The organism is Pseudonocardia endophytica, assembly GCF_004339565.1.
In the GTDB taxonomy this organism is placed as follows: Bacteria; Actinomycetota; Actinomycetes; order Mycobacteriales; family Pseudonocardiaceae; genus Pseudonocardia; species Pseudonocardia endophytica.
Window position 1 is genome coordinate 980418 of record NZ_SMFZ01000001.1, and the last position, 115048, is coordinate 1095465.

The window sequence follows — 115048 nt, forward strand, 5'->3', positions numbered from 1 at the left end:
CGCCGGTGGCGCCGCGATGACCGTCTCGGCCGTCGTGCTCGACGAGCGCGACCTCGTCCGGATCGGCCTGTTCGTGGTCCTGCTGCCCGCGCTGGCCTGGGTGTTCGCCCGCCGTGCCCGCCGCACCCTGACGGTGTCCCGGACGCTGTCGCCCGCGCGGGTGCCGGCCGGCGACACGGTCACGGCGACGCTGCGGATCGCCGGTGGCGCCCTGCTCGGCGCGCTGCGGATCGCGGACACGGTGCCGGACGCCGTCGGGTCCTCGGAGCGCTACCCGCCCCGGTTCACCGTGCATCGCCTCGGTCGGCGCGGCGCCCGCGTGTCCTATCCGCTGCGCCCCGCCGTGCGGGGTCCCTACCGGATCGGGCCGCTGCGCGGGCGTGGCACCGACCCGCTCGGTCTCGCCGAGTTCAGCCGCGACCTGCTCGCGCCGGACCGGCTGCTGGTCCTCCCCCGCGTCACGCCGCTGATCGGCCGTCCGGTCGTCGGTTCGACGGCGGTGGGTCGCTCCGCTGACGGGGGCTCGCGGCAGGGTCCTGGCACGCCGGACGTGCTGATCCGCCCCTACCAGCAGGGCGACGAGATGCGACGGGTGCACTGGCGTTCCAGCGCCCGTCGCGACGAGCTGATGGTCCGGCTCGACGACACGCCCGACCCGACCGGCATCACCGTGCTGCTCGACCGCAGGGACTCCGCGCACCGCGGGCACGGTGCGGCGTCCAGCCTGGAGTACGCCGTCGAGGTCGCGGCCAGCGTGAGCGTGCACCTGCTGCGCCGGGGCGAGGCCGTCGACCTCGTCCTGGAGGACGGGTCGGTGCTCGTCCCGGCGGGTTCCGGCGGTGAGGACGACGTCGCCCGGCACCTGGACGCGCTGGCCGAGCTGCGCCCGTCGGCGACGACGGGGCTCGGTGGCCCGGCCGCGGACGGTCCCGCGCAGGGGGTGCTGGCGGTGCTCGGCGCCACGTCGGCCGACGACGTGTCCGGCCTGCTCACCGCACATCCGTACGGCGGGCACGCGATCCTGCTCGACGTCGAGGGCTGGGCGGGTTCCGGGACGGGGGGTGGCACCCGGGAGGCGGCGACCCGTCTGCGCAGCGCCGGATGGCAGGCGACCGTCGTCCCGGCCGGATTCCCGGTGGAGCAGGCGTGGGCCGCGGCGTGCGGCGACACGACCGCCCTCGCCGCCGCCGACGGCGCCGCTCCGACCGGGCGCGCACGACCGAGCCGGACGCCCGCCGGAGCGGGCCGGTGACCCGCCACGGTCCGTGCCCCGCCGAGCGGGCCGCCGCCACACCGCGTCCGGCGCGCTCCCTCCGCAGCAGCACCGCCCTCCGCCGCGCGGCCGCCCACGGCCACTCGGACCTACGCGGGATCACCCTCTCGCCGGCGCCACGTGCCGTGGCGACGCCGCCCGGGCACGGGGGCGGTGAGCGATGAGCGCCCCCGCCCCTCCCCGGCCGCGGACACCGGACGATCCACCGGCGGCACGCGCGTCGGCGCCGACACCACCGTGGTGGCGCTCGTTGCTGGCACCGGTCGGCTCCGGTGTGTCCGTCCTGCTGGCCGGTGCGGCCGTCGGCTCCGTGGTGCAGGGCGGGGCCTGGTTCGGGTACGCGCTGGCGGCCGTCGCCGTGGTCGTCCTCGTCGGCACGCTGCTGCTGCGCACGAAGCCGTGGCTGGTCGCGCCCGGCCAGCTGGTGGCGCTGCTCCTGCTCGTCACGCCGCTGTTCACCGGTAGCGCCGTGTTCGCCGTGGTGCCGGGACCGGACGCGTTCGGCGAGCTCGGGACGCTGCTGTCCGGAGCGGGCGACCAGATCCACACCGGGATCCCGCCGGTACCGGCGAGCCCGGAGATCCTGCTGCTGCTCACACTCGCGTTCGGGGTGCTGACGATCGCGGTGTTCGGCATCGCCGTGACCGCGGAGTCGCCCGCCGCGGCCGGGGTGCCGCTGCTGTGCGTGTTCGCCGTGCCCACCGCACTCGACGAGCAGCTGCTGCCCTGGTGGTCCGCGGTGGCCGCGGCCGCCGGGTTCGGGGTGCTGCTGCTGGTGCGCGGCGAGCGGCTGCGCCAGCTCCCGGGCGGCGCCGCGATCACCGCGCTCGCCGTCGTCGGCGCCCTGCTGCTCGGGTCCGCCGCGACGATGGTCGGCACGGCCGGCCGGTTCGACGCGGGCGCGTCCGGCGGCGCCGACGGGTCGATCGGGCTGAACCCGTTCACGTCGCTGCGCGGGCAGCTGAACCGTCCGGAGCCGCGGGACCTGTTCTCGGTCGACGGGCTGGAGCAGCCGACCTACATGCGCGCGTTGACGCTGCAGCGCTACGTCCCGCAGCAGGGCTGGGTGGCCGGCCGGCCGCTGCCCGGCGTCGGGCTGGCCGGTCCACTGCCGCCGTCGACGTCCGGGCCGTCGACCGAGGCGACGGCGCAGGTGCGCAACCTCGGATTCCGCGACTACTGGCTCCCGCTCTTCGGCGACCCGGTCTCGGTGAACGGCCCGTCGGCGACCGACTGGTCCTACGACGCGGCAGGCGGCATCGCCTACGCGAACCGTCCGCAGCAGGAGGACCAGTGGACGGAGCGGCTGCGCCTGCCGACGCCGTCCGCGGACGCCCTGCGCGCGGCGAGCGGGCGCTCCGGCGTCGATCCGTCCTACCTGGACACGTCCGGTGTGGACAACCGGGTGACGGCGATCGCCCGCCAGGTCACGGCATCGGCGCCGACGCCGTTCGACAAGGCGATGGCGCTCAACGAGTACTTCACCGGCCCGAACTCGCAGTTCACCTACAACCTGCAGACGGCACCCGGCGCAGGCGGCGACGCGCTCGTCGAGTTCCTGACCCGCGGGCGGACCGGGTACTGCGAGCAGTTCGCCTCGGCGATGGCGGTGATGCTGCGGACGGTGGGCGTCCCGGCCCGGGTCGCCGTCGGGTTCACGGCCGGGCAGCAGGGTCCGGACGGGCGCACGATCAGCACGTCGGACGCGCACGCGTGGGTGGAGGCGTGGTTCCCCGGCTACGGATGGCAGACGTTCGACCCGACCCCGCTGACCGACGGCCGCACCGTCGAACCGCAGTACGTGCAGCAGGCCAGGGCCGAGGCAGGCGGCGCGAACGGGCAGGACGCGCAGGAGGCACCTCCCCCTCCCCCGGCACCCGACTCGGCGGCGCCGACCCCCGGTGCCGCCCCGACGCCGGAGCCCGCCCCCGGTGAGGATGCCGCGCCGGAGCCGGTGGCCCGGTCGTCCGGTGTGCTGCCGGTGGTGCTGGCCGTGGCGCTCGCGCTGGTCGTGATCGCCCTGGTCCTGGCCGGGCCGACCGTGCTTCGACGACGGCAGACCCGCAGGCGCACCGGCCTCGCCCGGGCCGGTGGTGCCGGGGCGGCAGGCGCCGCGTGGGCCGAGATCCTCGCCGTCTCGCGAGACCACGGCGTCGCGGCCCGGCGGGGCGACACGGTGCGCACCACCGCCGAGCGGATGATCACCGGGCACGAGCTGGAGGGCCGTGGGCGCGACAGCCTCGTCGAGCTCGGCCGTCAGGTCGAGGCCAGCTGGTACGGCGGCCGCCTCCCGGAACCCGGGATGCTGGACCCGCTCGTCGCGGACGTGCGCTCGGCGATCACCGCCCGTGGCGTGCCCCTCGGCTCCCGGCTGGTCCCGCCGTCCGTACGTCCGAGCGGGGACGACGACGCCGCCTCCCGCTCCGGCGTCACCGGGGTCCTGCTCGGCGCGTGGGACCGCGTCCGGAGGCTCGTCCGCTCTCGCCTCCCCGGGCGGACCGCCCCCGCCGAGAACGCGGACGAGACCCCGGCGACCGGCCAGGCACCGGCCTCCGACGACGGAGCCTCCCGCTCGGGCTCGCACCGCGAGACGCCCGCCCGCTGACCCACCGGCGGAGTGATCGCCGTTCGGGTGCAGAACCGGCCGCGGGTGCCCGCACCTGCACCGCACCGACGATCACCGACCCGCGACGACCGGTCGCCGGCCCGCTCACGGCCGCCCGGCCAGTCAGCCCCCAGCGACTCGGCCCACGGACGCCCCGGGCGACGGCCACTCAGCCCACGGACACTCAGCCACGGACGCCCGGCCCACGGACGCCCGGCCCACGGACGCCCGGCCCACGGACGCCCGGGCATCGGCCACCCGCTGGATGATCAGCGACCAGGTCCGGATCGGCGCAGGATTCGGCCGTCTTCCGGACTCAGCTGCCGATCATGGACGCTCGGCGCAGGCCCGCCTTTCGTCATGATCGGCAGACCGGCGTGGATCGAGGCCGTGGGTGGCACCGATACGGCCGAAACCACCGATCATGGGCGCGGGTGCAGACCGCTGCGGAGATGACCACGCTCCTGATCGGTCTGAGCTGGCGCCGCCGGGTCCGGTGGCGCCCAGCCCGATGTCGCCCGCTCGGCGCCGTGCAACGCAGCCGGGATGATCAGCAACCCGGTCCGGATCGAGGCCGTGGGTGGCTCCCATCCGGACCAGACCGCTGATCACGGCCACTCGGGTCCGGCGAACGGAAAACGGGGTGGGACACCGTCGGTGTCCCACCCCGCTCGTCTGTCCGGGTGGGTGCAGCTACTCCTGCTCGAAACGGCGGCGGAAGCGCTCTTCCATGCGGTTCGTGAAGCCGCCGTTGCCGCCGTTGTCGGAGGACGGATCGGTGGCCTGTTGCTCGCCCTCCTGGGCGGTGCCCTTCTTCCGGGCACCGATGGAGGTGACCGCGAGGAGCGCGCCTCCGAGCATGGCCAGGAAGCCGAGGATGCTGACGACCGGTACGTCGCCGATCCACAGGGCCTGGATCGCGACGCCCGCGACGAGCAGGACGAGACCGACGACGAACAGGAGCGCGCCCTGGATCCGTCGACGACGGGCGGGCTTGCTCATCCGTCCGCCGCTGACCGACGACGCGAACTTGGGGTCCTCGGCGTAGAGAGCGCGCTCTATCTGTTCGAGCAGTCGCTGCTCGTGCTCGGAGAGCGGCATACCTTCACCTCCGGCACAACAGTAGGTGTGTCGAGTCATTGTCCACGGTGCCGGAACGACACGACGAGCGCCCACCCGGGCCTCTGAGCACAGAGTACGAGCCGAAAGCGCGCACGACCACCCGGACCGGGCAACACGTTGCACTGATCGTCGAACGGACGGCGTGGCGCGGCGTGTCGCTGGTCACGCGGGGTGAACCGAAACCGGCACCGAGATCATCGCCGCCGGGCGAGCAGGTGCAGCCGCGGGGCGACCTCGCCGAGCGCAGGGATGGCCGAGGCGAGCGCGTCCAGCTCGGCCAGCTCCCGGGCGGGGATCTCCCCGTCGCCGGACGGCGGGGCCCAGCTGTCGAGCGTGCCGTCGCCCTGGACGAGCTCGACGTCGAGCAGCCCGGTCCGGGACGTCAGCTCGTGCAACGAGCGGGTGTCGAACCGGCGGCGCAGCGGATCCGCGGGTCCGGACCGGCCCTCCGGGTCGGTGAGCAGATGACGGGCCTCGACGGGCCGGCCGGCCGTGATCCGGCTGAGGAACGCTCCGTAGCGGCCGACGGTCAGCACGGACACGGCGCCGCCCGCGTCGGTCGCCGTGGCCAGGGCGGCGAGTGCGGCGACCGGGTCGTCGACGACCTCGAGCAGCCCGTGCCCGAGCACGAGGTCGGCCGAGGAGGCGGGCACGAGGTCGGCGAGCGCGTCGACGTCGCCCTGGACCGGGGTCACCCGGTCGGTGACACCGGCGTCACGGGCCCGGCGGGCCAGCGTCGCGAGGGAGTTCGGGCTGGTGTCGACGACGGTCACGGCGCACCCCGACTCGGCGAGTGGCACCGCCCACGTCCCGCTGCCGCCCCCGACGTCCAGTACGCGCGGCAGGTCGGTCCCGAGTCGCCGGACACGGCCGAGCTCGGCCCCCAGCGTCCGGTACACGGCCGCGCCGCGCGCACTTCCGGCCTGCTCCCGCGTCGCACTGCCCACACGCGCAGGGTAGTGCCGCGCCGGGAGACCTCCGGCACTGGACTCGGCGGCCAGGGCGTGCTCGGGCGGCGTGCCCCCCACACGATGACGCCCCCCGGTCCGGCCTCGTCGCCGGTTCGGTCGGCGCGTCCACCGGCAACACGTCGGCGTCCGCCCCCGGGATCGGCGCGGCCACGGCCGGCTCGCCGCCGACGGCCTCGCTGCGGGACGGCGCAGGGCCCGCGGCCGGCCGGACCGGCCGATCTCCGGCACCGACACGTCGCCGACGCGTCGCCGACGCGTCGCCCACGCTCGGGCGCGCGACGCCACGCGCCGGTCGATGCGCGGAGGGACCGCCCCGACCGGAACCCGAAGGGCGACACGGTAGGTTGATCGGGTGCAGGTCGTCGCCACTCTCAGTCTCAAGGGCGGCGTCGGGAAGACCACCGTCGCGCTCGGGCTCGCCGGTGCGGCCCAGCGGCACGGCGTGTCCACCCTCGTGGTCGATCTCGACCCCCAGGCCAACGCGACGACGGCGCTCGACCCCGAACCGACGACCGCCACCGTCGCCGACGTGCTGGACGACCCGCGCACGGCCGTCATCCGGCGGGCGATCGCCGCATCCGGCTGGGGCGAGGACCTCGACGTGCTCGTCGGGGCGGAGCAGACCGAGCGGCACAACCACCCCGACCCCGGCGTCAAGCAGCTGCACCGACTGGACAAGGCGCTGCAGCGACTCGGATCCGAGCTGCGGACCGGGTCGGACGACCTTGGCGGCGGCGCGGACGGCGACGGTGACCCGACGGACCCCGCGGCGGACCCGTACCGGCTGGTGATCATCGACTGTCCGCCGTCACTCGGTCAGCTGACCCGCAGCGCGCTCTCGGCGGCCGACCGGGCGATCCTGGTGGCCGACCCGACGATGTTCTCGGTGTCCGGTGTCCAGCGGGCGTTCGACGCCGTCCAGACCGAGCGGGAGCGTTCGAACCCCCGGCTGCAGCCGCTCGGCGTGCTGGTCAACCGGGTCCGCCCGCGCAACTCCGAGCACGAGTTCCGGATCGGCGAGTTGCGCGAGCTGTTCGGCCCCCTGGTGTTCGGCGCGGTCCTGCCGGACCGCTCGGCCGTCCAGCAGGCCCAGGGCGCCTGTCTGCCCATCCAGTCCTGGGACACCCCGGGCGCCCGCGAGGTCTCGGCCGTGTTCACCTCGCTGCTGGGGCGGGTGCTGCGCAGTGGTCGTCCCCGCCCGGCGGCGAGCTGACCGGACCGGCCGGGACGGATCGAGCCGGAGGGGTCAGCGCACCGGGAGCAGGCCGCCGACGAGCTCGACGAACTGCTCGGACTGGCGGAGCAGGTCGTCCGCGTCCCTACGGGTCACCGCCCTGCTGATCCCGGCCTCGGCCGCGGCGCGGGTGCGCGAGCAGGAGGCGAAGAACACCGCCCACTCCTCCAGCTCCGGTGCGACCTCGGCCAGCAGCTGCCACACATCCCGCGGCGCGCCCCGGCGCGGCCGTGGCCGGGCCCGCATCGCCAGCACCGCGGCACCGGCTCTCAGCGCCGCCAGGTAGGCAGCCGGGTAGCGGTGCAGCGGGTCCTCCTCCCGGTGCCCCTCGGCCAGCTGGTCCGCCGCCTGCCGCAGCAGCGACAGCGCCTCACGCGGCGTCGGCGGGAGCGGCGGCGGACCGCCCCGCCGGGCGCCGCCACGCGCTCCACCCGCCCCCGGCCGCGGACGGCCGGCGACCGGACGCCCGCCCCCGCGGCGGGGCGACGGCACGGCACCCGGACGGACGTCACCCGCCAGATCGATCATCGGCTCGGTCGTGACCGTCATCGGAACTCCTCCCCTGTCCTCACCTATGCCCGCACGAGGTCCCAGACCCCGGGCCCGGCCCGCATCCGCAGCACGACCTCCCGCGGCGGCTCGGCCGGCTCCTCGACCGGCCGGGCCAGCACGCGCCAGCAGCTCAACCGGTCCCCACCGATCGGCATCGGCGACGGGAACGGCCATGGCGACTCCTCGACCCACTGCTCCCGGATCCCGGTCACCAGGAACCGCTCGCCGCGACGCAACGGCCGCCGTTGGAACTCGACGGGTTCCCCGTTCTGCCAGCGCACCTCGACCGACGCCGGCTGGCGGGCACGGAACAATCGGGCGAAGCCGGTCACCTGCACCACGTCCTTCCCCGGTCCCACCGGTTCGCCCGGCGGCGGGGTGCTTCCCCCACACCGCCCCCGGGCGACCGTGGTCGAACGCGTGTTCGACATCCACTAGTAGAACGCCTGTTCGATCCGTCGTCAAGTCGGCTCGACCACACCTCCGGAGCACCGGAACCGCACCCGGAACCGCGCCCCGCAGGGGTACCCGTGATGTGATGGACGGGTGAGCCACCCCGGGAGCGAGTCGTGACGGCCGCCCCCGTCCAGCCCCGGCTGGTCCAGCTCGGCCGCGCCGAGTTCGCCGCCCACCTGGACGAGGCGATCGACGTCTACGTCACGGCCATGGGCTACCCGCGCGGCACCGCGCGCCAGCGCCGTTCGCTGTGGCTGGAGCACGCCTACCGGCCGGGGTGGCGGGCGGTGGCGTGGCTCGGTGACCGCGACCGCGTGATCGGCGTGTCCTACGGCTACTGGGGCGGCCCCGGCCAGTGGTGGTTCGAGGAGGTCCGTCGCGGCCTGCGGGCACTGCGCGGGTCCGGTGCGGAGGCCGAGACCTGGCTCGCCGACTACTTCGAGCTGACCGAGCTGCACGTCCATCCGGAGGCACAGGCGCGCGGGCTCGGCGAGGGCCTGCTGCGTGCTCTGCTCGACGGCGCGGGCCGATCACGGGTGCTGCTGTCCACTCCGGAGCACGCCCCGGCCCCGCCCGGGCGGGCGTGGCGTCTCTACCGCCGCTACGGGTTCCGGGACGTGCTGCGCGAGCACCAGTTCACCGGCGACCCGCGGCCGTTCGCCGTGCTCGGCAGGGAGCTCCCGCTGCCGCCGGTCGCCGAGCTCCCGCCGCACCGCCACCGGTGACCCGGCCAGCGCGTCCCGACCGGTACGGACGACCGGGGATGGCACGATGACGACCATGCCGTCCCCGCACCCCACGACGCCACCGGACGCCACCGACCACCCCGTGCGGGGCACCCGGACCGGCCGGACCCGGCGGGTGCTGACGGCCGTCCTGGTCACCCTGGTGGCCCTGCTCACGCTGAGCGGATGCGCCCGCGTGCAGGCCGGGCTCGCCGTCCAGCCGGACGACACGGTGGACGGCGACGTCGTGATCGCGACACCGGGTGGCGCACCGGACGGCAAGGGTCCGGCGATCACCGTGCCGCCCGAGCTGGCCGACGACGTGGACGTCGCGCCCTACTCGCAGGACGGCTACGTCGGATCGAAGATCACCTTCACCGGTCTGACGTTCGAGCAGGTCAGCAAGCTGAACCTGCTCGGCGGCGTGGCGGGCGGACGGGCCGACCTGGAACTGCGCCGGGTCGGCGGACGGATCGCGGTGCAGGGCCGCGCGGATCTCACGACGGTGCCGGTGGACGGCGCCGACGTGCAGCTGCGGATCAACTTCCCCGGCGAGGTCGTCGAGACCAACGGCGAGCCGGACGGCGGCCAGGTCAACTGGACGTTCGCGCCGGGCGAGGTCGGACAGATCAACGCGTCGGTCGCCGCCACCGACCCGAACGCGCCGTCCACAGTGGGCTGGACACTGTTCCTCGGCGCGCTCGTCGTCGCCGCGGCGGGGGTCGCGGTCGTGCTCGCCAAGCGCAACCGCAACCCTCCCGTGCGGACCTGACCCGTCAGGCGGTCGGAGCGGGCGACGGGGCGAGCAGGCCCAGCCGGTCGACCAGCTCGGTCGTCGCCGTGGACCGGTTCAACGAGTAGAAGTGGATCCCCGGCACGCCCTCGGCGAGCAGCCGCTCGCACAGCTCGCCGGTGACCTCCATGCCGGCGGCACGGAACGTCTTCTGGTCCCCGGTGTAGGGCTCCAGACGCTTGACCAGCGCCTCCGGCAGCGGCGAGCCGGACAGCTCCGGTCCCTTGTGGAACGTCTTCTCCGAGGTCAACGGCATGATCCCGGGGATGATCGGCTGGTCGAAGCCGAGCGCGGCGACGCGGTCGCGCAGGCGCAGGAAGCCGTCCGGCTCCAGGAACAGCTGGGTGACGGCGAACTCGGCGCCCGCCCGGAACTTGCCGACCAGCTTCTCGGTGTCCGACTCCAGGTCGGCCGAGCGCGGGTGCCCGTACGGGAACGCGGCCACGCCGACGCAGAACGGACCGGACTGCTTGCACAGCTCGACGAGCTCGTCGGCGTACATCAGTCCCTCCGGGTGCGGCTCCCACTCGTCGAGCGGGTCCTTGCCGGGCGGGTCGCCGCGCAGCGCCATGATGTTGCGGATACCGTTCGCGGCCAGCGAGCCGATCACGTGGCGCAATTCGGTCACCGAGTGTGACACCGCGGTGAGGTGCGCCATCGACACGAGCGTGGTGTCGGTGGCGATCCGGCCGACCGTGCGCACGGTCCGGTCACGGCTCGAGCCGCCCGCGCCGTACGTCACCGACACGTACGCCGGGTCCAGGGGCTCGAGGCGCCGGATGGCGCGCCAGAGGTCGGCTTCGCCCTGGTCGTCCTTCGGCGGGAAGAACTCCACCGCGAAGAACGGGCGGCCGCGGTCGAGACTGATCCGATCGGTCACTGTGAGTGATGAATTCGGCGTGGTCACGGGAGTACCCTACGGTGCGGACCGCTCCCGGGCCGATCCGAAGGCCTCCGGATAGCCTGGCCACGTGGCCCCAACCCCCGGACACGACGGCGGGTCCGGCGGACCCGGCCTGCACGACGGCATGTACGACGGCATGTACGACCGCACCACCCCGTTCGACGACCGCGGTGCGGGGACCGTCGTCGGTGCCGCGTTCGACGACGCCGTCCCCCAGCACGTCGAACGCCTGCTCGCGGACTACCTGGACCGGCGCCGCGTCGAGATGATCGGCCTCGACCCGGACGCCGCGGAGCTGGCCGACTCGCTGTCCGGTTTCGTCCTCGGCGGCGGCAAGCGGCTGCGCCCGGTGTTCGCCTGGTGGGGCTGGCGAGGGGCCGGCGGCGCGGGCTCCGGCCCGGAGGCCGAGCAGGCGCTCGTCGCGGTCTCCGCGCTGGAGCTGATCCAGGCCTGCGCGCTCGTGCACGACGACCTGATGGACGCATCCTCCACCCGGCGTGGCCGTCCGACGGTGCACGTCGAGTTCGCCCGCGTGCACGACGCCGCCGGCTGGAGCGGCCCGGCCGCGCGGTTCGGCGCGGCGGCGGCGATCCTCGTCGGTGACCTCGCCCAGGTGTGGGCGGACGACATGCTGCACACCGCGACGCTCCCGGCCGAGGCGCTGGCCAGGGCGGGCGAGCCGTGGCGGGCGATGCGCAGCCAGGTGCTCGGCGGCCAGTACCTCGACGTGCTGGCCCAGGCCTCCGGCGACGCGTCCGAGCACCGCGCGATGCAGGTCAACCGGCACAAGACGGCCGCGTACACCGTCGAACGCCCGCTGCATCTCGGTGGGGCGCTGGCCGGCGCCGGTCCCGAGCTCGTCGACGCCTACCGCCGCTACGGCGCGGACATCGGCGTCGCGTTCCAGCTGCGCGACGACCTGCTGGGCGTGTTCGGCGACCCGGAGGTCACCGGCAAGCCCGCGGGCGACGACCTGCGCGAGGGCAAGCGCACGCTGCTCGTCGCGATGGCGCTCGACCGTGCGGAGCGCCGCGGCGACGACGCCGCCCGCACGCTGATCGAGAACGCGCTCGGCGACCCGACGCTGGACGCGCCCGCACTGGACCGGGTGCGGACCGCACTCGGCGAGCTCGGCGCCGTCCAGGCCGTCGAACAGCGGATCGCGGCGCTGACCGGTTCGGCGCTGGCCGCGCTGGACGCCGCCCCGATCGAGCCGTTCGCGCGTCAGCGCCTGGTCGAGCTGGCCGAGCGGGCGACGCTGCGCCGGTGGTGAGCAGGACCCGTCCACGCACGATCCGGGGCCGGACCGACCACGTCGTCGTCGTGGGAGCAGGCCTGGCCGGGCTGTCCACCGCGCTGCACCTGCTCGGCGCCGGTCGCCGGGTGACCGTCGTGGAGCGCGATCCGCACCCCGGCGGGCGGGCCGGGCGCGCGGACGTCACGGACGCATGGGGCACCCACCTGATCGACACCGGGCCGACCGTGCTGACCATGCCCGGGCTACTGGACGAGGCGTTCGCCGCCGTCGGCGACCGGACGGCCGACCGGCTCGACCTCGTCCGCCTCGACCCCGCCTACCGGGCCGAGTTCGCCGACGGCTCGGCGATCTCCGTGCACACCGGCGCCGAGGAGATGGAGCACGAGGTACGGACGGTCTGCGGTCCGGCGTCCGCGGACGGCTACCGGCGGCTGCGGCACTGGCTGACCGAGCTGTACCGCACCGAGATCGACACGTTCATCGGCGCCAACCTGGACTCGCCGGTGGACCTGCTCGGTCCCGAGCTCGTCCGGCTCGCGACGCTCGGCGGTTTCGGCCGTCTCGGCCCGAAGGTCGCCTCGATGCTGCCGGACCCGCGGCTGCGCCGGATCTTCTCGTTCCAGGCGCTCTACGCGGGCGTCGCGCCGGACCGTGCGCTCGGCGCCTACGGCGTGATCGCCTACATGGACACCGTGGCCGGCGTCTGGTTCCCGCGCGGCGGCATGCGCGCGCTCGGCACGGCGCTCGCGGGCGCCGTCACCGACGCGGGCGGCGAGATCCTCCACGGGCGCGAGGTGACCGGTCTGGCCCGGCGCGGCGACCGGGTGGACGCGGTCCGCCACCGCGCCACCGGGACGGCCGAGACCCCGGATCGGATGCCGTGCGACGCCGTCGTGCTCACCCCGGAGCTCCCGGTCTGCTACCGGCTGCTGGGGCACGCGCCACGACGGCCGGTGCGCCTGCGCTGGGCGCCCAGCGCGGTCGTCGTCCACATGGGACTACCTGCGGGCCGCGCCCCGGCCGGCGCGCACCACCACACGATCTCCTTCGGCGACGCGTGGGAGTCCACGTTCGACGAGATCGTGGACCGTGGGCGGCTGATGTCCGACCCGTCGTTGCTGGTCACGCGGCCGGGCCGGACCGACCCCGGCGTGCAGCCCTCCGGACGGGAGCTCGTCTCGGTGCTCGCGCCCTGCCCGAACACCGACCGGGCGCGGTTCGACTGGCCCCGGCTCGGGCCCGCCTACGCCGCGGAGCTGCGCGACGTGCTCGCGCACAGGGGCCTCGTCGACCCGGCCGCGGAACCGTCGTGGACGCGGCTGTCCACACCGGACGACTGGGAGCGGGCCGGGATGGCGGCCGGCACGCCGTTCTCCGCGGCGCACACGTTCGCCCAGACCGGTCCGTTCCGGCCGCGCAACCTCGTCCGGTCCGCGTCCAACGTGGTGCTGGCCGGGTGCGGCACCACACCCGGGGTGGGGATCCCGCCGGTACTGATCTCCGGACGGCTGGCCGCCGAACGGATCACCGGAACCGCTCGGCAGCTCCGTACCCTGCCCTGATCGTCGGCCCGGAACTCCCCCGTGGGACCATCGAACCCGCCATGACCGCCCATCACGAACGCGCGATCCCCCGCCCGGACGCAGCCGACGCGGTGACGGTGCCACGTGCGGACGGTCTCCTCGAGCGACTCGGCCGACCGTCGGTCCGGACGCTGCTCCTGGGCGTCGCCGGCTCGGTGGCCATGCTCGTCGGCGGGTTCGGCAGCGGCGGCACGCTGCTGCGCGACCCGGTCCTCGGCAACTCCGCGCTGTCGTTCTGGCGCTACGGCCACGGCCAGCAGCTCGCCGGCATGCTGATCTACGCCGGGCTGATCGTCATGGTGTGGGCGTGGGTGCGGCTCGGCCGTGACGTGCTCGCCCGCCGGGTCACCGGCCGCGGCGTGCTGGTCACGTCGGTGGCCTGGATCGTGCCGCTGCTGATCTCGCCGCCGCTGTTCACCCGCGACCCGTACAGCTACCTCGCGCAGGGCGCGCTGCCGCTGGCCGGTTTCGACCCGTACGCGGTCGGGCCGGACGCGATGGGCGGCGTGTTCACCGACAACGTGCACTTCTTCTGGCAGGACACACCGGCGCCGTACGGGCCGCTGTTCATCCTGCTGGCCAAGGGCATCGTGTCCGTGGTCGGGACGAACGTGATCGCCGGCGTGCTCGCGATGCGCGCGCTGCTGCTCGTCGGCCTGGTGCTGCTGCTGGTCGCGCTCCCGCCGCTGACCCGCAGGCTCGGCGGGCGCCCCGAGGTCGCGCTGTGGATCGCCGTCGCGAACCCGGTGATGGTCGTGCACATGATCGGCGGCGGGCACAACGACCTGCTCGTCGTCGGCATGCTGCCGTGCGCGGCCCTGCTGGCGCTGCGTGGCAGGCACCTGTCCGCGGTCACGGTCGCGACGCTGGCGATGGCCGTGAAGGCGTCGGCCGGGATCGCGCTGCCGTTCCTCGTGCTGGTCTGGGCCGCGACGCTGACCGGGCCGTTCTGGAAGCGGCTGCTGCGGGCCGCGGTGCCGTCGATCGCGACGTTCGGCGTGGTGTTCGCCGCGTGCTCGGTCGCGGCCGGCGTCGGGCTCGGCTGGCTTCCCGCGCTGAGCGCCCCGTCCATGATCGTGAACTGGCTGTCCGCGCCGACCGCCGTCGGCCAGCTCGTCCACACGATCTCGCAGATGTTCGGGGACCTGCCGGAGAAGCCGTTCGTCGACGTCGCGCGGATGCTGAGCGGGGCCCTGCTGGTGGCCCTGCTGGTCCGGTACTGGTGGCGCTCCCGCGACGGCGGCCCGACGGCGGTGCGCAACGCCGGCATCGTGCTCGCGCTGGCCGCGATCCTCTCCCCCGCGACGCTGCCGTGGTACCTGAGCTGGGGCTTCTGCCTGCTCGCGATGACCGCGTGGAGCGCACGTGGTCTGCAGTGGACGATCGTCGGCTCGGTGTGGCTGATGGTCGTCTACTACCCGACCGGCGAGACCGCGCTCTACAACTGGGGCTTCCTCGCCGTCGCGCTGGCCGGGGCCGTGCTGGCCGCCGTGTCGCTGCTGCGGCCGGACCCGTTGCGGCTGCGCACACGACGCACCGCCGCCGCGGACGTCGTCGAACCACCGCTCGTCCCGCCGGATCCGTCCGAACTCGTGCCGGCCGACGCGCTCGAGCCAGTGATCGACGGTGCGGCCCGCAGGCCGAGCTGAGCGGGCGGAGCTCGACGCCGCCGGAGTCGTCGACCCCGTCCTGCGCGAGGACTACCTCATCTGCCGTGCGCTGCACGCCGCTCACGGCCGCACGTACTTCCTGGCCACGCGGCTGCTGCCGGTCGAGCGCCGGGTGCACGTCCACGCGCTGTACGGCTTCGCCCGCCACGCCGACGAGATCGTCGACGCGCCCGACGAGACCGCCTCGACCGGCCGGCTCGACGCCGTCGAGGCCGATCTGACGCGCGCACTCGCGGGTCCCGCACCGGACGCCCACCCGGTCGTCCGTGCCGTCGCGCACACCGCTCGTACCTACGGTCTGGCGCCGGAGTTGTTCGACGACTTCATGGCGTCGATGCGGATGGACCTGACCGTCACCGGCTACGCCGACGACGCCGCGCTCGCCCGCTACGTGCGCGGCTCGGCCGAGGTGATCGGGCTGCAGATGCTGCCCGTCCTCGGCACCGTCGGGCCGCGGGAGGAGGCCGCGCCCTACGCCGCCCTGCTGGGCGCCGCGTTCCAGGTCACGAACTTCCTGCGCGACGTCGGGGAGGACCTCGACCGTGGCCGCGTCTACCTGCCGGCCGACGAGCTGGCCGCGTTCGACGTCGACCGGGAGCTGCTGTGCTGGTGCCGCGACCGCCGTCGCACCGATCCCCGCGTCCGCCGCGCGCTCGCCCATCTCGTCGCCCGCACCCACGCCACCTACCGGCGCGCGGAGCGCGGCATCGACCTGCTGGAACCGATGTCCCGGGCGTGCGTGGACGCCGCCCGCCGACTCTACGAGGGCATCCTCGACGAGATCGCCGACGCCGGGTACGACGTGCTGTCCCGCCGCGTGGCGGTCCCGGCGCGACGACGGGCCGCCGTCGCGCTGCCCGGTGCGGCCCGGGCGGGGCTCGCCAGGCTCAGAACGCCATCGCCTGGGCGCGGCGCTTGACCTCGCGGTGCCTGCCCGCGCAGATCGCCGAGATCGGGGAACCCGGCAGCGTCTCGTCGTCGGTGAACAGCCAGCGCAGGATGTCGGTGTCGTCGTAGCCGCCGTCGCGCAGCACGGTGATCGTGCCGGGCAGGCCCTTCACCACGTCGGAGCCGTCCAGGAACACCGCCGGGATGACGGTGTCGCCGTCGCGGCGCATCGACAGCAGCTGACCGTCGCGCACCAGCTGGTGCACGCGGGACTTCGGGATGGACAACCTGTCGGCCACGTCCGCCACCGGGATGGCCTCGACGCTGGTCACCGCCTCCGGGAGACCGGACACCTCGCTCACGCGCGACACCATGCCACAGCGGACACGCCCGGCCCAGCCTCCGACCGGACGCCGCGCCGGAGCACCTCACACGGCGCACCGGCGGCGCCGCCCGGCGGGGACACGGACAGGGCTGTCGGGGCCGGACGTTAGAGTCGGGCCGTGAGCGCCCCGTCCGGTCCGGCCCCCGTCGATCGGGCGTCCGGCATGCAGGACGGGCCGCCGCTGCTGGACGGCCGGTACCGGCTCGGGCCGGTGATCGCCCGCGGCGGCATGTCCACGGTGCACCACGGGACGGACACCCGGCTGGACCGCGCGGTCGCGATCAAGGTCATGGATCCGACGATGGCCGCGGACCCGGCGTTCCGGTCCCGGTTCGGCCGCGAGGCGCGGCTGGCCGCCCGCATCGGCCACCCGGCCGTCGTCGGTGTGTACGACCAGGGGGCCGTCCGCGCCGGCGAGCTCGGCCCCGGCACCGAGGCGACGCTGTTCCTGGTGATGGAGCTCGTGCCCGGCGGCACGCTGCGCGACGTGCTGCGGGCCCGCGGACCGGTCGGGCTCCCGGCCGCCGTGCGGGTGCTGGACCCGGTGCTGGACGGGCTCGCCGCCGCGCACCGGCTCGGCATGGTGCACCGGGACGTGAAGCCGGAGAACGTGCTGATCGCGCCGTCCGGCGAGGTCAAGGTCGCCGACTTCGGGCTGCTGACGGCCGCCGCGGAGGCCGGCGTCAGCCACGCCGGGATGATCCTCGGGACGATGGCCTATCTCTCTCCCGAGCAGGTCACGACGGGCCGGGCGGACGCCCGCAGCGACGTCTACGCGGCCGGGATCGTGCTCTACGAGCTGCTCACCGGCGTGCCGCCGTACCAGGCGGACAACCCGCTGTCGGTCGCCTACCGGCACGTGAACGACGACGTGCCGCCGCCGTCGGACCGTGTCCCCGGCCTGCCGCCGGAGATCGACGCGATGGTCGCCCGCGCGACCGACCGGGACCCGGAGCGGCGTCCCGCCGACGCCAACGGGTTCCGCGCCGAGCTCGCCGCCGTCGCCTCGCGGCTGGGGCTGCCCGCCGGTTCGGTTCCCCGGCCGCCGGTCGCGCCGGACCGGGACACGGTGCCGGCGTCGCCGCGGCGGGTCCATCCGTCCGACGGTGCCGCCGCCGGCCCGTCCGGCACCCGGGCGGTGACCGCGCTCGGCGGTCCCCCGGTCGTGCCCACCGGGGAGCCGGAGGGCCTGACCCGGTCCGAGCTGCGCGGCGCACGTCAGCGCGGCCGCCGGGTGTTCGCGCTGTGGCTGGTCGTGCTGCTCCTGGTCGGCCTGCTCGCGGGCGCCGGGGCGTGGTGGGTCGGCTCCGGCCGGTGGACGACGGTGCCCCAGCTCGCCGGCGTGGACCGCGCGCGGGCGACGGCCCTGCTCACCGAGGCCGACCTGACGCCGTCGGTCACCGAGCGGGCGGACGACGCGGCCGCGCCGGACACCGTCGTTGCCGGGGACCCGCAGACCGGCACCCGGATCCTGCGCGGCTCGACGGTCACGCTGACGATCTCCACCGGGCCGCCCCGGGTCCCGGACGTGCTGGCGGGCAGCCCGGTCGCGGTCGCCGAGGACATGGTCAAGCGGTCCGGGCTCACCCCGGTCCGCTCGAACGCGGCCGACGTCTACAGCGACGCGGTCCCGCAGGGCGCCGTCGTCCGGACCGACCCGCCGTCGGGCACCGCGGCGAAGGCGGGCGACGCGGTCACGCTGGTGCTCAGCCGCGGCCCGGAACCGGCGCCCGCTCCCGCCCCGGCTCCGGAACCGGAGCCGGCGTCGGCGTCGGCGTCGGTGCCGTTCGTGGTCGGGAAGAAGGCCGACGACGCCGTCGACGAGCTCAAGGCCGCAGGGTTCGACGTCGAGGTGGACCGGTCGTTCCCGTTCCTGCGCGGGCGCGAGGGCACCGTCGTGTCCCAGGATCCGCGCCCGGGTGAGGACGCGGAACCGGGCGACACGGTCACGGTGAAGGTGTTGTGACCCGGTCCCGCGACGCCCGGCGGGCGGCCGGCCGGAGCAGCACCGTGCCGAGCACGACACCGAACAGCGCTGCGTGCGCGATCTTTCCCCGGGGCCTCACGATCTCCGGACGGTCCGTCACCGACGGACTCAGTCGCGCAGCATCTCCGCGACCAGGAACGCCAGCTCCAGGCTCTGCTGCGTGTTCAGGCGCGGGTCGCAGGCGGTCTCGTAGCGGCCGGCCAGGTCGGTGTCCGAGATCCGCTGGGCGCCGCCGAGGCACTCCGTGACGTCCTCCCCGGTGACCTCGACGTGGATGCCGCCCGGGTGCGTGCCGAGCGCCTGGTGCACCTCGAAGAAGCCCTGCACCTCGTCGACGATCCGGTCGAAGTGCCGGGTCTTGTAGCCGGTCGTCGACTCGTGGGTGTTGCCGTGCATCGGGTCGCACTGCCAGATGACCTTGTGCCCGCCCGCCGTGACCTTCTCGACGATGGCCGGCAGCACGTCGCGGACCTTGTCGTTGCCCATCCGGCTGATCAGCGACAGGCGTCCCGGCTCACCCCGCGGGTCGAGACGCTCGACGTACTCGCTCGCCTGCTCCGGCGTCGTCGTCGGGCCGATCTTGAGCCCGATCGGGTTGGCCAGCAGCTCCGCGAACGCGATGTGCGCGCCGTCGAGCTGGCGGGTGCGCTCGCCGATCCAGAGCATGTGCGTGGACAGGTCGTACAGCTTGGGGCGGTCGCCCTCGACCCGCTCCAGGTCCAGGCGCAGCAGGGCCCGCTCGTAGTCCAGCAGCAGGGCCTCGTGGCTGGCGTAGAACTCGACGCTGTGCAGGTTGTGGTCCTGCACGCCGCACGCGTCCATGAACCGGACCGCGCGGTCGATCTCCGCCGCGACCGCCTCGTACCGCACACCCGCCGCGGACGTCCGCACGAAGTCCTTGTTCCAGTCGTGCACCTTCGTCAGGTCGGCCAGCCCGGCCGCCGTCAGGCCGCGGACCAGGTTCATCGCCGCGCTCGCGTTGGCGTAGGCGCGGATCATCCGCGACGGGTCGGGCACGCGCGCCGCTGCGTCCGGGGTCAGCGCGTTCACGATGTCGCCGCGGTAGGACGGCAGTCCCATCGCGTCGGTGTCCGAGCTGCGCGGCTTCGCGTACTGGCCGGCGATCCGGCCCACCTTCACGACCGGCATCGACGCGCCGTAGGTGAGCACGACGGCCATCTGCAGCAGCGTCCGGATCGTCGCCCGGATGTGCGGCTCGGTGTTGTCGACGAACGTCTCCGCGCAGTCCCCGCCCTGCAGCAGAAACGCGCGCCCCTCCGCGACCTCGGCCAGCCGCGACTGCAGCCGGTCCACCTCCGGCGGCAGGACCACCGGCGGGACGCTCTCCAGGACGGTCCGGACGTTGCCGACCGCCTCCGGGTCGGGCCATGCGGGCTGCTGCGCGGCGGGACGGGAGAGCGCGTCGTCCAGCCCGGAGCGCAGGTCCGCTGGCAGCGGCGGCAGCTCGGGGAGGACGTCGATCGGAGCGTCGACGGACCAGTTCACGCCCCCAGCCTAGGAGGTCGCGCGACCGGAGCCGACCGTACCCACCGGCCCGATGGCGCCGACGGCCGCTTCGATCGCGTCCCAGCGCAGCAGGTTCAGCCGTGCGTCGGCGAGCGCGTCGTGCGCGTCCGACGACGGCGGCGGCAGATCGGGACGTCCGGCGTCCTCCCAGCGCTGCCGCAGCTCGCGCGTGAACCGTGGTAGCGCGCGTGGCAGCGCGGGCATCGCGCCCCACAGCTGGCACAGCGCGACGTGGTCGTACGCGGCGATCCAGGCCCACAGCTCCACGTCGCCGGGTGCGCCGGTGAGGAACGCGAGCAGGTCCTCGCGGATCTGGGCCCGTGAGCGCCACGCCGTGTCGGACGGGGAGGGGAGCTTCGGCAGCACGTTCGCGCGCACCCACTTGCCGGCCCGCGCGGGATCGAACTCGGTGGACACCGCGTAGAACTCGCGGCCGTCCTGCCCCACCGCCCCGATCGAGACCAGCTCGATCGTCGTGCCGTCCTCGATGAACTCGCAGTCGTAGAAGAATCGCATCCTTGCCCTGTTCCGTATCCGGCCTCGGGCCGGGCGTCCACCCTGGCACACCGACGGCGATCCCGACCGGGTCGGGCCGCGTACCGTCCGGGCGGTGACCGAGATCGCCCGGACGACGGCCCGGATCGCGCTGGGCGTGTTCCTGCTGGTCGCGGGCGTCGCGCACCTCGTGATCCCGGACGAGTTCCGCGCCCAGGTCCCGCCGTTCCTGCCCGCGCCCGGCGCGATCGTGTTCGTGTCCGGCCTGGTCGAGCTCGTTGCCGGTGGTGCGGTGCTGCTCACACCCGTTCGACGACGGCCGTGGGTCGGCCTGGCCGTCGCGGCGCTGTTCGTCGTCGTGTTCCCGGGCAACGTGTCCCAGTACGTCACCGGCAGTGCCGCGTTCGGCCTCGACACCGACGGCGCACGGGGGTTACGCCTGCTGTTCCAACCGGTACTGGTCGCCTGGGCCGTCTGGGCGTGCGGGACGTGGCCGCTGCTGCGCCGTTCGGCCCGCCGCACCCGTCTCAGCGCACGCTGATCCGCAGTTCGCACGCGGCTCCGGAGAACGCGCGTGTCCGGGCAGGCGCGTTCTCCGGACCCGACCGCGTTCTGCGGACCCGACCGCGTTCTGCGGACCACAGCGCGTTCTGCGAACCACAGCGCGTTCTGCGAACCACAGCGCGTTCTGCGAACCACAGCGCGTTCTGCGAACCACAGCGCGTTCTGCGAACCACAGCGCGTTCGCCGGATCACCGCCCGTCCCTGATGCGCGGTCGGGACGCGCACGCCGGCCGGACACAGCTCAGCCGGTCACCGGCCCGTCAAGGACTGCGAAGGGATGATCCGCTGTTTGCGCTCGAAACGGGCAGACGCGCCCGTTTGGGCGCACGCGTTGTCCTAACCCACGAGCGTTCTCCGGATCACCGTGCGTCCGCCAGGCCACCGCGCGTCCCGTCACACACCGCGATCACGTCCGGCTTGGCAGCCCACCGGCCCGTCCTCGACGCGCTGTGATCCGCTGTTCGCGCACCGACCGGGCGGACGCACGCGCCGAGGCCCGCGCATCCGCCGGAACAGCGCGCGCCCGCCGGATCAACGGGCGTCGGCGGGGTCACCGCCGCGTCAGGCACGCGATCGGGCATACACCAGGATCATGGCGCAGCTCAGCAGCCCACCGGCCCGTCCTCGACGCGCTGTGATCCGCTGTTCGCGCTCGAATCGGGCGAACACACGCGCCCGGGCACGCGCGTTCTCCGGATCACCGCGCGTTCTCCGGATCACCGCGCGTTCTCCGGATCACCGCGCGCCGGGTGGAGGCGAACCGGCAGCTCAGCTCGCCTTCGAGTCCGGGATCTGCGGGTCCGGGCGGGACGCGGCCGCGGCGGCCTTCTCCTTGACCGACGTCGCGTAGAGGTCGACGTAGGTCTGCTCGGAGAGCTCCATCAGGTTGTACATGATCTCGTCGGTCATCGACCGCTCGATGAACCGGTCCCCTGCCATGCCCTCGTAGCGGGCGAAGTCCATCGGCTCACCGATCCGGATGCGGACCTTGCGGGGGCGCCACATCCGCGAACCGATCGGGTTGACCTTGTCGGTGCCGATCATGGCCACCGGTATGACCGGGACGTTCGCCTCCAGGCTCATCCGGGCCACGCCGGTCTTGCCCTTGTACAGCCGCCCGTCGGGCGAGCGGGTGCCCTCCGGGTAGATGCCGAGCAGCTTGCCCTCGCCGAGCAGGCGGGTCGCGGTGTCCATCGCGGCGCGCGCGGCCGAGCCGCCGGACCGGTCCACCGGCACCTGCCCGACGCCGGTGAAGAACTGCTTCTTGAACCATCCACGCAGACCCGGCTCGGTGAAGTACTCCCGCTTGGCCAGGAACGTGATCCGGCGCGGGACGAGCAGCGGCAGGAAGAACGAGTCGACGACGGCGAGATGGTTGCTGGCCAGAATGGCGCCGCCGCGCTCCGGGATGTTCTCCAGCCCCTCGATCTCGGGCCGGCAGAACAACCGCATCAGCGGCCCCAGCAGCACGAACTTGGACCACCAGTACAGCACCCGCGCTGCCTCCTCGCCTACTCGCCAGCCCAGCCTACGGACGGCGACCTCCGACCGCGACAAGGGGCTCCCACCCACCCGACCCCGGCACGACGCGTTCGGCAACCGGTCACCGCACGGTTCACCGCGGGCCGGGCGCATGTCAGGATGTGCGCGGCGTCGGGAACGCGCCCGCGCGTGCACGACGGCCGGCGAGGAGGACGACCATGGACGTCGGAGTGCGGCATGCCGGTCGCCCGTGGGTCGCCCCGTGAACCGCGAACCCGACGAGAGCTGCGGCGACGACGCGTCGCGGTCGTCGGACGACGAGTTCGACCGGATCGTCGCCGCCTGGCGCGACGAGGGCTCGGTGCCGGACTGGCCGGACGTCCCGCCGCCCGCAGCGGCCCCGGACCCGCCGCCGGTGCACCGCCCCGGCCCGGCCGAGTCCGAGGACGACGACCACTACCACCCGCCGGAGCCACCGCCGCTGCCCCGGCCGGGGCCACCGGCCGTCGTCGGAGCCGGGTTGATCATCCTGGGCATCGTGCTGATCGCGGTGCCGGAGACACTGGGCCTGTCCAGCCTCTACGGGTTGCCGCTCGGCCTGCTCGGCATCGCCGCCGGACTGACCTGGCTGGTCATGCGCATGTGGCCGTCGCACGAGGCGGACGACCCGCACGACGGCGACGACGACGGCGCCGTCCTGTAGGTCAGCCGACGCCCACCGGGGCGAGCTCGCCGGCCAGCTTCCCGGCGTCCGGCGTGCTGATCACCAGCTCGTGGTAGCCGAGCTGCCCGTCGAACCCGTCGCGGACGACGAGGTGCAGCGCGGGCACCCAGCGGCGCGCGCTGACCCACCGCCGCGTCGACGTGCCCAGACCCCACCGGCCGATCTTGATCACGCCGGTCACGCCGAGGCCGACGCGCCCGACACCGGTGACCGCCGCCCGCGTCGGGTGCTCGACCGCGACGACCGACGCGATCTCGCTGCGCGGCACCACCAGCCGGGTGCGTCCTCCGCAGCAGAGCCGCTCGAACCGGTTGAGCGTGACCGTGACGGCGTGCGCGTCGATGTGAACCGTTGCCATCTCCACCCCCTAGACTCTTCCTGACATCGATATTATTACCAGAGTTGGGAATATTCAAGTGGCGTCCCTCGCCGACCTGCTGCACCAGCCCGTGCGGTGGCGTGTCGTCCAGGCCCTGATCGGCCGCTCGCTGACCACCGCGGAGCTGGGCGAGGTGCTGTCCGACGTCCCGACGACGACGCTGTACCGGCACGTCGCCGTGCTGGTGAAGGCGGACGTCCTGCGGGTGACCGACGAGCGGCGCGTCCGCGGCGCGACCGAGCGGACCTACGAACTGAACTCCGCGGCCGCCGACTCCGACAACGAGGCGCCCGACCGGGACCGGCTCCGGACGATGTTCACCGTCTACCTCGCCGGGCTGGCCGGCGACTTCGACCGCTACCTCGACCGCGACGACGTCGACCCGGTCCGCGACGGTGTCGGCTTCCGTCAGGCGGCGGTGTGGCTCTCCGACGAGGAGCTCGCCGAGGTGCAGCGACGCTCGCTCGAGGCCGTCCAGCCGTACCTGGACAACGGCCCCGGACCGGGCCGGGTCCGGCGGATCCTGTCGAACGTCCTGATGCCGGGCGACTGACGCCCGGTCAGGCCGCGTCGCGGGCCAGCGTCGCGGCCCCGACGACGGCGGCCGCTCCTCCGAGCTGCGCCGTGCGGATGCGGGCCAGCGGACGGTTCCCGGACCCGGTCGCGATGCGCGCGTAGTGCTCCCGCGCCTCGTCCAGGAACAGCGGCGCGGACGCGGACACCCCGCCACCGACGATCACCAGGTCCGGGTCGAACACGTCGGCGACCAGGGACAGGCCCTCCCCCAGCCAGCGGCCGAGGTCGCGCACGGCGCGGCGGGCCAGCGGATCGCCCTCGCGCGCGGCGGCGGCCACGCGCTGCCCGGTGATCCGTCCCGGGTCGGCGGCGGCCTCGCGGGCCAGACCGGACGGGCCGGGGTCCGCGGACACCATCTCCAGCGCCGTCGTCGCCAGCGCCGTGCCGCTGCAGTAGCGCTCCCAGCATCCGCGCTTGCCGCACGGGCAGGCGCGGCCGTCCGGCACCACCCGCAGGTGCCCCAGCTCGGGCGCGACGCCGTGCGCCCCGCGGAACAACCGCCCGTCGAGCAGCAACGCGTTGCCGATTCCGGTGCCGAGCGCGACCAGCACGGTCACCGACGAACCCGCCGCCGCACCGAAGCGTCGCTCCGCCAGTGCGGCCGCGTTCGCGTCGTGCTCGACGACGACCGGCAGGCCGACCCGCTCCGCGATCCGGGCGGCGACCGGCGCGTCCCGCCAGCTCAGGTGCGGCGCGTAGCGCACGAGCCCGCGGCCCGCGTCGACGAACCCGGCCAGCGCCAGCCCGACGGCGGCGACCGGGTGCCGGGCGCGCAGCTCGCCGACGGTGGACGCGATCGCCTCCTCCAGCGCGGAGTCGGTGCGCGGTGTGGGCGCCCGCGCCGTGTCGCAGACCTCGCCGTTCTCGTCGACGACGCCCGCGCGCACGCTCGTGCCGCCGACGTCGACGCCGACCGTCAGCCGGGACGTCACCGGCGGTGCACCGTGATCCGCTGCACCGAGCGTCCGTGCGCGCTGGGCACCCGCGCCGCGTACCCGTTCCCGTTCCCGTTCGCGTGGCCGTCGCCGTTGCCGTTGCCGTTGCGGGTGGCCGGGCCCGGACGGGGCGCGGCCGCCGGCTCGTCGGCCTCCAGAACGGCCGCGAGCACGGCCACCAGCCCGGTCGCGTGCTCGGCCAGCTGCGCGGCCAGCTCCGAGCGCTCCCCGCGCAGCACCGCGACGACGGCGCAGACCGGGCAGGCCTGGCAGGCTCCCGCCGACCCGGGCTCCGGCTCGGCGCCCTCGCGCAACGGCTCGACGGCGGCGCGCAGCCGTTCCAGCAGCACGAGTGCCGTCCGGCGGAGGTCGGAACCCATGCCGGCGTGCGCGCCGCACGTGTTCTGCCCGCTCACGTCATCCACGTCTTCGGGTCGGGCCGGAACGTCACCTCGAGGCGCGCGTCGCGTCCGGAGCCGACGAGCTGGGCTCCGACGGCCTCGCAGCGGCGCAGCACCGACGGCAGCGCGACCACCCGGCGCGTCATGCCCAGGCCGATCACCATCTCGTCGCCGACCCTGGCGAGGTCCAGCGGCGCGTCCTCGGATCCGGGCAGCGCGACCGTCATCTCGAACTCGCTGTCCGCCGACACTCCGTGCCCCGCGGTGCGCTTGAGCTGCAGCAACGGGCGGGCGGAGCCGGTCGGGCCGGACTCGGGGACCGGGTCGTCGTCGCCGTAGAGGGAGCGGGCGAGCTCGCGCAGCGCGTCGGTGCCGGTCGGCTCGGCGGCCGTGTAGCGCACGGCGTGCACCGGGACGTCACCGCCGAGCTGCGCCAACTCGGCCAGCACGGCCTGCTGCTCGCCGTGCCGCTCGCGCAACCAGCGCGCCGCGGGTCCGCGCAGCGACGGCGGAGGCCCTGGCATCACCCGGTTCGCGACCAGCGCGTCCACCCGCAGCTCGTGCAGGGCGAGCGCGGTCAGCGTGCGCCGCGTCTCCGCGGCGACCACCCGCTCCGGCGTGAGCACCAGCCGGATGCTGGTGCGGGAGCGGTCGCCGAGCATCTCCCGCAGACCGGACAGCTGCTCGGCGAGCAGGCCGAGCGCGTCCACCGTGCGTTCCCAGCCCGCGCCGTCGGCCTTGGCCCCGGCCAGGTTCGCGACCAGGCCGCGGACCGCCCGCCGGTGCGCCGGGAACAGCCGCTCCAGGTAGCCGGCCAGCGCCTCCGGCAGCGTGAGCAGCCGCAGCGTCTCGGCCGTCGGACCGCAGTCGACGACGAGCACGTCGTACTCGCCGGAGTCCGCGAGGCGCTGCACCTCGGCCAGCGCCAGCAGGTCCTCGACGCCCGGCAGGACGGTCAGCTCGTCGGCGACGAGCTCGTCGACACCGGCCCCGGCGATGATCGTCCGCAGGTGCTCCTGCAGGTCGCCCCACGCACCCTCGAGCAGGACGCGGGCGTCGATGTGGGCGGCGAACAGGGACGGCTCGATCTCGGTCGGGTCGGGTCCGAGCTCGGTGCCCAGCGCGTCGCCGAGCGAGTGCGCCGGGTCGGTCGAGACGACCAGCACCTTGCGTCCGGATCCGGAGAGCATGGCGGCGGTCGCCGCGGCCAGGGTGGTCTTGCCGACCCCGCCCTTGCCGGTGAACAGGACGACGCGCACGCCGGGAGCGTAACGATCGCCGTCGGCGCGCCCGATCGGGACCCGCCGGGCCGTCACCCCTTCTCGACGCGCCGCTTGAGCCCCTTCAACGCCGTGTCGATGATCACTTTCTCGGCCTTGCGTCGGAGCATCCCGATCATCGGGAAGTTGACCTCCACCGAGAGCTTGTACGTCACGGTGGTCGCCCCGCCGTCCGCGACGAGCTCGTAGGACCCGTCCTGGGCCTTCTGGATGCCGCCCTTGACGAGGTTCCAGGACACCGAGCGGTCGTCGGCGGCCCAGTCGTAGTCCAACGTGTACGTGTCCTTGATCGCGCCGGCGTCCATCGAGAACTTGACGCGGCCGGCGCGGCCGCCGGTGCCGGCGTCGAGCACCTCGACGTCGCGGACCTGGTCGGCCCACTCGGGGTACGACTCGAAGTCGGCGATCACCGCCATCACCTGGTCCGGCGGCGCGGAGATGGTGATGGAGGAGGAGGTCGCGTCGGCCATGCCGGGGAGGCTATCCGGTGCTCACCATCGCAGCACGTAGGGCTGCTCGGTCAGCCGGAAGTGGCCGACGTTCACGCACTCCGTGTCCCCCACCCGCCTGCGCTGCGCCAGCGGCTGGTGCACGTGCCCGAACAGGGAGTGCGACGGGCGGTCGACGGCGATGCGGTTCCGCAGGGCCGGGCTGGCGCCCTCGCGGCGGCGGGCGACGACGTCGTAGGCCAGGTCCGGCACGCCGGGTGGCGCGTGGCTGCACAGCACGTCCACCGGCCCGAGCGCCGAGACGGTCGCGTCGAACTCCTCGTCGACGATGAAGTGCGGCTGCCACGGGCCGGAGTTGCGCGCCGGCATCCCGGGCGGCAGCGGGACGCCGCCCACGAAACCGAAGCGCAGGCCGTCGATGACGTCGACGGAGTTGTCCACCAGCGACACCGACGTGTCGGTGGGCCAGATCTCCGGCATGTCGACGTTGCCGGGGATCGCCCACACCGGCACGTCGAACTTGTCCAGCACGGCGAACGTGCGGGCGTAGTGCGCGGCGACCTCCTCACGCACGACCTCGCGTGGGTTGTCGAAGCGCGACCAGGCGTCCTCGAGCAGCTCGACCATCGCGGCCCGCTCGCCGGACCCGCGCAGCCGGGTGAACGCGGCCGTGACCTCGGCACCGAGCAGCCGTCCCATGATCCCCAGCTCGGGGTTCCGGTAGTCGACGAACTCCAGGAGGTCGCCGAGCACGATCAGCCCGTCGGCGCCGTCCGCGGCGCGGGCCAGTGCGCGGTCGTTCCCGTGGACGTCGGAGACCACGTGCAGACGCATCGGCGCTGACGTTACCCGTGCCGATTCTCGTTCCGCTGGCGCTTCTCCCGGTGCTCGGGCGGCTCACCGGCCGGACGTCCGCCCTCGAGATCGCGTTTGAGGGCGAACGCGATCCGCTTGGCGTCGCGCTGGCGCCTGCGGCCCTCGTCGCGGTCGGCCCTGGCGTCGCGACGGATCTCGGCGCGGGTCCGGCGCCGGTCCCGCCCTGCCGGGTCGACGCGCAGGAAGTAGTGCAGGACGGTGCCGTCGAGCACCTGCTCCAGCCACACCTCCATGGTGCCGACGCGCTCGCCGACGACGGTCCAGCGGACACCCTGCGCGCCGCGGTCGGTCATCAGCTCGACGTCCAGGTCGGGCCAGAACCGGGACCACGCGGCCGGATCGGCGAACACGGTGGCGACGCGCTCGCGGGGCACGGCCAGGAACGTCTCGTCGACGACGTCGATGGCGGGCATCCGCCCAGCTTCCCGCATGGCCGTCATCGCTGCTCCGGCCCCGTGTGTAACAACGGTGATGTCCGAAACGACCGGATTTCCACGGGTCCCTGCCGTGGCGGGGTCCGGACAGGTAACTTGACTGCCAAGTAACCTGCCGACGATCGCCAGGAGGTCGAGTCCGTGCGTGAGTACAGCGTTCCCGCTGTGGTGTCCGTCGGTGATCAGGAGAATCTCGCCGACGCCGTGTTCGTGAACGCGGCGGAGCACCCCGACGCGGTGGTCTACCGCCGCCGTGACGCCGCGGGCCGGTGGAACGACGTGTCCGCGTCCGCGTTCGCCGCGGAGGTCACCCGGGTCGCCGCCGGGCTGGTCGCCAGCGGCGTCCAGGCCGGGGACCGGGTCGCGGTCCTGTCCCGCACGCGCTACGAGTGGTCGCTCGTCGACTACGCGATCCTCGCCGCTGGCGCGGTGACCGTGCCGATCTACGAGACGTCCTCGCCGGACCAGATCGCGTGGATCGTGTCCGACTCCGGAGCGGTCGGGATCGTGGTGGAGACCGACGAGCACGCGAAGTCCGTGGAGAAGGTGCGCGCCGAGCTGACCGGCCTGCGCACGATCTTTCAGATCGACACCGATGCCGGGCCCGGCGCGGTCGAGCAGCTCACCGCGCTCGGCTCGGACGTACCGGACGCCGACGTCGACGCCCGCCGCCAGGCGGTGCGCAGCGACGACCTGTGCACCCTGATCTACACCTCGGGCACCACCGGACGGCCCAAGGGCTGCGAGCTCACCCACCGGAACATGATCGCCGAGGTCCGCACGATCAACTCGGTGTTCCCGGAGCTGCTCACCGAGGGCGGCTCGGTGCTGCTGTTCCTGCCGCTCGCGCACGTGTTCGGCAAGGCGATCCAGTGCGGCGCGATGAACACCCGCACGATCGTCGGCCACACCCCGGACGTGAAGAACCTGCTGTCGGACCTCGGCGAGTTCAAGCCGTCGTTCCTGCTCGCCGTGCCGCGGGTGTTCGAGAAGGTCTACAACGGCGCGCGCCTCAAGGCCCACAACGAGGGCAAGGGCAAGATCTTCGACGCGGCCGCGGACACGGCGATCGCGTACAGCAGGGCGCTCGACGAGGGCGGCCCCGGTCTGCTGCTCAAGGCCAGGCACGCGCTGTTCGACAAGCTCGTCTACGGCAAGCTGCGCGCCGCCACCGGCGGCAACGTGAACGCGGCCGTGTCCGGAAGCGCGCCGCTCGGCGATCGTCTCGGCCATTTCTTCCGCGGCATCGGCCTGCCGGTGCTGGAGGGCTACGGGCTCACCGAGACCTCGGCCGGGATCACGATCAACACTCTTGCTCACCAGAAGATCGGGACGGTGGGTAAGCCGGTGCCGGGCTGCGCGGTCCGGATCGCCGAGGACGGGGAGATCATGCTCTCCGGCGACATCGTGTTCCGCGGCTACTGGAACAACGCCTCGGCCAGCTCGGAGGCGATCGAGGACGGCTGGTTCCACTCCGGCGACATCGGGGAGCTCGACGACGCGGGCTTCCTGAAGATCACCGGGCGGAAGAAGGAGCTGATCGTCACCGCGGGCGGCAAGAACGTCGCCCCGGCCGTGCTCGAGGACCGGCTGCGGGCGCACCCGCTCGTCGGGCAGTGCCTGGTCGTGGGTGACCAGAAGCCGTTCATCGCGGCGCTGGTCACCATCGACCCGGAGGCCCTGCCGGGCTGGCGCGAGCGCAACGGCAAGCCGGCGGGCGACGGTGCCGACGCGGGCGACCTCGTCGACGACCCGGAGCTGCGCGGTGAGATCGCGGCGGCGGTCGAGGAGGCCAACCAGGCCGTCTCGCGGGCCGAGCAGATCCGCAAGTTCCGGATCCTGCCGCACGACTTCAGCGAGGCCAGCGGTGAGATGACGCCGACGCTGAAGGTCAAGCGGAACGTCGTCGTGCAGAACTACGCGGCGGACATCGAGGCCGTGTACGAGACGGCGTCGCAGAAGAGCTGACGCCCGACGCGCCGTCGTCCTCGGCGCGTCGGCCGTGATCGGCGGCAGCGTCCGGATGGTGGCCGTATACGGCCACCATCCGGACGCGACCGCCGATCATCGCGTCGGAGCGGTCCACCTCGCGGCCATCTCGCCGGCATGATCGCCGATCCGGTGGGGACCGGCCACCGACGGCCGCAACGACACCGGAACGGCGATCACGGCCGACCACCGCCCCGCAACGGCCCCGCCCGCGGGCGGGATCCGGCCCGCCACGATCGCCGACCCGGCGCACGACCGGCCATTGTCGGCCGAAACGACGCCGGAACAGCGATCACCCGCCCGGCGCCGCGGCCGTCGGGCAGCCGGCATCGACTCGACCGGCACATCTCGCCGCACCCCGGCTCCGGTACGCCGCACACCCCGTCGCGGCTGCCGCACCCTCGGCCGGCGTGTCGCACCTGCAGCGCGGGGTGCGCACGCCAGCGCGGGGTGCCGCACGCCAGCCCGGGGTGCCGCACGCCAGCCCGGGGTGCCGCACGCCAGCCCGGGGTGCCGCACGCCAGCCCGGGGTGCCGCACGCCAGCCCGGGGTGCCGCACGCCAGCCCGGGGTGCCGCACGCCAGCCCGGGGTGCCGCACGCCAGCCCGGGGTGCCGCACGCCAGCCCGGGGTGCCGCACGCCAGCCCGGGGTGCGCAGGCCCGGGCCGGCGGACGGGACGGCGACGACCGGGGCCTCGTCAGGTCCGGGCCGGCGCGGTTCCGTGCAGGAAGCCGAGCAGGCGTTCGGCCTGGGCCGGGCCGCTCCAGTTGCGGACGATCCGGTCCCGGCCGGCCTCGCCCATCCGCGCCGCACGGTCCGGGTCGGACAGCAGGCCGGCCAGGCGGTCGGTCAGCGCCACCGGGTCACGACCACCGACGACGAAACCGGTCCGGCCCTCGTCGACGGTCTCCGGGGCCCCTCCGGAGTCGCCGACGACGACCGGGAGCCCGCACGCCGCCGCCTCCAGCGCGACGATGCCGAGCCCCTCGACGTCCAACCCTCCGCCGCGGGTCCGGCAGGGCAGAGCGAACACGTCGGCCGCGGCGTGATGCGCGGCCAGCTCGTCCGGCGGGACGCCGCCGGTGATCACGACGTGGTCCCCGACGCCGTGGCGCTGCGCCAGCCGCTGCAGGCGCTCGCGGTACGGACCGCCGCCGACGAGCAGCAACCGGGCGCCGGGCACCCGCTCGCGCAGCGCGGGAAGGACCTCGATCAGCGTGTCCTGCCCCTTGCGCGGCACCAGCCGGGACACGCATCCGACGACCGCCGCGTCACCCAGGCCGTACCTCTCACGGATCTCCTTGCGTGCCTGCGGGTCCGGGGCGAACCGCGCGGTGTCGACGCCGGGCGGCAGGTGTTCCAGCGCGGCCTGCGGGCCGAACGCGGACGCGAACCGCGAGCGGGTGTACCGGGAGACGACGGTCAGCACGTCCGCGTCGTCGCCGATCCGGCGCAGCGCCGAACGCGCGCCGGGCAGCATCGACCAGCCGACCTCGTGGCCGTGCGTGCTGGCGACGACGCGCTCGATCCCGGCCCGCCGTCGCAGCACCGGGCCGAGCAGTGCGAGTGGCGCGGCCGCGCCGAACCAGGCCGACCGCGCACCGTGCTCGCGGGCGATCGCGACGGCCCGGCGGGCGACGTCCGGGACCGGGATCATCAACGACGTGGGGTGCCGCACGACGGGGTACGGCTGGGCGCGGTCGAACTCCTCGGCGCCGCGCCAGGCGGGTGCGTAGACGACGAGCTCGTCGGCGGGGAGATCGCCGGCGAGCGCGTGCAGGTAGTTCTGGATGCCCCCGGTGCGCGGCGGGAAGTCGTTCGTCACCAGGAGAGTGCGGGCCACGGGCGGACGGTACCGGCCATGGGTGCACGGCACGGAGAGTGCGGGGCCGCACCATCCGGAGCGGACGGTACCGGCCATGGGTGCACGGCACGGAGAGTGCGGGGCCGCACCATCCGGAGCGGACGGTACCGGCCATGGGTGCACGGCACGGAGAGTGCGGGACCGCACCATCCGGAGCGGACGGTACCGGCCATGGGTGCACGGCACGGAGAGTGCGGGACCGCACCATCCGGAGCGGACGGTACCGGCCAGGGGCGCACGGCACGGAGAGTGCGGGACCGCACCATCCGGAGCGGACGGTGACGCCCGGCCTCCGGACGATCTGTTCGGGCTCCCGGGAGCCGACCGGGGCGGTGGCCGCGCCACACGCGCCGGAGCGCGTCGGGGAGGGCCGGCCACCGCCCGATCGTTGGGGAGCGGACTGTCCGCGCCTCTCGCCGTTCGCTGGGCCGTACGGGTGGTCGGGACCACTCGACGACGACTCCCGGTGAGAGGACCGTGCTGTTCAGGTGAACGAGCGCGGGGTACCGGCGGTTACGGATCGGCAACGAGAGATTTCGAAGGAATCCTGAACGACCCGATCTCCTGCCTGTGAGCTGCGACGACGCGGTTTTGTCGGTGGGTGGCCCTACCGTGCGCGGCAGAACGGGATCGACGAGATAGGAGGCGCGACGTGCTCATCGACTGCGACCGCTGCGAGGTCCGGAACATCGCCTGCGGCGACTGCGTCATCGGTGTGCTGCTCCGCACGCCGGAGGAGGACCGGCCGGTCCCCTACCTTCCGGTCGACCTGCCGGAGCCGACGTTCCGCGAGGAGCCGCTCGAGCTGGCCGAGCCGGAACGGCGGGCGCTGGAGGTGCTGGCCGACCAGGGCCTGATCCCCCGGCTCCGCCTGGTGCAGAGGCTCGACCCGCCGCCGGCGCGCGCCGCGGGATGACGGCGGCTCGCACGGCCCGGGCGCCCCGGCCGCTCCGGCAGCTCAGGCCGCTCTGAGTCGCTGCAGCAGCACGGCCGACGGGACGGTGTGCGCTCCGCGGCGGCGGACCGAGCGCACGACCTCCTGGTCGGACGTCGCGACGAGCAGTGGCCGGCCGCGCGGCTCCGCGGCGACCAGGTCACGCACGACGTCGTCGGCCAGGACGTCCGGTTCGCTGAACAGCACCCGCACACCGCGCGTGCCGTGCAGCGGGGCCGCGACGACGGCGGCTCCGTCGAACACGACGGTGATCTCGATGCCGGTGCGGGAGCGGAGCGCCGCGAGCTGGGTGACCAGCCGGGTGCGTTGATCGGCGAGTGGGAGGTCCGGATACCCGGTCTTGCTGACGTTGTAGCCGTCGACGACGAGGTGGACGGCCGGCAGTGCGAGCAGCGAGTCGAGGGAGGCGAGATCGTCGACGGGTGTGCCGCCGGCGGACGTGATCCCGCGCGCACCGCGGACCGTGTCGCCGGGGCGTGGACCGTCCCCACCCAGCGACAGCTCGCGACGCATCCCGTTGACCGCGCCGCCGAGTGTGTCCAGCAACAGGCTGAGCCGGACCTCGTCGCCCTGGCGGGCCTCGCGGGCGGCCTGCCGCGCGGCTGCGACCTCGCGGGCGGCGCGTTCGGACTTGCGCCGCTCCTGCTCGAGCGCGTCCTGCAACCTCGTGCACTCGGCGCGCGCCTCGTCGACACGCTCGTCGGAGCCGGACCGCAGGCGGGCGACGGTCTCCTCCAACTCCGTTCGTGCGTCGGTGGCCGCACGCAGCTTGGTTCCCTGGTCGCTGACCGTGCGGCGCAGCTGCTGGTACTCCGCCTCGCGGTGCTGCGCGGCCGTCCGTGCCTGGTCGCGGGCCTCGACGAGCTCGCCGCGCAGCCGCTCCATCTCGGCCGTCAGCTTGTCGACGCGCGCCAGCGCCTCGTCCCGTTCGGCCCGTACCTCGCCCAGCTCCCCGTGCCGCTCGGCCGCCGCCACCAGACGAGGTGCGTCGTGCGCACCGGTCAGCAGTGCTGCTGCTGCGGCGTCCAGCCGGTCGTCGGCCGTCGTGGTCAGCTCGCCGGGCCGCTCGGCGGTCCACCAGGCCACGACGGCGGTGCGGAACACCTCGCTGCGCTCCAGCTCGGCGCACAGCACCGTGCCCCCGAGCCGCGCCCGCTTGGCCGGCGTGAACCGCGCGAACCGCCGCAACGACGCGGGCACGTCCGCCTGTGACATGCCGCCCAACGCCGTGGCGCCGATCTCGGCCAACCGCGTGCGCAGGGGGTCGGGCATCTGCGTCCAGGGATCGAGCTCGACCTCCGGTTCGGTGTGGGCGCCACCGGAAGCAGCGTCGTGCGCCGCCACGCCATCCGCCGCCACGCCGTCGAGTGCAGCGTCGTCGGATGTGCCGCCATCGAGCGCGCCGCCATCGGACGCGCCGCCATCGAGCGCGCCGCCGTCGGACGCGCCGCCATCGACTGCGCCGCCATCGACTGCGCGGCCGACCGCCTCGGCCGTGACGTCGGGCGTCGGGCCACCGGCTCCCACTGCCGCACCGTCCGGGGCCAAGGCATCGTCGACCGCGTCCGAACCGACGGGCCCCAGGTCGGCCTCCTCCACGGCGGCGGTCGAGTCGCCGGACACGGGCTCGGCCGTGACCGGAGAACTCGAGGTCGCGGCTGAACCGCCCGCCCCCACGGTGCCCGACGGAGCCATCGCGCGGCCACCGGCGTCGGCGGCACCACCCGGGATCGTGGCGTCGGGCGACGCATCGGCACGCGGGTGTCCGTGTGCGCGCTGCTCGTCGGCCGACATCTGGACAGGTTATCCGCCTTGTCCGGCACCGGCCATCGATTGACGCGAGGGTGGCGCGTCCTGCTCGTCGGCACCGGGCGGGGCGCCCGCGGCAGCGTCCGACCGGGTCATCGATACCCCGGCTCACCCGTTGATCGCCACGAGGGGCCGGTCGACCGCCCGGGCCGATCGAGCGTCACGTTCCGGCGACCACGGGCGGATCCGAAACGCCATGGCGTGCCGCTGATCCGCGGACCGGGGCGCTTCGGGAGACCGGAGCAGGCCGGAAACTGTCGGTGGTCCGTCCTACCTTCCGGGCGTGCCCGCACGACCACCCGCGTCGGCCGCTCCCCCGCGCCGCACAGACGCCATCCGTTCCGAGTCCGCGCGGACCGGACCCGCCCGGCCCGGACCACAGGGCCCCGCGTCGGACGGCCCCTCGCCGGCTCGCGCCACACCGCACCCCCCTGACCGGACGGGGCCGCACGGCCCGGCCCCGCAGCTCTCGTTCGACGAGCTGGGGACGCCGTTGCGGGAGGTCACCTTCGTCGTGCTGGACCTGGAGACCACCGGCGGGAGCGCGCGACGGGACGGGATCACCGAGGTCGGTGCCGTGAAGGTGCTCGGCGGCGAGAGGATCGGGGAGCTCGCGACGCTCGTCGACCCCGGCATGCGGGTCCCGGCCGACGTGACGGCGCTGACCGGCATCACGACGTCGATGGTCGGGCAGGCGCCCCCGCTGTCCGCGGTGCTGCCGTCGGTGCTCGACTTCCTGTCCGGGTCCGTGCTGGTGGCGCACAACGCGCCGTTCGACAGCGGGTTCCTGCGTGCGGCGTGCGCGGCGCACGAGCGCCCGTGGCCCCGGCCGCCCGTCCTCTGCACGGCCCGGCTGGCGCGCGCCGTGCTCGCCCGCGACGAGTGCCCGAGCGTCCGTCTCGGCGCGCTGGCCCGGCACTTCGGCTGCACCGTCGAGCCGAACCACCGCGCGCTGACCGACGCGCGGGCGACCGTCGAGGTACTGCACCACCTGTTCGAGCGGATCGGCGACCTCGGTGTCCAGAGCCTCGAAGAGCTACTGGCGCTGGTCCGCGACGCGCGCCCGCACCGGCCGACCCCGCACCAGCGGCAGAAACGCAGGCTCGCGCAGAACGTGCCGTCGAAACCGGGCGTGTACCTGTTCCGCGGGGACCGGGACGAGGTCCTCTACGTCGGCACCAGCGGCGACCTGCACCGCCGCGTCCGCAGCTACTTCACCGGCGGTGAGCGTCGGCGGCGCATCCGGGACATGGTGGCCCAGGCCGAACGGGTGGACACGGTCGTCTGCGCGCACGCGCTGGAGGCCGGGATCCGCGAGCTTCGGCTGATCGCGGCGCACCGGCCGCGCTACAACCGTCGCTCCCGCAATCCCGGCCGGCAGTGGTGGGTGACCGCGACGGCGGAGGCGTTCCCCCGCCTGTCGATCGTCGCCGCGGCCCGCGACGGCGCGCTCGGACCGTTCCCGTCGCAGCAGGTGGCGACGGACGCCGTCGACGTCGTGCTGGACGCGCTCCCGATCCGGCGCTGCACGCAGCGGATCTCCGCGCGGAAGCCGTCCGGGACGCCGTGTGCCCTGCACGAGCTGGGGTGCTGTGCCGCCCCCTGCGCCGGGCTCCAGTCGGCCGTCGAGTACGCCCCGGCCGTCGACGGCTGGCGTGCACTCGTGGGTGGGCGCGACGACGGGGCCCTGCACGAGCTCTCCGGCACGCTGGACCGGCACGCCGAGCAGGGCCGCTACGAGAGCGCCGCCCGGATGCGGGACCGGCTGGGGAGCCTGGTCTCCGGCCTGGACCGGGCCCAGACGCTGGCCGGCCTCGCCGCGCTGGAGGAGGTCGTCGGGGCGCGACCGGACGGCCGGGGCGGGTGGGAGATCGCCGTCCTGCGCCACGGCAGGCTCGCCGCCGCCGGGAACGCGCCGCGCGGGGTCCGGCCGATGCCGGTGGTCGAGTCGTTGCGGACCGGTGCGCAGGTCGTGCTTCCCGACGACGGGCCGCTGCGCGGGGCTCCGCCGGAGGAGGTCCGGCTGCTGCACCGGTGGCTCACGACGGGCGGCACCCGCCTGGTCCGCTGCGACCCGCCGTGGGCCGAACCCGCGCACGGTGCCGGCGCCTGGCGGGAGTGGGCCGAGCGCGCCCGCGCCGCGGGCCATGAGACCGGCGTCACCGGCCCGGACGAGGCGCGAGACGACCGGCGCGCAGACCGACGCTAGACACCGCCCTGCCCGGGTGGGTGGACCGTCGCGCCGACCCGGTGCCGTGCCCCGACCGGGGCCGCGGCCCAGGGGCGCCGCGCCCCACGGGCGCCGCGCCCCACGGGCGCCGCGCTCGACGGGCCGCGTCGGTTCCGGGCATACAGAATCCGTACGACCGTGCCGCGCGACCCACCGCGTCGGCCCACCGCGTCGGCCCACCGCGTCGACCCACCGCGTCGACCCACCGCGTCGACCCACCGACAGCAGCCGGCCCGGAACGGCGCCGCTGCCGCGCGCCTGACGCGTTCTGCACTAGCCTCGCGCGGGCCACCGGCTGACGGCCGGAACCCGGCCGAGGAGAGGGAGAGCCCGTGATCACCGCGATCGTGCTGGTCCACGCCGCCGTCGACCGGATCCCGGAGACGGCACAGGCGATCGCCGACCTGGACGGGGTGTCCGAGGTGTACTCCTGCGCGGGAGACGTCGACCTCGTCGCGATCGTCAAGGTCCGCGAGCACGAGCAGCTGGCCGAGGTGATCGCCGGACGGCTCAGCAAGATCGAGGGCGTGGTGGCGACCGACACGCACATCGCGTTCCGGTCCTACTCCAGGGCCGACACCGACGCCGCGTTCTCGATGGGCCTGGACTGAGCGGCGCCGGACGGACCGCGTGAGATGACGCTGGTGGTTCCCCCGGCCACGCGGTGGGGCAACTGACGTCATCTCACCCGGGGCCGCCCAGGACGCAGACCCGATCGGGTGAATATCAGGCGGCGAGGCGGGTGGAGAGCTCCGCCCACCGGGCGAGCAGGTCGGCGGACGCACCGGAGTCGATCGCCTCGGCGGCACGGCCGAGTGCCGCGGACACCGCGCCCTCCAGGTCGGCGGGACCGTCGACGCCGTCGTACGCGGCGAGCGCGCCGGCGGCGTTGAGCAGCACGGCGTCGCGCACCGGCCCGGGCTTGCCGGCCAGCAGCTCGCGCACGACCTCGGCGTTGTGTGCCGCCGTCCCGCCACGCAGGTCCTCGCGGGTCGCCGGACGGATCCCCAGCACCGACGGGTCGAGCGTCGCCTCCCGCACGGTGCCACCTGCCGTCGACCACACCGAGCTCGTGGTCGTCGTCGTCAGCTCGTCGAGCCCGTCGTCGCCGCGCACGACCAGTACGGACCGGCCGCGCCGGGCGAACACCTCGGCCATGATCGGGGCCAGCCGCCGGTCCGCGCAGCCGATCAGGCCCGCGTCCGGCTGGGCCGGGTTGCTGAGCGGGCCGAGGACGTTCATCGCGGTCGGCACCCCCAGCTCGCGGCGCACGCCACCGGCGTAGCGCATCGCCGGATGGAACGCCTGGGCGAAGCAGAAGCCGACGCCCAGCTCACGCACGCAGGTCTCGACGGCGTCCGGGGTCAGCTCGATCGCGACGCCCAGATGCTCCAGCACGTCGGCCGTGCCGGCCTGCGACGACGCCGCCCGGCCGCCGTGCTTGACCACCGGCACACCCGCGCCCGCGACGACGAGCGCGGCCATCGTCGAGATGTTCACCGTGTGCGCCTGGTCGCCGCCGGTCCCGACGACGTCCACCGCGCGCCCCGGCACCTCCACCCGCAGGGCGTGCGCGAGCATCGCGTCGGCCATGCCGGAGATCTCGGCCGCCGTCTCCCCCTTGGCGCGCAGTGCGACCAGGAACCCGGCCAGCTGGGCGGGGCTCGCCTCGCCGGAGAACGCCTGGTCCATCGCCCAGGCCGCGTCCTCCAGCGCGATGTCCCCGCCGCCCATCAGGCGTCCGAGGACGGCGGGCCAGGTGGGTGCCTCGGGAGCGCTCACCGGTCAGCCGCGGGTGGCGAGGCCCGCGCGGGCCTGCCGCAGCACCTGGGCGACGACCTCGGCGGTCTCCAGCGGGTCGAGCGGGTGCACCAGCACGGCGTCGGCCTGCGACCACGTGCCGAGCCACCGGTCGTCGCGGCGGCGGAGCGTCAGCACGATCGGCGGGCAGTCGTCGACGATCTCCTCGCGCAGCTGCCGGGCCAGCCCGATGCCACCGGTGGGCTGCGCCTCGCCGTCCAGGATGACGAGGTCGACCTCGGCCGCGTCGCACGCCGCGAGCACCTCGGCCACGCCGCCCGCCTCGCGGAACACGACGCGTCCCACATCCGGCGCCGGCCGCCGCCCGACCGCGTTGATGATCGCCTCACGGATCTCGGGGCGGTGGCTGTAGACCAGGATCGTCGACGGCGCGGGCCGTCGTCGGTCCCCGCCCTCGATCTCGCCTGCCGTGCCACCGCTCACCCCTGCGCTCGCCACGGCGCGGATACTAGTGCGTCCGGACGCGCCGCCGAACCGCCCCGGAACCGAGGGCCCACACCCGCCGCCCACCGATCGTGATCCATCGGTGGTTGCCCCGACAGGCTGTAGAAGTTCGCGTGGGGTCATAATGCCCCCGTGACGACAGCGGCACCCAACATCAGCGCGCGGATCCACTCGCTGAACAGGCCCAATCTGGTCAGCATCGGCACGATCGTCTGGCTGTCCAGCGAGCTGATGTTCTTCGCCGGGCTGTTCGCGATCTACTTCACCGCGCGGGCCCAGAACGTCGGCGAGTGGCCTCCCCCGCCGACGGAGCTCGACGTCCCCTACGCGCTCGTCGTGACGATCGTGCTGGTGGCGTCGTCGTTCACGTGCCAGTTCGGCGTCTTCGCGGCCGAGCGCGGCGACGTGTTCGGCCTGCGCCGCTGGTACGTGCTGACGCTGGCGATGGGCACGTTCTTCGTGCTCGGGCAGGCGAACGAGTACCACACGCTGGTCACCGAGCACGACACGACGTTCGCGTCCGGTCCCTACGGCACGGTCTTCTACCTGGCCACCGGGTTCCACGGGCTGCACGTCATCGGCGGGCTGGTGGCGTTCGTCTACCTGCTGATCCGCACGAAGCTGAGCAAGTTCACCCCGGCCCAGGCCACCGCGGCGATCGTCGTGTCCTACTACTGGCACTTCGTCGACGTGGTGTGGATCGGCCTGTTCGCCGTCATCTACTTCATCCGCTAGCGCCCGGGCGCTGACGACCTGCCCGCCACCACGACCGTGAAGGTTGGAAGACCCCCGCGATGACCGACAGCCCCGATCACCCCGGCCCGGACGGCCCTGCCGGCCCCGACGGCTCACCCGCCGTGGCGGACGGCCAGGACACGGCCGCGACGACTGCGAAGAAGGCCCGCCCGCACGGCAAGTTCCGCCGTCGCGTCGCCGCCGTGGCGGCCCTCGGCGTCGGTCTCATCGCGGTCGGTGGCCTCTACGCCGTGTTCGCCCCCGAGCCGCAGACCGCGCAGGCGCAGCCGGACCAGGCGCTCGTCGCCCGCGGCGCCGAGCTCTACAACGAGACCTGCATCTCCTGCCACGGCTCGAACCTGCAGGGCGTGACGAACCGCGGTCCCGCGCTGATCGGCGTCGGCGACGCGGCCGTCTACTTCCAGGTCTCGTCCGGCCGGATGCCGATGGCCCGCCAGGAGGCGCAGGCCGAGCGCAAGAAGCCGATCGCCGAGTTCGACCCGGACACCCCTGAGGGCCAGGCGAACCTGGAGGCGCTCGGCGCCTACGTCCAGGCCAACGGCGGCGGTCCGCAGGTCCCGCAGCAGACCGGTGCGGCGCTGATCGGCTCCGACCCGGCCCGCGGTGGGCAGCTGTTCCGCCTGAACTGCTCCTCGTGCCACAACTTCACCGGTGTCGGCGGCGCACTGTCGTCGGGCAAGTACGCCCCGCCGCTGGCTCCGGCCAACGAGGAGCAGATCTACACGGCGATGCTCACCGGGCCGCAGAACATGCCGCGGTTCTCCGACCAGCAGCTCACGTCGGACGAGAAGAAGGACATCATCGCCTACGTCAAGTCCGTCTCCGAGGGCGGCAACAACGTGGGCGGCTACGCCGCGGGCGGGATCGGCCCGACATCCGAGGGAATCATCATCTTCATCGTCGGCATGGCCGGCCTGATCGGGTTCGCGATGTGGTTGGGAGCGAAGTCTTGAGCAGCGACGAGGGGGGGACCCGCACCCCCACCGATGACGAGCTGGAGGGCATGTCGCAGGAGCGGCTGGCCCGGCTGGCCGGTGAGCTCGACGACGTCGAGGTCGTCCACAACACCCCCAAGTTCCCGATCCCGGGCACGCGCGCGGAGAAGCGGGCCGAGCGGTCCGTCGCCCTGTGGTTCGTCATCTCGGCGATCTCGGGGCTCGCGTTCGTCGTCGCGTTCATCGCGTGGCCGCACGAGTACGTCGCCCCGAACCAGCCCGGGTACTTCGAGTACTCGCTCTACACGCCGGTCATCGGGTTCACGTTCGGCCTGGCCGTGCTCGCGCTCGGCGTCGCGGTCATCCAGTACGTGAAGAAGCTGTTCCCCGACGAGGTCGCGGTCCAGCAGCGTCACGACGGCGCGTCCGACGAGGTCGCCCGCCGCACGGTGATGGCCCAGCTGGCCGACGCCGGCAGGAGCACCACGATCGGGCGGCGCAAGCTCATCCAGCGCTCGGCCGGTGCCGCGGCCGGCATCTTCGGCGTCGGCGTCGGTGTCATCGCGATCGGCGGGCTGATCAAGAACCCGTGGGCCGAGGGCGACGACTCCCCGCTCTGGCACACCGGCTGGCGTCCGGAGAACGGCGAGACCGTCTACCTGCGGACCGACACCGGCGTGCTCACCGAGATCGCCCGGGTCCGGCCGGAGGACATGGAGCCGGGCTCGATGATGACGGTCTTCCCGTTCCGCGAGTCCGAGCGGGGCAACGAGGAGGAACTGCTGCACGCGCAGCGCGCCTCGGACGCGCCGGTCATGCTGATCCGCCTCCGTCCGGGCACCCAGGTGGAAACCCGCCCGGGCCAGGAGAACTTCAGCTATGGTGACTTCTACGCTTGGTCGAAGGTCTGCACCCACCTGGGCTGCCCGACCTCTCTGTACCAGGCGCAGGACAACAAAATTCTGTGCCCGTGCCACCAGTCGCAGTTCCTGGCGACCCGGGATGCCGAACCGGTGTTCGGTCCCGCCGCCAGGCCGCTGCCGCAGTTGCCGATTACAGTGAACTCCGAGGGCTACTTCGTGGCCCGCAGCGATTTCGTCGAACCGGTGGGCCCGGCCTTCTGGGAACGGAAGAAGACGACATGAGCTCGATCACGCAGAAGACGACGTCGTCTGGTGGTCTGCAGGCCAAGGCGGCCGAAGGACTGGACCAGCTCGACCAGCGGTACCACCCGGCCGCGGGCCTGCGGAAGCAGTTCAACAAGGTCTTCCCGACGCACTGGTCATTCATGCTCGGAGAGGTCGCGCTCTACAGCTTCATCATCATCCTGCTGTCGGGCACGTACCTTGCGCTGTTCTTCGACCCGTCGATGTCCGAGGTCGTCTACAACGGCGTCTTCGACAATCTGCGCGGCGTCCACATGTCGCGGGCCTACGAGTCGGCCGTCGACATCTCGCTCGAGGTCCGGGGCGGCCTGTTCGTCCGGCAGGTGCACCACTGGGCGGCGCTGCTGTTCCTGGCCGCGATGGTCGTGCACATGTTCCGGGTGTTCTTCACCGGCGCGTTCCGCAAGCCGCGCGAGGCCAACTGGATCATCGGCATCCTGCTGATCTTCCTGGGCGTGTTCGAGGGCTTCTCCGGCTACTCGCTGCCGGACGACCTGCTCTCCGGCGTCGGCCTGCGGATCGCCTCCGGCATCACACTGACGGTGCCGATCATGGGCACCTGGGTGCACTGGCTGCTCTTCGGCGGTGAGTTCCCCGGTACCGAGATCATCCCGAGGCTCTACATCATCCACGTGCTGGTGCTGCCCGGGTTGTCACTGGCGCTGATCGCGGCCCACCTCGGGCTCGTCTGGTATCAGAAGCACACCCAGTTCCCCGGTCCCGGACGGACCGAGAAGAACGTGGTGGGCGTCCGGATCCTGCCGGCGTTCGCGGCCAAGGGCGGCGCGTTCTTCGCCGTCACGGCCGGTGTGATCGCGATGATGGCCGGCCTGTTCCAGATCAACCCGATCTGGAACCTCGGTCCCTACGACGCGTCGCACATCTCCGCAGGGTCGCAGCCCGACTGGTACATGCTCTTCTCCGAGGGCATGGCACGCATCTTCCCGCCGTGGGAGTTCTACCTCTGGGGCGAGTACACGATCCCGGCCGCGTTCATCCCGACGGCGGCGTTCCTGCCGGTCCTGTTCGTGATCGCGGCGCTCTATCCGGCGATCGAACGGCGGTTCACGAAGGACGACGCGCTGCACAACCTGCTGCAGCGTCCGCGTGACGTGCCGGTCCGCACCTCGCTGGGTGTCATGGCCATCTCCACCTACACGTGGCTGGTGCTCTGCGGCATCAACGACTGGGTCGCCTACTTCTTCCACGTCTCGCTGAACGCGACGACGTGGGCGGGCCGCATCGGCCTCCTGGTGATCCCCCCGCTGGCCTACTGGATCACCTACCGCTTCTGCCTCGGCCTGCAGAAGTCCGACCGGGCGGTGCTCGAGCACGGCATCGAGACCGGGATCATCCGGCGGCTGCCCCACGGTGAGTTCATCGAGGTGCACCAGCCGCTCGGCGGTGTCGACTCGCACGGCCACGCGATCCCGCTGGAGTACCAGGGCGCGTCCGTGCCGAAGCGGATGAACCAGCTCGGCTCCGCGGGCGAGCCGGTCGCCGGCTCGCTGCTCAAGCCGGACCCGACGAACGAGACGGTCGCGCTGGAGCACGCACGGCACGAGGCCCACTCCGACGAGCTGAGGGCGCGCGACGAGCGTCGCGAACTCGCCGGCCGTCCCGAGGCCGGTCGGCCGAAGGACTCCACGGAGTAGAGCACGGAGCACGACGACGAGGGCCCTGCCGGGATCATCCGGCGGGGCCCTCGCCGTTCCGGCGGGTCGCAGTGGCGCGCGCACAGGGGTGTGGTTATGATCTCCCCCATGCGTACCGCCGAGATGCTGCCTTCCGCGCAGCTCCGTGCTGCGCGACGTCGACTTCCGCTCGGCGCGGTAGTACTCCCGCGCGTCGGCTAGATCCAGGCCGCCGACGCGCCCGCGCCACTTTCTCGGCGCTTCCCCACCTTCGAGACCTGGCTCGTGCCCCGCATCCTTCGCGAACCGCACGGAGCCCAGCATGAGCATCACCGCCGACCGCCCGATCACGTTCTCCCCCGACATCGCCGACATCGCGTCGCGCATGCCCCGCCGGCACACCGTCGTCACCAGCGACGGGATCGACGGCGTCATGCGGGTCGCGACGGCGCTGCAGGCCTGCGGGCGCACGCTGTCCGAGTTCGCCGTCGACGTCCGGGACGGCGTCGCCTACAGCTCGGTCACCTGCACGATGTCCATGTCCCCTGGCGAGTGCGAGGACTTCGCGCACCGGATGCTGGACATGGACTGCGTCGTCGCCGTCGACCCCTACTAGGCCCTGGCCGCCTTCAGCATCGCGGCCCGTTCGGCGATCTTGACCCGGTCCGTCCCGCCGCGCTCGGCCCCGAGCTGGATCTCGGCGGCGTCGAGGCGCAGCCAGTCCTCCCAGCCGACCGGCTCGATGCCGTACTCCTTCAGGCGTTCGACGACGGCGTCCGGCTCCGGGTGGGCGGGCGCGGGCAGGGTCGCGAGGTCGGCGAGCACGGACGCGGCCGTCTCCGCCCCGTCGCTCTTGTTCGTCCCGATCACGCCGGTCGGCCCCCGCTTGATCCACCCGGTCACGTAGCTGCCGCGGACCGGTTCGCCGCCCCGCATCACCCGGCCCTCCTCGTGCGGAACGGTGCCGCTGTCGTCGTCGAACGGCAGCCCCGGGATCGGCTCGCCGGAGTAGCCGATCGCGCGCACGACGAGCCCGGCCTCGAACGTCTCGGACTCCCCGGTGGCCCTCACGGAGGAGTCGACGACCTCGTTGCGGACCACCTCGACGGCGCTCACCCGCCCGTTCTCGCCGATCAGCCGCTGCGGGGAGCGCAGGAAGTGCAGGTGGATCCGGCGCGAGCCGCCGGCCCCCGGCGGGTCCTGCGACCAGGCGGTGAGCGACTCGATGTTCTGGCGCATCCGGCGCTCGTCCGGCTCCTCGACTCCCGCGGCGAGCACGCCGTCGTCGTGCACGAGGACCTCGACGTCGTCGAGCTTCGCGAGGGCGCGCAGCTCGGCCGGAGTGAACTTGACGTGCTGCGGCCCGCGCCGGATCACCACGTGCACGTCGGTGATCGCGCTGTCGCGCAACGCGTCCAGTACCTCGTCGTGCGCGTCGGTGCCGGCGATGTCCTCGGCCGGACGGGCCAGCACGCGGGCCACGTCGAGCGCGACGTTCCCGGCGCCGACCACGACGACTCCCGCCCGGTCCAGATCCGGCGTCAGGTCGACGGCGTCCGGGTGCCCGCAGTACCAGCTGACGAACGCCCCGGAGCCGACGCTGCCGTCGAGGTCCTCCCCCTCGATGCCGAGGTCGCGGTCCCGGTCGCTGCCGGAGGCGTAGACGACGGCGTGGTAGTACTCGTGCAGGACGTCGCCGGGGATGCCGTCCTCGCCGACGGTGACGTTGCCGAGGAAGCGGATGCGGTCGTCGTCGAACGTCTGGACCAGCGCGCGGATCACGGACTTCATCTTCAGGTGGTCCGGCGCGACGCCGTAGCGGACGAGGCCGTAGGGCGCCGGCAGCCGGTCGATCACGTCGACGGTGACCGTCGGGTCGCCGGCGAGCAACGCCTCGGCGGTGTACAGCCCGGACGGGCCTGCGCCGATCACGGCGACTCGGGGTACCTGCGTCTCTGCCTGCGTCACGGTCGCTCCTCACCGGCGGCCGCGGCGCCGGTCGGCGGGCGCCGGTGGTGGTGGCCGCCGGAGACGTTCGGGTTGCCCTGGACGCTAACAGCCCGGTGACCTACGCAACGTCTTCGACGTTCCGCAGCGACGATCCGCTACCGGATCCCGTTGCCGGTGGCGCGGACGGCGACGCGGTCGTCCGGCAGGAGCAGCTCGGTCCGCACCGTCCAGAAGCGACGCCCGGAGCGGACGGTCTCGCAACGGGCCCGCACGCGGGTGTCGGTCGAGACCGGCCGCAGGTAGTCCACCGTGTCCGACAGCGACCGCGCCCCGGCTCCGTCCCGGGCCAGGAAGCGGATCTGCGCGGCCTTCGCCAGCGCGGCCAGCACGGCGCCGTGCGTGGTGCCGTTCAGGTTCGTGGCGGACCGGCCGGGGACGAGGACGGCGAGGTCGCCGTCGAACTCGAGGGTCGCGGGGTCGAGCCGTGCGGCATCGAACGCCGGTCGGCCGGCCCGGAAGTCCTCGGCGTCGTCGGGCGCGGAGTCCCCGCCCAGCGCGCCCGGACGGTCCGGGACACCGGTCAGCGCCATCGTCGCGACGGCGTGGGCGACCGGTCGGCCGGTGTCGTCGCGGATGTCGGCCCTCCCGACACCGACCTGCTCGTCGATGTGCAGCAGCGTGAACTCCGCGCGGACCTCGGTCGCGTCCGCCGCGGACGGTCCGAGGTGGTCGATGCGCAGTTCGACGGTCGGGGCGCCCGCCGTCAGCTCCCCCGCGGTGTAGATCAGGAAGCCGATGCCGGAGTCCGCCAGCAGCGCGACGAGCGCGGGGGCGACCAGCCCGTCGTCGTCGCGGACGCCGTCGTGCAGCGGTGCGCGCAGCCGGAACCCCTCGCCGGGAGCCGGCACCATGCCCAGCCCGCGTTCGACGGGCGCGTGCCGCATCCGCTGCTCGACCCGCGACGCGTCCGGGAGGGACGTGACGGACGGGGTGCTCATCGGATCATCGTGCGATATCCGGCCGCCGCGCCGGTGACGGAGCGGGTGTGCGACCGGTCACGCCGGGACGGAACCGGGGTCCTCCGCGCGGGCGCCGAGCCGGAACGTCGAGCGGTAGTCGGCCGGGGACACGCCGACGACCTGCCGGAAGTGGTGGCGCAGCAACGCCGCCGATCCGAGCCCGCAACGGGACGCGACGGCGTCCATGCCGAGGTCGGTCTCCTCGAGCAGCGTGCGGGCGTGCAGCACGCGCTGGCGGGTCAGCCATCGGTGCGGCGTCGTACCGGTCTCGGCCGAGAACCGGCGGGCGAACGTCCGCTCGGACATCGCGGCCCTGCGGGACAGCGACGCGACGGTGTGCTCCTCGGCCAGGTTCTCGGTCATCCAGGCCAGCACGTCGCTGAGCGAGTCCGAGGTGCACTCCGGCACCGGCATCTCCACGAACTGCCGCTGCCCGCCCTCACGCTGCGGCGGGACGACCATCCGTCGGGCGATCCCGTTCACGACCGCGCTGCCGAGCTCGCGACGCACGAGGTGCAGGCAGGCGTCGATGCCCGCGGCCGTACCGGCGCCGGTGATCAGATCGCCGTCGTCGACGAACAGCGCGTCCTCGGAGACGATCGCCTCCGGGTGCGCCTCCCGCAGCTCGTCGGCATGCTTCCAGTGCACGGTGCAGCGGCGCCCGCTCAGCAGGCCGGCCGCGCCCAGCACGAACACACCCGAGCAGATCGACAGGACCTGCGCTCCGCCCTCGTGGGCCGCCCGCAGCGCGTCGAGCACCTCCGGCTCGAACTCGCGCAGACCCGTCGCGCCGACGGCGACGAGATCGGCCCCGGCGAGCGCGTCCAGCCCGTACGGCGGCACGATCTGCAGCCCGCTCGGCGAGCTCAGCGGCTCGCCGGCGCGCGGCCCGCAGACCTTGAAGTCGAACACCGGCAGGCCGTCGTCCGAGCGGTCCAGGCCGAACACCTCGGTGATCACGCCGAACTCGAACACCGCCAACCTGTCCATGACCAGGGCGGAGACGCTGCGCAGCATGCCGTAACAGTACTTGGCAGGATGTTTCGTGTCGACGTCCGTTCTGCCACTCGTGGCAGGAATTCGGTGGCAGGATAGTTACTGCCATGACCTCCTCCACCGACGTCTCGACCCGCCCCTCCCTCGCGTCCGCCCTGCTCCGTGCCTGGCGCGCCTGGCACGAGCACGAGCAGCTGCTGCCCACCGGACCCGTATCGGCCGGACCGTGGGCCGGGAGCCCCGAGCACGACGCGGACGAGCCCCGCGTCCGGCACGACCTGCACGCCGCTGCCTGAGTTCAGGCGGTGATCCAGGCCGCGAGCCGGCCGGCCTCGTCGTCGACCTCGCGTTGCTGCGATGCGGTCAGCGGGCCGAACGGCGTGACCTCGACCCGGCCGTCGCGCTGCGACCACGTGCCGGCCACGCGCCCGTCGACGAGAAACGTCGGCGTCGAGCGCGGCATCGACGTCGCGAACACCTTCTCCCGGTGCTCGGCGGGCACGATCCGCGCCCGGGACGCGTGCCCGAGCAGCAACACGGCGTCGAACGGGCCGAGGAACCGGACCGGCACGGGCGTGTCGGCGTGCGGCAGCGGCGCGCGGCGCACGTCGACGAGCTCGACGCCCCGCTCGTCGCGGAACCGTCGCAGGTCCAGGCTCTCCAGGACCGCACGCGTCTCGGTCACGTTCCAGCCCGGGAACCGCGCCACGTCCGGCACGGACGCCGGGCCGAACGCCGCGAGGTAGCGCGTGACCAGCTCCGCCCGCGCGGCGTCCTCGTCCGGTGCCGATCCAGCGCGCAGCCAGGTGTCGGCGAGCCCGTAGACGTGCGCCCGCGGTGTCTCCCACGTCCCGGCCGGCGGGACCCGCACCAGCTCCACCCAGTGCTGGACGCACGGGAACACCCGCTTCGGGAGCCCCTCCTCGGCCAGCCGGGCCGCGATCTCCGCCTGCCGTCGCGGACCGTCGGCCAGGTACTCGCGCAGGACGGCCGCCGCGGCGACGGCGTGCTCGTCGGTGACGTCCGGGAGCACCCGCAGCCAGCTCGCCCGTTGCGCGGCCCGCACGGCCGTCGTGAACGTCCGGTAGTCGCGCGGCGAGAGCATGTGGATCGTGCTGCGCATCGCCCACGCCTGCACGACCCGGCCGCTGTGCAACGCGTCGGTGAGGTCGGTGCGGGCGAACCCGGACAGGCGGGAGAACAGCCCGACGTACCCGGTCGGCGCGTTCTGCGTCTGCAACCCGGCCAGCTTCTCGACGGCCCGCTCGGGCGTGAGATCAGTGCGTTCCAGCAGCATCTGGCGGGCCAGGAGCGCGCGCAGGAGCTCGTCGTCGCCCAGCACCCGCTCGCCCACCGGGACAGTGTTCCGGGTCAGGCGCTCTGCGGCGTCGTCACCCGGGAGGTCGTCGGGCGGGGCAGGTCCAGGTGGTCGCGCAGCGTCGGACCCGAGTACGACGTGCGGTAGGCGCCGCGGTCCTGCAGCTCCGGCACGACCTCGTCGGCGAAGCGGTCCAGCCCGCCCGGCACGAGGTGCGGGATGAGGATGAACCCGTCGCTGGCGTCGGCCTGCACGGCGTCGTCGATCTGCTCGGCGACCTGCTTCGCCGTCCCGACGAACGACTGTCGCGCGCTCGTCTCGACGATCAGCTCGCGGATCGTGAGACCACCGTCCGGGGCACTGCCCTTCTTCGACGCGGCCAGCTCCCGCCACTCCCGCGCCAGCTTCGCCGTGTCCTTCTCGTGCCGCACCCGCCCGCGGGTGATCGACACGCCGTCCGGGTCCGGGTCGACGTCCGGGAGCGGGCCGTCCGGATCGTAGGCGGACAGGTCACGGCCCCACACCTGCTCCAGGAACGCGATCGCGGTCGGCGGCGAGACCTGGGCCCGGCGCACGTGCTCGGCGCGCTCCTCGGCGTCCGCGGGCGTGTCCCCGATGACGAACGTCGCCGCGGGCAGGATCGTCAGGTCGCGTTCGGCGCGGCCGTAGCGCGGCAGCCGGTCCTTCATGTTCCGGTAGAACTCCTGCCCGGCCTCGATCGTGACGTGCCGGGAGAAGATCGCGTCGGCCGTCGCGGCACCGAACTCGCGGCCCTGCTCCGAGTCGCCGGACTGGATCAGCACCGGATGTCCCTGCGGGGTCGGCGGCAGCGTGAACCGGCCGCGGAACGAGAACTGCGACGACGTGTGCCGCACCTCCCCGCCGTCGGAGAGCCACAGCTCCGTGGCCGCGGCCAGGATGTCGCCTGCCCGCTCGTAGCGCTCCGACGGGTCGAGGAAGCCACCGCGGCGGAAGTTCTCCCCGGTGAACGCGTCCGAGCTGGTCACGAGGTTCCACGCGGCGCGCCCGCCGGACAGGTGGTCCAGCGACGCGAACTGGCGGGCCAGCTCGTACGGCTCGTTGAACGTCGTGTTGATCGTCCCGCCGAGCCCGAGGTGCGTCGTGACGGCGGCGATCGCGTTCAGCACGGTGAACGTGTCCGGCCGGCCGACGACGTCCAGGTCGTGGATCCGGCCGCGGTGCTCGCGCAGGCGCAGGCCCTCGGCCAGGAACAGGAAGTCGAACAGCCCCCGCTCGGCCGACTGTGCGAAGTGCACGAACGACGCGAAGTCGGTCTGGCTGCCGGACTCCGGGTCGCTCCAGACGGTCGTGTTGTTGACGCCCGGGAAGTGCGCGGCGAGGTGGACCTGCTTCTTCACGACGTCACCCCGTACATGTTCGACGGCCGGGCGAGACCGAAGCGTTCGCGCAGGGTCACACCGCGCGGCGCCGGGGCCCACGCGTCGCCGAGTGCGGGCACCAGCTCGTCGACGATCCGGTCCAGTCCGGACGGCAGCGCCAGCGGGACGAGCGTGAACCCGTCGGCAGCGCGTTCCTCGGCGGCGTCGCGCAGCAGCGCCGCCAGCGACGCCGCGTCGCCGACGTGCCGCAGCCCGCGCGTCCCGGGGTCCGGGTGCAGAGCGTCGAGCCGGACGAGATCGCCCTCGGTGCCGATCAGCGTCTCCACGTCCAGGAGCACGGCCACCGTCTCCGGGTCCCGCCCGGCGTCGGCGACGGCGGTGCGCACCTGGTCGCGCGCCTCGGCGGCGGCCGCGACGGTCGGCGCCGCGACCCGGATCACGTCGGCCCACCGGGCGGCGACCGGCAACGCCTCCGGCTCGTCCCCGCGCACGACGACGAGCGGGTGCGCCTGCGGCGAGCGCGGTGTGATCGACGGGCCCTTCACCGAGAAGAACTCGCCGGAGAAGTCGATGTAGTGGAGCTTGTCGCGGTCCACGAACCGGCCGGTCGCCTGGTCGCGGATCTCCGCGTCGTCCTCCCAGGAGTCCCAGAGCCGCACGACGACGTCGACCGCGTCGGACGCCTCCCGCCACAACGTCTCCGGGTCCGCGGAGTCCTTGCGGCCGAACAGGTCCGCCTCGGCCTGGGTGCGGGACACGGCGGGCTCCCACCCGGCCCGGCCGCCGGACACGAAGTCGAGCGTGGCGATCGCCTTGGACAGGTGGAACGGCTCGGTGTGCGTGACCGTCGCCGTCGGGACGAGACCGATGTCGCCGACGACGGGTGCGACGCGCGCCGCGATCGCGACGGCGTCCAGCGACGTGCTCAGCACGGTCCGGTCACCGGACGGCGGCACGAACGAGTCGGCGAGCAGCACCAGGTCCAGCCCGCCGCGGTCCGCCGTCCGCACGAGTGCGACGTGGTGCTCCGCGGTGAGCAGGTTCGCGACGTCCGAGTCCGGCGCCCTCCACGCGCCCGGATGGCGCCCCGCTCCCCCGAGCTCGACCGCCAGGTGCATCCGTCCGCTCACCGAGGCTCCTCCGATCCCCGCGGGGCGTGCCTCCGCGGTCGCGTCCTGCGACGTCCCGTGCCTCCCGGGACAACTCGGGCGTCGGGGTCGGTGTTCCCGCCCCGGCGGTGCCGGACCCGCGGCCGCACGGTCCCGGGCGTGGACGTGCTCGACCCGCCCGCCCCTCGCCGGGCGCGTCGGCGGTCCGGCCGGGGCGCCCCGCTCAGGCCGCGACCGAGAGGTAGTCCAGGCCCTTCGGCGTCGCCGTCCAGCTGATGATCTTCGTGGCGGTGACCCGGATCGGCTGGGAGAACAGGTCCAGCCACTCCTCGAGGCTCTGGCCGCCGAACAGCGTGCGGTACTTGCGCTCGAACGCCGGGAGCCCGTCGACCACCGCGTCCATCCCCACCAGCTCGGCGTCGCCCTCGGCGAGCACGATGTCGCCGCCGCCGACGGCGCTGTCCAGCGACATGCTGACCGCCGGGTTGTGCCGGAGCCGGTCGACCTTCGCGGTGTCCGGGCGGCTGAACACGACCAGATGCGGGTCGGACCAGAGGAACCACACCGGGACGGAGTGCGGGCGGGCGTCCACCGAGACCGTGGTCAACCACAGGATCGGCGCGGCCGAGAGCCGGCACGCGGCGTGCGCGTGCCCGGTCACCGAGGGATCGAGCAACGGGCGCATCCGTCGATCCCACCAGTGAAGTGACCCAGGACACAACCTACGTGCGGTGGATCCTGCTGCTCTCCGCACCCGGCACGGAGTAACCGCGGCCGGCGTAGTCGAACGCGTCGAGCCCGGTCGACTCCTCGCGCTGCTGGTAGTAGGAGCGGATCTCGCGGATCAGGCCGTCGTCGAACGTGAACCACTCGGCGCCGCGGGTCACCACCCGCTCACCCGTCCCTCCCGGTCGCCACCACATGGACCACTCGATGACGGCCTCGTCATCGGAGCACAGGGCGTGGTCGACGACCCAGCGCGCGTCGATCCGGCCCTGCACCTTCCGCCAGTACCGGGCCAGGTGATCGTCCCCGGACACCGGCGCCGATCCGGGGTTGGGCGCCAGGAACCAGTGCACGACGTCGGTGTGCAGCGTCGAGCGCATGAGGTCGACGTCGCCGGTGCTGCAGCCGTCGTAGTAGCGGGTGATCACCTCGAGCGGGGTCATCCGCCCAGTCTGCCGCCGCTCGCGTGATCACCTGGCACACACGGCTGCGCCGGCCATGATCGAACAGCCGTGCGCGCCATGTCAGCCGGATTCGGGCCGGTCCGCGCTCATCGCCGACGCGTCGCCAGCACCCGGTCCACCAGGTCGGAGGCGTGCCCGGTCCCGCTCCCCTGCTCCCCCGCGGCGAGGGAGAGGTTGTGCGCCATGCGCTCGGCGTGCACCCGCAGCCCGGTCAGGCACGCGCGCAGCCGGGACGCCGCTCCGGACGTGGCCCGCAGCAGGTCGGACACCGTCTCCCACTCGGCGTGCCACGCACCGGCGGCGCGCTGGTGCTCCTGCTCCATCGACGACAGCAGCGTCGCCACCAGCCCCGGCGCCCTGCGGGCCGACGCGCGCGCGGTGACGGCGGCGATCGGGTTCCGCTTGTGCGGCATCGACGACGAGTCGCCCGGCGCGGCCTCGGACACCTCACCGACCTCTGTCGCGGACAGCAGCACGACGTCCGCGGCCGGCTTTGCGCACGCTCCCGCCGCGACGCCAAGGGCGCCGGCCAGCTCCCCGATCCGGGTCCGCTCGGTGTGCCACGGCACGTCCTGCGACGCGAGGCCGAGCCGGGCGGCGAGCGCGTCCGCGACGGCCGGGCCGTGCGGGTGCGCGGCCGCCAGCGTCCCGGCCGCGCCGCCGTACTGGACGGGCAGCGCGTCGAGCACGTCGGTGAGCCGGGCGGCCGCGCGGTCCAGCCCGGCGCACCAGGACGCGGCGACCGCACCGAACGTCGTCGGCAACGCCTGCTGGCCGAGGGTGCGGGCCGCCGTCGGGGTGTCGCGGTGGGCAACGGCCAGCGCGGCGGCGGCGTCGGCTGCCCCGCCCAGGTCGTCGACGATCCGGCTCCCGGCCCTCCGCACCAGCAGGACGAGCGCCGTGTCCATGACGTCCTGGCTCGTCGCGCCGGGGTGCACGGCGCGTTCGGCGCCGGGCTGGATGCGCGCCGCGGCCGCCTTCAATCGCTTGACCAGGGGGATCACCGGGTTCCCGCCCTCGACCGACTCGGCCCCCAGCTCTGCGGGATCCACACCGGCGACGGCCGCGACGGCGCGCTCGACACCGTCCGCGTCGGTCTCGTCGACGGTCCCGACCTCGGCGGCCACGGCGGACAGCGCAAGCTCGACCTCCAGGAGCGCCGCGATCCAGGCGGGCTCGTCGAGCAGGCCGGCGACCCGGTCGGCGCCGAAGAGGGGGTCGAACAGCTGCATGGCCCGAGACTAGTGTCGCGCCGCGGAACGCCAGGCACCGAACGCGGAGGCCCATGCGCCCGCGGGCGGCGTTGCCGCCCTTGCGACGACGCCCGGTATGAGCTGCGGGCGGCGCCGTGCCCGCGAACGCCTGGATCCGCCGATTCCGGCGTCAGCGATCCGCGACACGACACCAGGAGAGGCGAGAATGTCCCCGTGCTGACCCACGTCCTGCTCGATCTCGACGGCACGCTCGTCGACTCCGCCCCCGGCATCCTCGGTTCGTTGCGCGCCGCGCTGGACGAGGTCGGCGTCGAGTACCCGACCGCCGCCGTCGACCAGAGCGTGCTCGGTCCGCCGATGTACGAGTCGATCCCGCGGATCGCCCCGGACGCACCGGTGGACACCGTGATGGCCGCCTACCGCCGGTTCTACCTCGACGAGGGCGGCTACGCGCTGTCCGAGCCGTACCCCGGCGCCGACCGGCTGCTCCGGGAACTGACCGACGCAGGCGTGCGGATCGCGTTGTCCACCAGCAAGTTCGAGACGTCCGCCCACAAGATCCTCGCCGCGCGGGGCTGGACGGACCTGTTCACCGAGATCGTCGGCGACACCCCGGACGCCGCGCGCCCGACGAAGGGCGCCGTCGTCGCCGAGGCGCTGCGACGGCTGGGGCACCCCTCCGGACCGGACCTGCCGGTGCTCGTCGGGGACCGGCACCACGACGTCGACGGCGCGCGGGAGAACGGCCTGGACTGCCTCGGGGCCGGGTGGGGATACGGCCTTCCGGGTGAGCTGGCGGACGCCGGAGCGGTGGCGGTCTACGCATCCGCGGACGATCTCCGGACCGCGCTCCTCGCCTGAGGAACGGGCCGTGAACCCTGTCCGATCGGCCCGGTTTCCGTATCGCTGACCAGCGGATATACACGGCCCATGACGGTCACGGCGCTCTACCGCTACCCGGTCAAGTCCATGCTCGGCGAGTCCCTGTCCCGCGCCACCATCACCGAGCGCGGGGTGCTGGGTGACCGCGCCTACGCGGTGCTCGACACCGAGACGAACATGGTCGCGAGCGCGAAGGTGCCGAAGCGGTGGGCGGCGATCCTGGGGTTCTCGGCCCAGTTCGTGAGCGAGCCGGTCGCGGGCGGGGAGCCGCCCCCGGTGGAGATCACGTTCCCGGACGGCAGCACCCACCGCAGCGACGACGCCGGCATCGACGAGGCGCTGTCCGACGCGTTCGGCCGCGACGTCCGGCTGATCACCGCGCCGGAGGAGGGCACCGCGTTCGAGGAGCTCTGGCCGGAGATCAACGGGCTGGCGCCCGAGCAGTTCATCACCGACACCACCGGTCGTCACGAGGACAGCGGCGAGGCGATCAGCAAGCTCGACCTGGGTGCCGCCGCGAACGTCCCCGGCACGTTCTTCGACCTGTCCTGCCTGCACGTCCTCACCGAGTCCACGTTGGACACGCTGCGCGCGGCGGCCCCGGACGCGACGTTCGACGTCCGCCGCTACCGCCCGAACATCGTGCTCGGCGACGCGGGCCAGGGCTTCGTCGAGAACGACTGGCCGGGCGCCTCCGCCACGATCGGCGGGAGCCGGGTCCGGTTCTCGTTCTCCACCATGCGGTGCGTGATGACCACGCTCGGCCAGGGCGACCTGCCCACGGACGCGGACACGCTGCGCACGATCGCGAAGCAGAACCGGATCGAGATCCCGCAGGTCGGCGGCGTGTGGGCCTGCGCGGGCGTGTACGCGGAGGTCGCCGAGCCCGGGGAGGTCGCCGTCGGCGACGCGCACGAGACACCCGTCGCGGCCCCGGCCTGACCGCCCCCGGCGAACGAACGGGCCCGTCGAGCAACGGCATTGCTCGAAGGTGCCGTTCGTTCGGGAAAGGGGTGCGGGTGCCGGGCGGGTGAGTGGCTCAGGCGCGCGGCCCCGGCGTCACCGGAAGGCTGGTCAGCCCGCGGATCAGGCTGCTCTGCCGGTAGCCGAGCTCCGACGGGTCCACGGCCAGCGCCAGCTCCGGACGGTCCGCGACGAGCGTGCCGATCGCCACCCGACCCTCGATGCGGGCCAGCTGCGCGCCGATGCAGTGGTGGTTGCCGTGCGCGAAGTAGATCGCGCCGGACGTCTGCCGCGTGATGTCGAACGTGTCCGGGTCCTGTACCCAGCGCGGGTCCCGGTTCGCCGCGGACAGCGAGTACATGACCATCTGCCCGGCCGGGATCGTCACGCCGGAGTACGTCACGTCCTCGCTGGTGAACCGCGCCGGCGTCTGCGCGACCGGCGTGTCGTAGCGGAGCATCTCCTCGACGGCGGAGTCGAGCAGGCCGGGGTCGGCCTTCAGCGTCGCGTGCTGCTCGGGGTGGGTGAGCAGGGCGCGCAGGCCGTTGCCGATCAGGTTGACGGTCGTCTCGTGCCCGGCGATCAGCAGCAGCATCGTCATGGCGAGCAGCTCGTCCGGCGAGAGCCGGTCGCCGTCGGCGTCCGCGACCTCGATCAGCGCCGCGAGCAGCTTGTCGTCCGGCTCGCTGCGCTTGCGCTCGATCAGCTCGCCCAGGTAGCCGTTGAGCTTGCCCATCGCGCCCATCGTGGCCTCGTCGCCGGAGTTGTCGACGAGCGCCTTCGTCCAAGCACCGAAGTCGTCGCGGTCCTCGACGGGCACACCGAGCATCTCGCAGATCACGTACACCGGGATCTGGAACGCGTACGCGGTCATCAGGTCGACGGTGCCGGTCTCGGGCAGGTCTGCGACGAGCGCGCTCGCGATCTCCTGCACGCGCGGCTTCTGCTCGTTCATCCGGCGGACCGTGAACGAGCGGCTGACCAGCTTGCGCAGCCGGGTGTGCTCCGGCGGGTCCATCAGGATCATCATCGGCGTCGGCGCCGCCGGGTGCTTCTCGCGCTCCTCGGGCGGGAGCGTCCACCGCCAGTCCTTGCTGACCCGGGGGTCGGTGAGCGCCGCCCGGACGTCGGCGTGCCGGCTGAGCAACCAGGTGGTGCCGCCGTGCAGCTCGAGGCGGCTCACCGGGTCGTGCTCACGCAGCGCGGCCAGTGCAGGGTGCGGGTCGGCGAAGAACGAGCCCTCGAACAGCTCGTGTCGCTCGCTCCCGATGGTGGTCACCGTCATGCGCCCATGGTGCCATCGCTGTAAGCAGTTGCTTACCGACGAACGAGGCGCGTGACGGAGACCACGGCCCTGTCCAACGGAACGTCGCCCGGCACCGGCGCCCCGGTCACGACGGCGGCCCCGAGCGCGGCGAACGCGGGCGCCGACTCGATGCCGGACCCGCCGTGGCCTGCGAAGAACCAGAACCCGGGGTGGTCCGGCCACGCTCCGGCGACCGGACCGCGGTCCGCGACGAACGAGCGCAACCCGGCCCACGCCGTCCGTACCGAGCGCAGTCCGAGCGTCGTCGCCTCGCCGACCCGCTCCAGCGCCAGCGCGACGTCGATCTCCTCCGGCCGCGCGTCCCCCGGTTCGACGGGTGTCTCGTCGCCCGGCGAGACGAGCACCGTGTCCGGCTCGGGCTTGAAGTAGAAGCGCTCGGCCGGGTCGACGACCATCGGCAACCCACGGATAGCCGACGGGTCCGGCGCCGGGCAGGCGGCAATCGTGCGCCGGTGCGGGACGAGCCCGATCGGCGGCACACCGGCGAGCGCGGCGACCCGGTCGGTCCACGCTCCGGCGGCGTCCACGACCTCGCCGGCCAGTATCCGGTGCTCGCCCGCGTCGATCCGCCAGCCGTCCCCGTCCCGGACCACCGCGGTGACCGGAGCGCCGCGCAGCACCCGGCCACCTCGCCGTCGTAGATCCTTCAGGTAGCCCGCGTGCAGGGCGATCGCGTCCGCGTCGGCCGAACCCGCCGTCCACGCGGCCGCACGCGGGTCGCGCAGCACCGGGCACCGCTGCGCCGCCTCGGCACCCGTGAGTGGTTGCGGCGCATCGGGTTCACCGGCCCGCTCCGCGAGCAGCGCGGCGAGGGCGGCCTCGCCGGGGTCGTCGTGCGCGAGCCAGAGCACCGGGCGCGGCGAGAGCAGCGGGACGCCCCAGTCGTCGGACAGCGCGGCGAACCGCGGGCCGCTGGCCGTGATCAGCGTGCGGAACGGGCCGGAACCGTGGCCCGGGACGTACGTCGCGGCCGACCGGGCCGTCGAGTGCCGGGGCATCTCGGTCTCGGCCTCGAGCAGCACGACGTCGCGGGTCGCGGCCAGCTCGCGCGCGATCGACACCCCGGCGATCCCGCCGCCGACGACGGCGATCCCGGTGCGCTCCATGCCCCGACGATAAATCGTTCGCGCCGCCGCCCGGGGGCGTCCTAACCTCTCCGACATGTTCTACGAGTTCCTCTGAGCGAGACGGGACCTGGTCCCGTCCGGGCGCGCTCTGTGCCGCGCCCCGCTGCTCGAACTGTCCGGCCGTCCGCCGCGCGCGACCTCGTCGTGCTCCGCCCGTTCACGGGCCCCGGTCGCGTGCCGTCAATCCTCCAGGAGGTTCTCGTGCGAGCTCGCCACGATCGATCGACCGTCCCCGGTTCACCGTCCGGCCGGGACTCCCGGCCCGCGAACCGGGCCGAGCGTCGCGCCGCCGCCCGCGGGCGCAGCGTCCCCGAGGTCGTCACTGCCGTCACCGCCGGTCCACCGGCACCCGGCACGTCGGGACCGGGGGTGCAGGCCAGGCCGCGCCACACCCGGACCGACTTCGCCGCCCGCCGCAGCGGGTGATCTCACACCGGCCGGGGTCCGTGATCGACACGGGCCCCGGCCGGGCGTGGAAGGCTGGCGTCATGGCGTCGCCCGCGCAGTCCCCCGGCCCCGTCACCGTCTGGTGGGCCCGGCCGCTCGACCCGGACACGCACCCGCGCCTCGTCGCGCTGCTCGACGACCGCGAGCGCACTCGCATGGCCGCGTTCCGCAGGCCGGAGGACCGCCATCGCTACCTCGCCGCCCACGCGCTGGCCCGGCTCGTGCTCGCCGCCCACCTGGATGCCGACCCGGCGGCGATCGCGATGGACCGGACCTGCCGCTGCGGCGAGCAGCACGGCAAGCCGACGCTCGCCGCGTCCCCGGAGTCGCCGGGGTTCTCGCTGACGCACTCCGGCGAGCTGGTGGGTGTCGCGCTGGGGCCAGGCGCCGTGGGCCTGGACGTCGAGCAGCACCGGGGCATCGAGGTGGACGGCATGTCCGACCACGTGCTCTCCCCCGCGGAACGGTCGGCGTACACGCTGGACCAGCAGTCGTTCCTGGTCACGTGGACGCGCAAGGAGGCGCTGCTGAAGGTGACCGGCGACGGGCTGTCCAGCCCGATGACCGGGATCACGCTCGGTCCACCGGACACCGACGCCGTCGTGCGCGACTGGGCCGGTGGCCCGGACGGGCCGGTCTGGGTCCGCGACCTCGCCAGCCCCCTCGACGACCACCCGGCCGCCGTGGCCGGGCTCGGCCCGTCCGCCCCGGACGTGCGCACCGAGGACGGCGACGCCGTCCTCTCCGGGTGAGCCGTGAACTGTCGGTGGGCGGGGAGACAATGAGGGCGTGACGGCTCGCTGGGTCCTGCACCTCGACATGGACGCGTTCTTCGCGTCCGTCGAGCAGCTGACCCGGCCGACGCTCGCGGACCGGCCGGTGCTCGTCGGCGGGCTCGGTCCGCGCGGCGTCGTGGCCGGCGCGAGCTACCAGGCGCGCGTGTTCGGAGCGCGCTCGGCGATGCCGATGGGCCAGGCGCGGCGCCGGTGCCCGCACGCGACCGTCCTGCCGCCGCGGTTCGCGCTCTACCAGGCGATCTCCCGTGAGGTGATGGACGAGCTCGCGGCCGCCGGAGGCGTGCTGGAGCCGGTCTCGGTGGACGAGGCGTTCCTGGAGCCGCCGGACCTCGCGGGCGCCTCCGCGGAGGTCGTCTCGGCGTTCGCCACGGATCTGCGACGACGGGTGCGCGAGCGCGTCGGGCTGCCCGCCTCGGTGGGGGCGGGGTCCGGCAAGCAGATCGCGAAGATCGCCTCCGAGCTGGCCAAGCCGGACGGGCTGCGCGTGGTGGCGGCCGACGAGCAGGACGGGGTGCTCGCACCGCTGCCGGTGCGCTCGCTGTGGGGCATCGGGCCGGTGTCCGAGGAGGCGCTGCGCAAGGTCGGGATCACGACGATCGGGCAGCTCGCGGCCACCGACACGCGCGAGGTCGTCGGTGTGCTCGGCTCGGCCGTCGGCGGCGAGCTGCACCGCCTGTCCCGCGGGATCGACGAGCGCGCCGTCGCTCCCCGCGGCGCGGCGAAGCAGATCAGTGCGGAGACCACGTTCGACACCGACCTGACGGCGATGAGCGCCGTGCACGAGGCCGTCGAGAAGATCACCGCGGCGGTGCACCGCCGCCTGGTCGCGGACGGGCGGGCGGCCCGGACGGTCACGGTGAAGGCCCGCACGGCCGACTTCACGACGCTGACCCGCTCGGAGACGACCGCGTTCGCCACCCGCGAGCTCCCCACGCTGTCCGCGATGGCCCGGCGGCTGGCCGGCACGGCCGTCGGCGAGGGCGGGGTGCGGCTGCTCGGCGTGTCCGTGTCCGGGTTCAGCGAGGACCCGCCACTCGCGCTGTTCGACGCCGTTCCGTCGGACGAGGGGTGGACGACGAGGCCGATCTCCTCGCCCGACGCCGCCGCTCTCGCCGCTGCGTCCGGCGCAGCCGATTCGGAGGTCACCGCTTCGCCGGCCGACATCCCGTCGACCGCCGACGCCGATGGGGTGACGATCACCGAGGACGCCGCGACTCCCGCAGGACCGGACGCCGGCATCGGTGCCGGGCCGACGCGGCCGGACTTCCGTGCCGACGACCCCGACCGGCCGTGGCGCGCCGGGGACGACGCGGTGCACACCGAGCACGGGCACGGCTGGGTCCAGGGCAGCGGGCACGGCCGGGTCACGGTCCGGTTCGAGACGGCCGTGACCGGCCCCGGGCCGGCCCGCACGTTCGACGCGGCCGATCCCGCCATGGCCAGGGCCGATCCGTTGCTCAGCTGGAGACCGGCCGGATAGTCGGCTCGGCCCCCGACCTGTGTGATCGCCGGATTCGTCCGGATCGGGGCGGTGTGTCGCCTCGATCCGGACCCGACCGCCGATCACGGGCGCGTCGACCTCGCACCCGACGACCTCGGCCGCGCCTCAGTGAGCGAGCGGGCTGCGGTGCGGTGGGGCGACCACGACGCCGGGCCGCACGTCGACCCGGAGGCCGGGACACAGCCGTCGCAGACCGTCGACGGCAGCGCCGAGCGCGACGTCGGCCTCGGCCGGTCCGGCGACCATCAGGACGGCCGTGCCGGCGGGCCGGCCGGCGAACCAGGCGTCCAGCTGCGCCGCGGCCTCGCGCGGCCGGACGCGCTCCACCCGCCATGCCTCGGCGTAGAACAGGGCCGTCGCCTCGGGGTCGGCGTCCGGCCCCGGGCCGGGCGGCCCGGCGAACACCGCGTCCGCGGCGCCGAGCAGATCGGGTGCGTCGGCGCCGTCCGGGTCGCCCGGCCCGGTGCCGAGCACGTGCAGCGTGCCCATCGTTGGCCTCCTCGAGGGTCCGCGCCCTCAGCAGTTCCGAACCATGCGACGAGGGGCAGTTCCTGGCTCCCGGGATCTCCTCCCGGTGACAGTGGCGGGACCGCGCCGGACTCGCACCGGCTTCCTGGCACCGTCGTCGTCCGATGACCAGACCACGGCCGGGTGAACGGGTCAACCGGGCCGATCTCACAGTTCGGGCAGGTCGTCCCCGAGGCCGGCCACCGGTCCGATCACGACGATCGCCGGCGGGCTGACGTCGTGGGCCTTCGCGACCTGTTCGATGTCGGCCAGGGTGGCGCGGACGCGGCGCTGGATCCGGGTCGTCGCGTCCTGCACGACGACGACCGGGGTGTCCGCCGGCCGCCCGTACCGCACCAGCGCGTCGGCGAACGCGCCGATCCGCTCCACGGCCATCATCAGCACGATCGTGCCGCGCATGCGGCCCAGCGCCTCCCAGTCGGTGAGGCTGCGTGGGTCGTCCGGTGCGACGTGCCCGGACACGACGACGATCTCGTGCGCCACCCCGCGATGGCTCACCGGAACGCCCGCCACGGCCGGCGCCGCGAACGCGCTCGTGATGCCCGGTACCACGGTCACCGGCACGCCGGCCTCGGCGCAGGCCAGTACCTCCTCGAAACCGCGGCCGTAGACGAACGGGTCGCCACCCTTGAGCCGCACCACGAACCGGCCGGCCCTCGCGTGCTCGACGAGCAGCTCGTTGATGCGCTGCTGGGCCATCGCCCTGCCGTACGGGATCTTCGAGGCGTCGATCACCTCGACGTCCGGGGACAGCTCGTCGATCAGGTCGCGCGGCCCGAGGCGGTCGGCCACGACGACCTCGGCCCGCGACAGCAACCGCCGCCCGCGCACCGTGATCAGCTCCGGGTCGCCGGGCCCGCCGCCGACGAGCGCGACGCCGGGCAGCGGCGCCTCCGCGGCGTCGTTCACGACCCCGGCCTGCAGTGCCTCGACGAGCGCCGTCCGGACCGCGGCGGAGCGCCGGTGCGCGCCGCGGGCGAGCACGCCGACGGTCAGCCCGTCGAACCCGCCGGTCGCGGGCGTGACGGCGGTGCCCGCCGCGCCGTCGTCGGCGCGCACGCAGAACACGCGCCGTCGCTCCGCCTCGGTTCCGACGGCGGCGTTGACCTGCGGATCGTCGGTCGCCGCGATGGCGTACCAGGCGCCGTCGAGATCGCCGTCGGTGTAGGCGCGGGCCGTCCAGGTGATCTCCCGCGCGGACGCCATCCCCTCCACCGCCGGCGTGACGGCGGGCGAGACGACCTCGACGACCGCCCCGGCTCCGATCAGCCGGGCGACGCGCCGCTGCGCGACCTGGCCGCCCCCGACCACCACGACCCGACGGCCGGACAGGTCGAGACCGACCAGGTACTGCTCGTGCTGCGCGCTCAACCGGCGCTCCTCTCCCGGGGGTCCACGCCCGGCGGCGGACTTGCCGTCCGCGGCGTCGCGGCGGCTCACGTCCGGCGGCGGGGTCTGGCTCCCGGGCGACCCGGTGACAGTGGCGGGACCGCCCCGGACTCGCACCGGGTTCCCACACGACGGCGAGCGGACAGCATAGCGGTGTCGGACCGCGCGTCCTCGCACAGGAAGTGGTGCCCTCGCACTCGCCCGAGCCTGTGCGAGGGCACCGGAACCCGTGCGAGGACGGCCTACGGCGGTTCGACGACGGGCCGGGCGAGCGCGATCGTCACACCGTCGCCGACGGACTTGGGCACAACCAGGTCCGCGCCGGTTGCGCCGGGGAGCGTCCGGGCGGTGCGCAGCGCGGCGGCCTCCGCGACGCTCGGGGTGCCCACGGCGACGGCGGTCCGCGAGCTCGGGTTCGGCACCTGCTCGGCAGCGAGCTCGTCGGGCTGCCACACGGTCAGATCGCTGCCCAGCGCATCCCGGAGACCGGGCTCGCCGGCTCGCGCCGCGACCGTCGCGAACACTGCGTCGGCCGGGTCGAGAGCGTGCTCGGTCAGGATCCGGTCGAGCAAGGCGCGCACCGCATCGGCCCGCACGCCGGTACGGGCGCCGATCCCGACGGCGTAGCGCGTCATCCGGTCGGGACGGCCGCCCGGGCGACGAACCGCGCCACCGCGTCCGGTGCGCCCGCCGGGTGCGTGTGCAGGAAGGACGCGTGCACGCCGCCGTCGACGAACCCCTCCGGCTCGGCGCCGCGCCACACCCACGCGGGGGATCCGCCCGCCCGTGGTGTGACGGCGCACCGGTGGAACTCGTGTCCGGTGATCCGGCCCCCGGCGGCGAACGGTGGCGAGTCGACGAGCGCGACGGCGTCGCGATAGCCCAGCGTCAGGCGCTCCGTCATCGCCGCGTCGGCGTCGAGCACCCCGCACATCGGCACGCCGTCCAGCTCGCGGCACAGGTAGAGCAGACCGCCACACTCCGCGTGCACCGGCGCGCCCGACGCGGCGAGCGCCGCCACCTCGGCACGCAGGGACACGTTGTCGCCCAACGCCGCCACGTGCTCCTCCGGGAACCCACCGGGCAGCACGAGCGCCGCCGTCCCGTCCGGAAGCGACGCGTCGCGCAGGGGGTCCACGTAGGACACCTCGGCACCCGCCGCGGTGAGCAGCTCCGCGTGCTCGGCGTATCCGAACCCGAACGCCGGCCCGCCCGCCACGGCCACCACCGGGCCCGGCCGCGCCCCGCCTGCCACGTCCGCGCGCCCCGGCCCCGCCCCGGCACGAATGTGGCATTCGTTCGCCTCGTCGGCACGGATGCCACGTTCGTCCGGGGAAGCGGGCGGCGCGGTGTCGCGTTCCTGAGCTGCGACGATCTCGCCTGCCGGGTCCCAGTCCGGACCGTCGGGCAGCGCGCGGGCGAGCGACACCACCGCCGCGAGGTCCACATGGGACGCGACCAGCTCCGCCATCGCGTCCACGGCCGCGTGCGCGGCCGCGCCGTGCTCGGCGGCGGTCACCAGGCCGAGATGGCGGGACGGGACGGCCAGCTCCGCCCGTCGCGGCAGCGCTCCCAGCACCGGCAGGCCCACCTCGTCGGCCGCCTCGCGCAGTGCCTCGGCGTGCCGCTCGCCGCCGACCCGGTTCAGGATCACCCCGGCCACGTCCACATCGGACGAGAACGAGCGGAACCCGTGCAGCAGCGCGGCCAGCGACCGGGACTGTCCCCGGACGTCCACCACCAGCACGACGGGAGCGCCCAGCAGTGCCGCCACTTCCGCCGTCGAACCCGAGGACACCGATCCCGGCCCGCCGGTGCCGAGGCGCCCGTCGAACAGGCCCATCACGCCCTCGACGACGGCGACGTCCGCCCCGGCCGCACCGTGCCGGGCCAACGGCGCGATCCGCGAGCGTCCGACCATCACCGGGTCGAGATTCCGGCCGGGCGCGCCTGCGGCGAGCGTGTGGTAGCCGGGGTCGATGTAGTCCGGGCCGACCTTGAACGGCGCGACCCGCGTGCCGCGACGGGCGAGCGCGGCCATCAACCCGGTCGCGACGGTCGTCTTCCCACTCCCGGACGAGGGCGCCGCGAGGACGAGCGACCGTGCCGTCACCGGATCACCACTCGATCCCCCGCTGCCCCTTCTGACCGGCGTCCATCGGGTGCTTCACCTTCGTGGTCTCCATGACGAGGTCGGCGGCCTCGATCAGCTCGGGCGCGGCGTCCCGCCCGGTGATGATCACGTGCTGGTGTCCCGGGCGGTTGACGAGCACGTCGACGACATCGTGCACGTCGATCCAGCCCCACTTCAGCGGGTAGGTGAACTCGTCGAGGACGTACACCCGGTGCTGTTCGGCGAGGATCCGGCGCCGGATCTCGGCCCACCCCTCCGCGGCGTCGGCCGCGTGGTCCTCCTCGTCGCCCCGCTTGCGCGACCAGCTCCAGCCCGCGCCCATCTTGTGCCACTCGACGGGCCCACCCTCGCCGGTCTGCTCGTGGACCCACCCGAGCGCGCGGAACGCCTCCTCCTCGCCGACCTTCCATTTCGCCGACTTCACGAACTGGAACACGCCGATCGACCAGCCCTGGTTCCAGCCGCGCAGTGCCATCCCGAACGCGGCCGTCGACTTGCCCTTCATCGCGCCGGTGTGCACCACCAGCAGGGGCCGGTTGCGACGCTGGCGGGTGGTCAGCCCGTCCTCGGGAACGCTCGTGACCTGTCCCTGCGGCATCGGCTCCTCCTTCTATGCGGCGCGTGCGGCGCGTGCGGCACGGACGACATCGCCGACGCCGTCCGCCGTCAGCTCGTCGAGCGTGACCACCGATCCGCCGGCGGCCGCGGCGAGCGGACCGGCCAGACCGAGCCGGACCGGCCCGGACTCGCAGTCGACGACGATGGTGTGCGTCCCGTCGGCACCCAGCAACCCGGCGGCGCGGCGGGCGTCGGCGACGGGGTCGGAGCCGGGACGCGCGGCGACGGTCGCGCGGCCGTCGGTCAGGAGCACGAGCAGCGGTCGGCGCTTCGGGTCACGCAGGCGCTCGGTCGCCAGCACGGCGCGGGCACGCAGCACGCCGTCCGCGAGCGGCGTCCGGCCCCCGGTGCGCAGGCGGGCGAGGCGGGCCTGCGCCGTCGGGACGCTCGACGTCGGCGGCAGCGCGACCTCGGCACCCGACGCCCGGAACGTCACCAACCCGACCTTGTCCCGGCGCTGGTAGGCGTCACGCAGCAGGCCGAGCACCGCGCCGGACACGGCCGTCATCCGCTTGCGCGCTGCCATCGAGCCGGACGCGTCGACGACGAACAGCACCAGGTTCCCCTCGCGCCCTTCACGTTCGGCGCGACGCAGGTCGGCGCGGGCGATGACGAGTCCGGCGCCGGTGCGGCCGCGCTCCCGCTGGTGCGGCGCGGCGGCGACGACCGTGGCGGGGACGTGCAGATCGGCGGCGCGTGTCGTGGCGCCGTCGGTCGGGCGGGTGACCCGGCCGGTGTCGGTGCGGGCCCGGGACCGACGACCCGGCGCCCCGGCACCGAGCCCCGGCACGGTGAACCGCCGGGCGGCCGATGGCCGGATCCGGGCCGCCGCACCGAGCGCGACGACACGTCCGTCTCCCCCGTCGCCGCCCCGCTGCTCGGCGCCGCCGGGCTCGGATCCACTCTCCCGTCGGTCGAGCGCTCCGCTCGCGCCGTCACGCTCGTCCGGAGCTCCGCTCGCGTCGTCGGAGCTCCCGGCCCCTGGCTGGTCGAGGGCTCCGTTCGTCCCACCCGTGGCGTCGGGTCCGCCGGGTGGCGTCGAGGCATCGTCCCCATCGGGCGCGGTGTCCTCGGCCGCGTTCGTGGCGTCCGCGTCCCCGGGCTCCGGGGTGCCGCCGTCCGGTGGTGTCGGGTCCGGGTCGTCGTCGACCTGCTCGGCCGCGTCGCGCATCGCCTCGTCGAGGTCCTTCTCGTCCAGGCCGGGCTCGTCGAACGGGTCGCGACGGCGGCGATGCGGCAACGCCAGCTTGGCCGCGACCCGCACGTCCTCCTCCGCGACGGCCTCGACGCCCCGCCAGGCGGCGTGTGCGGCGGCCGCGCGGGCCATCACCAGGTCGGCGCGCATGCCGTCGACGTCGAACGACGCGCAGACGGCGGCGATCCGGCGCAGCTCGCGGTCGTCGACCCGCACGGAGCCGACGCGGGCCTGCGCGTCGGCGATCCGGCGCGCGACGTCCGCCTCCGCGTCGGCGAACGACGCCACGAAACCCGCCGGGTCGTCGTCGAACGCGATCCGGCGACGCATCACCTCGGTCCGCGTACCGACATCACGCGAGGCGCGCACCTCGACGGTCAGGCCGAAGCGGTCGAGCAGCTGGGGGCGGAGCTCGCCCTCCTCCGGGTTCATCGTCCCGACCAGAAGGAACCGTGCCGCGTGCTCGACCGAGACACCGTCGCGCTCGACGTGCGCGCGACCCATGGCGGCGGCGTCGAGCAGCAGGTCGACGAGGTGGTCGTGCAGCAGGTTGACCTCGTCGACGTAGAGGACGCCGCGGTGCGCGTCGGCGAGCAGTCCCGGCTGGTAGGCCCGTTTGCCCTCGGACAGGGCGCGCTCCAGGTCCAGTGACCCGACGAGCCGGTCCTCGGTCGCGCCGACGGGCAGCTCCACGAGCCGCGCCGGCCGTGCCGTCACCCCGGAACCGGTGCGCGAGTGCTCGGGCGGGAGGCTGAGGTAGGTCGTCGGGTAGGGCGCGTCCGCGGGGTGCGGTCCGTCCGGGCACGACGGGTCCGGATCGGCCGGGTCGCAGGAGAACCGGCAGCCGTCGACCACCGGTACGTCCGGGAGCAGCGCCGACAACGCGCGCACCGCCGTCGACTTCGCGGTGCCCTTCTCCCCGCGGACCAGCACGCCGCCGACGCCCGGGTGCACGGCGTTGAGCAGCAGCGCCAGGCGGAGATCGTCGTGCCCGACGACGGCGGAGAACGGGAAGCGTGCGGCACTCACGGCGCAGACCTTGCCAGACCTGACGTCACGACCGGGAGATCCGCGGGCGCCCCATTTCTGATCACCTGCTCAAGTGCACCGGTGTCGAGGTGCTGTTCGACCAGGTCACCCAGCACGTCCGCCTGCCGCGTGCGCTCCGCGGCGAAGGACGTGTCGTCGGCCACCGTGAAACCGTCGCGGCGGGCCTCGGCGGCGAGCCGGGTGAGCAGGAGGCGGCGGAACGCGTCGTTCTCGGCGATCCCGTGCCAGTGCGTACCGAGCACGTGTCCGCGATCGGAGCCCTCCCCCTCGAGCATCGGCGCGTCCCCGGAGCGCACGACCCGTCCGTGGTGGATCTCGTACCCGGTGACCGGTACGCCCCACGCCGACCCCGACGGCGTCCCGAGATGCTTGTCCGGCTCGAACTCCACCTCCAGGTCGAGCAGGCCGAGACCGTCCACATCGGTCCCCGGCGCCGCCTCGACACCGTACGGGTCGCGGATCCGTGCACCCAGCATCTGGTAGCCGCCGCAGACTCCGAACACCGGCTTCCCGGCCTTCGCATGCGCGACGACGGCGTCGGCGAGTCCGCTGCGTCGCAACCAGTCCAGATCGGACACCGTGGACTTCGACCCCGGCAGCACGACGACGTCGGAGTCCAGCAGGCGCGACGGCTCGGTCACGTACCGGACGGCGACACCGGGCTCGCAGGCCATGGCCTCGGCGTCGGTGGCGTTCGAGATCCGCGGGAACCGGACGACGGCGACGCGCAGCCACTGCTCGCCACGCGGCGGTGCCGGGCGCCCGAGCACGCCGTCCGCGACGGCCGACAGCGAGTCCTCGGCGTCGAGCCACAGCCCGTCCGCCCAGGGGAGCACGCCGAGCGTCGGGCGGCCGGTCAGCGCGCCGAGCTGGTCGAGGCCCGGGTCGAGCAGGCGGGGGTCGCCGCGGAACTTGTTGATCACGAAGCCGGCGACGAGCGCCTGGTCGGCGGGTTCCAGGACGGCGAGGGTGCCGAACAGATGGGCCAGTACCCCGCCACGGTCGATGTCGCCGACGACGATCACCGGCAGCCCCGCCCGTCGTGCCAGGCCCATGTTCGCCAGGTCGGTCGCCCGCAGGTTGATCTCGGCGGGCGAGCCGGCGCCCTCGCAGACGACGACGTCGTAGGTCGCCCGCAGCTCGGCCAGCGAGTCCGCGACGACGTCGGCCAGCGCGGCCGTCCGCGTCCGGTAGGACAGCGCGCTGACCTGACCGTCCGCCTTCCCGCGCACGACGACCTGGGACGTCCGGTCGCTCCCCGGCTTGAGCAGCACCGGGTTCAGCGCGACCGACGGCTCGATCCCGCACGCGTGGGCCTGCATGGCCTGCGCCCGGCCGATCTCCCCGCCGTCCGGCGTGACGACCGAGTTGTTGCTCATGTTCTGCGCCTTGAACGGCGCCACCGACACGCCGCGGCGGCGCAGCCACCGGCAGATGCCGGCGACGATGGCGCTCTTGCCGGCGTCCGACGTCGTCCCGGCGACGAGCACCGCACCCTTCGGATCCACCCACCCAGTATCGCTACCGTGGAGCCATGCGCTTTCTGCTGCGGCCCGGCTGGATCGCCCTGATCGTGGGCGTGCTGGCCTTCGTCGTGGCCTGCTACACGCTGCTCGCCCCCTGGCAGTTCGACCGGGAGAGCGAACGCGACGCCGCCCAGCGCGCGATCGACACGGCGAACACGACGCCCCCGGTGCCGTTCGCCACGCTCGTCCCCGGCGACGAGGTGCCCGCGGACCTCGTCTGGCGGCAGGTGTCGCTGACCGGCGAGTTCCTGCCCGGCTCCGACGTGCTGGTCCGGCTGCGCACGCTGGACGGCGGTCCGGCGCTGGACGTGCTGACCGCGATGCGGCTGACCGACGGCCGGACCGTCACCGTCGACCGTGGGTCCGTCCCGGCGGTGGACCGCGGCATCCCCACGTTCGCGCCGGCACCGACCGGCCAGGTCACCGTCGAGGGCCGCCTGCGCACGAACGAGACCGATCCGAACAGCCGACCGCCGCTGCGGGACGCCGCCGTCCCGCAGGTCTACGCGATGGACTCCCGGGAGTTGGCTGCCGCGACCGGCCTGACCCCGCTGTCCGGCGTGGTCACCCTGTCGGCCGGCACGCCCGGCGTGCTGCGCGCGATCCCGGTCGAGGTCCCGACGGGCGGCGCACCGTTCACGAACTTCTCCTACGCGCTGCAGTGGATCACGTTCGGAGCCGTCGCGATCGTCGCACTGGGGATCTTCATCCGCCTGGAGCTGTTGCAGCGCAAGGGAACGCGCACGAGCCGAGGCTCGCTCCGGGACGCCCTGTCCGGGCGGGACGAGGACGGGCCCGACGGCGCGGACGGGCCGGGGACGCCAGCTGGATCGGCCGGGCAGGACGCGGGTGCCGCCGCGGGTGAGGCGGGACGCTCCGGCGACGACCGGGCCGGCTCCGGCCGCTCCTGACCCACCCGTCCCGGAGCTTGATCAGCGCAGTCGGTCGGATCGCGCCACCGGTGGCGCCCCGCTGCCGATCCCGCCGATCATGACGTCGGCGCCCGCCCGGTCACAGCGACATCCCCACCGAGATGCGCGTCATGGTTCCGCGGGACCGTCGAATCAACCATGAGGCGCATCTCGCGAGGATGGGCCCGGCGCCACGGGCAGCGGCAGGGCGACGGCCGTCGCGGCGGCGATTGCGGTGGCGGACCACCCGAGCAGGCGGGACAGACGGGCGGCACGCCGGAGGTCGGCCGCAGCCGGGGCGCGGCCGTCGCCGAGGGTCGGGCGGTTCTCGGCCCCGTACGCGTACTGCGTCCGACCGCCCAGGCGCAGGCCGAGCGCGCCGGCGGCGGTGGCCTCGACCGGACCGGCGTTCGGGCTCGGGTGCCCGGGCGCGTCCCGCCGCCAGGCCCGCACCGCGTCGGACGGGCGGCCGCCGACGAGCGGGGCGACCACCACCGTCAGGAGAGCGGTGAGCCGGGCCGGGACGAGGTTGACCACGTCGTCCACCCGTGCCGCGACCCGGCCGAAACGGCCGTACCGCGCCGACCGGTACCCGACCATCGCGTCCAGCGTGTTGACCGCCCGGTACCCGAGCAGGCCGGGCACGCCCGCGACGGCACCCCAGAACAGCGGCGCGACGACGGCGTCGGAGGTGTTCTCCGCCAACGACTCCACGCCCGCCCGCGCCATCCCGGCCGCGTCCAGCAGCTCCGGGTCGCGGGCACACAGGTGCGGGATCCGGGTCCGCGCTGCGCCCAGGTCGCCGGACTCGAGGGACCGGCCGAGCGCCTCCCCCTCGCGGACCAGGGACGTCCCGCCGAGTACGGCCCAGGTCGCGGCCGCGACGACGAGGCACTCCCCGGCGGCCCGGTGATCACGAGTGCGCAGCGAGGGAGCGGCGACGGCCCGCTCGGCCAGCACGCCGAGTCCCACCGCTCCCCCGGTCAGGACCCCCGCGAAGAGCGCACCGGCGGGCACCGAGTCGCGCCACAGCCGTCGTTCCAGGGTCGAGGAGATGGACCCGAACGCCGCCACGGGGTGCCCGCGCCGTGGATCACCGAACGCCGCGTCCGCCAGGACGCCGATCACCAGCCCGGCCGCCCGGGCACGTACGCGCACCGCCCGGACGCTACGGGCGCGGGCCGACCGTCGAGCAGGCAGGATCAGATGCATGCGCAAGGACCTGACCCCGGACGAGATGGGCGCCGGCCCGTTCTACAAGCTGCTGACCAGCGTCGTCGTCCCGCGGCCGATCGCGTGGGTGTCCACCCGCTCGGCGGGTGGGGTGAACAACCTCGCCCCGCACTCGTTCTTCACGGTGGCGTGCGTGGACCCGCCGGTGCTGCAGTTCACGTCGGTCGGGAGGAAGGACTCGCTGCGCAACGTGTCCGAGACGCGCGAGTTCGTGATCTGCCTGGCCACCGAGCCGATGTTCGAGAAGATCAACGCGACGGCGACCGACTTCCCGTCGGAGATCAGCGAGTTCGCCGAGGTCGGGCTCACCGAGGAGCCGAGCGCGACGGTCACGCCGCCGCGGGTCGCCGAGTCACCCGTCGCGCTGGAGTGTGTGCTGCACGCGAACATCGAGCTGGGGAACTCCACGGCCGTGATGGGCCGGGTCACGCACGCCGCGATCGACTCCGACGTGTTCGTCACCGACGAGCGCGGCACCACGCTCCCGGACATCCACCGGCTGGCGCCCCTCGCCCGCCTCGGCCGCAACGAGTGGTCGAGGCTGGGCGAGGTGCTGGAGATCACGCGGATCGCCTACCGGGACTGGCCCGGCCACTTCGGCGAATAGCGCAGAGGGTCAGAGCGTGTACTCCGTGGCGGGCTTCGCCTCCGGGTCCGCGTGCAGCTCGTCCTCGCGTCCGCGCAGCTCCACCCGACGGATCTTGCCGGAGATCGTCTTCGGCAGCTCGAAGAACTCCAGGCGGCGGACCCGCTTGTATGGCGCGAGGTTGTCGTAGGCGAACTGCAGGATGTCCTTCGCCGTCTGTTCGGTCGGCTCGTGCCCGGACGTCAGCACGACGTACGCCTTCGGCACGGCCAGGCGCACCGGGTCCGGCGACGGCACGACGGCGGCCTCGGCGACGGCCGGGTGCTCGATCAGCACGCTCTCCAGCTCGAACGGGCTGATCCGGTAGTCGCTGGCCTTGAACACGTCGTCGGCGCGGCCCACGTAGGTGATGTAGCCGTTCTCGTCGCGGCTGCCGACGTCGCCGGTGTGGTAAAAGCCACCCGCCATCGCCTCGGCGTTGCGCTCCGGGTCGTCGGCGTAGCCGACCATCAGCCCGGTCGGGCGGTGGTCCAGGTCGAGGCAGATCTCGCCCTCGTCGCCGACCTGGCCGGTCGCCGGGTCCACCAGCGCGACGACGAAGCCCGGGATCGGCCGGCCCATCGAGCCCGGCTTGAGGTGCGCGCCGGGCGGGTTGCCGATCTGCACGCTGGACTCGGTCTGCCCGAACCCGTCGCGGATCTTGAGGTTCCAGGCCCGCTCGACCTGCTCGATCACCTCGGGGTTCAGCGGCTCCCCCGCTCCGACGACCTTCTGCGGCGGGGTCCTCAGCGCGGACAGGTCGGACTGGATCAGCATGCGCCACACGGTCGGCGGTGCGCAGAAGCTGTTCACGCCGCAGCTCTCCAGCACGGACAGGACCGACTCCGCGTCGAACTTGGCGTAGTTCATCACCAGCACGGTCGCCTCGGCGATCCACGGCGCGAACACGTTGGACCACGCGTGCTTCGCCCAGCCCGGCGACGAGATGTTCAGGTGGACGTCACCCGGCTCCAGGCCGATCCAGTACATCGTCGACAGGTGACCGACCGGGTAGGACACGTGCGTGTGCTCGACGAGCTTCGGCTTCGCCGTGGTGCCGGACGTGAAGTACAGCAGGAGCGTGTCCGACGCCTTCGTCACGCCGTCGGGCTCGAACGTCGCGTCCGCGTCGTAGGCCTGGCCGGAGTAGTCCGCCCAGCCGTCCGGGGCACCGCGCACGGAGATCTTCGTGTAGTCGCCGGCGACGTCGTCGAACTTCGCGGCGTCGGCCGCGCCGACGACGACGTGCTTCGCGTGCCCCCGGTCCACCCGGTCCTGCAGGTCGGACGCGGTGAGCAGCGTCGTCGCCGGGATGACCACGGCGCCCAGCTTCATCGCGGCCAGCAGCGTCTCCCACAGCTCCAGCTGGTTGCCGAGCATCAGGATGATCCGGTCGCCGCGGCCGACGCCCTGGCTGCGCAGCCAGTTCGCGACCCGGTTCGAGCGCTCGGCCAGCTCGGCGTAGGTCCAGTGCGCGGACGACCCGTCGCCCTCGACGATCCACAGTGCACGACGGGCGCCGCGCTCCGGATCGGCCGCGACGGCGTCGAAGTGGTCGAGCGCGAAGTTGAACTCGTCGAGCTCCGGCCACCGGAAGTCCCGGTAGGCCGTCTCGTAGTCCTCGCGGTGGGTGAGCAGGAAGTCCCGGGCCGTGTAGAAGGCCTCGCCCGCCGTTCCAGCCATCGTCAAGAGTCCTTCCTCGTGGCCGTCGTCGATCGGACCCTAACGACGGACGCGGCGGATCCACACCCGGACGTGGCGTCGCGTCGCCCCTACGGGGACCGGTCGCGGCTCTACGGTGATCCGCGTGACCGCGTCGCCGCCCTCGCGCACCCCCGCACGGACAGCCACGCGCCCGTACCCGGCGCGCACCGCGTTGCGGTACGCGCTGGTGGTGACGGCCGGGCTGGTCCTGCTGCTGGTCCTGATCGCCGGGTGCGGTGCCACGCCGCTGCCCGCGGCGGCGCCGTCGACGATCGCGCCGACCACCCCGACACCTCCGCCGCCCACGACGACGGCAGCCCCGACGACGACGCAGGAACCGACCACGGAACCGACCACGGAGCCGACCACCCGGAAGCCCGAGGGGACGCCCGCCCCGGCGCCGCACGCCGCCGCGCCGAAGCAGGGCGCACCGGTGCCGATCTGGCCTGCGACCGACACCGTGTCCGCCCGGCGCCTGCAGGACCAGGTCGACGGCGGCCGCCAGCCGTGGCTGCTCGACCCGACCGAGGTCGCCGTGTCCTACGCGGGTTCCGAGCTCGGCTACCGCAACCCCGGTGTGTTCACGCTCGCGCCGGGCCGCGTCGACGTCCAGGACGGGACGACGCCGCGCAAGGCGACGATCACGCTCGGACAGACGGTCCGCAAGGGCGACGGCGGGATCTGGCTGGTGACCGGCGTGCAGCGCCGCTGATCCGTGAGGCACACCACACGCCGGTGAGGCATTTCATCACTCTGAGGTACGGGGAGGGGCCCGTTTGTGCGTCGAACGGGTGAATTAAGGTCACGTCGTGCAGCGCGCAGGCACCCGGCAGCGATGTTCCTCCTGACGCCGCCGACACCCGGTGCAGCAGAACGGCCCGAGGAGACCCCACCGCCATGACCAGCGATTCGATCCAGCAGGACGTCTTCACCGTGCTCCACGGTCAGGCCTCCCCGATCGTCAGCCGCTGGACCTACCGCGCCGACGACCCGTACGCCATCTCCTTCGCCGTCCGCCGTTCGACGGACCGCTGGGTCGAGTGGCTGGTCGCGCGCGACCTGGTGATCGAGGGCCTGACCACGCCGTGCGGCATCGGGGACATCCGGATGCGGCCGCAGCGGGTCGACGGCTACGACGTCGTCGAGATCGAGATCCGCTCGGACACCGGTTCAGCGGTGCTGGAGGTCGACCGGGACCTGCTGGCGCACTTCGTGCACGGGACGCTGGAGATCGTCGACCTCGGCGAGGAGATGGACCACCTCGACCTGGACGAGGCGATCGCGCGCCTGACCGGCAGCGCCGCCGCCTGAGCCGGGTGTACGGCTAGGCGTCCGGACCGAAGTCCGGGTCGTCCACCGCGTCCCACTCCGCGTCCGCCTCGGCCTCGTTCGCGTGGTCGGCGTCCGCGTCCAGGTCCGCACTGACCTCGGGGTCGCCCACCGGCCGGTCGTCGACGACGGGCTCGAGGCTCGCGTCCACGTCGTGCACGGCGGCCTCCTCGGCACTCGCCGCGCCGCCGTCGACCCCCACCTCGGTGCCCGCGCCGTCGACGGTCACCTCGCCGTCCGCGCCGGTCTCGGCGCCGACGATCCGCCCCGAACGATCGGGATCACCGCCGGGTTCGACGTCCGGCAGCTCGCGGTCGATCCGGTCCTCGTGGGACTCGCCCTCCCGCTCACCTGCCGGGGTGACGGCGTTGTCGTCGACGCCGTAGGGCCGGTCCGGCGGCACGTAGCCGGCGTCCAGCGGGTCGGTGTCCGAGGGACCGGTGAGCGCCTCGTCCGTGTCCAGCTGCAGTGCCGACGCCAGATCGGGCTCCTCGGGCTGCGGGTCGGGGGTCTCGGCGGGGCGATCGGCTGCGGTCATGGGTGGGGCTGTCCTCCTGAGTCGTTCCTGCGCGGGACCACCCCGCATCGATCCGACGTACCCGGCGTCGGGAGAGCACACACGCCGCCCGGCTCTCCTGGATGCTCGCTCCGCGAGCTCCGTTCGTGCCGCGCTACCGTCCGGCGCAACGACTCCGGTCGCGAGCGAGAGGACACCGTGGCAGAGCGAGCAGAGATCCAGGACACCGCACCGGTGACCGTGGAGCGGGTGGGTGCGCACGTCGTGCTGATGGCGCTGCGCAGGCCCCCGCACAACTACTTCGACGTGCCGATGGTCCGCATGCTGGCCGACCTCTACGCCGAGGCCGACGCCGACCCGTCGGTCCGGGTGATCGTGCTGGCCTCCGAGGGCCGCAGCTTCTCCGCGGGCGCGAACTTCGGCGGGGACGGGGACCGCACCGTCCCGATCGGTGCGGGCAGTGAGGACGGCAGCGTCGACGGGGCCGACGACGGCGCCGACGCGCTCTACGCCGAGGCCGCGCGCGTGTTCTCGGTCGGCATCCCGGTCGTCGCCGCCGTGCACGGCACCGCGATCGGCGGCGGGTTCGGGCTCGCGGTGTCCGCCGACTTCCGGGTCGCCGCGCCCGGCACCCGGTTCTGCGCGAACTTCGCCCGGCTCGGCATCCACCACGGGTTCGGTCTGACCGTCTCCCTTCCCCGCGTGATCGGTGAGCAGCACGCACTGGACATGCTGCTGACCGGCCGTCGGGTGCACGGGATCGAGGCGCACCGGATCGGGCTGGCCGACCGGCTCGTCGACGACCCGGAGCCCGGCGGCGACCCCGCGGAGGCGGTGCGGGCAGGCGCGCTGTCGCTGGCCGCGGAGCTCGCCGAGGCCGCCCCGCTCGCCGTCCGCAGCATCAGGGCGACGCAGCGAGCCGGGCTGGCCGAGGCCGTCGCGGCGGCGACCCCGCGGGAGGCGTCCGAACAACGGGTCCTGCGCCGGACCGCCGACTTCGCCGAGGGGGTGGCCGCGACCGCCGAGCGCCGCACCCCCCGGTTCACCGGGTCGTGAGCACGACGGACCCGGCGCACCTCCGCGACGCCGGGCGCACGCGGCAGGCTCTGCTCGACGCGGCGGGCGAGCTGTTCACGTCCGAGGGCTACGACCGGACGACGGTCCGCGCGATCGCCGAGCGGGCCGGGGTGAACCAGGCGCTGCTGTTCCGGTACTTCGGGAACAAGGAGGCGCTGTTCGCGAGGGTGCTCGCCGCCCAGGCGATGGACGTGCTGCACGGGGGCCCGCCGGAGGAGCTGCTGGAGCGGACGCTGCGCTCGATCCTCGTGCCGGCCGACGCCGATGCGGCGGCGCGCAGCGGGCTGTTCGACTCGGCGCTGCGCTCGGCGGGCAACTCCGAGGTGGTGGACGCGCTGCGCGACGAGCTCGGCACGGCGTACACGACCGAGTTCGCCGCGATCGCCGGTGGCACGGGGTCCGACGATCCGGACGCGCGGTTGCGCGCGGAGCTCCTGCTCGGCTGGCTGCTGGGCGTGAACTTCCTGCGCAACGTCCTGCACAGCGAGACGATCCGGGACGCCGACCCGGACGTCGTCGTCGGGCACGTGGTGCGGGCCGCGGCCACGATGCTGCACGGAGTGCGCCCCACCGGGGCCGACCCCGCGGTTGACAGTTGATCGTTCGCGTTCCTAACGTCAGACCGGTAAGCGCTTGCTGACACTGGGGGCAACGAGATGACGACCGACGTCGAGACCGGCCGGACCGTCCGCCGGTACCCGTTCAGCCAGGCCCACGCGCTGGACATGGACGGGACCTACCAGGGCCTGCGCGAGGACGAGCCGCTGAGCCGCATCCAGGCCCCCTACGGCGGTGAGTGCTGGCTGGCCGTCCGGCACGCCGACGTGCGGACCGTGCTGGCCGATCCCCGGTTCAGCCGGTCCGCGACCGTCGGGCAGGACGTCCCTCGCCCGCGGCCCGAGGTCGACCACCAGACGAGCTCCATCCTCAACATGGACCCGCCGGAGCACACCCGGCTGCGCAAGCTCGTCGCCCGCGCGTTCACCACACGACGGGTCGCCGACCTGCGGCCGCGCACGATCGAGCTGACGAGGGGCCTGCTCGACGACCTGCGCGCCGCCGGATCGCCCGCCGACCTCGTCGAGCACGTGTCGATGCCGCTGCCGGTGACGATCATCTGCGAGATGCTCGGCGTACCGGTGTCCGAACGCTCGGTGTTCCGCGCGGGCGCCGACGCGGCGCTGTCCACGACGTCGATGACGCCGGAGCAGCGCGCGTCGGCCCGCGACGAGATGCTCGGCTTCATGGCGCGGCTGATCGCCGAGCGCCGCGCGAACCCCGCCGACGACCTGCTCACCGCGCTGGTGCAGGCCCGCGACTCCGAGGACCGGCTCAGCGAGGAGGAGCTCGTCGCGATGGGCGTCGGCATCCTGATCGCCGGTCACGAGACGACGATGAACCACCTGGCGAACTTCGTGTTCACCGTCCTCACCACGCCGGGCATGGCGGACGGGCTGCGCGCCGACCCGGACGCCGTCGGACCGGCGATCGAGGAACTGCTGCGGATCGTGCCGCTGGGCGCCGGGTCCGGGTTCCCGCGTGTCGCGCTGGAGGACGTCGAGCTGGGCGGCGTGACGGTCCGCGAGGGCGAGTCGGTGATGGTCGCGATCCACTCCGCGAACCGCGACGCGTCCGTGTTCGACGACCCGGAGACGCTGCACGCCGACCGCGCCGACAACCCGCACGTCGCGTTCGGACACGGGCCGCACCACTGCCTGGGCGCGCAGCTGGCCCGGATGGAGATGCAGGTCGCGCTCGGCGAACTGCTCCGCGCCTTCCCGGACCTGCGCCTCGCCGTGGCGCCGGAGGACGTGCCGTGGCGGACCGGCGCGCTCGTCCGCGGCCCGAAGGAGCTGCTGCTCGCCTGGGGCAGGTGATCTGCGTTGTCGTGTCAACGTCGTCGTCCTACAGTGACCGCATGGACGAGCCCCGTGCGCAGCAGCTGACGCCGGACGAGCTGCGGCTGTGGCACGCCTGGAAGCACGCCTCGGAACGGCTACGAGCGCGCATCGGTGAGGACATCGCCCGGGACGCAGGCCTGTCCGATCCCGACTACGCCATCCTGACCCGCCTGATCGATCTCGGTTCCGGGGTGCTGCGGCAGAACGAGCTCGCGGCCTCCATGGCCTGGCACCGTAGCCGCCTGTCCCACCAGCTCACGCGCATGGAGGGACGGGAACTCGTACAGCGAGCCACGGTCGACGGCGGGGTCGAGGTGCACGTCACGAGCACCGGCCGCGAGGCGGCGGAGGTGGCCCGGCCGGTCGCGGCCGCGGCCATCCGCAGGCACCTGGTCGACCGGATCCCGGACCGGGACCTCCAGCGGACCGTCGCGCTGTTCGAGGAGCTGGCCGACGCACCCGACGCGCCGACCCGGCCCGGGGCAGGGCGGCTGCCGTCCGCGGATGGTCACCAGGTGGTGGGGCCCTCGTCTCCGTAGAACCCGCCGTTGGGTGCGTCGTCACCCGCCAGTGCCAGTGCGGAGATGATCCGCGCGCCCTGCCCTGGGGTGCGGTAGCCGGTGAAGTTGTTGAACGCCGTGGCGCAGTGCCCCGGTGCGGCCGCGTTGACCCGTATCCGGCCACCGGTCCGCTCGAACTGGTAGGCGAAGTGCTGGGTGACGGCGTTGAGTGCGGCCTTCGAGGTGGAGTAGGCCATGTTGGGCTGGGTGACGAACGCCACCCGATAGGCCATGGACTCCGGAGGCGCTTCGACCCCGGCCCAGGAGCGCATGCCGTCGGCGATGACGCCCTCGCCCACGCCGAGCGAGCCGCGCTCCGAGGAGACGTTCACGATGCGCCCGTTCGGCGATCTCCCGAGCAGGGGCAGGAACGCCTCGATGAGCGAGACGACCGCGAAGACGTTGATGTCGTAGACCGTGCGCATCTCGGCGGCCGTGACCTCGAACGCCGGCTTCGGTGGAATCGCCGTGGCGGCGTTGTTGACCAGGACGTCGAGACGCCCCAGCCGGTTCTCGATGTCGGCGGCGGCCGCCGCGACCGAGTCGGGATCCGCGAGGTCGAGGCCGAGGAACATCGCTCGGCCCGATCCCGCGCCCTCGGCGCTGAGCTCCTCGGCCGCCTGCCTGCCCTCCGTCTCGCCACGAGCCGCCAGCACGACGGTCATTCCCGCCCGCACGAGGTTGCGGGCGGCCTCCTTGCCGATGCCCCGGGTCCCGCCGGTGACCAGTCCGACCTCCCCGGCCGCGTCGCGGGGGACGAGGTGGCGGCTCAGGAACTCCGTCTGCGTTGTCACAACAACACCGTAGCTCTGCAGTGTTGTCACGTCAACGCGACTGGAGAACGTGGCGCGGGACCCCGACGACGTCGCCTCCCGGCCGCTGCGGGGCTCCGCACGGGCGTCGTCACCACCCGCGACGGCGGCTCCGGGATCAGCGGGATCAGGAGGTGCCGACCGGCGCGAGCGCGTTCACGTCCTCCCAGAACTTCTCCTGGTCGGCGCCGGTCTCCTTGGTCCAGGGGAAGTAATGCGCCGGACGCGGTTCGCGGTCGTGCCAGAACCGCCCGGTCCGGACGGCGCGCGACGGGGCGGCGGCCAGCCACACGGCCGTGTCCGCGCCCTGGTCGACGGTGCGCAGGATCGGGCCGACGACCCGGTTGAACGCCGGGATCGAGTCGACGACGCCGGGCGTCGCCGCCCAGCCGGGGTGCATGGCGTGCACGGTCACGCCGGTGCCGGACAGCTCGCGCGCCCACAGGCCGGTCAGCACGATCTGCATCCGCTTCGTGCGCGCGTACGCGGCCGTGCCGCCGTACTCGCCCTCCCGGTACTGCATGTCGTCGACCTTCAACGGCTGCGCGTACATGCCGCCGGACGACATGATGATCACCCGCGAGTCGGTCCCGGAGCGCGTCGCCCCGGCCTTCAACGAGTCCGCCAGCAGACCGGTGAGCAGGTGCGGGCCGAGCACGTGGACGGCCAGCGTCAGCTCGTTGCCGTCCGAGGTCTCCGAGCGCTCCGACGGCAGCAGCCCCGCGTTGTGCACCACCAGGTCCAGCTCCGGGACCCGCGCCGTGAAGTCGGCGGCGAACCGGCGGACGTCGGGCAGCTCGCCGATGTCGCAGACCTCGACCGTGAGGTCGGCGCCGGGCACCTCGTCCGCGATCCGCACGCGGGACTGCTCACCCTTGTCCTTGTCGCGCACCAGCAGGTGCACGCTCGCACCGAGCCGCGCCAGCCCGACGGCGATCGCCTCGCCCAGCCCTGAGCTGGCGCCGGTGACCAGGGCGACCCGGCCGGCGAGGGCACCGGGCACCGGGTCGGCCCGGTCATCGGTCCACGAGTTGCGCCGGGCCAGGTAACCGAGCCTCGAGTAGCCGAGGACGAGCGTGCGGTCGAGCAGGGTGTCCAGTCCGGGCAGCATGTCCCGATCGCAGCACAGGCCCCGCCGCCGCGCCCGTCGATCAGCCGTGCTCCACGGCCGATCGGACGGCGTCGAGGTTGCGCTCCATGCCGGCACGCCACTCGTCGAGCCGCGCCGCGACGATCCGTTCCTCCTTGTCCGGCCGGCGCTCGATCGCCGGGGTCAACCCGGAGGGTCCGGGACCGAGCTTGGCCCACTGCCGGACGCGGGTCCCGCCGTCGACCGGGTCCAGGTCGAAGCCCCACTGCGCGGGCGACCCGTCCGGCGCGTCCACCTCGACCGTCCACCGGACGCTGCGCTCCGGCTCCCACGTCGTCACCGTGGAGACGGTGCTCCACTCCCCGATCGCCGGGTGCGAGTTGTGCCCGCGGAACCGAACCCCCGGACCGGCGCCCGTCGCACCGTCGAGCCATTCCACGCGCTGGAGCTCCTCGGAGACGCCGGCCAGCCACGCCTGGTCGGTGACCAGCGGCCAGATGTCCTCGGCGGGCGCGTTCACGACGGCCTCGCTCTCGGTGGTCGGGCCGTCGGCGTAGCGCATCGTCGCTCCTACGGGAAGCTCACCAGCGGACGGGGAGATTGTCCATCCCGAACACGATCGAGAACGACCGCAGCTCCAGATCGTCCTCGTCCACCGCGGGGGCCAGCGCGGGGAACCGCGCGAACAGTGCGGGCAGTGCCGCCCGCAGCTCCATCCGCCCGAGCTCGGCGCCGACGCACCGGTGGATGCCGTAGCCGAACGCCAGGTGCCCGGCACCGTGGGCGGCCGGGTCGGTGTTCGCCGCGGACAGCGAGCAGATCATCGCGTCGCCCTTGGCGATCTCCCGGCCGCCGACGACGGTGTCGTCGCGCGCGAAACGCGGGAACGCGACCTGCACCACCGACATCCGGCGCAGCAGGTCCTCCACGACCCCGTGCGCGTCGGTCGCGAGACGGGAGCGCAACGGCTCGTCGGACATCAGCTCGTACGCCGAGAGCGCGATCATGCTGGCGGTCGTCTCGTGCCCTCCGGTGAGCACGCCGTCGGCCAGCTGGGCGAGATCCTCGTCGGAGACGTTGTCGCCGTGCTCGCGCACGAGCGCGCCGAGCAGCCCCTCCCCCGGGTTCGCCCGCTCCCGTGCCGCGAGACCGCGCAGGTAGTCCATCGACTCGTTGACGACGTCCAGCGAGTTGTCGAACTGGGCGATCATGTCGAACCGGGCGGTGCTGCGGCGCTCGAACTCGCTGCGGTCGGCGTCCGGGACCCCCAGCAGCTCGCAGATCACCTGCGACGGCAGCGGCACGGCGAACCGCTCGACCAGGTCGACGCCGGGCCCCTCGGCCTGCATCGCGTCCAGCAGCTCCGTGGTCAGCGCGTCGATCCGCGGGCCGAGCCGCGCCAGGCGCCGGACGGTGAACTCGCGGGTCAGCAGGCGTCGCAGACGGGTGTGCTCCGGCGGGTCACGGAAACCGAGACCGCCGGGATCCTGCTCGGCGAGCTGCTCGATCCCCGTCCCGGCCAGGTGCGACAGCTCGTTGGAGAACCGGACGGTGTCCCCCAGCACCTCGCGCACCTGGGCGTAGCCGGTCACGAGCCACCCCCGCGCACCGATCTCGTCCGGCACCGCGATCGAGGCGACCGGGAGCCTGCCCCTCAGCTCGGTGAGCTCCGCCGACGGCGCCAGACGGTCGCGCAGCAGGGGCAGCATCATGGACGCCTCACCCATGACCCACGTCTCCTTCCGACGCCCGCGCCGCGGATGCCGTCATTGTCCCAGAAGTCCGGTTCACCGTTCCCCCGCATTCCTGCGCAGCAGGTACGTGTCCATGATCCAGCCCTTGCGCTCCCGCGCCTCGTCCCGCGCGGCGACGATCTGCTCACACACCTGGTCGAGTGGTCCCGACACGAGCAGCTCGTCCGTCGTGCCGAGGTACGCGCCCCAGTAGACGTGCAGCGCGGCGCTCTGCTCCGGCGGCAGTGTCGAGAACGCGGCCCGCCCGTCCAGCATCACGACGACGTCGTCGACGTCGTCCGGCAGCCCGCCCTCGATCCGGCGGCCGGTGGTGATCAGCACCGGACGGCCGACCCGGTTCAGGATCAGCCGGTGCGCCGCGGCCAGCGCCGCGACGCTGGAGATCCCGGGGACCGACTCGACCCGCCACCCGTCCGGGTCGGGCATCCGGGAGAACACGCCGTCGAGCAGTCGCAACGTCCCGTCGTAGAGCGAGGGGTCGCCCCACACCAGGAACGCGCCGCACTCGTCGTCGGCCAGGTTCGCGGTCAGCAGGTCGCGGTACAGCGCGGCGCGCCGGTCCTGCCAGTCCACGACGACGTCGCGGTAGGCGTCGGCGTCGGCGCTGACCGGCCCGCTCCGCTCCCGCGGCAGGTCGGCCGCCTCGACGAGCCGGTAGCCGCCGTCGGGGCGGTGACGTCGCAGGATCTCCTCGCGCAGGGCGCGGAGGTCGTCCTTCTCGTCGCCCTTGTCGATGACGAAGACCACGTCGGTCCGGCCGAGCGCCTCCACGGCCTGCAACGTGAGATGGTCCGGGTCCCCTGCCCCGATACCGATCGCCAGCACGGTGCGCACCCCCCGGACGGTAGTGGACCTGACCGCACGCTCCGGCGGCGACCCGGCCGGTTCGGTCACCGGAGCGGACCAGCGGTTACGACGGTCGGAGTCGCCCGATCCGCCCAGTGTCCGAGTGCGTCCCGGACGGGTGTCCCTCGGTAGGGTCGGGGGTCCCTGATCGTCGTCGGAGGGCGGACCGAGGTGAGGATCGGACATCTCGTCGAGTCGCTGAACCCGTACGGCACGGCCGCCGGACTGGTGGACCTCGCCGAGGCGGGGCGGGACGCGGGCATGGAGCTCGTCGTCGTCTCGTTCACCCCGACCGGGAACCCGCAGGTCCCGGCCGCGTTGCGCAAGGCGGGTGCCGTCCCGGTCGCGCTGAACCTCGCCCCGTGGGACCCCCGGGCGGTCCCGCGGGTCGTCGAGCTGTTCCGCGAGCACGGGGTGGACGTCGTGCACAGCCACGGCACGCGCCCCGACGTCGTCGGACCCGCGGCCGCGAGCCGCCTCAAGGTCCCCGCCGTGTCGACGCTGCACCACATCCACGCGGAGGCCGCAGACCGTGGCGACCGGGTCCGGCGCACGGCCAAGGTGCTCGCGCGGAAGCGGTTCATGACCCGCACGATCGCCACCTCGCACCTGCAACGGGACTGGTACCGGCGGATCGCGGGCTCCACGGCGGGCCTGTCGGTCCTCCCGGACGGCGCCTGCGACCCCGGCGTCGGCACGGCGGAGGAGCGGCTGGCGCTGCGGCGCAGCCTCGGCGTCGACGACGACGAGGTGGTGGCCGTCTCGGTCAACCCGATGCGGCGCGGTCAGGGGCAGGACATGCTGCTGGACGCGCTGGCCGAGCTGCCGGACGGCGAGCCGGTGACCGTCGTGCTGGGCGGCGACGGACCGCTGCGCCCATGGCTCGAGTCCCGGGTCGCCGCCGACGAGTCGCTGGCCGGACGGGTCGGCTTCCGCCGCGACGCCGACCCGGTCGAGCTGCTGCGCGCCGCGGACGTCCAGCTCCACCTGACCCGCGCGGACACGATGCCCCGCGCCCTCGTTCTCGGGCAGGGCACCGGCACCCCGGCCGTCGCCACCCGGGTGGGCGGGATACCGGAGATCGTGACCCGCGACACCGGGGCGCTCGTGCCGATGTCGGCGTCCCGGGTGGCCGACGAGCTCGTGCGGCTCGTCCGCGACCCGGAGCGGCGCCGCCGACAGGGCGACGCGGCGCGGGCCCGGTTCCTGGAGCGGTTCGAGGCCGGGGTCTGGGTCGGACAGCTGACCGAGATCTACCGCAGCGCGCTCGGGTGGAGCGGCGCGCCCGCACCCGAGCAGCTGGACGCGCCGGAGCCGACCCGGCCCTGAACTCCGGTCAGCCCGGCGGCTCGCCGTCCGGACGGGTGAGCGGGGGCGCGACGCCGCCGTCCTCGCGCACCCGGCGGCGGGACCGCAGGTAGAGCAGCGGGCCGGAGACCAGGCCGCGCAGCGTGCGCGCCCCGGCACCGTCCGGGAGTGCGCCCGCGGCGGCCGCACCGCTGTCCCCGCCGTTCCCGCCGGTCACGACGTGCACGCCCGGCGTCCCGGTCGCGACGTCGCCGGACTCGCGGCGGACGATGTGCCGCAGCCGCGCCGCGGCGGCCGGGAGCCGTCGCACGGCCGCCGCGCGGGCACGCGGGTCCAGCGCCACCTTGCCGAGGAACGCCCCGAGCCCGAGCGCGTACCCGCGCATCTGGGACCGCAGCTCGCCGTCGGACGGCCGGTGGTGGTGCCAGACGAACGCCGACGGCACGTAGCCGAGCACCCGGCCGTCGAGCACGATCCGGACGAGCAGCTCGATGTCCTCGCCGCCCGCCGTCCGCGCACCGGGGCCGAGCGCCTCGTCGAACCCGCCGAGCGCGCGCACCGCGTCCACCCGCACCGCCATGTTCGCGCCGATGCCGAACAGGCCGGGCGAGAACGGGAACACCGCCGAGTCGTCCGGTGGCTCCGCGAGCGAGAACCGCCGCGGCGCGAAGCCCTTGTTCCAGGCCAGCGCCAGGTCGGCGGCCCGCTCCTGGGGCGTCTCCAGACGTGCCGCGAGCACGGGCCCGCTGACGCCCGCCAGCTCCGGATCCGCCGCGAACGCGCCCGCGATCCGGGAGGCCCACGCCGTGTCCGGCTCGGTGTCGTCGTCGGTGAACGCGACGATCGGCGTCCGCGCCTCGGACAGACCCCGGTTGCGGCCTGCCGACGCTCCGCGGCGCGGCTCGGAGACGTAGCGCACCCGCTCGTCGGAGAACGCCGTGACGACCCGCTCGGTCCGGTCGTCCGGCGGGTCGTTGTCCACGACAAGCACGGTCATCGCGGGGTGGTCCCCCGCCAGCACGGCCTGCACGCAGCGCCGCACGCTGTCCGGCCGCCCGCGCGTCGCGACGACGACGGTGACCGGCTCGGCGGACACCGGCGGCGGCTGCGGAACGTGACCGGCGGCGGCCGACGCCGCGCGGGCGACCTCCGCCGCGGACGCCCTGCCGCGCGCCAGCGGCAGCTCGACCTGCGCGACCGGCACCGTGCCCGCCGGGGTGGGGTGGCAGACCAGCAGGCGCGCCGAGGTGAACCGCGCGGGAGCCGCCACGTCCTCGGCGTGCCCGATCTCGGTCCGGCCGACCCAGGTCGGGCCGGTCGGGTCATCCGGGACGTCGGTCCGTGAATCCGGCACCGGGCGCCTCCGTTCGCGTGTCGGACACGGCCTGCGCTCGTGCCTCGGCATCCGATGCTCACAGACCGGACATCGGACCGTGGTGGGCGGGGTCGAGCGGGATCCGGTCACGGTCGGTACACCGTTCGTCGTGTCACCGATCTCGTCCGGCGCAACCGGGCGCCTCCCGATCAACCTGCGAACGGTCCGTTCGCGCGCGGATCGCGCATCAGACACCGCTCGTCGTATCCACGGCGGGTCGGTCGGGCAGGTGCGTCACGGACCGGTTACGGTCACTCGTGCTGGTCGGCGAAATGTCGATCGGTGCGCCCGGTCGGCCGTCCGCTCCCCGCCCGCCGACACTCCCCCAGGCGCCCCTGTGAGTACGTGGCGGGAGCAGTACGCCGGAAGCCAGGCGTCGCTGTTGCGGTCGAGGACGAACGCATGACCATTGCTCCCGAGGTCGCCACCCGTGCCCGCCATAGCACCGACGGCGAGGGCATCTCCGCCGCCGACCTGCTGGCGCGCTTCGCGGACGCCGGTTTCGACCGGCCGACCCGCTCCGGCCGCCGGTCCGCCGAGCGCGCCCACGAGGCCGTCGCCGAGCCGTACGGCGCCGCGGACACGGTCGTCACCCGAGACGTCCCCGCAGGTCTGAGCGGCGATGTCCCGTCGGCCGGCCTGATCCGCGGCCGCACGTCCGAGACCGGCGCGTTCGGCCGCAACCCGCGGGCCGTCGCCGCCACGATGGGCGCCACGCTCGTCGGCGCGACCGCCGTGATGGGCGTCGTGACCGCTCTGGACTCGCCCGACGAGGCCGCCGCCGACCTGCAGACCCGCCCGGTCGACCTGGCCGGCTCCGAGCAGGCGACGATGAAGCTGCAGTCGGTGCCGAGCGCCGCGAGCAAGCTCGGTGGCGCCACTGCGGGCACGCCTGCCGGGTTCGACCAGGCCGACGCCGCGAAGATCGCGTCCAACAACCTGGCCGCGGCGAAGAAGGCCGCGGACGCCAAGTCGGCCGCGGACCGCAAGGCCGCCGCCCCGGCGGCGTCCGGCGGCGGCGACCAGAAGGCCGACCTGTCGGGCCTCGGCTCGCTGGGCATGAAGGCCCTCGAGATGGCGAAGTCGAAGCTCGGCAAGCCGTACGTCTGGGGTGCCGACGGCCCGAACGCGTTCGACTGCTCCGGCCTGATGAAGTGGGCCTTCGAGCAGGTCGGCAAGGACCTGCCGCGCTCGTCCTCGGCGCAGTCGCAGGTCGGGACGCCGGTCAGCAAGTCGGACCTGCAGCCCGGCGACGTCGTGTTCTTCTACTCCCCGGTCAGCCACGTCGGGATCTACGCCGGTAACGGCAAGATCCTGCACGCCAGCGAGCCGGGCGAGCCGGTGAAGTACTCGGACATGGACCGGATGCCGTTCCACAACGCCGTCCGCCTCTGAGCGACCCGCTCTACGACATACGGAACCGCCGTCGGCGTCAGCCGGCGGCGGTCTCGTATGCGGAGGCGATCTCCAGCACGCGCCGGTCCGCACGCGGCGGCCCGACGATCTGCAGCCCGACCGGCAGGCCGTCGTCGGTGTACCCGGCCGGGACCGAGATCGCCGGAGCGCCGGCGGCGCTGATCAGCGTGCAGGAACGCATCCAGCCCAGGTAGTCCGGCTGCGGCACGCCCGCGACCTCGGCGGGGTACTCGAGCTCCACGTCGAACGGCAGGACCTGCACCGTCGGGCAGACCAGCACGTCGTAGCGGTCGAAGAACTCCACGACGGTCTCGTGCAGCGCGCCATGGCGCTGGAATGCCCGGCTCAGGTCGTCGACGGTCAGCCGGCGCCCGACCTCGACGTTCCAGCGGACGGTCTCCTTGACCTGCTCCGGCTGCTGCTCGGTCATCGGCCCGAACGCCTCCAGGAACTGCCAGGCGCGCAACGTGGAGAACACGTCGTCGGCGGCGTCCAGGTCCGGGCACGCGTCCTCGACGAACGCGCCGGCGCCCTCCCAGACCGGCCTCGCGGCGTCCACCACGGCAGCCACCCGCGGATCGACCGGGATCCGCCCGCCGAGGTCCGGCGCCCACGCCACCCGCAGTCCGCGCAGGTCGGCGTCCAGCGGCGGGGCGAACGCGGATCCGGGGTCGCCGAGCGACAGCGGCGCCCGCGGGTCCGGACCGGCCAGCACGGACAGCAGCAGCGCGACGTCCGCGACGGTCCGGCCGAGCGGTCCCTGCACGGCCAGCGTCTGGTACGGCAGCAGCGACGGGTGCGACGGGACGCGCCCCGGCGTCGGCCGGAACCCGACGACGCCGGCGAACGCGGCCGGGTTGCGCAGCGAGCCGCCCATGTCACTGCCCTCGGCCAGTGGCACCATGCCGCACGCCAGCGCGACGGCCGCTCCGCCACTCGACCCACCCGCCGACAACCCCTGCCGGTGAGCGTTGTGCGTCGGGCCGAACACCGGGTTCGTCGTGTGCGACCCGGCCGCCCACTCCGGCACGTTCGACTTGCCGAGCCGCACGGCACCGGCGGCCGCGATCCGGGCGACGGCGAGCTCGTCGCCGTCCGGGACGTGGTCGGCCATCAGCGGGGAACCCCACGTGGTTCGCATGCCGCCGGTGACGTGGGTGTCCTTGTGCACCACCGGGAGTCCGTGCAACACGCCGTCGGTGCGGTCGGGTCCGTGGCGCTGCGCGAACCGCTCGTCGGCGGCCGCGGCGGCGGCCGTCGCACCCTCGGCGTCCAGCGTCACGATCGCGTTCTTCGACGGGTTCGTGGCCGCGATCCGCTCCAGGCAGGCGTCCAGCAGCTCCCGGGCGGACAGCTCGCCGGCGTGCAGGAGCCGCGCCAGCTCGACGGCCGGGCGGTCCGGCAGCCCGGCCCCGATCGGCCCCGTCACGCCCCACCCCACAGCGGCGACGGGTGGTCGGACAGGTTCCGGAGGCGCTCGACGACGAGCGGGCGGTCGTCCGGATGCGTCACGCCGAACCACCGGTCGTCGGTGTGCAGGACGGTCACGTCCAGCTCGCCCCGGCCGATCATGTCCGTGACCGCGGGCGGGATCGTCAGCTCCGCGGTGTCGCTGTCCCCGTGGGTCCCGAGGAACTCCTCCCACCGGCCGCGCAGGGGCTCGAACACCGAGTGCCGGAAGCCCCACATGTTCATCGAGACGACCGCGTCGCCGGGCAGGTGCCCGTTCGAGCCGGTCGCGCCACCGTCGCCGTCGGGGACGATCTGATAGGTCTCGTCCACCGTGACCAGTGACCGGTCCGGTCCGAACCGGCAGATCCCGCGCGTCACACCGCCGGACTCGGACAGCGTGTTGCGCAGGGCGAACCCGACGAGCGCCGCGCTCGGCCGGTCGGACGCCATGTGTCCGGCCAGCACCCGGTGCGACCCCGGGCCGTAGAAGTCGTCCGCGTTCACCACGCCGAACGGCCCGTCGATCACGTCCTGCGCCGCCAGCAGCGCGTGCACCGTGCCCCACGGCTTCTCGCGCTCCGGCCCGAGGCGGTCCTGGAACGCGTAACGCACGTCGGCCTGCCGCTCGATCCGCCGCCCGACGGTCTCGCGGAACTCCTGCTCGATGTCGGTGCGCAGCACGAAGACGACCCGGGAGAACCCGGCCCGCAGCGCGTCGAACACCGAGTAGTCGACGATCGTCTCGCCCGACGGGCCCACCGGGTCGGTCTGCTTGAGCCGCCCGTACCGGGTGCTCCGCCCGGCCGCCAGCACCAGCAACGTCAGGTCGTCCACCGTCGTCCTCTCACTCGTCCGGCACCTCCGGCACCGCCGCCACGATCAACCGGTCCACCTCGCCGGACAGCACGGCCTGCTCGTCCGGCCCCAACCCGTCGTCGGTGACCAGGACGTCGGCCTCGGCCAGCTCGGCGATCGTCGATATCCCGACGATGCCCCACTTCGTGTGGTCGGCGAGGACGACGAGCTTCTGCCCCGCTTCGACGAGCGCCCTGTCGGTCTCGCGTTCGGTCAGGTTCGGGGTGGTGAACCCGGTGGCCGCGGACATGCCGTGCACGCCGAGGAACACCACGTCCAGGTTCAACGACCGCAGCGCCGCCACCGCGACGGGACCGACCAGGGCCTCCGAGGGCGTGCGCGAACCGCCGGTGAGGATCACCGTGGTGCCCGGGTCGCCGTCGGTGTGCAGCACGTCGGCGACGGCCAGCGAGTTCGTGACGACGGTGAGCCGCGGCACCGAGGTCAGCCGGTGGGCCAGCCGCCACGTCGTCGTCCCTGCGGACAGGCCGACGGCCGCGCCCGGCTTGACCAGGTCGACGGCCGCCGCGGCGATCGCGTCCTTCTCGGCCAGCTCGCGCGTGACCTTCGCGCTGAACCCCGGCTCCTCGGTGCTGCGCTCCTCCGGCTCACCGACGGCCGTCGCGCCGCCGTGCACCTTGTCGATCAGGCGGCGGCGGGCGAGCACGTCGAGATCCCGACGGACGGTCATCTCGGAGACGCCAAGGCCTTCGGCCAGCTCGGAGACCCGTACCGCTCCCCTGGACCGGACCGTCTCGACGATCATGTCGCGCCGTTGCTCGGCGAGCAGGCTCACGTCGGCCACCCCTCGGGCAGCCGGACCACGCCGCCCGAGCTCGTCACGCACACAGGATGCAACAAAAACGCACGTGTGGCAATCGGCCCGCTCGGACGCCCGGATCTGCCCGTTTCCGCTGCTCCAGTTGCCTGTGCCGTCGATGGATTAGGTCACCGTCCCGCATCGAATTTCGCGGCGCATGTTCACTTCTGTCCGAGCGCGGGTTACGTTGTTCGACACTGTGGCCAGTTGTGGCCTGGGCCACAGTTGACAGCAGGACGGCCACACTCAACGCCGAGGAGTCGCGATGAAGCCTGGAGAGCCGCGTCCCGAGTCAGGAGGACGCGCGACATGACACTCGCCCAGGGCGCCGACGCGGCACTGCGGCTGAGCCCGAACCTGATCGACTACCTGCTCGTCGCGTTCTACTTCGTGCTGGTGCTCGGCATCGGGTTCGCGGCCCGCCGCTCGGTCTCCTCCAGCCTCGACTTCCTGCTGTCCGGCCGCTCGATGCCGGCCTGGATCACCGGCCTGGCGTTCATCTCCGCCAACCTGGGCGCGATCGAGCTGATCGGCATGATCGCCAACGGCGCCCAGTACGGCGTGCCGATGGTCCACTACTACTGGCTCGGCGCCATCCCGGCGATGGTGTTCCTCGGCATCGTGATGATGCCGTTCTACTACGGCTCGAAGGCCCGCAGCGTCCCGGAGTTCCTGCTCAAGCGGTTCAACCGGACCACGCAGCGGGTCCAGGCCGTGGTGTTCGCCGTCGCGTCGATCCTGATCGCGGGCGTCAACCTGTTCTCGCTCGGCCTGGTGCTCGAGGCGCTGCTCGGCTGGCCGCTGCCGGTCGCGATCCCGGTCGCCGCCGTCATCGTGCTCGGCTACATCACGCTCGGCGGCCTGTCCGCGGCGATCTACACCGAGGTCCTGCAGTTCTTCGTGATCCTCGCGCTGCTGATCCCGCTGACGATCGCCGGCCTGAACCGGGTCGGCGGCTACGACGGCCTGCGCGAGGCCGTGACCGCGGGTCCGGGCGGCACGGGCGACCTCTCCGCATGGCCCGGCACGACCCTGACCGAGATCCAGAACCCGTTCCTGTCGATTCTGGGCATCGTGTTCGGTCTCGGCTTCGTGCTGTCCTTCGGCTACTGGACGACGAACTTCGCCGAGGTCCAGCGCGCGCTGTCGGCCAAGAGCATGTCCGCCGCGCGGCGCACGCCGATCATCGGTGCGTTCCCGAAGGCGCTCGTCGTGCTCGTCATCCTGATCCCCGGCATGGTCTCGGCGATCATCATCCCGCAGATCACCCAGATCAAGGCGACCGGCGCGGACAGCGTGGACGGCATCACCTACAACAACGCGCTGTCGCTGATGATGAAGGAGCTGCTGCCGAACGGCATCCTCGGCGTCGCGATCGCCGGCCTGCTGGCCGCGTTCATGGCCGGCATGGCGGCGAACATCAGCTCGTTCAACACGGTGTTCACGTACGACATCTGGCAGGACTGGGTCAAGCCGGGGCTGACCGACCGGTACTACCTGCAGGTCGGCCGCATCGTCACGATCGTCGGCTGCGTGCTGGCGATCGGTACGGCGTTCATCGCGTCCGGCTCGTCGAACCTGATGGACTACATCCAGTCGCTGTTCAGCTTCTTCAACGCGCCGCTGTTCGCGATCTTCATCCTCGGACTGTTCTGGAAGCGGATGACGGGCACGTCGGCCTGGATCGGCCTGCTGTCCGGTACCGCGGCGGCGATCCTGGTCAACATCCTGGTGTCGACCGAGGTGCTCGCCCTGTCCGACCAGGCCGGCAGCTTCGTCGGCGCGATCGCGGCGTTCGTGGTCGGTGTGCTGGTGGCGTTCGTCGTCTCCCAGTTCACGACGCCGAAGCCGGACGCGGAACTGGTCGGGCTCGTCTGGAGCCTCACGCCGAAGGAGAGCCGCACGCACGGCTCGTCCGGTGAGGACTCCGGCTGGTACCGCTCGCCGGGCCTGCTCGGCGGTCTGGTGCTGGCACTGACCGTCGTGCTCTACGTGGTGTTCGGGTGACCGGACGGACAGGGAAGGAGAACGAGCATGTCTGACTCACCCGAGGCACGCCCCGGCGCCCAGTCGCCGGACCATCTACCGACGGGCGGCACGGACGCTCCGGTGTCGACGAGTGCCAGCAGCCTGTTCGACCTGCGCTCGGTGATCGCGGCGCTGTTCGGCGTCTACGGCATCGTGCTGCTGATCATGGGCCTGGTGTCCGGCAACGACCCGGCGAACATGGCCAAGACCGGCGGGTCCAACCTCAACCTGGAGACCGGCATCGGGATGCTGGTCATCGGGGCGCTGTTCGTGGTCTGGACGCTGACCCGGCCGCTGAAGCTCCCCACCGCGGAGGAGCTCGAGGAGATGAAGGACGCGGGACCGGGCGGCCACTGAGCCGATCCTCCGGTCACGGCGCGGGCCGCACCCCGGTTCTCCAGGGTGCGGCGCGCGCCGCACTCCGGTCGCCGGTCGCCGGTCGCCGGTCGCCGGTCGCCGGTCGCCGGTCGCCGATCCAGGGAGCGCCACACGCCGCACTCCTGTCGCCAGCCCCGGGGCGCCACGCGCCGCACTCCTGTCGCCGGCTCAGGGGCGCCACGCGCCACACGCCGGTCGCCGATCCAGGGGGCCGCCACGCGTCGGTCACCGGCCCAGGGGGCGCCACGCGCCACACGTCGGTCACCGGCCCAGGGCGTCACGCGCCACACGCCGGTCGCCGGTCCGGAGAGCGGCGCGTCCCGCCCGCGCAGGCCCGGGACATGCCGGTCAGCGACGGTCGGCGGGCGTCGGGTAGACCGGGTTGAACGCCTGCAGCGTGAAGTCGTCGACGCGGCGGGCGAAGCGGACGAGACCGTCCCACAGGACGCGGGTGGTGTCGGGCATGGTGCTCCTCTTCCTCTCTCCAGACTCGGGGTGAGCCCTTTCGTATGCGACAACACCATCTTCCGCCTCTCGTATGCCGAAGTGCCCGCGATCGCGACCGGGATCACGTGCCGTCGTGCGGATGATCGCGGCCGACACCGTCCACGAGATCGAGATCGCCCGGTCCCGTTTCCGCTGCGCGCTCGTCCGGGTCGGCGACGTCGACGCCGCGACCGCGGTGATCGAGGCGATCCGCCGCGAGCACTGGACGGCCACGCACCACTGCACGGCCCTGCGCATCGGCAGCGACGGCGGCAGGACCCAGCGCTCGAACGACGACGGCGAACCGGCGGGCACCGCGGGCGTCCCGATGCTGGAGGTGCTGTCCCGCAGGGAGATCACCGACGTCGTCGCCGTCGTGTCGCGGTGGTTCGGCGGGACGAAACTCGGCGCGGGCGGCTTGGTCCGCGCCTACGGCCAGGCCGTGTCCGAGAGCCTGGACGCGGCCGGGACGCTGCGACGGGTGCGGCACCGGCAACTGCTCGTCGCCGTCGGGCACGAGGAGGCGGGACGACTGGAGAACGCCCTGCGCACCGACGGCCACCGCGTCGCCGACGTGCACCACGGCCCGGACGTGACGATCACCGTCGACGTTCCGGAGGACGGCACCGACGCGTTCGCCCACTGGCTCGCCGAGCGCACCGCCGGAACGATCGAGGCCGTCGACGCCGGCCCGCGGGACCTCTACCTGCCGTGACCGGTGCCGCGGCCCCGACTGCGGACCGCCGGCCACGCCCAGTCGCGCCATTAGGCCCGCTGGCCGCTCGACGAACGCCTGCCCTCCGGTCCGACCTGGCTGTCCTCCCCCGATCCGACCTGGCTGTCCCGCCCCGGTCCGACCTGGCTGTCCCGCCCCCGTCCGACCTGGCTGCCCTACCCCGGTCCGACCGACCTGGCCGTCCTACCCCGGTCCGACCTGGCTGTCCCACCCAGGTCCGCCGACGTGGCTCACCCCGATCCGACCCGGCCCCGCTGGCCCGGCTCGCCCCGATCCGACCCGGCCCGCCGGCCCGGCTCGGCCCTGGCTCGGCCCGGCCCTGGCCCGGCCCGCCGACCCGGCTCGGCCCCGGCCCCGCCGACCCAGGTCGACCCCGGCCCCGCCCGAGCCAGAGATCGACGGTCGGGTCCGGATCGAGGCCGGATCTGACCCTCATCCGGACGAACGCTCCGATCATGGCGCGCATCGACCGGTCGCGGCCGCCCACGGTCTCCAATCCCTCCATTCCCTTCGCTCCATCCACCCCTCCACTCCATCCACCCTCCAGCCCTCCAGTCCATCCACTCCTCCACCCCTCGACCCCCATCCAGCCCTCCGGCCCTCCAGCCCTCCACTCATGATCGGGAGATGGGTCCGGATCGAGGCCGGATGTCGCCCGCAACCGGACCCATCCGCCGATCATGGCGATCTGAGGACCCGACCACGGTCCAGGCGCCGCCCCATGATCAGCCGATTCGTCCAGATCCAGGCCGGAACCGGCCCTCATCCGGACGGGCTCGTCGATCACGTTCGACGCGAGTCCGACCGGAAGCCGTCCGGGCGCCGGGCCCAACTGCAGGATGGACACGTGACCGACCTCCACATCCGCACCGCCACCGACGACGACTGGCCGGCGATCTGGCCGTTCCTGCGGACGATCTTCGCGGCCGGCGAGACGTACGCCGTGCCCGTCGACGTCGACGAGGCACCCGCCCGGGCGATGTGGATGCTCGCACCGCCGGGACACACGGTCGTCGCCGAGCGGGACGGCCGGATCGTGGGCAGCGCGAAGACCGGGCCGAACCGCGAGGGTCCGGGCGCGCACGTCGCGACGGCGAGCTTCGCCGTCGACCCGTCGGCGTCCGGGCGCGGCACCGGACGGGCGCTCGGCGAGCACGTACTGAGGTGGGCGCGGGCGGAGGGCTTCCGATCGATGCAGTTCAACGCCGTCGTCGAGACGAACGTCCGCGCCGTCGCACTCTGGCGGTCGCTGGGCTTCACGGTGATCGGAACCGCGCCGGAGGCGTTCGCTCTCCCGGCCGGCTCGTACACCGGTCTGCACGTGATGTACCGGCACCTCTGAGGGCCTCTTCACTTTTGATGTAGGCATGCCTACAGTCTTTGTTCGTGAGCACGCTGTCCGCGTCGAACGAGAACTACCTCAAGGCCATCTTCGACCTGACCCACCGCGGGACGCCGGTGACCACCGGGGCGCTGGCCACCGAGCTCGGCGTCTCGTCCCCGTCGGCGACGGCGATGCTCAAGCGGCTCGAGCAGACCGAGCTGGTGGAGCGACCGGATGCCCGACGGGTGCGGCTCACCGACCGCGGCGAGCGCGCCGCCCTGCAGGTCGTCCGGCGGCACCGGCTCCTCGAGACATTCCTGACCGAGGTCGTCGGACTCGCCTGGGACGAGGTGCACGCCGAGGCCGAGCAGCTCGAGCACGCGCTGAGCGACCGGCTCGAGCGGCGCATCGACGAGTTGCTCGGGCACCCCACGCACGACCCGCACGGCGACCCGATCCCCGGTCGCGACGGCGCGCACCGGGAGGACTGGGGCGAGTCGCTGGCCGCGGCCGCCGTCGGCGACCGGTTCCGGGTGGACCGGGTCAGCGACCGCGACTCCAGTGCACTGCGCTACCTCGGCGAGCTCGGGGTACGTCCGGGCACCGAGCTCGTCGTCGACGACGTGGCGCCGTTCGGCGGTCCGGTGTGGGTCGTGATCGACGGTGCACGGCACGGGCTCGGCACCCCGCTCACCCATCTCGTGCACGGGCGGATCATCGAGAACGACGGGAGCACCGGATGAGCACGACCGAGGGCACGGACAACGAGGTCCGCGTCTCCGACCTGCGACGCCGCGGACTGCGCGGCCGCCTGCTGGTGCTCGGCCCGGCGTTCGTCGCCGCGATCGCGTACGTCGACCCTGGCAACTTCGCGACGAACTTCGCCGCCGGCGCGCAGTTCGGCTACCTGCTGCTCTGGGTGATCGTCGTGGCCAACGTGATGGCCATGCTGATCCAGTCGTTGTCCGCCAAGCTCGGCGTGGCGACGGGTGCGAACCTGCCGGAGCTGTGCCGGGAGCGGATGCCGCGCGCGGCGAACCTCGGGATGTGGGCGCAGGCCGAGCTCGTCGCGATCGCCACCGATCTGGCCGAGGTCGTCGGTGGCGCGATCGCGCTGAACCTGCTGTTCGGCATCCCGCTGTTCGCCGGTGGCGTGATCACCGGCGTGATCGCGTTCGGGCTGCTGGCGCTGCAGAGCCGCGGGCACCGGCCGTTCGAGCGCGCGATCGTGCTGCTGCTCGCCGTGATCCTGGTCGGCCTGGTCAGCACGCTGTTCCGGGTCGACGTCGAGCCGGCCGCCGCGCTGGCCGGCCTCACCCCGCAGTTCGACGGCGTGGACAGCCTCCTGCTCGCCACCGGCATCCTCGGCGCCACCGTCATGCCGCACGTGATCTACCTGCACTCCGCGTTGACCCAGCGCCGGCTGCGTGTGGACTCCGTCGACGACCGGAACTTCCTGCTCCGCATCGGACGGTTCGACATCGTGCTCGGGCTCGGCCTGGCCGGCCTGGTCAACCTGTCCATGCTGCTGATCGCCGCGGCCCTGTTCGCCGGCACCGGGATGCCGGACACGGACACGCTGGCCGGCATCTTCACCGGCCTGCAGGTGCAGCTCGACGACGTCGCGGCCGTCGCGTTCGCGATCGCGCTGCTCGCGTCCGGGTTCGCCTCGTCCGGCGTCGGGACCTACGCCGGCCAGGTGATCATGGCCGGGTTCCTGCGCCGTCGGATCCCGCTGCTCCTGCGCCGTACGCTCACGCTCGCGCCGGCCCTGCTCGTCCTCGGTCTCGGCGCGGACCCGACGCAGGCCCTGGTCATCTCGCAGGTCGTGCTGTCGTTCGGGATCCCGTTCGCGCTCGCCCCCCTGGTCTGGCTGACCAGCCGCCGCGCCGTGATGGGTCCGCTGGTGAACCACCCGGTGACCACGGTCGTCGCGACCGTCGTGACCGGTCTGGTGATCGCCCTCAACGCCGTGCTCCTGTGGCAGACGTTCCTGGGCTGACCGCATGATCGGCGGTCCTGGAGCGGATCGTTCGCCCGCCGAACGCTCTGCTCCACGACGGTGGATCAACGTCCGGCCGGCGCACCGGGTCCGTCGAGATCGCACCGGTTGCGGTGGCGCGCGCCGGGCGACCGCGGCTGCCGGCGCCCATCCCATGATCGGCGCGAGTGGACGCAGCGCGCCACCAGCGGCGCGACCCGACCGGTCCCGCCGATCACGCCCCCGCCCGCGGGTAGAGCTGGACACCATGATCGGCGCGAGTGGCAGCGCGCCACCAGCGGCGCGACCCGACCGGTCCCGCCGATCACGCCCCCGCCCGCGGGTGGAGCTGGACACCATGATCGGCGCGAGTGGCAGCAGCGCGCCACCAGCGGCGCGTCTCGACCAGTCCCGCCGATCATGCTCGGCCGGCGGGTGGCGGCGGGCCCCCGCCCCGGCAGGCCCGCCGGGGCCCAGCAGGTCAGCTCAGCCGGTCGATCTTCGTCGTCACCTCGGTGTCGTGTTCGCGCAGGTACGGCTTGGGGGCCCGCTCCGGCTCGGCCGAGGCGCCGGACTCCTCCGGCATGGTCGAGCGTCCGATGCCGGAGTAGATCATCGGCCGGGTGCGGCGCAGCACCGTCGCCCATACCACCCCGCCGAGGGCGGCGAGGAGCACCAGCACGGGCAGGATCCACCGCAGCGGCGACGACGGGTCGGTGCCCAGCAACGCGTCGAAGTTCCCGACGAGCACCACCAGCAGCACGAACAGCAGCACCGACGCGATCGCCGGCGCGATCGCCCTGGCCCACAACGACGCCTCGGTGCGCTTGGCCCGCTCACGCGCGAAGTAGCCGACGACCGCTGCCGACGTCGACGCCATCAGCAGCACGACGCCGATGGCCGACATGCCGCTGAACCACGTGAACAGCGTCAGCACCGGGTCGAGGCCGAGCACCACGAACACCAGCACGACGATCACCGCGACCACGGACTGCGTGATCGACCCGGCCACCGGCCCGCCGGACCGGGTACCGACGGCGGACAGCCCGGACGGCAGCACCCTCTCCCGGCCGAGCGCGAACAGGTAGCGCGCGACGCCGTTGTGGAAGCTCAACAGGGCGGCGAACACGCTGGTCAGGAACAGGACCGTGGCGACGTCGGAGACGATCACGCCGTAGTGGTCGGCGAGCGGCCCGAACACGAGGCCGGGCCCGTTCTCGGTGGCCGCCTGCTGCAGGTTCTCCGTGCCGACCTGGGCCACCATCGCCCAGGAGGACAGCGCGTAGAACAGGCCGGTGAACGCGACCGCGACGAACGTCGCGCGGGCGACCGTACGCCCCGGGTTGCGGGTCTCCTCGGAGTAGATCGCACCGGACTCGAACCCGGTGAACGCGGCGATGTTGAACGCGATCACCGCCCCGACCCCCGGCACGAGCAACGTGGACGGGGTCAGCGGCGCGAACGTGACCGCCCCGCCGGCCGGCTCCCGGAACGCGGCGACGTCGTAGGCGATCACGACGATCACCTCGATGATCAGCAGGACGGCGAGCACGCGGGCGTTCAGGTCGACGCGCAGCAGGCCGAGCGCCCCGACCACGATCAGCGCCAGGAACGCCCAGGTCCACCACGGCAGGCGCAGGCCGACGGCCTCGGCGACGAAGTCGCTCGCGGTGGCGCCGAACAGCCCGTAGAGCCCGATCTGGATCGCGTTGTAGGAGATCAGCGCGACGAACGAGCCGCCGACCCCGGCACCGCGGCCGAGCCCCAGTGAGAGGTACGAGTAGAACGCGCCGGCGTTGGCGACGAAGCGGCTCATCGCGCCGTAGCCGATCGCGAACAGGCCCAGCACCACGGCCAGCCCCAGGAACGCCAGCGGCACACCGGCGTTGCCGCTGACCGCGTACGTCGTCGTCACGCCGCCGGCCAGAACGGTCAGCGGGGCGGACGCCGCGACCGTGAAGAAGACGAGGTGCACCACACCGAGTCGGCGCCTGCGCAGCTGGGGGGCCTGCGTGCGGGCGGACGGGACGGACGCCATGCGCGAACTCCTGCTCACTGAGCGTGTCGAAGGACCGCGGCCGAACGGGGCACACCGTGCCACGGATACGGATTGCGCTGCGACACTCCACCACCGCGAGCCGTGAGTCACGGGGCTGACCGGGTGATCTCGGTGCCGGTAAGGTACGACGTCGGGGGATGACGACGGGCACGGGGGGCGTCGGAACATGGAACGTGGTCAGATGGCCACCGGCTTCTTCCTCGTCGTGCACGACGAGTTCACCGGCAAGCCCCGGATCAGCTCCGATCTGCTCCTGTGCGGCCTGGTTGGCGCGCAGATCGCCGACCTGGTGGTGGGCGGGCGCCTCACGATGTCCGGTGACCGGGTCGCCCTCGTGCGTCCCGAGGTCTCCGGGCTCGACGAGCTGGGCACGTTCGTGCTGGACAGCGTCTCCCACGAGCCGGAGGCGCACACCGTCCGCTCCTGGAACGACGCGCTCGGCGAGATCCTGCACGACCTCACGGTCGGGCGGCTGACCGCGGACCAGGTGCTGCGCAAGGAGACCAGCCGCGGCCTGCTCGGAAAGCGCAAGGCCCGCTATCCGGCCGTCGACCTGGTGCGGGCGCGACGGCCGACGGTGGAGCTGCGCGAGATGTTCGACGACCCGCGCCGGTTCAACCTGCCCGGCGCGTTCATCGCGTCGATGCTGTCCACTCTCGAGGTGGAGGCCGTGCTGGAGCCGGAGATCGACCGCGGCACGGTGCGGACGATCGCGGCGCAGGCCGCCGAGCACCTGCCCGGCTCGCTGTCGCAGCTGCGAGCCGGGCTGGCCGACACCGTCGCGGCGATCTCGTTGACGGTGCGGCGGTAGCTCAGCTGCCCGGAGGCACGTCCAGCGTCGGGTTGCGGTCGAAGAAGCCCTGCGGCGTCATCCGGAACCCGCACACGTCGACGGGCATGACCGGCCAGTCCTCCGGGCGCGGGAAGTGCGACGTGCCGAACGTGTGCCAGAGCGTCAGCTCCTGACCGTCCAGGTCGCGGTCCGCGGCCACCCACTCCGGGATCCCTGCGCCGCCGCCGTGCTGGTTGACCAGCTCACCGGCCGGGTAGCGCTGCTCCGGGTCGTAGCGGGTGACCCACAGGTGCTTCGTGGCGAACCCGGCGCGCCGCGCGATCGACGACGAGTCGTCGGCCAGCAGCGCCGGCTGTCCCTCCGGGTGCAGCACGTACGCCGTCGGGTCGCCGAACCGGTTCGTCGCCTCGGCCGAGGCCACCCGCCAGCGACGTCCGGTGTTCGCGTCCGCCTCGCGTCCGGACTCCGCCTCGGAGCGGATCCGGGTGATCGCGCGTCCGAACGCGTTGCCGTGCTCGTTGCCATCGCCGCGCGGCACCCGTCGCACATCGAGCTCTTCGACGGCCGTGCGCGGCCCGTCGACCTCGACATCCAGCCGGGCGCAGAACAGGTGCTGGTGGAACGGCGCCGCCAGACCCGGGGCGACCTGCGTCGACCAGGGCGCCGACCGCTCGTCGTAGACGCCGGTGAACAGCACGCCGGTCGCCTTGACCTCGAGCTGGATCGTGCCGTCCTGATAGAGCGACCAGTAGAAGCCGTAGTCGTAGTTGCCGATCGTGGCGAAGAACGAGATCACCAGGCGGCGCTTGCGGCGCACGTTCGCCGACCCGGTGAACAGGTCGGCGTGCTTCCACAGCACGCCGGCGTCCTCCTCGTGCAGGCAGACCGCGTTCGGCACGGTCCGCGGCGCGAGATCGGAGTCGGCCATCACGGCGTCGAAGTAGTGGATGTGGCCCAGGCAGTCGCAGCCCACCTCCAGCGAGTTCACCTGCGCGCCAAGCAGGTACTCCCCGGCGTCGAAGTAGTTCTGCCAGAACCGCACCGGACCGGGGTCGGCGTACGGCACGACCATCTCCGCGACGGACGCGCGGTGCAGCACCGGGCGGCCGTCGATCGCGAGCTGGTACAGCACCAGGCCCTCGCGCGGGTCGAACCCGACGCGGAACCGCCAGCCCTCCCACTCGACGACGTCGCCGCCGAGGGTGAAGCTCGGGCCCTCCGGCTGGGTGATCTCCAGCGGGCGTCGCGACGTGCGGGGCGGGCCGGTGAACACCGGGTCGTCGAAGTTGCCCTCCTCCTCGGGGATCGGCACCACGCCGGTGTCGACGAGCTCGACCACGCGCCGCTCGATCAGGTCGACGTAGGCGACGACGCCGTCGACCGGGTGCGCCCACGGGTGGTCGGCCGGTCGGTGCTGCAGGAACGACAGCACCCGCAGCATCCGTCGGCCGCGCTCGCCGGGCAGGTCGAACGAGCCGGCGGACAGCGGGCACGCCGCGACCAGCGACAGGTCCGTGATGCCGCGCCTGCCCATCGCCTCGACCCAGCCCGGGTCGGCCTTGACGATCTCGTCGACGGCGACGAACTCCTCGAGCATGATCGGCGGCTGGCCGTCGGTCTCCGGGTCGTGGTCGACGACGCGTTCGACCCCGCCGCCGGTCAGCGACACGATCACGGTGCGGGACCGCCCCGTGGCGTTGTCCAGCAGCACGGCCCGCACGCGGCGGTCCACGGCGTCGCCGTCGCGGTGCGCGCGCACGACGTCGCGGGACGGTTCCTCCAGGGCGAGCAGGGCCGCGCGCACGGTCTCGCCACGCAGCCCGGCGGCGTCCAGGATCTCCCTGGCGCGGTCGATCTCGGGCGCGGTCAGACGGTCGAGCGGGTGGGTCACGTCCGGCCGGACGGTGGGAGCCGTGGTCACACCGGCCACCCTGGCACGACCGGAGCTCTTCCGGCCAACCCCTCGGGCATTGCTCAAATAGCCCACATGTGAATGCCGAAAGTAACCATTATTGGTCCGTCCGGGGGGTAATGTCTACCTCACCATCCATCATCTGCTTACCATTGCCTCACGTTCCGTGTCGTGCACGACGCGCTCCCCCGGTTCATCAGCAAGGAGCAGGATGGTCGCCGCCCCCACGTCCCCGCCCGACGGCGCGGGCGGGATCTTCGCCGGCTCGCTGTTCATGCTGGAGAGCGCCGTCGTCGACCAGAACCGCGCCGACGACGACCGGCCGGGCCTCCGCTCGCGTACCGCGCTCGCCGCCGCCTACCTGGGTTCCGGCAAGGTCGCGGCTGCCGTGCCGCTGTTCGAGACGGCGCTCACCGACGCCCGGCGGCTGCTCGGGCCGACCGACCCGGACACGCTGATCGTCGAGGGCAACCTGGCGGCCGCGTACATCATGGCCGACCAGGACAACACCGGCCTGGAGCTGATGACCCGCAACGTCGCGTTGCGGGAACAGGCGCTGGGCCGCGACCATCCGGCCACGCTGACGGCCTCCGACGCGCTGGCCACGGCGCACCGCATGGCCGGGCGGTTCCGCGAGGCGGCCGACCGGCACGCCGACGTCGCCGAACGCCGCACGCGGGCACTCGGCCCCGGGCACCCGGACGTGCTCACCTCGCGCGCCGGCCTGGCGCTGACCAGGGCCGATGCGGGCGACCTGACCGGTGCCGCCGACCTGCTCGCCACGACCGTCGCCACGGCGGAGCAGTTCCTCGGCCGCTCGCACACGATGACCGTCACGCTGCGCGGCCACCTCGCCGAGTGCCTGGTCGGCCTCGGCCGGGTCGGCCCGGCCCGCGACGAGTTCGAGCGGGCCGCCGTCGACGCCGAGCAGCTGTGGGGTGCCAAGGCGCCGGAGACCGTGCGCCTGCGCGACGAGCTGCTGTCGCTGGCCCGCACGGCACGCCCGGCCCTCTAGTGCCTCGTCCAGAAACGTTCGGCACGGAACTCGGCGGCCCAGGCGCCCGCCGGCGGCGTTGCCGACCGGGCCGAGTACGCCCGGTACGAGGCCCGGCCGGCGCCTTGCCGACAGACCCCTGGATCCGCCGATCTCGGCACCGACGTTCCTCGACGGGGCACTAGACGGCTCAGCTCCCGGCCAGCTCCGCCACGGCAGGGGCGAGCGTGGCGGCGAACGTCTCCGGCACCAGGACGTAGGAGATCCCGACGTCGGCGCGCCTGCGGCGGATCTCGTCGGCCGCGCGCCGCGGGTCACCCGGCAGGATCGTCAGCGCGTCCCGCTCGGCGAGCCGCGCCGGGTCGACGCCGGTCCAGCGCGCCATCTCCGGAGGCACGTCGTCACCGACGACGAACGTGTTCGCCGCGAACTCGATGTCCGCGCCGCGCGCACCCGCCCGTTCCCGCACGTCGGCGACGAGCGTCGCGACCTCGGATGCCGGCGTGTCCGGCGCGGTGGCCAGAGTGACCGTGTCGGCCTCCCGCGCGGCGAGCGCGCGCGAGCGCGGCCCGCCGGCCGCGATCAGCACCGGGGTGCGCGTGCCGGACCGTTGCTCCTCCCGCTCGCGCAGCGCGCCCAGCGTCTCCTCCACGCGCCCGAGACGCTGCCGGGCGGTCAGCTCGTCGCCGCCGAGCAGCGCCGCTCCCTGCCCGACCGACTGCGGGATGCCGGTGCCGATGCCCAGCTCGAACCGGCCGTCGGTGAGCGCGGTCAGCGACCAGGCCTCCCAGGCTGCCGTCGGCCCCGATCGCAACGGCGTGGCGGCGACGAACGTCCCGACGCGCAGACCCTCGTCCACGGTCGCGGCCATCGCCAGCGCCGGGAACGGCGACGGGAGCCCGACGCCGTCCGGCATCAGCACGCTGCCGTACCCGAGGCCGGCGAGCCGCCGGACCGTCTCCCGCCATGCCCTGCCCCCGGCACGGGGCGTCGCGACGACGCCGAACCGGAATGCCCGCTCTCCGCCCATGACCGATCCCCTCGTGTGTAATCGTTACAGATCAGAACGATTACACACGGGGACGGAATGGGCAAGGCTACGGCGTCAGGCCCCCGCGATCGGCTGCGGGGAGGTGCCCTTCTCCGGGCGGAACGTGCCGTGCGCGATCTGCTCGGGGGCGAGCGGCGCCCGGCCGAGAATCATGTCCGACGCCCGCTCGGCGATCATCATCGTCGGGACGTGGGTCGCCCCGTTCGGGCAGTACGGCATGACCGACGCGTCGACCACGCGCAGGTTGTCCACCCCGTGCACGAGCATCGACGACGGGTCGACGACCGACATCGGGTCCGTGCCCATCCGGCAGGTCGACGTCGGGTGCAGCCCGGTCTGGCCGCGCGCGGCCATCCAGCGCAGCACGTCGTCGTCGCTGGACACCCGGTCCCCCGGGTAGTTCTCGCCCGCGTCGAACTCGTCGAATGCGGGCTGACCGAGCACCTCGCGCGCGATCCGGAACGCGTGGATCCAGAACTGCCGGTCGGCCTCTGTGGACAGGAAGTTGAACAGCAGCGACGGCGGCTGGGTCGGGTCGGCGCTCGCGATCCGGACGTGCCCGCGGGCCTCGAGCCGCATCGCCCCGATGTGCAGCTGGTAGCCGTGCTGCTCCACCGGCCGGTCGGTCTCGAACTGCATCGCCACCGGCGCGAACCCGAACATCAGGTCCGGGATCGGCTGGTCGGGCGTGGTCCGCAGGAACGCGCCCGCCTCCAGCAGGTTCGTCGTGGCCGGTCCACTGTGGCCGAACAGCCACCGTGCCCCGATCGACGGCCAGTTCCGCTTCGACCGCAGCACGCCGAGCGTGATCGGACGGGTGCAGCGGTGCTGCACGTGGGCGGCCAGGTGGTCCTGCAGGTCCTCGCCGACGCCGGGCAGGTCCGCGACGACGTCGATGCCCAGCGCGGAGAGCCGCTCGGCGTTCCCGATCCCGGACAGCTGCAGCAGCTGCGGTGAGTTGATCGCGCCGCCGGCCAGGATCACCTCGCCGGCGTGGACCGTCCGCTCCCCGCCGAACGGCAGCACGTACCGCACCCCGGTCGCGCGCCCGCCCTCGGTGACGACGGCGGTGGCCAGCGCGTGGCAGCGCACCTCCAGGTTCCGGCGGTGCCGGATCGGGTGCAGGTAGGTGCGGGCGGCCGACATCCGCCGTCCCCGCCTGATCGTCCGCTCGTAGGGCGCGAACCCCTCGGCGTCCGGACCGTTCATGTCGGCACCGACCGGGTAGCCGGCCTGCCGCGCCGCCTCGAAGAACGCGTCGAACAGCGGCCCGTCGACCGGGCCGCGCTCGACGGTCTGCGGGCCGTCGTAGCCGCGCCAGGACTCGCGGGGCTCCCGGTCGCTGGACTCGATCCGCTTGAAGTACGGCAGGCAGTGCGCGTAGTCCCAGTCCTTCGCGCCGCCGTCGACGGCCCAGCGGTCGAAGTCCAGCGGGTTGCCCCGCTGGTAGTTCATCGCGTTGATGCTCGACGAACCGCCGAGCATCCGACCCCGCGGGTGGTACATCCGGCGGCCGTTCATGTGCGGCTCGGGCTCGGACTCGTAGCACCAGTCGAAGCGCGGGTTGCCGACGAGGAACGAGTACGCCGCGGGCATGTGCACCCGCGGGTCCCACGCATGGTCGGGCCCGCCCGCCTCGAGAACCAGTACCCGGGTCGAGGGATCGGCGCTCAGCCGGTTGGCGAGCACGCAGCCGGCCGAGCCGGATCCGACGATGACGACGTCGACGCTGTCGTGGGGCATGGAGCGTCCCTCCTCGAACGGGGGTCGGCCGCCGTCGAGAGCGATCGTCGCGAGCGGCTTCACCGTCCGGCGGCCGGAGGGATCCGGCCGTCGTGGAGCCCGAGAGTAATCAGACCGCCCGACCGCCCGTCATGGGGGCCGGGTAATCGAAAGTCCCGTTTACCCAGCTCAGAGCGTCGATTACGCAATGCGATCCACTTTATCCGGACATCACGGGACGATCGATGCCGAACCCCTCAATCACAGTCCGTACGGCCTGCTCGGACACGATCAGGACCATCCCGGCCGGTGTCCCCCGCACGGGACCCGACCGTCATCGGCGTCGAGTGCTCCCAGTCGGCCAGCATGGCGCGCAGTCCGGTCACGAGCGCCAGCGGCTGGTCGACCATCATGTGGTGCCCGGCGCCGGGGATCTCCACCAGCGGCGCGACCCGGCCCAACCGGTCGACGATCATCTCGCCCATGTCGGCCGGCATCAGGCCGTACTGGGCGCGGAACAGCGCCACCCGGCACGCCGCGACCCCGAGCTGGCCCGGGGTGAGGCCCATGCCGGCGAACATGCGGCGGTCGAACTTCCAGCGCCACCCGTCGTCGGTCTCCCGGATGCTCTGCTCGGCGATGTGCGCGTGCACGAACGGCAGGTTGCCCGGCTGCTCGGGCACCAGCCGGAAGTGCGCGAGCGCGGAGTCCCGGTCCGGGTAGGTGCGCGCCGGCCCGAACGCCATCCGGCGGCGCGCGGCCTGCTCCTCCGGCGAGCGGTCCCGGATCGGGGAGTCGATCACGATCGAGCCGGTGAGCCGCTCGCCGTGGGCCAACGCCGCGGCGAGCGCGACCCAGCCGCCCATGCTGTGGCCGATCACCACCGGGAGGTCGCCCGCGCCGCCGTGCTCGGCGACGGCCATGACCTGCGCCGCCCACGACGGCAGCCCGTACTCGTCGGTCGCGCCGGAGTCGCCGTGGCCGGCCAGGTCCAGCGCCAGCACCCGGCGGCGCCCCTGGGTGAGCAGCGGCGCGACGTGGTCCCACCAGCGCGCGTGCGCCGCTCCGCCGTGCACGAGCACGATCCCGGCGCCGTCCCCCGGCTCGCCCCAGCTGCGGTAGCGGATCGGGACGCCGTCGACGTCGACCTCTCCGACGATCACCGGGGCGGCGAGGGCGTCGGTGAACCAGGCGGGCGGGTCGTCGGACACGCGTCCGATTTTAGGCGCCCCACATCCGTCCGACCCGCTCGGCCACGCGGGCGTGCGCGGCGCGGGCGTCCGCGGCGTCGGTGCGGATCCCGGCGAGGACGTGCAGCAGGTCGCCGTCCGGGCCAGGGTCGATGTCCAGCACGCCGTGCAGGCGGGCGAGCGCGGCGACGAGTTCCTGCGGCCGTCCCCCGGTCGCGTCCCGCAGCGACGAGGCGTCCCGGCCAGGGAGCAGCGCGGCGCCGAGCTCGCGGGCGCACCGCCCGAGCGCGTCCACGTCGGAGGGGTGGACGGTCACCAGGCAGAGCGACGGGCAGGGGCCGCCGGGATGCGCGGGACGTTCCTGCTCGGCACGGACGGCGGCGCTGACCCGCCACCAGGCCGGGAGCGCGTCGGAGTCGAGCCGGACCAGCGCGACCGAGATGTCGAGCTCGACGGCGTCCCACGATCCGCCCAGGCGCGGCACCGCACGCAGCACCGTGTCGGTGACGATCCGCGACATCCGTCGACCTCCCCCGCTGTGCGTTCCTCCACGAGGTCGCCGTGACTACCCGCTCCATTACGGTGGGTAGTCAGAACTGATGACCACTTCCGCCCTGTTGACAGATTTTCTACGATGACGCGGTGTCTCACAGTGAGGTGACCGCCCCCGACGGGATCCGGCTCGCGGTGCAGGAGCACGACTCTCCGGCCGATCCGGGCGCCCCGGTCGTGATCGCGGTGCACGGCTACCCGGACGACCACACGGTCTGGGACGGCGTCGCCGCCGCTCTGGGCGACAGCCACCGCGTCGTCACCTACGACGTGCGTGGCGCCGGCGGGTCCGGCACCCCCACCGGCGCCGACGGCTACGACCTGGAGCGGCTGGCCGCCGACCTGCGCGCCGTCGCGGACGCGGTCTCCCCGGACGCTCCGGTCCACCTGCTCGCGCACGACTGGGGCGCGATCCAGACCTGGCACGCCGTCACCGGTCCGGCGATGGAGGGACGGGTCGCGTCGTTCACGTCGATCTCCGGCCCGTGCCTGGACCACGTCGGGCTGTTCCTGCGGGACCGCTCGCCCCGCCGTCTCGGGCGGGTACTCCGCCAGGGGCTGCACTCCTGGTACACGATGCTGTTCCGGGTACCGGTGCTGCCGGAGCTGTTGTGGCGCAGCGGTCTCGCCGGACGTCTGGTGTCCACGGTGGAGGGCACGCCACGGCCGGTGGTGCGGGACGCGGTGAACGGGCTCGAGCTCTACCGCCGCAACCTGCCGCGCCGGCTGGCCGACCCGCAGTCGCGCACGACGGCGGTCCCGGTGCAGGTCCTCGCTCCGCGCGGGGACCGCTACGTCACCCCCGCGCTGGCCACCGACATCGCCGCCTACGCCCCTGACCTGCGGGTGCGACGGCTGCCGGGCGGGCACTGGGTGGTGCGGACCCGACCGGAGGTGATCGCCCGCTGCGTCGCGGAGCACGTCGCGCACGCCGGCGGAGCGGCCGAGGCGCCCGCGCTGGCCCGCGCCCGCCGCGCCGCCCGGCCGGACACCGGGCGCTGGGACGGCGCACTCGTCGTCGTGACCGGTGCGGGGAGCGGTATCGGACGTGCCACGGCGCATGCGTTCGCCGCGCGGGGGGCGCGCGTGGTGGCCGCCGACTTGTCCGCGATCGCCGCGGCCGAGACGGCGTCGGCGATCGGGGACGCCGCCGTCGCGGCCACGGTGGACGTCGGGGACTCCGACGCCGTCGCGGCCCTCGCGAAGCAGGTGGCCTCCGAGCACGGCGTGCCGGACGTCGTCGTGAACAACGCCGGGATCGCCGTCGCGGGCCGGTTCGCGGACACCACCGAGGACGAGTGGCGCCGGATCGTCGACGTGAACCTGTGGGGTGTGGTGCACGGCTGCCGGAACTTCGGCGCGCTGATGCAGCGGCACGGCGAGGGCGGGCACATCGTGAACGTCGCCTCCGCGGCCGCGTACCTGCCGTCGCGGGTGCTGCCGGCGTACGCGACGACGAAGGCGGCCGTGCTGATGCTCTCCGAGTGCCTGCGCGCCGAGCTCGTCGACGACGGCATCGGCGTCACGGCACTGTGTCCGGGGTTCGTGAACACGGCGATCACGCGGAACGCGCGCTTCGCCGGGCTGGATCCCGCCGCGCAGGACCGCAAGCGGGAGGAGACGACCGCGCGGTACGTGCAGCGCGGATACGCGCCGGAGCGGGTGGCCACCCAGGTGGTGCGGGCCGCGGAGCGCAACCTCGCGATCGCGCCGGTCACCGCCGAGGCGCGGGCCGGGCTGCTCGCGTCCCGCCTGTCCCCCGGTCTCGTCAGGGCCCTTGCCCGTGTGGAGGTCTGAGATGTCCGCTGCCGACGACCACCTCTCCCTGCACGCCAGGGACGTCCGGTTCGACTGGTCGTCGCTGCCGGTGTGCTGGATCCCCGGCGAGCCGGTCGCGACGCACCTGCTCGACGTGCTGCACCTGCTGCTGCCCGAGGGCGAGCGCTGGTTCGTGCGCGTGTTCACCGCGGCGCTGCCGCTGGTGCGCGACGACCGGCTCGCCGAGGACGTGCGCGGGTTCGTCGGGCAGGAGATGGTGCACGCGTCGTCGCACGAGGGCGCGCTGGAGCACCTGACCGCGGCCGGGCTGGACACCGCGTCCTATGTGGAGCGGATCCGGCACCTGTTCGGAGACCTGCTCGGCGACCGCGACCTCGACGGCGACGACGCCCGCGAGTGGCTCGTCGAGCGCGTCGCGTTCGTGGCGGCCGTCGAGCACCTGACGGCCGTGCTGGGCGCCTGGATCCTGGACTCGCCGTCGCTGGACGCGGCGGGCGCGGACCCGACGATGCTCGACATGCTGCGCTGGCACGGCGCGGAGGAGGTCGAGCACCGGGCCGTCGCGCACGACCTCTACATGCACCTCGACGGCCGCTACCTGCGCCGGGTCCGCGCGTTGGCGATCACAGCGCCGGTGATGCTCCGGCTCTGGGGGGTCGGCGTGATCACGCTGTGCCGCAGCGATCCGGCATTCTCCGGGCGGGTTCGCCCGCGGGACTACCTCCGTGCCGCCCGCCGTGGGTTCTGCCCCGGGCCGTGGCGCCTCGCCCGCTGGCTCGTCGGCTATCTGCGGCCGGGCTACCACCCGTCGCGCCACGGGGACACCGACGCCGCCATCGCCTACCTGGCCACCTCCCCCGCCGCCCGGGCCGCGGAGCAGCGGTGAGCGGCGCCGCCACCGCGCAACCGACACCGGTCCGACGCATGATCGGCCGTCCGGCACGGATCGGTGCCGCCGGCGGCACGATTGCGCGCCGGACCGGCGATCACGCCGGAGGTCGGACCGGCCCGGCGGACACGGCCACCGCGCTCCTGCGGGGGACACGATGACCACGGCGATGCGCGGAGTCGCGCGGGTGACCGATCTGTCGGTGCGGCTCGCCGTGCGGGCCGGGCGGCGGCGCACGCCGGCGCCCGGCGTCGACCGGGACCTGGCCGTGCGCATCGCCGCGGTCCGGTACCCGTGCGCCGACGTGGCGCTGGTCGACCTGGCCGGGGACGCCCTGCCCGCGTGGCGACCGGGGTCGCACGTGGACGTCGTGCTGCCGTCCGGGCGGGTGCGCCAGTACTCGCTCTGCGACGGCGGCCGCGACGTCTACCGGATCGCCGTCCGGCTCGTCGGCGACGGCTCGCGGGAGGTGCACTCGCTCGTCGCGGGCACCCCGCTGACGCTCCGCGGGCCGCGCAACGCCTTCCCGCTGGCCGCGGCGCCGTCGTTCCTGTTCCTGGCCGGCGGCATCGGGATCACCCCGATCGCGCCGATGGTCCGCGCGGCGGCAGCGGCCGGGACGGACTGGCGATTGGTCCACACCGGACGGACGCTGGACTCGATGCCGCTGTCCGCCTCGCTGGCCGACCTCGATCCGTCCCGCGTCACCCGCGTCTCCGACGGCGGCTCCCCGACCCCGGCCGCCGAGCTGCTGGGCGACCTCCCCGCCGGATGCGCCGTGTACTGCTGCGGACCGCCCGCGATGATCGACGCCGTCCGGGTGGCGACGCCCGCGGGCCACCGGTTCCACTCCGAGCGGTTCTCCCCGCCCCCGATCCGGAACGGGCGGCCGTTCACCGTGGGGATCGCGGGCGGCCCGGACGTCGCGGTGCCCGCCGACCGGTCGGCTCTGGACGTCGTCCGGGAGGTCCGCCCGGACGTCGCATGGTCCTGCCGGCAGGGCTTCTGCGGGACCTGTCACGTGCCGCTGGTCGAGGGCACGACGACCGGGGACACCGCGGGGCCGGGCCGGACGGCGTTGTGCGTCGCGCGCGCTTCCGCCGACCGGATCGTGGTCGACCTGCGATGAGCCCGGCCGATCCGGGCCCCCGCCGCCCGGCGCGACGGATGAGCCCGGAGGCCCGCCGTGACCACCTCGTCGACACGGCGCTGGAGCTCTACCAGCGGCTGCAGCCGGAGGACGTGGCCGTCGAGGACGTGACGGGCGCGGCCGAGGTGTCGCGGGCGCTGTTCTACCGCTACTTCCCGAACGTCGACGCGCTGCACGTGGCCGCGCTCGGAACGGTCGTCGACGAGCTGGTCTCCCGGGTCGCGCTTCCCGCGGACGGGTCGCTGGCCGAGCAGCTCGCCGTGGCGGTCGAGGCGTTCCTGGACGTCGCGCAGCAGCACGCGCGGGCCTACGTCGCGCTCCTGCGCAGCGGCTCGGTGATCTCGACGGGCGAGACCGACGCCCTGGTCGACGGCGTGCGCGACCACATCGTCGCGCTGCTCGTCGAGCGCGGTGGCGTGCCCGACCCGAGCCCGTGGCAGCTGATGACGTTGCGCGGGTGGGTCGCGCTCGTCGAGGGGGCGACGCTGACCTGGCTGCGTGACGCCGGGACCGGTATCGGTCGCGACGAGCTGCGCGACTGGCTCGTGGCGCAACTGTTCGGCCTGCTGGAGGTCACGGCGCGCCGCGACCCGGCGTGACGCGGCCCGAGGCGCGACGCTTCGCCAGCAAGATCGACAGTTGAGGAGCCGGGCGTTCGCGGTGCGACTCCCCCGCTCCACAACCGCGGATCATGCAGTGGACCCGGGCTGCGCACCGCCCGGCTGATCCACGGTCGTGGAGCCACGCGGTCGATACGCGAACGGTCCGCTCCTGAACCGCGGATCAAGCGCGCAGCACGTTCCTCGACGAGCTCGGCGACGGTGTGCTGGACCGGGCGGCCGCCCTGGGGCGCGTCGTCGGTGCCGAGGACGGCGCCGCCGGGTCCTCGCGGTTCTCGACGGTGCCACCGGCGACGCGGGGTGAAGGCCGGGTGTCCGACCGGTCCGCAGCGCGCACACGCCTTTCCTGGCGCGCGTCGCAGCGTGCGCTGCGCTCAGGGACGGCGCGTTGCGAGCCGCCGCGCCGGGCCGCGCCGGGGCTGCGGCGTGAACACCCCGAGGGCGTTCGGGACCAGGCGCGTCGCGTCCTGGGCCGGCGCGTTGACCACCGACACACGCCGAGCGTCCGGAGGGCGGGCGACCATGGTGGACGACCCGCCGCCGTCGAGGTTCACGGCGTCCCTGGCGCCCAACGACGTCAGCATCCCGGCGAGCCCGGCGAGCGTGGCTCCCGAGTGCGCCGTCTCGTGCCCGTCGACGGTGACCAGGAGCAGGCGTCGGCCACCGTCGGCGATGCCGGCCGCCGTGCGCGGAGCCCGCTCGCGGTCGTCGAGCGGGCCGGGTCGCGCGCCGTCGACGACGATCGGGCTGCCGCCGACGGCGGTGACCGGTGGCGATCCTTCCGCCAGGGCGCGGTGCGGCAGCACGGTGACCGGGTCACCCGGCCGCACGGCGCGCAGCGCGTCCGCTCCCCCGTCCCGCCCGAGCAGCGCGGTCTCACCGGGCGCGAGGCGACCCGCGCCAGGGGGCCGGACGGCGGCCACGGCGCCGTCGCGCACCGACACCTCGATCCGGTCCGCCGAGCACCCGGCGTTCCGGTCGGTGTCCGAGCCGCACAGCATGCGAGCCCGGTCCGCGCCGCCCCACTCCGGCGTCACGAGCCCGACGCCGCCGGGCGGCACCGCGTACTGGTTGATCCCCTCCACCGGGATCGTCGACGCTCCGACCTGCACCGACGCGCCGAACCGCACCCGGTCGACCCGGGCGCGCCCGTCGGCCCCGAACGCGAGCACGGAGTCCGGGGTGGCGCCGTCCACGGCAGGTGCGAGCCGGCGACCGGCCGGGACGGCGGACGAGATCGTCCGACCGTCGCGCACCTGCGGGCCGGCCGGGGCGTTGCTGCGGCCGAGGTCGAAGAAGTCGCCGTTGACGGCGGCGCGGGCACCCGCCCGGTCCGCCATCGCGGCCACCGACGCACGGTCGGACACGTCCCCGGCGGTGAGCAGCCCGACCCGGACGCCGGGCGCGGTCAGGTCGACGTCGAGGACGTCGGCCGACGACCCGCCCGGCGCGGTGATCTCGCGGTGCACGACGGCGGGGCGGGACGGCCGGGGTGCCGAGGGACCGGTTCGTGCGCCACCGTCGGGCGGGGCGCCCGCCGCGCCGCCGGACGCGACACCGGCACCCGCGTCGACACCGCGATGCAGCGCGGCACCGCGATCCGGCGCAGCCCCGGCACCCGTGCCGGCTGCGGTTCCCGGCGCGACGGTGGGCCGATCCGGGCCCGACCCGGCGATCGTCGCGTCGGCGCGGGTCACGTCCGCCGGCGCCACGGCCGGCAGTCCGGCCAGCATGGCGCACACCGCAACGAGCACGCCCACGCGCACCACGGCCGCGCTCCACATCGGACACCTCCACGTCGGGACGTGTCGAGGTGATCATGCGGATCGCGGGAGGTCTCGCCGGCCGGGGACGTGATCACTCCGCTGTGCCACAAGGCCATCCGGCCGGATGACACGCGCCAGGGCCGATCGGCGACCCGGGTCACACCCCAGGGTCAGTCCATCCCGTCCGGACGCGACGGCCACGGCGGGACGATGTCCGGGTAGTCGGCCGACACGGTGTCCGGGAACGACGGCGGGCGCTTCTCCAGGAACGCCGTCACGC

General features: G+C 73.8%; 106 protein-coding genes, 1 pseudogene and 2 riboswitches (2 of these 109 only partly in view). Of the genes and pseudogenes, 49 read left to right on the forward strand and 58 right to left on the reverse strand.

All coding sequences use genetic code 11. From position 1 onward, the window contains the following. Together EV378_RS04165 and EV378_RS04170 are read left to right on the forward strand one after the other, a co-directional pair. Nucleotides 1-1252, forward strand: the 3' portion of a protein-coding gene (locus tag EV378_RS04165) for a DUF58 domain-containing protein (protein ID WP_132421403.1). 20 nt of this gene lie to the left of the window's left edge; 1252 of the gene's 1272 nt are visible here — the last part of the coding sequence; the start codon falls outside the window, past its left edge; the stop codon is at nt 1250-1252. A 181-nt stretch (nt 1253-1433) separates the two neighbouring features. Beyond that, on the forward strand, nt 1434-3878 hold the full coding sequence (locus EV378_RS04170) for a transglutaminase TgpA family protein (protein ID WP_132421404.1): 2445 nt from the start codon (nt 1434-1436) through the stop codon (nt 3876-3878). Between the two features lie 693 nt (nt 3879-4571). Here the strand turns inward: EV378_RS04170 and EV378_RS04175 are convergent. Both EV378_RS04175 and EV378_RS04180 read right to left on the reverse strand, forming a co-directional pair. Then, on the reverse strand, nt 4572-4979 hold the full coding sequence (locus tag EV378_RS04175; protein ID WP_132421405.1) for a DUF3040 domain-containing protein: 408 nt from the start codon (nt 4977-4979) through the stop codon (nt 4572-4574). A gap of 215 nt (nt 4980-5194) precedes the next feature. Further along, nucleotides 5195-5947 carry a class I SAM-dependent methyltransferase gene (locus tag EV378_RS04180; protein ID WP_132421406.1) on the reverse strand — a complete coding sequence of 251 codons (753 nt, stop codon included), beginning with the start codon at nt 5945-5947 and terminating at the stop codon, nt 5195-5197. A gap of 376 nt (nt 5948-6323) precedes the next feature. On the opposite strand from EV378_RS04180, the gene EV378_RS04185 reads away from it, so the two are divergent. Next, a complete protein-coding gene (locus EV378_RS04185) occupies nt 6324-7184 on the forward strand; it encodes a ParA family protein (protein ID WP_132421407.1) in 861 nt (286 codons plus the stop codon). Between the two features lie 33 nt (nt 7185-7217). Here the strand turns inward: EV378_RS04185 and EV378_RS04190 are convergent, their stop codons facing one another. Both EV378_RS04190 and EV378_RS04195 read right to left on the reverse strand, forming a co-directional pair. Then, nucleotides 7218-7754, reverse strand: coding sequence for an SAV_6107 family HEPN domain-containing protein (locus tag EV378_RS04190; RefSeq protein WP_243653264.1), 537 nt, complete (start codon nt 7752-7754; stop codon nt 7218-7220). Between the two features lie 23 nt (nt 7755-7777). Continuing rightward, nucleotides 7778-8089, reverse strand: a complete 312-nt coding sequence (locus EV378_RS04195) for a hypothetical protein (RefSeq protein WP_132421408.1) — start codon at nt 8087-8089, stop codon at nt 7778-7780. A gap of 237 nt (nt 8090-8326) precedes the next feature. Between EV378_RS04195 and EV378_RS04200 the strand changes: the two genes are divergently transcribed. After that, entirely contained in the window at nt 8327-8938 is a 612-nt protein-coding gene (locus tag EV378_RS04200) for a GNAT family N-acetyltransferase (RefSeq protein ID WP_207908572.1), read from the forward strand. Between the two features lie 46 nt (nt 8939-8984). Then, complete coding sequence (locus EV378_RS04205) at nt 8985-9710, forward strand: DUF3153 domain-containing protein (protein WP_243653265.1); 726 nt, start codon at nt 8985-8987, stop codon at nt 9708-9710. Nucleotides 9711-9714: 4 nt separating this feature from the next. On the opposite strand, the gene EV378_RS04210 is transcribed toward EV378_RS04205, so the two are convergent. After that, nucleotides 9715-10611 (reverse strand): methylenetetrahydrofolate reductase, encoded by an 897-nt coding sequence (locus EV378_RS04210; RefSeq protein ID WP_132421409.1) that lies wholly within the window; start codon nt 10609-10611, stop codon nt 9715-9717. Nucleotides 10612-10771: 160 nt separating this feature from the next. Here EV378_RS04210 and EV378_RS04215 point away from each other — a divergent pair, with 160 nt between their 5' ends. The 4 genes from EV378_RS04215 to EV378_RS04230 are packed head-to-tail and all read left to right on the forward strand — an operon-like array spanning nt 10772 to nt 16065. Then, nucleotides 10772-11908, forward strand: coding sequence for a polyprenyl synthetase family protein (locus EV378_RS04215; RefSeq protein ID WP_165922351.1), 1137 nt, complete (start codon nt 10772-10774; stop codon nt 11906-11908). After that, complete coding sequence (crtI, locus tag EV378_RS04220; protein ID WP_243653267.1) at nt 11902-13455, forward strand: phytoene desaturase family protein; 1554 nt, start codon at nt 11902-11904, stop codon at nt 13453-13455. The genes EV378_RS04215 and crtI overlap by 7 nt, the downstream gene beginning before the upstream one ends. A gap of 41 nt (nt 13456-13496) precedes the next feature. Further along, nucleotides 13497-15125, forward strand: coding sequence for a polyprenol phosphomannose-dependent alpha 1,6 mannosyltransferase MptB (gene mptB / locus EV378_RS04225; RefSeq protein ID WP_165922135.1), 1629 nt, complete (start codon nt 13497-13499; stop codon nt 15123-15125). Next, nucleotides 15103-16065 carry a phytoene/squalene synthase family protein gene (locus EV378_RS04230; RefSeq protein ID WP_132421410.1) on the forward strand — a complete coding sequence of 321 codons (963 nt, stop codon included), beginning with the start codon at nt 15103-15105 and terminating at the stop codon, nt 16063-16065. Before mptB ends, EV378_RS04230 begins: the two co-directional genes overlap by 23 nt. On the opposite strand, the gene EV378_RS04235 is transcribed toward EV378_RS04230, so the two are convergent. Then, nucleotides 16034-16387 carry an Rv2175c family DNA-binding protein gene (locus tag EV378_RS04235; RefSeq protein ID WP_243653568.1) on the reverse strand — a complete coding sequence of 118 codons (354 nt, stop codon included), beginning with the start codon at nt 16385-16387 and terminating at the stop codon, nt 16034-16036. The genes EV378_RS04230 and EV378_RS04235 overlap by 32 nt on opposite strands. Before the next feature lie 150 nt (nt 16388-16537). Here EV378_RS04235 and pknB point away from each other — a divergent pair, with 150 nt between their 5' ends. Beyond that, on the forward strand, nt 16538-18385 hold the full coding sequence (gene pknB / locus EV378_RS04240) for a Stk1 family PASTA domain-containing Ser/Thr kinase (protein ID WP_243653268.1): 1848 nt from the start codon (nt 16538-16540) through the stop codon (nt 18383-18385). 129 nt (nt 18386-18514) lie between these two features. Here the strand turns inward: pknB and EV378_RS04245 are convergent, their stop codons facing one another. After that, nucleotides 18515-19912 carry a class II 3-deoxy-7-phosphoheptulonate synthase gene (locus EV378_RS04245; RefSeq protein WP_132421412.1) on the reverse strand — a complete coding sequence of 466 codons (1398 nt, stop codon included), beginning with the start codon at nt 19910-19912 and terminating at the stop codon, nt 18515-18517. A 9-nt stretch (nt 19913-19921) separates the two neighbouring features. After that, entirely contained in the window at nt 19922-20449 is a 528-nt protein-coding gene (locus tag EV378_RS04250) for a polyadenylate-specific 3'-exoribonuclease AS (protein ID WP_132421413.1), read from the reverse strand. Between the two features lie 94 nt (nt 20450-20543). Here EV378_RS04250 and EV378_RS04255 point away from each other — a divergent pair, with 94 nt between their 5' ends. Further along, the gene (locus EV378_RS04255) at nt 20544-20969 is read left to right on the forward strand and encodes a DoxX family protein (protein WP_243653269.1); all 426 of its coding nucleotides are present in this window, start codon (nt 20544-20546) and stop codon (nt 20967-20969) included. 791 nt (nt 20970-21760) lie between these two features. On the opposite strand, the gene EV378_RS04260 is transcribed toward EV378_RS04255, so the two are convergent. Then, entirely contained in the window at nt 21761-22486 is a 726-nt protein-coding gene (locus tag EV378_RS04260) for a lysophospholipid acyltransferase family protein (RefSeq protein ID WP_132421414.1), read from the reverse strand. Between the two features lie 250 nt (nt 22487-22736). On the opposite strand from EV378_RS04260, the gene EV378_RS04265 reads away from it, so the two are divergent. Next, entirely contained in the window at nt 22737-23177 is a 441-nt protein-coding gene (locus EV378_RS04265) for a hypothetical protein (RefSeq protein ID WP_132421415.1), read from the forward strand. A 1-nt stretch (nt 23178) separates the two neighbouring features. Here EV378_RS04265 and EV378_RS04270 read toward each other — a convergent pair whose 3' ends face one another. Then, on the reverse strand, nt 23179-23556 hold the full coding sequence (locus EV378_RS04270) for a hypothetical protein (protein WP_132421416.1): 378 nt from the start codon (nt 23554-23556) through the stop codon (nt 23179-23181). 58 nt (nt 23557-23614) lie between these two features. Between EV378_RS04270 and EV378_RS04275 the strand changes: the two genes are divergently transcribed. Further along, the gene (locus tag EV378_RS04275) at nt 23615-24130 is read left to right on the forward strand and encodes a helix-turn-helix domain-containing protein (RefSeq protein ID WP_132421417.1); all 516 of its coding nucleotides are present in this window, start codon (nt 23615-23617) and stop codon (nt 24128-24130) included. Between the two features lie 7 nt (nt 24131-24137). On the opposite strand, the gene EV378_RS04280 is transcribed toward EV378_RS04275, so the two are convergent. The 6 genes from EV378_RS04280 to EV378_RS04305 are packed head-to-tail and all read right to left on the reverse strand — an operon-like array spanning nt 24138 to nt 28507. Next, nucleotides 24138-25085, reverse strand: a complete 948-nt coding sequence (locus tag EV378_RS04280; RefSeq protein ID WP_243653270.1) for an ROK family glucokinase — start codon at nt 25083-25085, stop codon at nt 24138-24140. Then, nucleotides 25082-25504 carry a hypothetical protein gene (locus EV378_RS04285; RefSeq protein ID WP_132421418.1) on the reverse strand — a complete coding sequence of 141 codons (423 nt, stop codon included), beginning with the start codon at nt 25502-25504 and terminating at the stop codon, nt 25082-25084. The genes EV378_RS04280 and EV378_RS04285 overlap by 4 nt, the downstream gene beginning before the upstream one ends. Continuing rightward, entirely contained in the window at nt 25501-26748 is a 1248-nt protein-coding gene (locus EV378_RS04290) for an ArsA family ATPase (RefSeq protein WP_132421419.1), read from the reverse strand. Before EV378_RS04290 ends, EV378_RS04285 begins: the two co-directional genes overlap by 4 nt. A gap of 53 nt (nt 26749-26801) precedes the next feature. Beyond that, the gene (locus EV378_RS04295) at nt 26802-27239 is read right to left on the reverse strand and encodes an SRPBCC family protein (RefSeq protein ID WP_132421420.1); all 438 of its coding nucleotides are present in this window, start codon (nt 27237-27239) and stop codon (nt 26802-26804) included. Between the two features lie 21 nt (nt 27240-27260). Next, nucleotides 27261-28052 carry a metallophosphoesterase family protein gene (locus tag EV378_RS04300; RefSeq protein WP_132421421.1) on the reverse strand — a complete coding sequence of 264 codons (792 nt, stop codon included), beginning with the start codon at nt 28050-28052 and terminating at the stop codon, nt 27261-27263. An 11-nt stretch (nt 28053-28063) separates the two neighbouring features. After that, nucleotides 28064-28507, reverse strand: a complete 444-nt coding sequence (locus tag EV378_RS04305; protein WP_243653271.1) for a polyketide cyclase / dehydrase and lipid transport — start codon at nt 28505-28507, stop codon at nt 28064-28066. Nucleotides 28508-28669: 162 nt separating this feature from the next. On the opposite strand from EV378_RS04305, the gene EV378_RS04310 reads away from it, so the two are divergent. Next, nucleotides 28670-30496, forward strand: coding sequence for an AMP-dependent synthetase/ligase (locus EV378_RS04310; protein WP_132421423.1), 1827 nt, complete (start codon nt 28670-28672; stop codon nt 30494-30496). Between the two features lie 719 nt (nt 30497-31215). Here EV378_RS04310 and EV378_RS04315 read toward each other — a convergent pair. Further along, on the reverse strand, nt 31216-32361 hold the full coding sequence (locus EV378_RS04315; RefSeq protein ID WP_132421424.1) for a glycosyltransferase family 4 protein: 1146 nt from the start codon (nt 32359-32361) through the stop codon (nt 31216-31218). 673 nt (nt 32362-33034) lie between these two features. Here EV378_RS04315 and EV378_RS04320 point away from each other — a divergent pair. Continuing rightward, nucleotides 33035-33298, forward strand: a complete 264-nt coding sequence (locus EV378_RS04320; RefSeq protein ID WP_132421425.1) for a hypothetical protein — start codon at nt 33035-33037, stop codon at nt 33296-33298. Nucleotides 33299-33340: 42 nt separating this feature from the next. Here the strand turns inward: EV378_RS04320 and EV378_RS04325 are convergent, their stop codons facing one another. Further along, entirely contained in the window at nt 33341-34609 is a 1269-nt protein-coding gene (locus tag EV378_RS04325; protein WP_132427398.1) for an NYN domain-containing protein, read from the reverse strand. A gap of 991 nt (nt 34610-35600) precedes the next feature. Between EV378_RS04325 and EV378_RS04330 the strand changes: the two are divergent. Further along, nucleotides 35601-37355 (forward strand): annotated as a pseudogene (locus tag EV378_RS04330) (DEDD exonuclease domain-containing protein); the annotation flags it as partial. Nucleotides 37356-37708: 353 nt separating this feature from the next. Continuing rightward, complete coding sequence (locus EV378_RS04335) at nt 37709-37987, forward strand: Lrp/AsnC family transcriptional regulator (RefSeq protein WP_132421426.1); 279 nt, start codon at nt 37709-37711, stop codon at nt 37985-37987. Nucleotides 37988-38102: 115 nt separating this feature from the next. On the opposite strand, the gene trpD is transcribed toward EV378_RS04335, so the two are convergent. Both trpD and EV378_RS04345 read right to left on the reverse strand, forming a co-directional pair. Then, nucleotides 38103-39158 carry an anthranilate phosphoribosyltransferase gene (gene trpD, locus EV378_RS04340; protein WP_341540406.1) on the reverse strand — a complete coding sequence of 352 codons (1056 nt, stop codon included), beginning with the start codon at nt 39156-39158 and terminating at the stop codon, nt 38103-38105. Between the two features lie 3 nt (nt 39159-39161). After that, complete coding sequence (locus EV378_RS04345) at nt 39162-39557, reverse strand: response regulator (protein ID WP_132427404.1); 396 nt, start codon at nt 39555-39557, stop codon at nt 39162-39164. A gap of 216 nt (nt 39558-39773) precedes the next feature. Here EV378_RS04345 and ctaE point away from each other — a divergent pair, with 216 nt between their 5' ends. The 5 genes from ctaE to EV378_RS04370 all read left to right on the forward strand — a co-directional run bounded on the left by ctaE (nt 39774) and on the right by EV378_RS04370 (nt 44748). Next, nucleotides 39774-40376, forward strand: a complete 603-nt coding sequence (ctaE, locus tag EV378_RS04350) for an aa3-type cytochrome oxidase subunit III (protein WP_132421427.1) — start codon at nt 39774-39776, stop codon at nt 40374-40376. Between the two features lie 122 nt (nt 40377-40498). Beyond that, nucleotides 40499-41350, forward strand: coding sequence for a cytochrome bc1 complex diheme cytochrome c subunit (gene qcrC, locus EV378_RS04355; protein ID WP_424511231.1), 852 nt, complete (start codon nt 40499-40501; stop codon nt 41348-41350). Continuing rightward, nucleotides 41347-42477 carry a cytochrome bc1 complex Rieske iron-sulfur subunit gene (gene qcrA, locus EV378_RS04360; RefSeq protein WP_279389591.1) on the forward strand — a complete coding sequence of 377 codons (1131 nt, stop codon included), beginning with the start codon at nt 41347-41349 and terminating at the stop codon, nt 42475-42477. Before qcrC ends, qcrA begins: the two co-directional genes overlap by 4 nt. Beyond that, the gene (gene qcrB, locus EV378_RS04365) at nt 42474-44153 is read left to right on the forward strand and encodes a cytochrome bc1 complex cytochrome b subunit (protein ID WP_132421429.1); all 1680 of its coding nucleotides are present in this window, start codon (nt 42474-42476) and stop codon (nt 44151-44153) included. Before qcrA ends, qcrB begins: the two co-directional genes overlap by 4 nt. 301 nt (nt 44154-44454) lie before the next feature. Beyond that, nucleotides 44455-44748 (forward strand): hypothetical protein, encoded by a 294-nt coding sequence (locus EV378_RS04370; RefSeq protein ID WP_132421430.1) that lies wholly within the window; start codon nt 44455-44457, stop codon nt 44746-44748. On the opposite strand, the gene EV378_RS04375 is transcribed toward EV378_RS04370, so the two are convergent. From EV378_RS04375 to EV378_RS04385, 3 genes are all read right to left on the reverse strand, one after another. Further along, nucleotides 44745-46100 (reverse strand): FAD-dependent oxidoreductase, encoded by a 1356-nt coding sequence (locus tag EV378_RS04375; RefSeq protein ID WP_132421431.1) that lies wholly within the window; start codon nt 46098-46100, stop codon nt 44745-44747. The genes EV378_RS04370 and EV378_RS04375 overlap by 4 nt on opposite strands. A 137-nt stretch (nt 46101-46237) precedes the next feature. Beyond that, nucleotides 46238-47080 (reverse strand): PaaI family thioesterase, encoded by an 843-nt coding sequence (locus tag EV378_RS04380; protein WP_132421432.1) that lies wholly within the window; start codon nt 47078-47080, stop codon nt 46238-46240. Nucleotides 47081-47137: 57 nt separating this feature from the next. Beyond that, nucleotides 47138-48118: a helix-turn-helix domain-containing protein gene (locus EV378_RS04385; protein WP_132421433.1), complete on the reverse strand. Its 981-nt coding sequence runs from the start codon at nt 48116-48118 to the stop codon at nt 47138-47140. Between the two features lie 86 nt (nt 48119-48204). Here EV378_RS04385 and EV378_RS04390 point away from each other — a divergent pair, with 86 nt between their 5' ends. Next, nucleotides 48205-48393, forward strand: a complete 189-nt coding sequence (locus EV378_RS04390; protein WP_132421434.1) for a hypothetical protein — start codon at nt 48205-48207, stop codon at nt 48391-48393. A gap of 2 nt (nt 48394-48395) precedes the next feature. Here EV378_RS04390 and EV378_RS04395 read toward each other — a convergent pair whose 3' ends face one another. From EV378_RS04395 to pcaB, 6 genes are all read right to left on the reverse strand, one after another. After that, complete coding sequence (locus EV378_RS04395) at nt 48396-49451, reverse strand: winged helix DNA-binding domain-containing protein (RefSeq protein WP_243653274.1); 1056 nt, start codon at nt 49449-49451, stop codon at nt 48396-48398. Nucleotides 49452-49468: 17 nt separating this feature from the next. Beyond that, nucleotides 49469-50794 (reverse strand): LLM class flavin-dependent oxidoreductase, encoded by a 1326-nt coding sequence (locus EV378_RS04400; protein WP_132421435.1) that lies wholly within the window; start codon nt 50792-50794, stop codon nt 49469-49471. Next, nucleotides 50791-51906, reverse strand: a complete 1116-nt coding sequence (locus EV378_RS04405) for an LLM class flavin-dependent oxidoreductase (protein WP_243653275.1) — start codon at nt 51904-51906, stop codon at nt 50791-50793. The genes EV378_RS04400 and EV378_RS04405 overlap by 4 nt, the downstream gene beginning before the upstream one ends. Nucleotides 51907-52108: 202 nt before the next feature. Next, nucleotides 52109-52570, reverse strand: coding sequence for a pyridoxamine 5'-phosphate oxidase family protein (locus EV378_RS04410; protein ID WP_132421436.1), 462 nt, complete (start codon nt 52568-52570; stop codon nt 52109-52111). Nucleotides 52571-52607: 37 nt separating this feature from the next. Further along, nucleotides 52608-53054 (reverse strand): nuclear transport factor 2 family protein, encoded by a 447-nt coding sequence (locus EV378_RS04415; RefSeq protein WP_132421437.1) that lies wholly within the window; start codon nt 53052-53054, stop codon nt 52608-52610. 107 nt (nt 53055-53161) lie between these two features. Next, a complete protein-coding gene (gene pcaB / locus EV378_RS04420; protein WP_132421438.1) occupies nt 53162-54307 on the reverse strand; it encodes a 3-carboxy-cis,cis-muconate cycloisomerase in 1146 nt (381 codons plus the stop codon). A gap of 195 nt (nt 54308-54502) precedes the next feature. Here pcaB and EV378_RS04425 point away from each other — a divergent pair, with 195 nt between their 5' ends. Together EV378_RS04425 and EV378_RS04430 are read left to right on the forward strand one after the other, a co-directional pair. Then, nucleotides 54503-55150: an HAD hydrolase-like protein gene (locus EV378_RS04425; RefSeq protein WP_132421439.1), complete on the forward strand. Its 648-nt coding sequence runs from the start codon at nt 54503-54505 to the stop codon at nt 55148-55150. A gap of 69 nt (nt 55151-55219) precedes the next feature. Next, nucleotides 55220-56113, forward strand: coding sequence for an MOSC domain-containing protein (locus EV378_RS04430; RefSeq protein WP_132421440.1), 894 nt, complete (start codon nt 55220-55222; stop codon nt 56111-56113). A gap of 97 nt (nt 56114-56210) precedes the next feature. Here EV378_RS04430 and EV378_RS04435 read toward each other — a convergent pair whose 3' ends face one another. Both EV378_RS04435 and EV378_RS04440 read right to left on the reverse strand, forming a co-directional pair. Further along, nucleotides 56211-57419, reverse strand: coding sequence for a cytochrome P450 family protein (locus EV378_RS04435; RefSeq protein ID WP_132421441.1), 1209 nt, complete (start codon nt 57417-57419; stop codon nt 56211-56213). Nucleotides 57420-57451: 32 nt separating this feature from the next. After that, nucleotides 57452-58567, reverse strand: coding sequence for an NAD(P)/FAD-dependent oxidoreductase (locus EV378_RS04440; RefSeq protein ID WP_165922136.1), 1116 nt, complete (start codon nt 58565-58567; stop codon nt 57452-57454). Between the two features lie 509 nt (nt 58568-59076). On the opposite strand from EV378_RS04440, the gene EV378_RS04445 reads away from it, so the two are divergent. Further along, entirely contained in the window at nt 59077-59787 is a 711-nt protein-coding gene (locus EV378_RS04445) for a 4'-phosphopantetheinyl transferase family protein (RefSeq protein WP_132421443.1), read from the forward strand. A 37-nt stretch (nt 59788-59824) separates the two neighbouring features. Continuing rightward, the gene (locus EV378_RS04450; protein ID WP_243653276.1) at nt 59825-61312 is read left to right on the forward strand and encodes a DNA polymerase IV; all 1488 of its coding nucleotides are present in this window, start codon (nt 59825-59827) and stop codon (nt 61310-61312) included. 126 nt (nt 61313-61438) lie between these two features. On the opposite strand, the gene EV378_RS04455 is transcribed toward EV378_RS04450, so the two are convergent. From EV378_RS04455 to EV378_RS04485, 7 genes are all read right to left on the reverse strand, one after another. Beyond that, a complete protein-coding gene (locus EV378_RS04455; protein ID WP_132421444.1) occupies nt 61439-61822 on the reverse strand; it encodes a hypothetical protein in 384 nt (127 codons plus the stop codon). A gap of 40 nt (nt 61823-61862) precedes the next feature. Continuing rightward, a riboswitch (cobalamin riboswitch) is annotated at nt 61863-61989 on the reverse strand. 19 nt (nt 61990-62008) lie between these two features. Continuing rightward, nucleotides 62009-63232: a uroporphyrinogen-III C-methyltransferase gene (cobA, locus tag EV378_RS04460; protein WP_132421445.1), complete on the reverse strand. Its 1224-nt coding sequence runs from the start codon at nt 63230-63232 to the stop codon at nt 62009-62011. Between the two features lie 78 nt (nt 63233-63310). Next, a riboswitch (cobalamin riboswitch) is annotated at nt 63311-63377 on the reverse strand. Between the two features lie 115 nt (nt 63378-63492). Next, the gene (locus EV378_RS04465) at nt 63493-63885 is read right to left on the reverse strand and encodes a cobalamin biosynthesis protein (protein WP_132421446.1); all 393 of its coding nucleotides are present in this window, start codon (nt 63883-63885) and stop codon (nt 63493-63495) included. Next, on the reverse strand, nt 63882-65363 hold the full coding sequence (locus tag EV378_RS04470) for a cobyrinic acid a,c-diamide synthase CobB (RefSeq protein WP_132421447.1): 1482 nt from the start codon (nt 65361-65363) through the stop codon (nt 63882-63884). Before EV378_RS04470 ends, EV378_RS04465 begins: the two co-directional genes overlap by 4 nt. A 4-nt stretch (nt 65364-65367) precedes the next feature. Continuing rightward, nucleotides 65368-65982, reverse strand: a complete 615-nt coding sequence (cobO, locus tag EV378_RS04475) for a cob(I)yrinic acid a,c-diamide adenosyltransferase (RefSeq protein ID WP_132421448.1) — start codon at nt 65980-65982, stop codon at nt 65368-65370. Nucleotides 65983-65994: 12 nt separating this feature from the next. Beyond that, entirely contained in the window at nt 65995-68226 is a 2232-nt protein-coding gene (locus EV378_RS04480; RefSeq protein ID WP_132421449.1) for a putative cobaltochelatase, read from the reverse strand. Next, nucleotides 68223-69755 (reverse strand): cobyric acid synthase, encoded by a 1533-nt coding sequence (locus tag EV378_RS04485; protein ID WP_165922137.1) that lies wholly within the window; start codon nt 69753-69755, stop codon nt 68223-68225. Before EV378_RS04485 ends, EV378_RS04480 begins: the two co-directional genes overlap by 4 nt. A 26-nt stretch (nt 69756-69781) precedes the next feature. On the opposite strand from EV378_RS04485, the gene EV378_RS04490 reads away from it, so the two are divergent. Further along, nucleotides 69782-70684, forward strand: a complete 903-nt coding sequence (locus tag EV378_RS04490) for an SURF1 family cytochrome oxidase biogenesis protein (RefSeq protein WP_132421450.1) — start codon at nt 69782-69784, stop codon at nt 70682-70684. Between the two features lie 153 nt (nt 70685-70837). Here the strand turns inward: EV378_RS04490 and EV378_RS04495 are convergent, their stop codons facing one another. After that, nucleotides 70838-71842: a cobalamin biosynthesis protein gene (locus tag EV378_RS04495; RefSeq protein ID WP_243653277.1), complete on the reverse strand. Its 1005-nt coding sequence runs from the start codon at nt 71840-71842 to the stop codon at nt 70838-70840. Between the two features lie 52 nt (nt 71843-71894). Between EV378_RS04495 and EV378_RS04500 the strand changes: the two genes are divergently transcribed. Next, nucleotides 71895-72524 (forward strand): flavin reductase family protein, encoded by a 630-nt coding sequence (locus EV378_RS04500; RefSeq protein ID WP_132421452.1) that lies wholly within the window; start codon nt 71895-71897, stop codon nt 72522-72524. 9 nt (nt 72525-72533) lie between these two features. Here EV378_RS04500 and EV378_RS04505 read toward each other — a convergent pair whose 3' ends face one another. After that, entirely contained in the window at nt 72534-74225 is a 1692-nt protein-coding gene (locus tag EV378_RS04505; protein WP_132421453.1) for an AMP-binding protein, read from the reverse strand. Between the two features lie 124 nt (nt 74226-74349). Between EV378_RS04505 and EV378_RS35800 the strand changes: the two genes are divergently transcribed. After that, complete coding sequence (locus EV378_RS35800; protein WP_207908573.1) at nt 74350-74958, forward strand: hypothetical protein; 609 nt, start codon at nt 74350-74352, stop codon at nt 74956-74958. Nucleotides 74959-75143: 185 nt separating this feature from the next. Next, nucleotides 75144-75557 (forward strand): SsgA family sporulation/cell division regulator, encoded by a 414-nt coding sequence (locus tag EV378_RS04515; protein ID WP_132421454.1) that lies wholly within the window; start codon nt 75144-75146, stop codon nt 75555-75557. Between the two features lie 13 nt (nt 75558-75570). On the opposite strand, the gene EV378_RS04520 is transcribed toward EV378_RS04515, so the two are convergent. Continuing rightward, nucleotides 75571-76113: a DUF5709 domain-containing protein gene (locus tag EV378_RS04520; RefSeq protein ID WP_132421455.1), complete on the reverse strand. Its 543-nt coding sequence runs from the start codon at nt 76111-76113 to the stop codon at nt 75571-75573. Between the two features lie 177 nt (nt 76114-76290). On the opposite strand from EV378_RS04520, the gene EV378_RS04525 reads away from it, so the two are divergent. Genes EV378_RS04525 through EV378_RS04540 form a run of 4 tightly spaced genes read left to right on the forward strand, consistent with a single transcriptional unit; the run spans nt 76291 to nt 79609 of the window. Then, the gene (locus EV378_RS04525) at nt 76291-77148 is read left to right on the forward strand and encodes an enoyl-CoA hydratase/isomerase family protein (RefSeq protein ID WP_243653278.1); all 858 of its coding nucleotides are present in this window, start codon (nt 76291-76293) and stop codon (nt 77146-77148) included. Then, nucleotides 77145-77768, forward strand: a complete 624-nt coding sequence (locus EV378_RS04530) for a TetR/AcrR family transcriptional regulator (protein ID WP_132421456.1) — start codon at nt 77145-77147, stop codon at nt 77766-77768. Before EV378_RS04525 ends, EV378_RS04530 begins: the two co-directional genes overlap by 4 nt. Nucleotides 77769-77825: 57 nt before the next feature. Further along, complete coding sequence (locus EV378_RS04535; RefSeq protein ID WP_132421457.1) at nt 77826-79046, forward strand: cytochrome P450; 1221 nt, start codon at nt 77826-77828, stop codon at nt 79044-79046. A gap of 41 nt (nt 79047-79087) precedes the next feature. Next, nucleotides 79088-79609: a MarR family winged helix-turn-helix transcriptional regulator gene (locus EV378_RS04540; RefSeq protein ID WP_207908574.1), complete on the forward strand. Its 522-nt coding sequence runs from the start codon at nt 79088-79090 to the stop codon at nt 79607-79609. Here the strand turns inward: EV378_RS04540 and EV378_RS04545 are convergent. The 5 genes from EV378_RS04545 to cobF all read right to left on the reverse strand — a co-directional run bounded on the left by EV378_RS04545 (nt 79579) and on the right by cobF (nt 84120). After that, entirely contained in the window at nt 79579-80424 is an 846-nt protein-coding gene (locus EV378_RS04545) for an SDR family NAD(P)-dependent oxidoreductase (protein WP_207908575.1), read from the reverse strand. The genes EV378_RS04540 and EV378_RS04545 overlap by 31 nt on opposite strands. 145 nt (nt 80425-80569) lie before the next feature. Beyond that, nucleotides 80570-81553 carry an SDR family NAD(P)-dependent oxidoreductase gene (locus EV378_RS04550; protein ID WP_132421458.1) on the reverse strand — a complete coding sequence of 328 codons (984 nt, stop codon included), beginning with the start codon at nt 81551-81553 and terminating at the stop codon, nt 80570-80572. A gap of 40 nt (nt 81554-81593) precedes the next feature. Continuing rightward, nucleotides 81594-82094 carry an SRPBCC family protein gene (locus tag EV378_RS04555; RefSeq protein WP_132421459.1) on the reverse strand — a complete coding sequence of 167 codons (501 nt, stop codon included), beginning with the start codon at nt 82092-82094 and terminating at the stop codon, nt 81594-81596. 19 nt (nt 82095-82113) lie between these two features. Beyond that, complete coding sequence (locus EV378_RS04560) at nt 82114-83259, reverse strand: cytochrome P450 (RefSeq protein ID WP_207908576.1); 1146 nt, start codon at nt 83257-83259, stop codon at nt 82114-82116. Between the two features lie 60 nt (nt 83260-83319). Further along, entirely contained in the window at nt 83320-84120 is an 801-nt protein-coding gene (cobF, locus tag EV378_RS04565; protein ID WP_165922138.1) for a precorrin-6A synthase (deacetylating), read from the reverse strand. Between the two features lie 183 nt (nt 84121-84303). Between cobF and EV378_RS04570 the strand changes: the two genes are divergently transcribed. Then, on the forward strand, nt 84304-85461 hold the full coding sequence (locus EV378_RS04570) for a glycosyltransferase family 4 protein (RefSeq protein WP_132421460.1): 1158 nt from the start codon (nt 84304-84306) through the stop codon (nt 85459-85461). A gap of 7 nt (nt 85462-85468) precedes the next feature. Here EV378_RS04570 and EV378_RS04575 read toward each other — a convergent pair whose 3' ends face one another. Continuing rightward, a complete protein-coding gene (locus EV378_RS04575; RefSeq protein WP_165922139.1) occupies nt 85469-86794 on the reverse strand; it encodes a glycosyltransferase family 2 protein in 1326 nt (441 codons plus the stop codon). Nucleotides 86795-87217: 423 nt separating this feature from the next. On the opposite strand from EV378_RS04575, the gene EV378_RS04580 reads away from it, so the two are divergent. Then, complete coding sequence (locus EV378_RS04580) at nt 87218-88210, forward strand: C40 family peptidase (RefSeq protein ID WP_132421462.1); 993 nt, start codon at nt 87218-87220, stop codon at nt 88208-88210. A 37-nt stretch (nt 88211-88247) separates the two neighbouring features. Here EV378_RS04580 and EV378_RS04585 read toward each other — a convergent pair whose 3' ends face one another. The 3 genes from EV378_RS04585 to EV378_RS04595 are packed head-to-tail and all read right to left on the reverse strand — an operon-like array spanning nt 88248 to nt 91328. Beyond that, entirely contained in the window at nt 88248-89660 is a 1413-nt protein-coding gene (locus EV378_RS04585; RefSeq protein ID WP_243653279.1) for an amidase family protein, read from the reverse strand. Then, on the reverse strand, nt 89657-90517 hold the full coding sequence (locus EV378_RS04590; protein WP_132421463.1) for a nucleotidyltransferase family protein: 861 nt from the start codon (nt 90515-90517) through the stop codon (nt 89657-89659). Before EV378_RS04590 ends, EV378_RS04585 begins: the two co-directional genes overlap by 4 nt. 10 nt (nt 90518-90527) lie before the next feature. Then, the gene (locus EV378_RS04595; RefSeq protein WP_243653569.1) at nt 90528-91328 is read right to left on the reverse strand and encodes a DeoR/GlpR family DNA-binding transcription regulator; all 801 of its coding nucleotides are present in this window, start codon (nt 91326-91328) and stop codon (nt 90528-90530) included. 339 nt (nt 91329-91667) lie between these two features. On the opposite strand from EV378_RS04595, the gene EV378_RS04600 reads away from it, so the two are divergent. The 6 genes from EV378_RS04600 to EV378_RS04625 all read left to right on the forward strand — a co-directional run bounded on the left by EV378_RS04600 (nt 91668) and on the right by EV378_RS04625 (nt 98312). Continuing rightward, a complete protein-coding gene (locus EV378_RS04600) occupies nt 91668-93365 on the forward strand; it encodes a sodium:solute symporter family protein (protein ID WP_132421465.1) in 1698 nt (565 codons plus the stop codon). Nucleotides 93366-93392: 27 nt separating this feature from the next. Continuing rightward, nucleotides 93393-93743 carry a hypothetical protein gene (locus EV378_RS04605; protein ID WP_341540407.1) on the forward strand — a complete coding sequence of 117 codons (351 nt, stop codon included), beginning with the start codon at nt 93393-93395 and terminating at the stop codon, nt 93741-93743. Nucleotides 93744-94344: 601 nt separating this feature from the next. Then, nucleotides 94345-94965: an IMPACT family protein gene (locus tag EV378_RS04610; RefSeq protein ID WP_132421466.1), complete on the forward strand. Its 621-nt coding sequence runs from the start codon at nt 94345-94347 to the stop codon at nt 94963-94965. 868 nt (nt 94966-95833) lie between these two features. After that, nucleotides 95834-96328, forward strand: a complete 495-nt coding sequence (locus tag EV378_RS04615) for a GNAT family N-acetyltransferase (RefSeq protein WP_243653280.1) — start codon at nt 95834-95836, stop codon at nt 96326-96328. 44 nt (nt 96329-96372) lie between these two features. After that, complete coding sequence (locus EV378_RS04620; protein ID WP_207908577.1) at nt 96373-97053, forward strand: metal-dependent transcriptional regulator; 681 nt, start codon at nt 96373-96375, stop codon at nt 97051-97053. Beyond that, nucleotides 97050-98312 carry an Nramp family divalent metal transporter gene (locus tag EV378_RS04625; protein ID WP_132421469.1) on the forward strand — a complete coding sequence of 421 codons (1263 nt, stop codon included), beginning with the start codon at nt 97050-97052 and terminating at the stop codon, nt 98310-98312. The genes EV378_RS04620 and EV378_RS04625 overlap by 4 nt, the downstream gene beginning before the upstream one ends. A 460-nt stretch (nt 98313-98772) precedes the next feature. Here the strand turns inward: EV378_RS04625 and EV378_RS04630 are convergent, their stop codons facing one another. Beyond that, nucleotides 98773-100329 carry an APC family permease gene (locus EV378_RS04630; protein WP_132421470.1) on the reverse strand — a complete coding sequence of 519 codons (1557 nt, stop codon included), beginning with the start codon at nt 100327-100329 and terminating at the stop codon, nt 98773-98775. A 202-nt stretch (nt 100330-100531) separates the two neighbouring features. Here EV378_RS04630 and EV378_RS04635 point away from each other — a divergent pair, with 202 nt between their 5' ends. Beyond that, nucleotides 100532-101161, forward strand: a complete 630-nt coding sequence (locus tag EV378_RS04635) for a GOLPH3/VPS74 family protein (protein WP_165922140.1) — start codon at nt 100532-100534, stop codon at nt 101159-101161. A gap of 1 nt (nt 101162) precedes the next feature. Here the strand turns inward: EV378_RS04635 and EV378_RS04640 are convergent, their stop codons facing one another. Further along, entirely contained in the window at nt 101163-103064 is a 1902-nt protein-coding gene (locus EV378_RS04640) for a primary-amine oxidase (protein ID WP_243653281.1), read from the reverse strand. A gap of 202 nt (nt 103065-103266) precedes the next feature. Here EV378_RS04640 and EV378_RS04645 point away from each other — a divergent pair, with 202 nt between their 5' ends. Continuing rightward, nucleotides 103267-104070 carry a tetratricopeptide repeat-containing protein gene (locus tag EV378_RS04645; RefSeq protein WP_132421472.1) on the forward strand — a complete coding sequence of 268 codons (804 nt, stop codon included), beginning with the start codon at nt 103267-103269 and terminating at the stop codon, nt 104068-104070. Between the two features lie 169 nt (nt 104071-104239). On the opposite strand, the gene EV378_RS04650 is transcribed toward EV378_RS04645, so the two are convergent. From EV378_RS04650 to EV378_RS04665, 4 genes are all read right to left on the reverse strand, one after another. Then, nucleotides 104240-105079, reverse strand: a complete 840-nt coding sequence (locus EV378_RS04650; RefSeq protein ID WP_132421473.1) for an LLM class flavin-dependent oxidoreductase — start codon at nt 105077-105079, stop codon at nt 104240-104242. A gap of 75 nt (nt 105080-105154) precedes the next feature. After that, nucleotides 105155-106843, reverse strand: a complete 1689-nt coding sequence (locus tag EV378_RS04655) for a choline dehydrogenase (RefSeq protein WP_132421474.1) — start codon at nt 106841-106843, stop codon at nt 105155-105157. 236 nt (nt 106844-107079) lie between these two features. Continuing rightward, nucleotides 107080-108033 carry an alpha/beta fold hydrolase gene (locus tag EV378_RS04660; protein WP_132421475.1) on the reverse strand — a complete coding sequence of 318 codons (954 nt, stop codon included), beginning with the start codon at nt 108031-108033 and terminating at the stop codon, nt 107080-107082. A gap of 10 nt (nt 108034-108043) precedes the next feature. Next, nucleotides 108044-108532 carry a hypothetical protein gene (locus tag EV378_RS04665; RefSeq protein WP_132421476.1) on the reverse strand — a complete coding sequence of 163 codons (489 nt, stop codon included), beginning with the start codon at nt 108530-108532 and terminating at the stop codon, nt 108044-108046. Nucleotides 108533-108654: 122 nt separating this feature from the next. On the opposite strand from EV378_RS04665, the gene EV378_RS04670 reads away from it, so the two are divergent. From EV378_RS04670 to EV378_RS04685, 4 genes are all read left to right on the forward strand, one after another. Then, complete coding sequence (locus EV378_RS04670; protein WP_243653282.1) at nt 108655-110361, forward strand: SDR family oxidoreductase; 1707 nt, start codon at nt 108655-108657, stop codon at nt 110359-110361. A gap of 1 nt (nt 110362) precedes the next feature. Further along, entirely contained in the window at nt 110363-111229 is an 867-nt protein-coding gene (locus EV378_RS04675) for a metal-dependent hydrolase (protein ID WP_132421477.1), read from the forward strand. Nucleotides 111230-111419: 190 nt separating this feature from the next. Then, a complete protein-coding gene (locus EV378_RS04680) occupies nt 111420-112361 on the forward strand; it encodes a PDR/VanB family oxidoreductase (protein ID WP_243653283.1) in 942 nt (313 codons plus the stop codon). After that, on the forward strand, nt 112358-112981 hold the full coding sequence (locus tag EV378_RS04685; RefSeq protein WP_243653284.1) for a TetR/AcrR family transcriptional regulator: 624 nt from the start codon (nt 112358-112360) through the stop codon (nt 112979-112981). Before EV378_RS04680 ends, EV378_RS04685 begins: the two co-directional genes overlap by 4 nt. Before the next feature lie 395 nt (nt 112982-113376). On the opposite strand, the gene EV378_RS04690 is transcribed toward EV378_RS04685, so the two are convergent. Together EV378_RS04690 and EV378_RS04695 are read right to left on the reverse strand one after the other, a co-directional pair. Further along, complete coding sequence (locus EV378_RS04690) at nt 113377-114786, reverse strand: phosphodiester glycosidase family protein (protein WP_132421479.1); 1410 nt, start codon at nt 114784-114786, stop codon at nt 113377-113379. A 152-nt stretch (nt 114787-114938) separates the two neighbouring features. Next, a protein-coding gene (locus tag EV378_RS04695) for a crotonase/enoyl-CoA hydratase family protein (RefSeq protein ID WP_132421480.1) crosses the window boundary here: on the reverse strand, nt 114939-115048 show its 3' portion. Its footprint extends 778 nt past the window's final position; only the last 110 of its 888 coding nucleotides appear in the window; its start codon lies off the right edge, out of view; its stop codon occupies nt 114939-114941.

Coding starts and splice junctions, on each gene's coding strand:
- EV378_RS04170 (WP_132421404.1), top strand. CDS start 1,434: ATGAGCGCCCCCGCCCCTCCCCGGCCGCGGACACCGGACGATCCACCG.
- EV378_RS04175 (WP_132421405.1), bottom strand. CDS start 4,979: ATGCCGCTCTCCGAGCACGAGCAGCGACTGCTCGAACAGATAGAGCGC.
- EV378_RS04190 (WP_243653264.1), bottom strand. CDS start 7,754: ATGACGGTCACGACCGAGCCGATGATCGATCTGGCGGGTGACGTCCGT.
- EV378_RS04205 (WP_243653265.1), top strand. CDS start 8,985: ATGACGACCATGCCGTCCCCGCACCCCACGACGCCACCGGACGCCACC.
- EV378_RS04215 (WP_165922351.1), top strand. CDS start 10,772: ATGTACGACCGCACCACCCCGTTCGACGACCGCGGTGCGGGGACCGTC.
- mptB (WP_165922135.1), top strand. CDS start 13,497: ATGACCGCCCATCACGAACGCGCGATCCCCCGCCCGGACGCAGCCGAC.
- EV378_RS04250 (WP_132421413.1), bottom strand. CDS start 20,449: ATGCGATTCTTCTACGACTGCGAGTTCATCGAGGACGGCACGACGATC.
- EV378_RS04270 (WP_132421416.1), bottom strand. CDS start 23,556: ATGGCAACGGTTCACATCGACGCGCACGCCGTCACGGTCACGCTCAAC.
- EV378_RS04295 (WP_132421420.1), bottom strand. CDS start 27,239: ATGGCCGACGCGACCTCCTCCTCCATCACCATCTCCGCGCCGCCGGAC.
- EV378_RS04300 (WP_132421421.1), bottom strand. CDS start 28,052: ATGCGTCTGCACGTGGTCTCCGACGTCCACGGGAACGACCGCGCACTG.
- EV378_RS04305 (WP_243653271.1), bottom strand. CDS start 28,507: ATGCCCGCCATCGACGTCGTCGACGAGACGTTCCTGGCCGTGCCCCGC.
- EV378_RS04325 (WP_132427398.1), bottom strand. CDS start 34,609: ATGCCCGACCCCCTGCGCACGCGGTTGGCCGAGATCGGCGCCACGGCG.
- qcrB (WP_132421429.1), top strand. CDS start 42,474: ATGAGCTCGATCACGCAGAAGACGACGTCGTCTGGTGGTCTGCAGGCC.
- EV378_RS04370 (WP_132421430.1), top strand. CDS start 44,455: ATGAGCATCACCGCCGACCGCCCGATCACGTTCTCCCCCGACATCGCC.
- EV378_RS04380 (WP_132421432.1), bottom strand. CDS start 47,080: ATGAGCACCCCGTCCGTCACGTCCCTCCCGGACGCGTCGCGGGTCGAG.
- EV378_RS04385 (WP_132421433.1), bottom strand. CDS start 48,118: ATGCTGCGCAGCGTCTCCGCCCTGGTCATGGACAGGTTGGCGGTGTTC.
- EV378_RS04390 (WP_132421434.1), top strand. CDS start 48,205: ATGACCTCCTCCACCGACGTCTCGACCCGCCCCTCCCTCGCGTCCGCC.
- EV378_RS04410 (WP_132421436.1), bottom strand. CDS start 52,570: ATGCGCCCGTTGCTCGATCCCTCGGTGACCGGGCACGCGCACGCCGCG.
- EV378_RS04415 (WP_132421437.1), bottom strand. CDS start 53,054: ATGACCCCGCTCGAGGTGATCACCCGCTACTACGACGGCTGCAGCACC.
- pcaB (WP_132421438.1), bottom strand. CDS start 54,307: ATGCAGCTGTTCGACCCCCTCTTCGGCGCCGACCGGGTCGCCGGCCTG.
- EV378_RS04430 (WP_132421440.1), top strand. CDS start 55,220: ATGACGGTCACGGCGCTCTACCGCTACCCGGTCAAGTCCATGCTCGGC.
- EV378_RS04435 (WP_132421441.1), bottom strand. CDS start 57,419: ATGACGGTGACCACCATCGGGAGCGAGCGACACGAGCTGTTCGAGGGC.
- EV378_RS04440 (WP_165922136.1), bottom strand. CDS start 58,567: ATGGAGCGCACCGGGATCGCCGTCGTCGGCGGCGGGATCGCCGGGGTG.
- EV378_RS04445 (WP_132421443.1), top strand. CDS start 59,077: ATGGCGTCGCCCGCGCAGTCCCCCGGCCCCGTCACCGTCTGGTGGGCC.
- EV378_RS04455 (WP_132421444.1), bottom strand. CDS start 61,822: ATGGGCACGCTGCACGTGCTCGGCACCGGGCCGGGCGACCCGGACGGC.
- EV378_RS04465 (WP_132421446.1), bottom strand. CDS start 63,885: ATGACGCGCTACGCCGTCGGGATCGGCGCCCGTACCGGCGTGCGGGCC.
- cobO (WP_132421448.1), bottom strand. CDS start 65,982: ATGCCGCAGGGACAGGTCACGAGCGTTCCCGAGGACGGGCTGACCACC.
- EV378_RS04490 (WP_132421450.1), top strand. CDS start 69,782: ATGCGCTTTCTGCTGCGGCCCGGCTGGATCGCCCTGATCGTGGGCGTG.
- EV378_RS04500 (WP_132421452.1), top strand. CDS start 71,895: ATGCGCAAGGACCTGACCCCGGACGAGATGGGCGCCGGCCCGTTCTAC.
- EV378_RS04505 (WP_132421453.1), bottom strand. CDS start 74,225: ATGGCTGGAACGGCGGGCGAGGCCTTCTACACGGCCCGGGACTTCCTG.
- EV378_RS04515 (WP_132421454.1), top strand. CDS start 75,144: ATGACCAGCGATTCGATCCAGCAGGACGTCTTCACCGTGCTCCACGGT.
- EV378_RS04520 (WP_132421455.1), bottom strand. CDS start 76,113: ATGACCGCAGCCGATCGCCCCGCCGAGACCCCCGACCCGCAGCCCGAG.
- EV378_RS04535 (WP_132421457.1), top strand. CDS start 77,826: ATGACGACCGACGTCGAGACCGGCCGGACCGTCCGCCGGTACCCGTTC.
- EV378_RS04540 (WP_207908574.1), top strand. CDS start 79,088: ATGGACGAGCCCCGTGCGCAGCAGCTGACGCCGGACGAGCTGCGGCTG.
- EV378_RS04550 (WP_132421458.1), bottom strand. CDS start 81,553: ATGCTGCCCGGACTGGACACCCTGCTCGACCGCACGCTCGTCCTCGGC.
- EV378_RS04555 (WP_132421459.1), bottom strand. CDS start 82,094: ATGCGCTACGCCGACGGCCCGACCACCGAGAGCGAGGCCGTCGTGAAC.
- EV378_RS04560 (WP_207908576.1), bottom strand. CDS start 83,259: ATGGGTGAGGCGTCCATGATGCTGCCCCTGCTGCGCGACCGTCTGGCG.
- EV378_RS04580 (WP_132421462.1), top strand. CDS start 87,218: ATGACCATTGCTCCCGAGGTCGCCACCCGTGCCCGCCATAGCACCGAC.
- EV378_RS04600 (WP_132421465.1), top strand. CDS start 91,668: ATGACACTCGCCCAGGGCGCCGACGCGGCACTGCGGCTGAGCCCGAAC.
- EV378_RS04605 (WP_341540407.1), top strand. CDS start 93,393: ATGTCTGACTCACCCGAGGCACGCCCCGGCGCCCAGTCGCCGGACCAT.
- EV378_RS04625 (WP_132421469.1), top strand. CDS start 97,050: ATGAGCACGACCGAGGGCACGGACAACGAGGTCCGCGTCTCCGACCTG.
- EV378_RS04630 (WP_132421470.1), bottom strand. CDS start 100,329: ATGGCGTCCGTCCCGTCCGCCCGCACGCAGGCCCCCCAGCTGCGCAGG.
- EV378_RS04635 (WP_165922140.1), top strand. CDS start 100,532: ATGGCCACCGGCTTCTTCCTCGTCGTGCACGACGAGTTCACCGGCAAG.
- EV378_RS04645 (WP_132421472.1), top strand. CDS start 103,267: ATGGTCGCCGCCCCCACGTCCCCGCCCGACGGCGCGGGCGGGATCTTC.
- EV378_RS04650 (WP_132421473.1), bottom strand. CDS start 105,079: ATGGGCGGAGAGCGGGCATTCCGGTTCGGCGTCGTCGCGACGCCCCGT.
- EV378_RS04655 (WP_132421474.1), bottom strand. CDS start 106,843: ATGCCCCACGACAGCGTCGACGTCGTCATCGTCGGATCCGGCTCGGCC.
- EV378_RS04665 (WP_132421476.1), bottom strand. CDS start 108,532: ATGTCGCGGATCGTCACCGACACGGTGCTGCGTGCGGTGCCGCGCCTG.
- EV378_RS04675 (WP_132421477.1), top strand. CDS start 110,363: ATGTCCGCTGCCGACGACCACCTCTCCCTGCACGCCAGGGACGTCCGG.
- EV378_RS04685 (WP_243653284.1), top strand. CDS start 112,358: ATGAGCCCGGCCGATCCGGGCCCCCGCCGCCCGGCGCGACGGATGAGC.
- EV378_RS04690 (WP_132421479.1), bottom strand. CDS start 114,786: ATGTGGAGCGCGGCCGTGGTGCGCGTGGGCGTGCTCGTTGCGGTGTGC.